98 protein-coding genes, 5 tRNA genes and 1 pseudogene (2 of these 104 running past the window's edge) are annotated in these 115,343 nt (G+C 61.1%); 61 read left to right on the forward strand and 43 right to left on the reverse strand.

Annotated elements, in window-relative coordinates; translation table 11 throughout:
- A protein-coding gene (locus H9Q75_RS08460; RefSeq protein WP_186566087.1) for a carbon starvation protein A crosses the window boundary here: on the reverse strand, positions 1–864 show its 5' portion. It extends 615 nt beyond the left edge of the window; 864 of the gene's 1,479 nt are visible here — the first part of the coding sequence; it begins with the start codon at positions 862–864; its stop codon lies beyond the left edge, outside the window.
- 221 nt (positions 865–1,085) lie between these two features.
- Between H9Q75_RS08460 and H9Q75_RS08465 the strand changes: the two genes are divergently transcribed.
- Both H9Q75_RS08465 and H9Q75_RS08470 read left to right on the forward strand, forming a co-directional pair.
- Positions 1,086–1,832, forward strand: coding sequence for a sugar phosphate nucleotidyltransferase (locus tag H9Q75_RS08465; protein WP_186566089.1), 747 nt, complete (start codon positions 1,086–1,088; stop codon positions 1,830–1,832).
- Between the two features lie 14 nt (positions 1,833–1,846).
- Positions 1,847–2,689 (forward strand): NYN domain-containing protein, encoded by an 843-nt coding sequence (locus H9Q75_RS08470; RefSeq protein ID WP_186566091.1) that lies wholly within the window; start codon positions 1,847–1,849, stop codon positions 2,687–2,689.
- 60 nt (positions 2,690–2,749) lie between these two features.
- On the opposite strand, the gene H9Q75_RS08475 is transcribed toward H9Q75_RS08470, so the two are convergent.
- The 8 genes from H9Q75_RS08475 to H9Q75_RS08510 form a co-directional block, all read right to left on the reverse strand.
- Positions 2,750–4,180, reverse strand: coding sequence for an AAA family ATPase (locus H9Q75_RS08475; protein ID WP_186566093.1), 1,431 nt, complete (start codon positions 4,178–4,180; stop codon positions 2,750–2,752).
- Between the two features lie 184 nt (positions 4,181–4,364).
- Positions 4,365–5,516, reverse strand: a complete 1,152-nt coding sequence (locus tag H9Q75_RS08480) for an MFS transporter (protein WP_186566095.1) — start codon at positions 5,514–5,516, stop codon at positions 4,365–4,367.
- Between the two features lie 36 nt (positions 5,517–5,552).
- Complete coding sequence (locus tag H9Q75_RS08485; protein WP_186566097.1) at positions 5,553–5,942, reverse strand: holo-ACP synthase; 390 nt, start codon at positions 5,940–5,942, stop codon at positions 5,553–5,555.
- Positions 5,943–5,960: 18 nt separating this feature from the next.
- Entirely contained in the window at positions 5,961–6,932 is a 972-nt protein-coding gene (locus H9Q75_RS08490) for a phosphate acyltransferase (protein ID WP_186566099.1), read from the reverse strand.
- A 1-nt stretch (position 6,933) separates the two neighbouring features.
- A complete protein-coding gene (locus H9Q75_RS08495) occupies positions 6,934–7,803 on the reverse strand; it encodes an SDR family NAD(P)-dependent oxidoreductase (protein WP_186566101.1) in 870 nt (289 codons plus the stop codon).
- A gap of 32 nt (positions 7,804–7,835) precedes the next feature.
- Complete coding sequence (locus tag H9Q75_RS08500) at positions 7,836–8,066, reverse strand: acyl carrier protein (RefSeq protein WP_186566103.1); 231 nt, start codon at positions 8,064–8,066, stop codon at positions 7,836–7,838.
- Between the two features lie 15 nt (positions 8,067–8,081).
- A complete protein-coding gene (locus tag H9Q75_RS08505) occupies positions 8,082–8,477 on the reverse strand; it encodes a Zn-ribbon domain-containing OB-fold protein (RefSeq protein ID WP_186566105.1) in 396 nt (131 codons plus the stop codon).
- Between the two features lie 15 nt (positions 8,478–8,492).
- Complete coding sequence (locus H9Q75_RS08510) at positions 8,493–9,779, reverse strand: thiolase family protein (protein ID WP_186566107.1); 1,287 nt, start codon at positions 9,777–9,779, stop codon at positions 8,493–8,495.
- 250 nt (positions 9,780–10,029) lie between these two features.
- Here H9Q75_RS08510 and H9Q75_RS08515 point away from each other — a divergent pair, with 250 nt between their 5' ends.
- The 3 genes from H9Q75_RS08515 (at position 10,030) to H9Q75_RS08525 (ending at position 11,878) form a co-directional block, all read left to right on the forward strand.
- Positions 10,030–10,464, forward strand: a complete 435-nt coding sequence (locus tag H9Q75_RS08515) for a GntR family transcriptional regulator (RefSeq protein ID WP_186566109.1) — start codon at positions 10,030–10,032, stop codon at positions 10,462–10,464.
- Positions 10,465–10,560: 96 nt separating this feature from the next.
- A complete protein-coding gene (locus H9Q75_RS08520) occupies positions 10,561–10,725 on the forward strand; it encodes a hypothetical protein (RefSeq protein WP_186566111.1) in 165 nt (54 codons plus the stop codon).
- A gap of 178 nt (positions 10,726–10,903) precedes the next feature.
- Positions 10,904–11,878: an Ig-like domain-containing protein gene (locus H9Q75_RS08525; RefSeq protein WP_186566113.1), complete on the forward strand. Its 975-nt coding sequence runs from the start codon at positions 10,904–10,906 to the stop codon at positions 11,876–11,878.
- A gap of 50 nt (positions 11,879–11,928) precedes the next feature.
- On the opposite strand, the gene gatB is transcribed toward H9Q75_RS08525, so the two are convergent.
- From gatB to aspS, 4 genes are read right to left on the reverse strand one after another with little or no spacing between them, the layout of a single operon-like run.
- Positions 11,929–13,365: an Asp-tRNA(Asn)/Glu-tRNA(Gln) amidotransferase subunit GatB gene (gene gatB, locus H9Q75_RS08530; protein ID WP_186566115.1), complete on the reverse strand. Its 1,437-nt coding sequence runs from the start codon at positions 13,363–13,365 to the stop codon at positions 11,929–11,931.
- Positions 13,362–14,810: an Asp-tRNA(Asn)/Glu-tRNA(Gln) amidotransferase subunit GatA gene (gene gatA, locus H9Q75_RS08535; protein ID WP_186566117.1), complete on the reverse strand. Its 1,449-nt coding sequence runs from the start codon at positions 14,808–14,810 to the stop codon at positions 13,362–13,364. The genes gatB and gatA overlap by 4 nt, the downstream gene beginning before the upstream one ends.
- 10 nt (positions 14,811–14,820) lie before the next feature.
- The gene (gatC, locus tag H9Q75_RS08540) at positions 14,821–15,108 is read right to left on the reverse strand and encodes an Asp-tRNA(Asn)/Glu-tRNA(Gln) amidotransferase subunit GatC (RefSeq protein ID WP_186566119.1); all 288 of its coding nucleotides are present in this window, start codon (positions 15,106–15,108) and stop codon (positions 14,821–14,823) included.
- A gap of 13 nt (positions 15,109–15,121) precedes the next feature.
- Positions 15,122–16,441, reverse strand: a complete 1,320-nt coding sequence (aspS, locus tag H9Q75_RS08545; protein WP_186566121.1) for an aspartate--tRNA(Asn) ligase — start codon at positions 16,439–16,441, stop codon at positions 15,122–15,124.
- Between the two features lie 414 nt (positions 16,442–16,855).
- Here aspS and H9Q75_RS08550 point away from each other — a divergent pair, with 414 nt between their 5' ends.
- The 16 genes from H9Q75_RS08550 to H9Q75_RS08625 all read left to right on the forward strand — a co-directional run bounded on the left by H9Q75_RS08550 (position 16,856) and on the right by H9Q75_RS08625 (position 34,123).
- Complete coding sequence (locus H9Q75_RS08550; protein WP_186566123.1) at positions 16,856–17,422, forward strand: uracil-DNA glycosylase; 567 nt, start codon at positions 16,856–16,858, stop codon at positions 17,420–17,422.
- Positions 17,423–17,592: 170 nt separating this feature from the next.
- Positions 17,593–17,991 (forward strand): GntR family transcriptional regulator, encoded by a 399-nt coding sequence (locus H9Q75_RS08555; RefSeq protein ID WP_186566125.1) that lies wholly within the window; start codon positions 17,593–17,595, stop codon positions 17,989–17,991.
- Complete coding sequence (locus H9Q75_RS08560; RefSeq protein ID WP_186566127.1) at positions 17,988–18,770, forward strand: hypothetical protein; 783 nt, start codon at positions 17,988–17,990, stop codon at positions 18,768–18,770. The genes H9Q75_RS08555 and H9Q75_RS08560 overlap by 4 nt, the downstream gene beginning before the upstream one ends.
- The gene (locus tag H9Q75_RS08565) at positions 18,760–19,275 is read left to right on the forward strand and encodes a hypothetical protein (RefSeq protein ID WP_186566128.1); all 516 of its coding nucleotides are present in this window, start codon (positions 18,760–18,762) and stop codon (positions 19,273–19,275) included. Before H9Q75_RS08560 ends, H9Q75_RS08565 begins: the two co-directional genes overlap by 11 nt.
- Positions 19,272–20,021, forward strand: a complete 750-nt coding sequence (locus H9Q75_RS08570) for an ABC transporter ATP-binding protein (protein WP_186566130.1) — start codon at positions 19,272–19,274, stop codon at positions 20,019–20,021. Before H9Q75_RS08565 ends, H9Q75_RS08570 begins: the two co-directional genes overlap by 4 nt.
- A complete protein-coding gene (locus H9Q75_RS08575) occupies positions 20,014–21,384 on the forward strand; it encodes a hypothetical protein (protein WP_186566132.1) in 1,371 nt (456 codons plus the stop codon). Before H9Q75_RS08570 ends, H9Q75_RS08575 begins: the two co-directional genes overlap by 8 nt.
- A gap of 28 nt (positions 21,385–21,412) precedes the next feature.
- Positions 21,413–21,586, forward strand: coding sequence for a hypothetical protein (locus H9Q75_RS08580; protein ID WP_186566134.1), 174 nt, complete (start codon positions 21,413–21,415; stop codon positions 21,584–21,586).
- Between the two features lie 282 nt (positions 21,587–21,868).
- The gene (locus H9Q75_RS08585; protein ID WP_186566136.1) at positions 21,869–22,348 is read left to right on the forward strand and encodes an Lrp/AsnC family transcriptional regulator; all 480 of its coding nucleotides are present in this window, start codon (positions 21,869–21,871) and stop codon (positions 22,346–22,348) included.
- On the forward strand, positions 22,345–23,532 hold the full coding sequence (locus H9Q75_RS08590) for a pyridoxal phosphate-dependent aminotransferase (protein ID WP_186566333.1): 1,188 nt from the start codon (positions 22,345–22,347) through the stop codon (positions 23,530–23,532). The genes H9Q75_RS08585 and H9Q75_RS08590 overlap by 4 nt, the downstream gene beginning before the upstream one ends.
- 24 nt (positions 23,533–23,556) lie before the next feature.
- Positions 23,557–24,183 carry a bifunctional phosphoserine phosphatase/homoserine phosphotransferase ThrH gene (gene thrH, locus H9Q75_RS08595; RefSeq protein WP_186566138.1) on the forward strand — a complete coding sequence of 209 codons (627 nt, stop codon included), beginning with the start codon at positions 23,557–23,559 and terminating at the stop codon, positions 24,181–24,183.
- Positions 24,180–25,460 carry a DUF1015 domain-containing protein gene (locus H9Q75_RS08600; RefSeq protein WP_186566140.1) on the forward strand — a complete coding sequence of 427 codons (1,281 nt, stop codon included), beginning with the start codon at positions 24,180–24,182 and terminating at the stop codon, positions 25,458–25,460. The genes thrH and H9Q75_RS08600 overlap by 4 nt, the downstream gene beginning before the upstream one ends.
- Before the next feature lie 19 nt (positions 25,461–25,479).
- Entirely contained in the window at positions 25,480–26,355 is an 876-nt protein-coding gene (gene ispE / locus H9Q75_RS08605) for a 4-(cytidine 5'-diphospho)-2-C-methyl-D-erythritol kinase (RefSeq protein ID WP_186566142.1), read from the forward strand.
- Between the two features lie 71 nt (positions 26,356–26,426).
- The gene (locus H9Q75_RS08610) at positions 26,427–27,068 is read left to right on the forward strand and encodes a stage II sporulation protein R (RefSeq protein WP_186566144.1); all 642 of its coding nucleotides are present in this window, start codon (positions 26,427–26,429) and stop codon (positions 27,066–27,068) included.
- Positions 27,069–27,092: 24 nt separating this feature from the next.
- Positions 27,093–27,476, forward strand: coding sequence for an S-layer homology domain-containing protein (locus H9Q75_RS12875; protein WP_186566146.1), 384 nt, complete (start codon positions 27,093–27,095; stop codon positions 27,474–27,476).
- Between the two features lie 1,067 nt (positions 27,477–28,543).
- Positions 28,544–31,528 (forward strand): S-layer homology domain-containing protein, encoded by a 2,985-nt coding sequence (locus H9Q75_RS12880; RefSeq protein ID WP_341480927.1) that lies wholly within the window; start codon positions 28,544–28,546, stop codon positions 31,526–31,528.
- Positions 31,529–31,675: 147 nt separating this feature from the next.
- The gene (locus tag H9Q75_RS08625; protein WP_186566150.1) at positions 31,676–34,123 is read left to right on the forward strand and encodes an ATP-dependent helicase; all 2,448 of its coding nucleotides are present in this window, start codon (positions 31,676–31,678) and stop codon (positions 34,121–34,123) included.
- Position 34,124: 1 nt separating this feature from the next.
- Here the strand turns inward: H9Q75_RS08625 and H9Q75_RS08630 are convergent, their stop codons facing one another.
- Positions 34,125–34,754: an HAD family hydrolase gene (locus H9Q75_RS08630; RefSeq protein WP_186566152.1), complete on the reverse strand. Its 630-nt coding sequence runs from the start codon at positions 34,752–34,754 to the stop codon at positions 34,125–34,127.
- A gap of 82 nt (positions 34,755–34,836) precedes the next feature.
- Between H9Q75_RS08630 and H9Q75_RS08635 the strand changes: the two genes are divergently transcribed.
- From H9Q75_RS08635 to H9Q75_RS08660, 6 genes are all read left to right on the forward strand, one after another.
- Positions 34,837–35,757, forward strand: coding sequence for a DMT family transporter (locus H9Q75_RS08635; RefSeq protein ID WP_423788645.1), 921 nt, complete (start codon positions 34,837–34,839; stop codon positions 35,755–35,757).
- Positions 35,758–35,848: 91 nt separating this feature from the next.
- A tRNA-Gly gene (locus H9Q75_RS08640) sits at positions 35,849–35,922 on the forward strand.
- 3 nt (positions 35,923–35,925) lie between these two features.
- Positions 35,926–36,002 (forward strand) — tRNA-Arg (locus tag H9Q75_RS08645).
- Between the two features lie 10 nt (positions 36,003–36,012).
- Positions 36,013–36,088, forward strand: a tRNA-His gene (locus tag H9Q75_RS08650).
- A 66-nt stretch (positions 36,089–36,154) separates the two neighbouring features.
- Positions 36,155–36,229, forward strand: a tRNA-Gln gene (locus tag H9Q75_RS08655).
- 117 nt (positions 36,230–36,346) lie between these two features.
- A tRNA-Lys gene (locus tag H9Q75_RS08660) sits at positions 36,347–36,422 on the forward strand.
- Between the two features lie 300 nt (positions 36,423–36,722).
- Here H9Q75_RS08660 and H9Q75_RS08665 read toward each other — a convergent pair.
- The 3 genes from H9Q75_RS08665 to H9Q75_RS08675 form a co-directional block, all read right to left on the reverse strand.
- Positions 36,723–38,189, reverse strand: a complete 1,467-nt coding sequence (locus H9Q75_RS08665) for an MFS transporter (protein ID WP_186566156.1) — start codon at positions 38,187–38,189, stop codon at positions 36,723–36,725.
- 13 nt (positions 38,190–38,202) lie between these two features.
- On the reverse strand, positions 38,203–39,660 hold the full coding sequence (locus tag H9Q75_RS08670) for an MFS transporter (RefSeq protein WP_186566158.1): 1,458 nt from the start codon (positions 39,658–39,660) through the stop codon (positions 38,203–38,205).
- A gap of 208 nt (positions 39,661–39,868) precedes the next feature.
- Positions 39,869–40,831: a helix-turn-helix domain-containing protein gene (locus tag H9Q75_RS08675; RefSeq protein ID WP_186566159.1), complete on the reverse strand. Its 963-nt coding sequence runs from the start codon at positions 40,829–40,831 to the stop codon at positions 39,869–39,871.
- Positions 40,832–41,227: 396 nt separating this feature from the next.
- On the opposite strand from H9Q75_RS08675, the gene H9Q75_RS08680 reads away from it, so the two are divergent.
- The 8 genes from H9Q75_RS08680 (at position 41,228) to H9Q75_RS08715 (ending at position 50,393) form a co-directional block, all read left to right on the forward strand.
- Positions 41,228–42,427 carry a thiolase family protein gene (locus H9Q75_RS08680; protein ID WP_186566161.1) on the forward strand — a complete coding sequence of 400 codons (1,200 nt, stop codon included), beginning with the start codon at positions 41,228–41,230 and terminating at the stop codon, positions 42,425–42,427.
- 19 nt (positions 42,428–42,446) lie between these two features.
- Positions 42,447–43,646 carry a thiolase family protein gene (locus H9Q75_RS08685; RefSeq protein ID WP_186566163.1) on the forward strand — a complete coding sequence of 400 codons (1,200 nt, stop codon included), beginning with the start codon at positions 42,447–42,449 and terminating at the stop codon, positions 43,644–43,646.
- Between the two features lie 75 nt (positions 43,647–43,721).
- Positions 43,722–44,540: an EthD domain-containing protein gene (locus H9Q75_RS08690; RefSeq protein ID WP_186566165.1), complete on the forward strand. Its 819-nt coding sequence runs from the start codon at positions 43,722–43,724 to the stop codon at positions 44,538–44,540.
- A gap of 12 nt (positions 44,541–44,552) precedes the next feature.
- The gene (locus tag H9Q75_RS08695) at positions 44,553–46,493 is read left to right on the forward strand and encodes an NAD(P)/FAD-dependent oxidoreductase (protein WP_186566167.1); all 1,941 of its coding nucleotides are present in this window, start codon (positions 44,553–44,555) and stop codon (positions 46,491–46,493) included.
- Positions 46,494–46,554: 61 nt separating this feature from the next.
- Positions 46,555–47,778, forward strand: coding sequence for a CaiB/BaiF CoA transferase family protein (locus H9Q75_RS08700; protein ID WP_186566169.1), 1,224 nt, complete (start codon positions 46,555–46,557; stop codon positions 47,776–47,778).
- 40 nt (positions 47,779–47,818) lie between these two features.
- Positions 47,819–48,556: an SDR family oxidoreductase gene (locus tag H9Q75_RS08705; RefSeq protein ID WP_186566171.1), complete on the forward strand. Its 738-nt coding sequence runs from the start codon at positions 47,819–47,821 to the stop codon at positions 48,554–48,556.
- Positions 48,557–48,604: 48 nt separating this feature from the next.
- The gene (locus tag H9Q75_RS08710) at positions 48,605–49,570 is read left to right on the forward strand and encodes a phosphotriesterase family protein (protein ID WP_186566173.1); all 966 of its coding nucleotides are present in this window, start codon (positions 48,605–48,607) and stop codon (positions 49,568–49,570) included.
- A gap of 31 nt (positions 49,571–49,601) precedes the next feature.
- The gene (locus H9Q75_RS08715) at positions 49,602–50,393 is read left to right on the forward strand and encodes an SDR family NAD(P)-dependent oxidoreductase (protein WP_186566175.1); all 792 of its coding nucleotides are present in this window, start codon (positions 49,602–49,604) and stop codon (positions 50,391–50,393) included.
- A 111-nt stretch (positions 50,394–50,504) separates the two neighbouring features.
- On the opposite strand, the gene H9Q75_RS08720 is transcribed toward H9Q75_RS08715, so the two are convergent.
- The 9 genes from H9Q75_RS08720 to H9Q75_RS08760 form a co-directional block, all read right to left on the reverse strand.
- Positions 50,505–51,671, reverse strand: coding sequence for a CaiB/BaiF CoA transferase family protein (locus H9Q75_RS08720; RefSeq protein WP_186566177.1), 1,167 nt, complete (start codon positions 51,669–51,671; stop codon positions 50,505–50,507).
- A gap of 99 nt (positions 51,672–51,770) precedes the next feature.
- On the reverse strand, positions 51,771–52,628 hold the full coding sequence (locus tag H9Q75_RS08725) for a beta-keto acid cleavage family enzyme (RefSeq protein ID WP_186566178.1): 858 nt from the start codon (positions 52,626–52,628) through the stop codon (positions 51,771–51,773).
- Positions 52,629–52,647: 19 nt separating this feature from the next.
- Entirely contained in the window at positions 52,648–53,502 is an 855-nt protein-coding gene (locus H9Q75_RS08730; protein ID WP_186566180.1) for a 3-hydroxyacyl-CoA dehydrogenase family protein, read from the reverse strand.
- A gap of 36 nt (positions 53,503–53,538) precedes the next feature.
- The gene (locus tag H9Q75_RS08735; RefSeq protein ID WP_186566182.1) at positions 53,539–54,531 is read right to left on the reverse strand and encodes an ABC transporter ATP-binding protein; all 993 of its coding nucleotides are present in this window, start codon (positions 54,529–54,531) and stop codon (positions 53,539–53,541) included.
- 17 nt (positions 54,532–54,548) lie between these two features.
- Positions 54,549–55,562 carry an ABC transporter ATP-binding protein gene (locus H9Q75_RS08740; protein WP_186566184.1) on the reverse strand — a complete coding sequence of 338 codons (1,014 nt, stop codon included), beginning with the start codon at positions 55,560–55,562 and terminating at the stop codon, positions 54,549–54,551.
- Positions 55,563–55,571: 9 nt separating this feature from the next.
- Entirely contained in the window at positions 55,572–56,435 is an 864-nt protein-coding gene (locus H9Q75_RS08745; RefSeq protein WP_186566186.1) for an ABC transporter permease, read from the reverse strand.
- Complete coding sequence (locus H9Q75_RS08750) at positions 56,435–57,412, reverse strand: ABC transporter permease (RefSeq protein ID WP_186566188.1); 978 nt, start codon at positions 57,410–57,412, stop codon at positions 56,435–56,437. Before H9Q75_RS08750 ends, H9Q75_RS08745 begins: the two co-directional genes overlap by 1 nt.
- Before the next feature lie 102 nt (positions 57,413–57,514).
- Positions 57,515–59,092, reverse strand: coding sequence for an ABC transporter substrate-binding protein (locus tag H9Q75_RS08755; protein WP_186566194.1), 1,578 nt, complete (start codon positions 59,090–59,092; stop codon positions 57,515–57,517).
- A gap of 41 nt (positions 59,093–59,133) precedes the next feature.
- Entirely contained in the window at positions 59,134–59,922 is a 789-nt protein-coding gene (locus H9Q75_RS08760; RefSeq protein WP_186566196.1) for a cyclase family protein, read from the reverse strand.
- A gap of 344 nt (positions 59,923–60,266) precedes the next feature.
- Here H9Q75_RS08760 and H9Q75_RS08765 point away from each other — a divergent pair, with 344 nt between their 5' ends.
- The 6 genes from H9Q75_RS08765 (at position 60,267) to H9Q75_RS08790 (ending at position 67,910) form a co-directional block, all read left to right on the forward strand.
- The gene (locus H9Q75_RS08765; RefSeq protein ID WP_186566198.1) at positions 60,267–61,733 is read left to right on the forward strand and encodes a sigma-54 interaction domain-containing protein; all 1,467 of its coding nucleotides are present in this window, start codon (positions 60,267–60,269) and stop codon (positions 61,731–61,733) included.
- Positions 61,734–62,328: 595 nt separating this feature from the next.
- Positions 62,329–64,137, forward strand: coding sequence for a potassium-transporting ATPase subunit KdpA (gene kdpA, locus H9Q75_RS08770; RefSeq protein WP_186566200.1), 1,809 nt, complete (start codon positions 62,329–62,331; stop codon positions 64,135–64,137).
- Between the two features lie 15 nt (positions 64,138–64,152).
- Positions 64,153–66,228, forward strand: a complete 2,076-nt coding sequence (kdpB, locus tag H9Q75_RS08775) for a potassium-transporting ATPase subunit KdpB (RefSeq protein WP_186566202.1) — start codon at positions 64,153–64,155, stop codon at positions 66,226–66,228.
- Between the two features lie 22 nt (positions 66,229–66,250).
- Positions 66,251–66,433 (forward strand): hypothetical protein, encoded by a 183-nt coding sequence (locus tag H9Q75_RS08780; protein WP_186566204.1) that lies wholly within the window; start codon positions 66,251–66,253, stop codon positions 66,431–66,433.
- Between the two features lie 14 nt (positions 66,434–66,447).
- Positions 66,448–67,047, forward strand: a complete 600-nt coding sequence (gene kdpC / locus H9Q75_RS08785; RefSeq protein WP_186566206.1) for a potassium-transporting ATPase subunit KdpC — start codon at positions 66,448–66,450, stop codon at positions 67,045–67,047.
- 2 nt (positions 67,048–67,049) lie between these two features.
- On the forward strand, positions 67,050–67,910 hold the full coding sequence (locus H9Q75_RS08790; protein WP_186566207.1) for a hypothetical protein: 861 nt from the start codon (positions 67,050–67,052) through the stop codon (positions 67,908–67,910).
- A 43-nt stretch (positions 67,911–67,953) separates the two neighbouring features.
- Here H9Q75_RS08790 and H9Q75_RS08795 read toward each other — a convergent pair whose 3' ends face one another.
- On the reverse strand, positions 67,954–68,601 hold the full coding sequence (locus H9Q75_RS08795; protein ID WP_186566209.1) for a potassium channel family protein: 648 nt from the start codon (positions 68,599–68,601) through the stop codon (positions 67,954–67,956).
- 89 nt (positions 68,602–68,690) lie between these two features.
- Positions 68,691–70,037 (reverse strand): TrkH family potassium uptake protein, encoded by a 1,347-nt coding sequence (locus tag H9Q75_RS08800; RefSeq protein WP_186566211.1) that lies wholly within the window; start codon positions 70,035–70,037, stop codon positions 68,691–68,693.
- A 238-nt stretch (positions 70,038–70,275) separates the two neighbouring features.
- Here H9Q75_RS08800 and H9Q75_RS08805 point away from each other — a divergent pair, with 238 nt between their 5' ends.
- The 3 genes from H9Q75_RS08805 to H9Q75_RS08815 all read left to right on the forward strand — a co-directional run bounded on the left by H9Q75_RS08805 (position 70,276) and on the right by H9Q75_RS08815 (position 74,693).
- Positions 70,276–72,966 (forward strand): sensor histidine kinase, encoded by a 2,691-nt coding sequence (locus H9Q75_RS08805; RefSeq protein WP_186566213.1) that lies wholly within the window; start codon positions 70,276–70,278, stop codon positions 72,964–72,966.
- The gene (locus tag H9Q75_RS08810) at positions 72,959–73,675 is read left to right on the forward strand and encodes a response regulator (protein WP_186566215.1); all 717 of its coding nucleotides are present in this window, start codon (positions 72,959–72,961) and stop codon (positions 73,673–73,675) included. The genes H9Q75_RS08805 and H9Q75_RS08810 overlap by 8 nt, the downstream gene beginning before the upstream one ends.
- Before the next feature lie 334 nt (positions 73,676–74,009).
- Positions 74,010–74,693 (forward strand): tocopherol cyclase family protein, encoded by a 684-nt coding sequence (locus tag H9Q75_RS08815; protein ID WP_186566217.1) that lies wholly within the window; start codon positions 74,010–74,012, stop codon positions 74,691–74,693.
- 20 nt (positions 74,694–74,713) lie between these two features.
- On the opposite strand, the gene H9Q75_RS08820 is transcribed toward H9Q75_RS08815, so the two are convergent.
- A complete protein-coding gene (locus tag H9Q75_RS08820; RefSeq protein WP_186566219.1) occupies positions 74,714–75,478 on the reverse strand; it encodes a helix-turn-helix domain-containing protein in 765 nt (254 codons plus the stop codon).
- Positions 75,479–75,688: 210 nt separating this feature from the next.
- Here H9Q75_RS08820 and H9Q75_RS08825 point away from each other — a divergent pair, with 210 nt between their 5' ends.
- Positions 75,689–76,165, forward strand: a complete 477-nt coding sequence (locus H9Q75_RS08825; protein ID WP_186566220.1) for a sporulation initiation factor Spo0A C-terminal domain-containing protein — start codon at positions 75,689–75,691, stop codon at positions 76,163–76,165.
- A 52-nt stretch (positions 76,166–76,217) separates the two neighbouring features.
- Here the strand turns inward: H9Q75_RS08825 and H9Q75_RS08830 are convergent, their stop codons facing one another.
- Genes H9Q75_RS08830 through H9Q75_RS08840 form a run of 3 tightly spaced genes read right to left on the reverse strand, consistent with a single transcriptional unit; the run spans position 76,218 to position 79,752 of the window.
- A complete protein-coding gene (locus H9Q75_RS08830; protein ID WP_186566222.1) occupies positions 76,218–78,512 on the reverse strand; it encodes a xanthine dehydrogenase family protein molybdopterin-binding subunit in 2,295 nt (764 codons plus the stop codon).
- Complete coding sequence (locus H9Q75_RS08835) at positions 78,509–78,961, reverse strand: (2Fe-2S)-binding protein (protein ID WP_186566225.1); 453 nt, start codon at positions 78,959–78,961, stop codon at positions 78,509–78,511. The genes H9Q75_RS08830 and H9Q75_RS08835 overlap by 4 nt, the downstream gene beginning before the upstream one ends.
- Positions 78,958–79,752, reverse strand: a complete 795-nt coding sequence (locus tag H9Q75_RS08840; RefSeq protein ID WP_186566227.1) for an FAD binding domain-containing protein — start codon at positions 79,750–79,752, stop codon at positions 78,958–78,960. Before H9Q75_RS08840 ends, H9Q75_RS08835 begins: the two co-directional genes overlap by 4 nt.
- A 232-nt stretch (positions 79,753–79,984) precedes the next feature.
- Between H9Q75_RS08840 and H9Q75_RS08845 the strand changes: the two genes are divergently transcribed.
- The 12 genes from H9Q75_RS08845 (at position 79,985) to H9Q75_RS08900 (ending at position 95,707) form a co-directional block, all read left to right on the forward strand.
- A complete protein-coding gene (locus H9Q75_RS08845; RefSeq protein WP_186566229.1) occupies positions 79,985–81,748 on the forward strand; it encodes an adenine deaminase in 1,764 nt (587 codons plus the stop codon).
- Positions 81,749–82,036: 288 nt separating this feature from the next.
- Positions 82,037–83,098: a BMP family protein gene (locus H9Q75_RS08850; RefSeq protein WP_186566231.1), complete on the forward strand. Its 1,062-nt coding sequence runs from the start codon at positions 82,037–82,039 to the stop codon at positions 83,096–83,098.
- A 157-nt stretch (positions 83,099–83,255) separates the two neighbouring features.
- Positions 83,256–84,365: an ABC transporter permease gene (locus H9Q75_RS08855; RefSeq protein WP_341480928.1), complete on the forward strand. Its 1,110-nt coding sequence runs from the start codon at positions 83,256–83,258 to the stop codon at positions 84,363–84,365.
- A complete protein-coding gene (locus H9Q75_RS08860; protein WP_186566233.1) occupies positions 84,365–85,285 on the forward strand; it encodes an ABC transporter permease in 921 nt (306 codons plus the stop codon). Before H9Q75_RS08855 ends, H9Q75_RS08860 begins: the two co-directional genes overlap by 1 nt.
- Before the next feature lie 13 nt (positions 85,286–85,298).
- A complete protein-coding gene (locus H9Q75_RS08865) occupies positions 85,299–86,813 on the forward strand; it encodes an ABC transporter ATP-binding protein (RefSeq protein WP_186566235.1) in 1,515 nt (504 codons plus the stop codon).
- Between the two features lie 11 nt (positions 86,814–86,824).
- Positions 86,825–87,805, forward strand: a complete 981-nt coding sequence (locus H9Q75_RS08870) for a DMT family transporter (RefSeq protein WP_186566237.1) — start codon at positions 86,825–86,827, stop codon at positions 87,803–87,805.
- 134 nt (positions 87,806–87,939) lie between these two features.
- Complete coding sequence (locus H9Q75_RS08875) at positions 87,940–89,931, forward strand: fructose-1,6-bisphosphatase (protein ID WP_186566239.1); 1,992 nt, start codon at positions 87,940–87,942, stop codon at positions 89,929–89,931.
- Between the two features lie 27 nt (positions 89,932–89,958).
- Positions 89,959–91,089 carry a DUF4317 domain-containing protein gene (locus tag H9Q75_RS08880; protein WP_186566241.1) on the forward strand — a complete coding sequence of 377 codons (1,131 nt, stop codon included), beginning with the start codon at positions 89,959–89,961 and terminating at the stop codon, positions 91,087–91,089.
- A gap of 2 nt (positions 91,090–91,091) precedes the next feature.
- Positions 91,092–92,048, forward strand: a complete 957-nt coding sequence (locus H9Q75_RS08885; protein ID WP_186566243.1) for a tRNA dihydrouridine synthase — start codon at positions 91,092–91,094, stop codon at positions 92,046–92,048.
- A gap of 154 nt (positions 92,049–92,202) precedes the next feature.
- Positions 92,203–92,928: an N-acetylmuramoyl-L-alanine amidase family protein gene (locus tag H9Q75_RS08890; protein ID WP_186566245.1), complete on the forward strand. Its 726-nt coding sequence runs from the start codon at positions 92,203–92,205 to the stop codon at positions 92,926–92,928.
- Positions 92,929–93,005: 77 nt separating this feature from the next.
- A complete protein-coding gene (locus H9Q75_RS08895) occupies positions 93,006–95,294 on the forward strand; it encodes an S-layer homology domain-containing protein (RefSeq protein ID WP_186566247.1) in 2,289 nt (762 codons plus the stop codon).
- A 65-nt stretch (positions 95,295–95,359) separates the two neighbouring features.
- A complete protein-coding gene (locus H9Q75_RS08900) occupies positions 95,360–95,707 on the forward strand; it encodes an arsenate reductase family protein (protein ID WP_186566249.1) in 348 nt (115 codons plus the stop codon).
- Between the two features lie 73 nt (positions 95,708–95,780).
- On the opposite strand, the gene H9Q75_RS08905 is transcribed toward H9Q75_RS08900, so the two are convergent.
- The 4 genes from H9Q75_RS08905 to H9Q75_RS08920 form a co-directional block, all read right to left on the reverse strand.
- Entirely contained in the window at positions 95,781–96,407 is a 627-nt protein-coding gene (locus H9Q75_RS08905) for a DUF5044 domain-containing protein (protein ID WP_186566251.1), read from the reverse strand.
- A complete protein-coding gene (locus tag H9Q75_RS08910) occupies positions 96,400–97,308 on the reverse strand; it encodes a permease prefix domain 1-containing protein (protein ID WP_243200768.1) in 909 nt (302 codons plus the stop codon). The genes H9Q75_RS08905 and H9Q75_RS08910 overlap by 8 nt, the downstream gene beginning before the upstream one ends.
- Positions 97,245–97,589: a PadR family transcriptional regulator gene (locus H9Q75_RS08915; RefSeq protein WP_186566255.1), complete on the reverse strand. Its 345-nt coding sequence runs from the start codon at positions 97,587–97,589 to the stop codon at positions 97,245–97,247. The genes H9Q75_RS08910 and H9Q75_RS08915 overlap by 64 nt, the downstream gene beginning before the upstream one ends.
- A 102-nt stretch (positions 97,590–97,691) precedes the next feature.
- Positions 97,692–101,120 carry a pyruvate carboxylase gene (locus H9Q75_RS08920; protein ID WP_186566257.1) on the reverse strand — a complete coding sequence of 1,143 codons (3,429 nt, stop codon included), beginning with the start codon at positions 101,118–101,120 and terminating at the stop codon, positions 97,692–97,694.
- 358 nt (positions 101,121–101,478) lie between these two features.
- On the opposite strand from H9Q75_RS08920, the gene recG reads away from it, so the two are divergent.
- Complete coding sequence (gene recG, locus H9Q75_RS08925; protein WP_186566259.1) at positions 101,479–103,653, forward strand: ATP-dependent DNA helicase RecG; 2,175 nt, start codon at positions 101,479–101,481, stop codon at positions 103,651–103,653.
- A gap of 120 nt (positions 103,654–103,773) precedes the next feature.
- On the opposite strand, the gene H9Q75_RS08930 is transcribed toward recG, so the two are convergent.
- The 3 genes from H9Q75_RS08930 to H9Q75_RS08940 form a co-directional block, all read right to left on the reverse strand.
- Positions 103,774–104,577 (reverse strand): hypothetical protein, encoded by an 804-nt coding sequence (locus tag H9Q75_RS08930; protein WP_186566261.1) that lies wholly within the window; start codon positions 104,575–104,577, stop codon positions 103,774–103,776.
- Between the two features lie 100 nt (positions 104,578–104,677).
- A complete protein-coding gene (locus H9Q75_RS08935; RefSeq protein WP_186566263.1) occupies positions 104,678–105,241 on the reverse strand; it encodes a 50S ribosomal protein L25/general stress protein Ctc in 564 nt (187 codons plus the stop codon).
- Positions 105,242–105,543: 302 nt separating this feature from the next.
- Positions 105,544–106,098 carry a TetR/AcrR family transcriptional regulator gene (locus tag H9Q75_RS08940; protein ID WP_186566265.1) on the reverse strand — a complete coding sequence of 185 codons (555 nt, stop codon included), beginning with the start codon at positions 106,096–106,098 and terminating at the stop codon, positions 105,544–105,546.
- Positions 106,099–106,290: 192 nt separating this feature from the next.
- Between H9Q75_RS08940 and H9Q75_RS08945 the strand changes: the two genes are divergently transcribed.
- Entirely contained in the window at positions 106,291–106,536 is a 246-nt protein-coding gene (locus tag H9Q75_RS08945; RefSeq protein WP_186566267.1) for a TIGR03905 family TSCPD domain-containing protein, read from the forward strand.
- A 22-nt stretch (positions 106,537–106,558) separates the two neighbouring features.
- Positions 106,559–107,587, forward strand: a complete 1,029-nt coding sequence (locus H9Q75_RS08950) for an alpha-hydroxy acid oxidase (protein WP_186566269.1) — start codon at positions 106,559–106,561, stop codon at positions 107,585–107,587.
- A 40-nt stretch (positions 107,588–107,627) separates the two neighbouring features.
- Here the strand turns inward: H9Q75_RS08950 and H9Q75_RS08955 are convergent, their stop codons facing one another.
- Positions 107,628–110,558 carry a M56 family metallopeptidase gene (locus H9Q75_RS08955; RefSeq protein ID WP_186566271.1) on the reverse strand — a complete coding sequence of 977 codons (2,931 nt, stop codon included), beginning with the start codon at positions 110,556–110,558 and terminating at the stop codon, positions 107,628–107,630.
- Positions 110,551–110,919, reverse strand: coding sequence for a BlaI/MecI/CopY family transcriptional regulator (locus H9Q75_RS08960; protein ID WP_186566273.1), 369 nt, complete (start codon positions 110,917–110,919; stop codon positions 110,551–110,553). Before H9Q75_RS08960 ends, H9Q75_RS08955 begins: the two co-directional genes overlap by 8 nt.
- A gap of 181 nt (positions 110,920–111,100) precedes the next feature.
- Between H9Q75_RS08960 and H9Q75_RS08965 the strand changes: the two genes are divergently transcribed.
- The gene (locus H9Q75_RS08965; protein WP_186566275.1) at positions 111,101–112,477 is read left to right on the forward strand and encodes a TraB/GumN family protein; all 1,377 of its coding nucleotides are present in this window, start codon (positions 111,101–111,103) and stop codon (positions 112,475–112,477) included.
- 287 nt (positions 112,478–112,764) lie between these two features.
- Here H9Q75_RS08965 and H9Q75_RS08970 read toward each other — a convergent pair whose 3' ends face one another.
- A complete protein-coding gene (locus H9Q75_RS08970) occupies positions 112,765–114,807 on the reverse strand; it encodes a serine hydrolase domain-containing protein (RefSeq protein ID WP_186566277.1) in 2,043 nt (680 codons plus the stop codon).
- 246 nt (positions 114,808–115,053) lie between these two features.
- Positions 115,054–115,343 (reverse strand): annotated as a pseudogene (locus H9Q75_RS12690) (CoA transferase) (it continues 736 nt past the right edge of the window).

A 115,343-nucleotide genomic window follows, 5' to 3' on the forward strand; every position in this document is an offset into this window, starting at 1 on the left:
GGTCACGCCGGCAGCGGCCCAGATCAGGGCAATGACGCCCTCGGTGACCATGGCACCGTAGAACACGGTGCGGCCCTCTTTCTCACTCTTGATGCAGCGGGCCATCATGGGGGACTGGGTGGCGTGGAAACCGGAGATGGCTCCACAGGCCACGGTGACAAACATCATCGCCCATTTCGGCAGACTGTTGGGGTGGACAGCAGTGAGGGTGGTCAAAGTGAGCTCCGGCATGTCGGAGCCGCGGAGGAGCACGGTGGCTCCTCCGATTCCCACTGCCATAATAATCAGGCAGATGCCGAATACGGGGTAGAGCTTGCCGATGACCTTGTCGATGGGCAGGAATGTGGCTACCAGGTAGTAGATCATGATCACCGCCAGCCAGAACATGGTGCTCAAGGCCTCCGGGGTGAGCTTTGCCAGCAGGCCGGCTGGGCCCACAGAGAAGTTGACGCCCACCATCACCAGCAGGACCACAGAGAACACGCGCATGATAAAGGTGATGACCTTGCCCATATAGAGGCCAACCACCTCGGAAATAGACTTGCCGTCATTGCGCTCGCTCATCATGCCGGAAAGGAAGTCGTGGACCCCGCCCCCCAGAATGGTGCCGAAGACAATCCACAGGTATACTGAGGGGCCCCAGCAGGCTCCGGAGAGAGCGCCATAGATGGGGCCCAGACCGGCGATGTTCAGCAGCTGGACGAGGAAGATGCGCCAGGTCTTCATGGGGACATAGTCCACACCGTCGGGATGGGCCACAGCAGGCGTGGGGCGATCATCCACGCGAAAGACCTTTTCAATTACCTTGCTGTAAGTAAAGAATCCCACAATCAGCAGGGCCAGACAGACAAAAAAGGTTACCACAAAAATTCCTCCTCAAACATGTGGGGGGTGGAGAAAGCCTCTCCTCTGCTTCTCCTGTCCCCGTTTGGCGGCTTCATTATAGTCCCGGCCATCCAAAATGTCAACCCTAAATTTGACACAAAACCTGTTTTGTCTAAAAAAGATTGCGTTGCCTCCGCCAAGCAGATTGTGGTATACTATTATCCCATTCAGAGATTGATTTGCAGAGAGGAATGAGCGGCATGAATAAGCCCAGAAAGGCTGTGGTTTTGGCGGCGGGGAAGGGGACGCGCCTGCGAACCGAGGGTGTGGATCTGCCCAAGGTGATGCGGCAGGCGGCGGGACGCCCCCTGCTGGAGCATGTGCTGTCCGCCATCTCGTTTTTGAACAAGGAAGATGTGGTGCTGGTGGTGGGATATGAGCGGGAAAAGGTGCTCGCTGCCTTCCCGGACTACCCCCACGCGGTGCAGGATCCCCAGCTGGGCACCGGGCACGCGGTGCAGTGCGCCAGGGAAGCCCTGGCCGGCTTTGCGGGCAGCATTCTCATCTGCTACGGAGACATGCCCCTGATGCGCCGGGAGACCTATGAGGCCTTGTTCGCCGCCCATCAGGCCGCCGGGAACGACTGCACTCTGCTCACCGCCGTGTCCGATGAGGAGCTGCCCTACGGGCGTATCATCCGCGGGTCGGACGGCCGCTTCTCCCACATCGTGGAGGACCGGGACTGCACCCCGGAGGAAAAGGCTGTGCGGGAGCTGAACGTGGGTGTGTATGTCTTTGAGGCCGCCGCCCTGTGGAAGGCGCTCTCCCAGCTCAGCTGCGACAATGCCCAGAAGGAGTACTACCTGACCGACGCCCCAGCCCTGATCCTGGCCGCCGGGGGGAAGGTGGACGCCTGCCCCGACTGCACCACCGAGGAGATGCTGGGGGTCAACACCGTGGAGCAGCTGAAGCAGGTGGAGCAGGCGCTGCGCCGGCGGGGTCTGTGACGAAAGGAGCGACTATGCCCGAACAAAAGGATCTGCGCCTGGCCGTGCTGATCGATGCGGACAACGCCCCCCGCACCGCTATCCGCGAGGTGATGGCGGAGGCGGCGGTGTACGGCACCCCCACGCTCAAGCGCATCTATGGGGACTGGACCGCCCCCAATATGGGCTCCTGGAAGCCTCTGCTGCTGGAAAACGCCATTACCCCCATCCAGCAGTACAGTTATACCACGGGAAAAAACGCCACCGACTCGGCCATGATCATCGACGCCATGGATATCCTCTACTCCGGACGGGTGGACGGTTTCGTGCTGGTGAGCAGCGACTCCGACTTTACCCGCCTGGCCACCCGTCTGCGGGAGGCGGGGATGAAGGTCTACGGCATGGGGGAGCGGAAAACCCCGGCGCCCTTCATCGTGGCCTGCGACAAATTTGTGTATATCGAGGTCATTCGGGCCGCCGGGGCTATGGCCCGCGCCCAGGAGGCGGTCAAAGAGGCAGAGGAAGCTTCGCCGGAGCCACAGCCCAAGGCCAAGCGGGGCGGAAAGAAAAAGGCGGAGGAGCCGCAGGCCGCCAACGCCGCGCCCAGGGAGCCAGAGAACATCAACGGTGTGCCCCGGGCAGTGGTGGAGCTCATTGCCCTCTCTCTGGAGGACATCGCAGACGAGGACGGCTACGCCTCCATGGCGGACCTGGGAAGCCTGCTCCAGAAAAAGCAGCCGGACTTCGATTCCCGCAACTTCGGGTATTCCAAGCTGACCCAGCTGGTCAAGGCCCTGGGCCGCTTTGAGGTGGACGTGCGCCAGCCGGGCGGCGGGCACTCCAAGGTGATCTATCTGCGGGATAAAAAACAGAAATAAAGGCAAAGAACCGCCCCTGCGGAGCTTCCGCGGGGGCGGTTTTGGCGGCAAGGAGGCGGCTTACGTCTCATCCTCCTCCAAATCTGCGGCAGAAAGGGCCATGATCGCGTCCTTGTCCGGGGCCTCCAGGGCGGCCACCCGGTTGGCCTGGCGGGCCACCGCCCGCTCAAAGAGGTTGCGCACGTCCCGGGCGTTGCCGAAGTTTTCGTCCCGCTCCTCGTAGAGCGCCTGGAACAGGGCGGCGGCCCGGGCCTCGGCCTCCCCGTCCAGAGTGTAGCCGTTCTTCTGGCACATGGAGCGGAAGATCTCCATCAGCTGCGCGGCGGTGTAGTCCTCAAAGTAGAAGTATTTGTTGAATCGGCTCTCCAGACCGGGATTGGAGTGGATGAATTTGCCCATCAGCTCGGTGTAGCCCGCCACAATGACGATCAGGTCGGCCCGGTGGTCCTCCATGCCCTTGAGCAGGGTCTCAATGGCCTCCTGGCCGAAGTCGTTGGCGTTGTCGTGATTGGCCAGGGCATAGGCCTCGTCGATAAAGAGTACCCCGCCCAGGGCCTTCTGGATGACCTCGCCCGTCTTGATGGCGGTCTGCCCAACAAAGCCGGCCACCAGGCCGGAGCGGTCCACCTCCACCAGCTGGCCCTTGGAGAGCACCCCGATGGCGTGGTAGATCTTGGCCAGCAGCCGGGCTACGGTGGTCTTGCCGGTGCCCGGATTGCCCATAAAGACCAGGTGCAGGGACATGGGGGGCACAGGCAGATCATGTTCCTGGCGGAGCCTGCGTACCTTAACCAGGTTGATGAGGCTCTTCACGTCGGCCTTGACCTTGTCCAGACCGCACAGCCCGTCCAGCTCGGCCAGAAGCTCCTCCAAGCTGGGGGCGGGCTCCTCCGGCTCCTCCCGACCCTGGGCGGCCGGCTCCGGAGCGGCACCGCCGGCAGCAGGGGCCTGGGTCGGGACCTCCGGGCGCTTTGTGACAAAGTCCTGCACGTCCAGGGGGGCCTTCTCCCCCTTGAGGCCGTCCCGGTCGCAGAGGGCCCCCATGACCTCGGCGCAGCGGTTGACATAGCCGGCCTCTTCCTCGCTGACCACGTCGTCCACCGCGGCGAAGAGCAGCAGCATCAGGGTGGTCAGATCAATGAACCGCCGGGAGAGCCTTCCACCGGTCACCTTGTCCGAGGCCCGCATCCGGGTGAAAAAGGCGGGGGGCTGGAAGCCCGGGTATTCATTCACCGCGGTGGACAGCTCCCAGAACAGGATGGAGGGCACCGGGCAGCCCTTGGTGTACAGGGCGTTGTAGTATTCCACATGACGGGGAGTGACCGACGCCCCGTCCCGCTGCCACACCCCCAGGGCGCAGGCCCGGAAAAAAATATCGGCCTCCTGGGTGAATTTCATGCGCAGGGTGGGGTCGCTGATCTGCCGCTTGAACGCGGACAGACCGTCGCTGTACTGCTTGTGCACCTCTGCGGCACTCAGGGAACCTCTCATGGCGGACACCTCATTTTTTAGCTTGGAGATACTAAAGTTATTATATCCCAAAGGTGCCCGTGGTGCAAGGGGAGCGGACGCCCATGAACAAAGGATTGGCGGAGCATTTTCTATAAAATGCTCCGCCGATCCTTTCTGGGTATTCCGGTGCAGACATGGTCATTGGGGAAAGCAACCTGAGGTGTCAGCGCTTTTTTTGAAACACTGGCAGGTTGATGATCATGATGGCCGCGACCACCGCCGCAAAGACAATAAATACCGTGGGGCTGTAGGCAGATACACCCGCAGCACTGCCCACCAGTTTCTGCACCATGGGAGAAATGAACTGCCCGATGAAGATGGACGCCGTGGAAATGGAGCTGCCCAGGGCAACCAGATGCAGAGGAAGAATTGTGGTAATAGTGATGGCCACATGGGTGGAATACAGACCGGCGAAGGTATAGACCAGACAGAAACCCACAGCGAGGGTCACAGAGCTGGTCATGGACGAGATCAGGAAGCCGAGAGCAGTGACAGCTAGGAACACAACACCGGCCCATCTGCGGAAGATCTTGAGCAGATAGGGGATCAGAATACTGAATACGGCCAGCACCAGGGTGCCGACGGAGGTGATGGTGCTGGTCAGCTGCGTGCCGCCAATCCCGTTTTCCGCCACGTAGAAGGAGAGAGAGGACATCATTGCGATGTTGAAGGTCTGCACCACGAACTGAGAGGCGCAGAACAGGACAAAAACAGGGCCGATCTTACCATTGGTTTTTTCCACCACTGTATTGGCCGCCGCCTCGCCGCCGCCCAGTTTGCCGGTGCGGGGAATACCGGTAAAGACGATGAGGAATACCGCAGCAAAGATGCCGTAGGGGAAGAAGGCATTCCGCCAGTTGTTGACGGAAATGACGCCTACCAGCATGACCAGCAGCGCGCTGATGATATTGTTCACACCTTGGCTCCCACCCATGATGCCGGCCCGCTCCGCCTCAGGATATTCCGCCACATAGGTGGACTGCATGGGCATCAGCATGCCCATGCCGAAGCCCAGCAGGCCCCGGCTGACAAGAATGAGTGGAAAGCTGTGAAGAAAGCCCGGGAGAATGCCGCCCACGGTCACGAAAAGGAACGCGATGGCATTGATCCACATCCGCTCCACCTTCGTGACCAGAGCTGAAGTGAGAAACAGCGCGGGGAGGATGGTGAAGGCCGGCAAAGTAACTACCATCGTAATGGCGGAGGGATCCACTGAGGGAAATTCTGCCGCCAGACTGGCCATCACCGGTGAGACCAAAGACATACCGGCCACGCCCGCCAGGGCCAGGATCATAATTGAGAATTTTTTATACACAACCTCATCCCTTTCTCTTCTCTGCGATTCAGCTGCTTAGGAAACGGGATCCGTTTCGGCGGTCACCACCGCGATCACATAGTCGCCGTCGTTGGAGACACTGGCGGAAAGACGGCACACCCCGCAGGCGGCGGCCCGGGCCGACATTTCTCCGGAGAGCACCACCGACGGCGCACCATAAGCGGTGGAGAGAGCCTCTATCTGAACCCAGGACATCCCCTCAGTCCATGCTGTGCCCAGGCTTTTAAAGGCCGCCTCCTTCAATGCCAGACGCTCCGCAAACCAAAGCGAGGGACGTTCGCTGGCCAGGCCGGTCTCATATTCCAGCCGGGTAAAGGTCTGGGAAAAGTAGATGGAATCGGCCCGCCGCAATGCCTGCTCCATCCGCTGGATACGGAACAGATCTACCCCTACGCGCAAACCCATTTTCAGCCCCCCTTTTCCCTACATAACGGCTGCAATGGCGATGACGCCCAGAATATCCTCCACAGAGGAGCCTCTGGACAAATCGCACACCGGCTTTCGAAAGCCTTGGAGAATAGGGCCGTAGGCTGTGGCCCCGGTCAGCCGTTGGGTCAGCTTATAGGCGATGTTGCCCGCCTCCAGGCTGGGGAAGATCAGCACATTGGCCCGCCCAGCCACGGGGCTGCCTTCCGGAATCTTCTTGGCCGCCACCTCGGGACAGAGGGCTGCGTCCGCCTGCATTTCGCCGTCAATGAGCAGCTTCGGCTCTCGGCTGCGTACCAGCTCCAGCACCCGGGCCAGCCGCTCTGTACGGGGATGCTCGGCGCTGCCCTTAGTGGAGAAGGAGAGCAGAGCCACCCGGGGTTCCCACCCCAGCAGCCGTTGGGCGCTGCGGGCGGTCAGGGCGGCGATGGACGCCAGCTCCTCCTCGGAGGGCTCAATCTGGAAGCCGCAGTCAGCGTACATCAGAAGGGCACCCTCCGGCCCGTGGAAGCCGGGGATCTCAAAGAGGAAAAAGCTGGAGGGGGACTCCACCTCGTCCTCCATGCCGATAAACATGGAGGCAGCGTTGATGACCTCGCCGCTCTCCGAGACATAGCCCGCCACCATGGCGTCCGCCTGGCCCAGCCGCACCAGCATGGCCCCGTAGAACAGCGGCTCCTCCAGCAGGAAGCGGGCTGCGGTCCGGTCGATGCCCTGGCTGGCCAAGGTGTCGGCGTACTCGTCCAACGGAGCCTCGGTGGGATCGGTGCGATCATACCACCCCTGTTTCGGAATCCCCATCGCCGCGCATTGCGCGGCGATGGGATCCGAAGCTCCGATGAGAATGGGTCGGCACAGCCCCTGCTGCTGGGCCTGCCAGGCGGCCGTGATGATGCGGTCCTGCACTCCCTCCGGGAGTACGATCCGCCGACCGGTGCAGCGGGGCTTCAGAATATTGACCAAGTTCATCTTATGCCTCAGTCCACCCGTCGGGGTAATGCTCTGGCAGAACGCTCTTGGGGTAGGCCCAGTTGTCCTCCGGGTTAGTGTTGATGGCCGGGAGCAGGGGGGTGTGTCCCTTCAGACCGTCATCCACCTTGATTATGTCCGCCGTGATGTGGGCGGAGTCGTCGGAGGCCAGGAAGGCGAAAGCGGCGGCCACGTCCTTTTCTCCGGCGGGCGCGGGGGTCAAAATATTACACTGGATGGATTCGCCAAGCACGCCGGGGTACTCCATATCCAGGGAGGAAGAATGGGTGATGTGTCCCAGCACCAGGGTGTTGCAGCGCACGCCCATTTTACCGTAGGCCACGGCGATATTGCTGGCCAGAGAGATGATGGCGGCCTTGGAGGCGCTGTAGGCAGTGCGGCAAGGATTGCCGTAGGTCCCGTCGGTGGAGGAGGTGTTGACAATCACGCCCCTCTGCTGCTTCAGGAAGTAGGGGAGCACATGCTTGATGGTGAGCATATAGCCCACAAAATTGATCCGGTAGACGTTCATGAAAAGCTCTGGGTCAAGCTTAGTGAAGGGGATCGTGCTGTCCTCCACCATGTACTGAGGCGCGTAGGCGATATTGAGCAGAATGTCGATGGTGCCGTAAGTCTCCGCCGCAAAGCGGACCATTTCCTCAACGGTCTTTTCGTCGCCCAGATCCACGAAGCGGGAGACGGCTTGGCCGCCCTGGGAGCGGATTTTTTCAGCGACTGCCTCGGCCTTGTCCGCGGCAAAGTCGGCGACAACGACCTTGCAGCCCTCCTCGGCCATGCGGTAGCAGGTGGCGGACGCATTGCCGCCCGCGCCGCCGACAACGATGACGACCTTATCTTTTAAACCTCGCATAACAATACCCCTTTCTGTTCGGATCTTACCGCTTACTCCCCGCCGGCCAGCTTGAACCAGTCGGCCACGGTCTTGGCCTTCCGGCTCTGCATATAGGAGATCTTCACGCCGAAGCGGGACTGCACGTTGGCGGAAATCTGCATAATATCATGGGATTTTGCGCCGTAGTCCTTCGTGATGCTGCTTTCCGGGACGATCGTATCCTGGGGAATGCCGAGGATTTCAGAGATGATTTCGGCCACGCCGTCTTTTACAGATGCCATAGCAGTTCCCTCCCGTCACACACACCGGTAAACGGGGTAGCTGTATCCGTCGCGCTTCTGGATCTCCAGCTTCAGGTGGTCCAGCTTGCCTGCCAGAAACTGCTCATACACGTCCGCGGGGTCGCCCTCTACATTGACCAGCATACTCTCAAACACGCTGCCCTCCGCCACATGGGCGTAGGCATAATAATAGGGAGCGTACTGCTCAAACCACTGGTCGGGGGCAGTGACCAGGGCAATCTCGTCCAGATGGCCCTCGCCGCTGATCTCCACCCACTCCATGTCGGTGCCGGAGCATTCGCGGCAGATGGGGAAGGGCGGGAAATGCACGGCGCCGCACTTCTTGCACTTGAGGCCCATCAGCCTGCCTTCTTCCAGATAGTCATACCATTGTTTCGTAATTGCTGTCATCGTAACTCGCCCTCCTTACGCCTTTTTCAGAATGGTGACATTCACGTTGGGGCCTGCGCCCTCGTTCATGATCATAGCGGAATTGATGGGGTGATTGGCCTGCCGCGCCCCGGCCTCGCCGCGCATCTGGATGACGGCCTCGGCCACCTCGGCGCCCGCGGAGGCGGCCCAGGCGTGGCCCATGCTGGAGCGGCCGCCGCTGGTGTGGAAAATACGGTCGCCGTCAAAGGCAGTGCGGCCTTCCAGGATGTACTTCCAGGCCTCGCCCGGATCGAAGAAGCCCGCAGCCTCGCTCTGGGTAAATTGGCGGGCAATCAGGCAGTCGTGGGGAGAGAAATAATCCAGCTCATGCCGGGGAACCGTGATGCCGGCCATGGCATAGGCCTGCTTGATGGCGCTCTCGTACTGCTCCGGCTGGGAAGCAGAGGTGGCGGCGGCGGTGCCAAAGCCGGCAACCTTGACCGCTCGGTCCTCCAGGCCATATTTCTTTACCAGGTCGTCGGCCATGACGATAATGGCGGAGGCGCCGTCGCAGGTGGCAGCACAGTGCAGGAAGCGGGCGGAGACGCTGAACTTGGGGTTAAAGTCGGAGCGCAGGAAGTCCATGCCACTCTTCATGCCGTGCTCGGCGGCCTCCTCCTCAAAGGTTTTGGTGGCCATGACCGCCTTGGGGTTGAGCACACCGGCCCGGCGGTTATTGTAGGCAGACATATTGAGTACATCGTCCAGCTGCTCCAGCGTAAGGCCATGACGTTTGGCATAGTTCAGAGCGCAGCCGTCAAAGGAGGTGGGCGTTCCAGCCCAGTACAAGTAACCGTGGTCGCAGCCGTACATGGTCTTTTCCCAAAGGACATCAGTGGGCATCTGCTCCCGAATATGAGCGGGCTTTCCGGGCACGGGAGAGCTGCTGGTAGTCTCGACGGCGCAGGAGAGCGCTATGTCGGCGGTGCTGGACGCCACCATCTGCACGGCATTGCGCAGGGTGAGGGTGGACGAGCAGCAAGCACCCTCCATGTGGAAGCCGGGCTTCAGACGCAGACCCATCCAGTCGGCATAGAGACCCGCCACCGAGTTGCTGCTGGACAAAGTTTCTGCCATATACTGGGCCACAAAGAACGCATCCACATCCTTAGCCTCCAGCCTGGCATCCTGTAGGGCTTCCATAAATGCCATGGACACTAGCTCGCGCTCGGTGAAATCCTTGATCTCCGGAGATTTCCCGATGAGTCCGAAGGGGGTGTAGCCGACGCCTACGATGGAAACGCCCCGGCTGAGGGTCCACCTTTTTGCTGTGTTGTTCATGTTTGTGTATCGCTCCTCTCACGTTATCTTTTTGCTTTAGAACGGATATCCTGCACCTCTACTGTATCAGCTAAACAACTAAAATGCACAGCATTCATTTGTATTCAATTGTGTATTTTGACGTTTTCGAAGAATTCTGAAGAATACGGAAGCATTTAGAAGAATTCATCCATCTGTCTTGTTATCTTCTCCTGAATACAGTATAATTTAGTCAATATAACCATTGTATATTGAAAGGAGATGCTTTTCTTTGGACAATGCGGATAAATTGAAGGAGCTGTTTGTAGAATTTGCAAAGCAGGGGAATTTGACGGATGCTGTTTTCAATACAATTGTGGAGTCCATCCACCAGAGCATTCTTCCAAGCGGAATGCACCTGTCCAGCATCGAACTGGCGGACATCTTTGGGATCAGCCGTACACCGGTACAAATCGCACTTTCCAAGCTGGAGTACGCCGGGCTGCTTCGGCTGGATCGCAGAAACAGCTTTATCACCTATACGCTTGACCTTCGGGAACGAATCGATTATAACGACTGTATGGTGGGCCTGTATGACATTGCGGCCAGGATTGCGCAGAAGCGGATTGACTCCTACTATAAAAATTTGCTCGGATCCATGCTGGACAGCCTGGACAAACTGCTGGACGCCCCATATCGCTACCTGGAAGAGGACACCAATTTTTAATACAATATCATCCTGAGTACGGCAAACCGGGATCTGATCAAAACGTTTACAGATCTGCAGCGGAAATATGGTCTGGCCTATCTGGATGAGGAGAGCGTGAGAGAGCCCGCCGATTTTGCAGCCAAGCACCAGGCACTCAACCGCAGACTCTATGAGGCGATCCTGGGGGGAAATCGGACCGAGCTGGACGAGGTGTGCGCTGAGCATGATGAGCAGATGATGAATGGGGTATGTACCTGGATTTCCCGCACGAAAATATAGAGGGGACGAAAGGGGATGAGGTGCGGCCGCACGTATGTCTACCACGTTCAGACTATGGAAATGGACGGGAAGTTGACATAAATATTAAAAAAGGTTTACAAATTTGCTGCCGCCGTTGACGGATTTCCAGACAGCGTGTACAATAAACGCAGAATCTGTCAATTACGGAGGGAGCGCTATGGCAGCCAGACGGTCCGGGAGCACCCGGAATGAGACGATCCGTTGCCCATACTGTGGGGAGGACTACGCCGCCTCCTACCGGCATTGTCCCTTTTGCGATGAATTGCCCCTGGAGGAGGACTATGACGAGGAGGAGGCGCCCCGCAGCCGCAGCGGCGGAAAGCGGCTGATGACCAATACCCGGGGCGGCGGCTACGGCGGCGGCCCCACGCCGGGAAAGATCATTGCCACTATTCTTTCCCTGGCCCTGATCGTGGCGGCGGTTATCATTGTCATCACGCAGATCCTGCCCCTGCTGAGCAAGGATTCCAAGCCAGACCCCTCGCCCTCCCCATCCAGCAGCATCCAGCCCAGTGAGAGCCCATCCGCCGATCCCAGCCCGGCCCCCACGCCGGGGGAGAGCGGTGAACCCACTACCGAGCCGACGGCCGAGCCCAGCCCGACTCCCGGCAGCGGTACGGCGGCGACCGGCTTTACCCTGGACAAGACGGAGTTCTCCATCAGCGACCGCTATCCGGATCCGGTTACCATCAAGGTGACCTTTACGCCTGCCGGCACATCGGGGAAGCTTACCTGGACCAGCAGCGACCCGGAGGTGGTCTCCGTGGACGCCAACGGCAAGGTGAGCCCGGGGAGCAAGCAGGGCTCCGCCACCATTACTGCGGCCCTGGAGGGGGGCGTCAGCCGGACCTGCCTGGTGTACAACAGTACCACGAGGAGCGGCGGCAGCACAAGCGGAGGGAATGCCTCCACCGCGCTCTCCTTGAACCGGGAGGACTTTACCCTGGCCCCGGGCGAATCCTTCCAGGTCAAGGTCAGCGGCACCTCCTCCACCCCCACCTGGAGCATCGGCAACACGTCGGTGGCCACGGTCTCCGGCGACGGCACGGTGACCCATGTGGGCAAGGGCAACACCACCCTCACCTGCACAGTGGACGGCCAGACCCTCACCTGTATTGTCCGCGGCAACTAAACAGTGCAGACGAAAGCCCCGAACCAAAAGGTTCGGGGCTTTTTGCACGGTTAAAGCTGCTCCAAAAGCGCCTTGATGGTCTCGTTGACCACCTGAGGGCTGGCCCGCCCTTTGAGGCGGGCCATGGTCTGCCCTACCAGGAAGCCGAAGGCCTTCTGCTTGCCGGCCTGATAGTCCGCGACGCTCTTGGGATTGGCGGCAAAGACCTCCTCCACCGCCTTCTGCACCAGGCCCGCGTCGGACACCTGCTCCAGGCTGTGCTCCCGGACGTAGGCGTCCACGTCGCCGTCGGTCTCAAAGACCGCCTCGAACACCTTCACCGCTGTGTTGCGGTTGAGCCTGCCGTCCTTGACCAGGGCGATGAGCCGGGCCAGGGAGGCGGGGGAGAAGGCCATGTCCTTGGCCTCCATGCCCCGGGCGGAGAGCTGGCCCATCACCTGGCCCATGATCCAGTTGGAGGCCTGCTTGGGGTCGGAGTCCAGGGCCACGGCGGCCTCAAAGAAGTCGGCCAGGGCCTTCTGAGCGGTGATCATCTGGGTGTCGTAGGCGGGCAGGCCGTAGTCCGTCTGGTAGCGGGCCATCTTAGCCTCCGCCATCTCGGGCTGTTCGGCCCGGTAGCGATCCAGCTCCTCCTGGGAGATCTCCAGGGGCGGGATGTCCGGCTCGGGGAAGTAGCGGTAGTCCTGGGCGTTCTCCTTGGAGCGCATGGCGAAGGTGGCGTCCTTGTTCTCGTCCCAGCGGCGGGTCTCCTGAATCACCCGCTTGCCCTCCTCGATAAGCTCAATCTGGCGCCTAGCCTCGTACTGAATGGCCCGGGCGATGGCCTTGAAGGAGTTCAGGTTCTTCATCTCCGTGCGGGTGCCGAATTCTGTGCTGCCGGCGGGGCGCACCGACAGGTTCACGTCGCAGCGCAGGGAGCCCTCCTGCATCTTGCAGTCGGACACCCCCAGGTATTGCAGGGTGGAGCGCAGCTTTTCCAGATAGGCGATGACCTCGTCGGCGCAGCGGAAGTCCGGCTCGGTGACGATCTCAATCAGGGGCACCCCGCAGCGGTTGTAGTCGGCCCGGGTCTGGTCGATCCAGGGGTCGTGGACCAGTTTGCCCGCGTCCTCCTCCATGTGCAGCTCGTGGATGCGGATGGTCTTTTCCACCCCTGCCTCGGTGCGGATGGGTACCGCGCCGTCCCGGCAGATGGGCAGGTAGAGCTGGGAAATCTGGTACGCCTTGGGCAGGTCGGGGTAGAAGTAGTTCTTCCGGTCGAACTTGCAGCGGCGGGTGATAGAGCAGTTCAGGGCCAGACCGGCCTTAACCGCGAATTCCAGCACCCTTTTGTTGAGCACGGGCAGGGTGCCGGGCATGCCGGTGCACACCGGGCAGCAGTGGGTGTTGGGGGCGCCGCCGAATTCGGTGGTACAGGAGCAGAAAATCTTGGTTTTGGTAGCCAGCTCCACGTGGGTCTCCAGACCAATAACTGTTTCCCAGGTCATGCGCGGCCGCCCCCTTTCTCAGCAGGCGCTTTTTTATGATAGTCGGTCTCCAGCTGGAAGGCGTGGGCGGCGTTGAGCACCACGCCGTCCCCCAGGGCGGGGCCGATGAGCTGCGCCCCGATGGGCATGCCCTTGGCGTCGAAGCCGCAGGGCACCGAGATACCGGGCAGCCCCGCCAGGTTGACCGACACGGTGTAGATGTCGCTCAGGTACATCTGGAGGGGGTCGCTCAGGCTCTCCCCCAGCTTGGGGGCGGTGGTGGGGGCCACAGGGGTGAGCAGCAGGTCGTACTTTTGGAAGGCCTCGTCAAAGGCGCTCTTGATGACCGCCTTCACCTGGAGGGCCTTTTTGTAGTAGGCGTCGTAATACCCGGTGGAGAGCACAAAGGTGCCCAGCAGAATCCGCCGCTTGACCTCGCTGCCGAAGCCCTCGGTGCGGGTTTTGGTGTACAGCTCGGTCAAATCCTCATAATGTTCCGCCCGCCAGCCGTACTTCACCCCGTCGAACCGGGACAGGTTGCTGCTGGCCTCTGCGCAGGCGATAATATAGTAGGCAGGCACCGCGTACCGGATCACCGGCAGGGGGAATTCCTCCACCACCGCCCCCCGGGCGCGGAGCACATCGGCCGCGGCCAGTACGGCCCGGCGCACCTCGCCGTCCAGGCCGTCCCCAAAGCAGTCCGCGGGGATACCCACGCGCCTGCCCCGGATGTCCCCGGTCAGGCCCGCCAGCAGGCCCCCGGCGGGGGCGTCCAGGCTGGTGCCGTCCCTGGGATCACGACCTTGGATCAGGTCCAGCACGGCCGCGCAGTCGGCAGCGGAGCGGGCGATGGGGCCCATCTGGTCCAGGGAGGAGGCGTAGGCGATGAGGCCGTACCGGCTGACGGTGCCGTAGGTGGGCTTCATGCCGGTGACGCCGCAGTAGGCGGCGGGCTGCCGGATGGAGCCACCGGTGTCGCTGCCGATGGCGTACCACACTTCGCCGGCGGCCACTGCGGCGGCCGCACCGCCGGAGGACCCGCCGGGTACCCGGGACAGGTCCCAGGGGTTCTTCACCGGGCCGTAGAAGGAGGTCTCAGAGGTGGAGCCCATGGCGAACTCGTCCATGTTCAGCTTGCCCAGGGAGACTGCCCCGGCGGCGCGCAGACGCTCCACAATTGTGGCGTCATAGGGGGGCTTGAAGTCCCCCAGGATTTTGGAGGCGCAGGAGGTCTTGACCCCCTTGGTGCAGATGTTGTCCTTGTAGGCCATGGGCACCCCGGCCAGAGGGGAGGCGGACAGCCCGGCGGTGGGAGATACCTCGTCTGCCACGGTCACAAAGGCGTTGTTCTCCGGCTGGGCCGCGGCGATGCGGGCCTGGGCGGCGGCAATAGCGTCCGCCTGGGTGACCTGGCCCGATTTCAGCTTTTCCGCCAGCTCCAGGGCGGTTAGTTGGCATAAATCCATTGCTTTCACCTCATTCCACCGTCCTGGGCACCAGGAAAGCCTCCCCGTCGGGCGCCGGCGCGTTGGCCAGCAGGGCGGCCCGGCCGGCGGACGGGAGCACCACGTCCTCCCGCATGACGTTCTTCACTGGGAACACGTGGCTCATAGGCTCCACGGAGGAGGTGTCCAGGGCGTTGAGCACGTCCATGTAGGCGAGAATCTGCTCCAGCTCGCCGGTCATCCTGGCGCGCTCCTCCTCCGGCAGCTTCAGCCGGGCGAGGGCGGACACGTAGTCCACCATTTCTTCGGTCATTTTCATGGGCTTCTCCTCCTTATGGTTCCAGCCGGCCCTGGTCCCTGGGGAACAGGGTGGCGGAGCGCACATTTTCCAGGCCGCACAGCCGGGCGGTGAGCCGCTCCAGCCCCAGGCCGATGCCTCCGTGGGGAGGCATGCCGTGCTTGTGAATCATCAGATAGCTCTCAAACTCCTCCGGGTGCATATCCCGGGCAAGCATTTTGTCCACCTGCTGCCGGTAGTCGTGAATGCGTTGGCCGCCGGTGGTGACCTCCATGCCCCGGAACAGCAGGTCAAAGGACAGGGTGTACCTGGGATCGGCGGGGTCGTCCATGGCGTAAAAGGGCCGCTTTTTACTGGGGTAGTGGGTGACGAATACGAAGTCGCTGCCCCACTCCTCCTTGGCGTACCGGCCGATGTGCACCTCCTCCTCGGGCTCCAGGTCGTAGGGATCGCGGATCCGGTAGCCGTAGCGTTCCGCAGCCAGGCGCTTGGCCTCGTCAAAGCGCACGGCCGGGATCCGGCTGACGTCGGGGATTTCAATGCCCAGGCGGGCCGCGTCGGCGGCGTACTCCCGTTTCAGAAGCGCCATGGCATACTGGAGAAAGCCGGTCTCCATGTCCATGATGTCGGAGAAATGGTCGATAAAGCCCATCTCAAAGTCCAGGGAGGTGTACTCATTCAGGTGCCGGGGAGTGTTGTGTTTTTCCGCGCGGAAGACCGGAGCGATCTCAAACACCCGCTCAAACACGCCCACCATGGTCTGCTTGTAGAACTGGGGGGACTGGGCCAGAAAGGCCTTGCGCCCAAAGTAGTCCAGCCGGAAGATGTTGGAGCCGCCCTCCGCCCCGGCGTGGACGATCTTGGGAGTGTGGATCTCCGTAAAGCCCTGGCTGTGCAGGTACTCCCGGAAGGCACGGCAAATGCACTCCTGCACCTTGAACACGCTGCGCTCCCGCAGGCTGCGCAGCACCACGGGCCGCAGGGACAGCTCGGTGTCCAGGTTCAGCTTGAGCTTGTATTTGGACACGGGCACAGGCATGGCCTCCACCGGGCGGGAGAGCACCTCCACACCGGTGGCGGCCAGCTCAAAGCCGCCGGGAGCGCGGGGCTCCGGCCGCACCGCGCCGGTGACGGCCACGGCGCACTCGTCGCACACATCGGCCAGATCCAGCTCCCCGCCGCACACGCACTGGGCCGTGCCGTCCCGCAGACGCAGGGTGAGGAAGCTCACCCCGCCCATATCCCGCAGGGAGTGCACCATGCCCTTCAGGGTGACGGTCCGGTTCTTCAGGCCGTCCCCCGTCAGATCTGCAATTGTGGTAGCGCTGTGCTTGGTTCCTGCCATGAATTCCATTCCTTGTCACACCTTTCAATGGAAAAATAAAAACAAAAAGTCCCGAAGTCATTTTGACTTCGGGACGGAAGATCCGCGGTACCACCCGTAGGCTTGCCGCATCACCCTTGATACGGCCACTCAGACTCCCTTAACGCGGGCCACGTGCACGCCTACCTCTCTGCCTGCGGCAGAGGCTCGGCATGCCGGCTCAAAAGTGTTGCGTGCTCCCCATTCTTCCGGGGCGGGCTTTCAGTCGGTGACCCGCGTTCTCTGTCGGACGCCCGGGGGACGGTCTTTTTCATTGCCTTTGATGAAAGCAGTATATGCGATTCCTGCAAAAAAATCAATAGTGAATTTTGACAGAATGAAAGCTTTGCATCAGGGAGCAGCTTATGGTACAATGGCGAAAAAAGCGGGAAAAGGGGAGCGGATATGAAAAACTGGGACGAGCTGTATGCAGAGTGCATGTCCTGCCGGAAGTGTGATCTGGCGGAGACCCGGACCAATGTGGTGTTTGGAGACGGCGCCCGAAACGCCGAGATTATGTTCATCGGGGAGGGGCCCGGCGAGCAGGAGGATCTGACTGGCCTGCCCTTTGTGGGCCGCGCGGGCAAGCTGCTGGACGACATGCTGGCCATGATCGACCTGGACCGCAGCCGGGTGTTTGTCGGCAACATGGTCAAGTGCCGCCCGCCCCAGAACCGGGACCCCTTGAACGTGGAGCAGGAGGCCTGCATCGGATATCTGCGCAACCAGGTGGCCCTGATTAAGCCCAAGATCATCGTCTGCCTGGGGCGGATCGCGGCCATGAAGCTCATTCGGGAGGACTTCAAAATCACCAGGGAGCATGGAAAGTGGTTTGAAAAGGCGGGTGTGCAGATGATCGCCCTCTACCACCCCTCCGCCCTGCTGCGGGACCCCCGCAAGCGGCCGGAGAGCTTTGAGGACCTGAAGATCCTGCAGGCCAAGATTCGGGAGATCTGCGACCATACGTATTAAGAGGCCCCCTCCTGTGGAATGTTCTGCAGGCCGACCATCCGCGCACCGTTTCGGTGCGCGGAATTTTTTTGCCCGGAGCGCTTGACAAGTGACTGTATTATTCATATAATACAGTTGTAAGTGTACTATATGAGTAATACGGTTTGCGTAGGAAGGAGGCGGCCGGAGCAATGATTTCATTTGAACACTTCCGCATGGAAGAGGGCGTGCCCATCTATCCGCAGATCATCGGGTATATTGAGCGGGGCGTGGTGGCGGGCGCCATCCGGAGTGGGGATGAGATGCCCTCCCGCCGGACGCTCTCGGCGCTGTTGGGGGTCAACCCCAATACGGTGCAGAAGGCTTACCGCATGCTGGAGGAGGAAGGGCTGATCACCTCCCACACCGGGGCCAAGAGCTATGTATCCGCGGACGCCGGCCTGGTGGAGCGTATCCGCGGCGAACTGGTGGAGGAGACCGTCCGGGGGGCGGCGGCCGCCCTGCGGCAGATGGGTGTGGACCGGGACGAGGCGGCGGCGCTGCTCCGGCGGCTCTGGGACGCGGGCAAAAAGGGGGAAGAGGCGAGATGAAGAGACATGGTTCCGTACTGATGCTGGCGGCCAGGGGCAGCCTGGGGAAGGCGCTTCTGGTCTGCGCGGCCACGGCGGCGGCGGAGCTGGGGCTGTTCTGGGCGGCTCTGGGCCGGGCGGCGGAGCGGGCCGCTGAGCTTGCGGCCTTGCCGCCGGAGGAGGCGGCCTACCGGCAGATGGAGAACGCCTGGAGCCTGGAGCAGGTATTTACAGACAGCCGCATCTCCTGGGTGTTCGCCCTGGGCCTGCTGGCCCTGTGCGCCATCCTCTGCCTGAACGGGGGCGGGCTCTCCGGCGGCCGCACGGGCTATACCCTGCGCCGGCTGCGGGTGCGGGAGCAGACCGTAGGTGTGTGGTTCGCGGTATACGGCGCGGCCGTGCTGGTGATCTACTGGGCCTTTCAGACCGGGTGGGCGCTGCTGCTGTGCCGACTGTACCTGTACCGGGCCGACCCGGCCCAGGTGAACGCCCAGACCGTATTTCTGGCCTTTTACCGGCAGGCGTATCTCCACAGCCTGCTCCCCCTGGCGGAGGCCAGCCGGTGGGTGCGCAACCTGGCCCTGTTTGCCGGGCTGGGGACGACCTGCGCCTGCTGTGCCGCCCAGCTGCGGCACGGGGGTAAGGGCGTGGCCGCGGCGGTGCTGGCTGTGATCGGGGCGCTTACCTTCAGCCGGGAGACGGGGGGCTTTGTCGGGGACGCCCTGACCATGTGCGCGGCGGCGGGCCTGTCCGCCTGGGCGATTTGGAATTTGCGGGAGGTGCGGCGGAATGAGGATTGATCTGGAGCGGTACGCGCCTGTGGGGGCCGACGGAGGGCGGGAGGCCCGGGGGATCCTGCTGGGGCTGGGTCTCAGCGCTGGGTTCGGGCTGCTGGCCTTTCTGCCCCGCTATTTTGACCGCCGCGCCGCCCTATACACCCGGCAGGGGGCGCAGATGGTGCTGCGGCCGGGGGCGGTCATGGAGGACTTTGCCCAGCTGCTGGACTGGATGCTCCTGGGGTTTGCCGTGACAGTGGTATGCATGGCCGCCCTGGCCGCATGGCATTACGCCAGCCATTTCCAGGGGAGCCGCAGCATCTACACCATGCGCCGCCTGCCCCAGCGGTGGGAGCTGGCCCGGCGGTGCCTGACCCTGCCCCTGCTGGGGGCGCTGGGATGCCTGATCGGGGCGGCGGCGCTGCTGCTGATCTGCTTTGCAGTCTACAACCTGGCCACACCGGAGCAATGCCTGACGCCCCACCAGTGGCAGAAGTTGTGGATGATTTGGATGGAGGGTGCCTTATGATTGCGTTAAAACAGGTAGAAAAGACATACGGCCAGGGCAAGACCGCCTTGGCGGGGGTGGACCTGAGCCTGCCCCGGGGGGAGATTGTGGGCCTGTTTGGAGAAAACGGCGCGGGCAAGACCACGCTGATGAAATGCATCCTGGGCTTTTTAAAGTATCGGGGAGAGATCACCCTGGACGGGGAGCCCATCACCCACCGGAACATCGCCCGCATCTCCTTCGCCACCGGGGAGCACTCCTTTTTCCCGGGCCTGACCGCCAAGGCCCACGGGGAGTTTTACCGGGAGCACTTTCCAACCTTCCGCCCCAAGCGCTACCGGGGGCTGATGGACTTTTTCCAGCTGCCGGAAAACAAGGCGGTAAAGAGCTTTTCCACGGGCCAGAAAAACCAGCTGGAGGTCATCCTGGCCATGAGCCAGGGGGCGGACTATATTCTGATGGACGAACCCTTTTCCGGCAACGACGTCTTTAACCGGGAGGATTTTTACAAGGTGCTGCTGGGGATTCTGGAGCCCCAGGAGACCGTGCTGCTGTCCACCCACCTGGTGGAGGAGGTGCAGAACTTCATCAGCCGGGCGGTGCTTCTGCACCAGGGCCGGGTGGCGGGCGACGTGACCACCCTGGAGCTGGAGGAGTCGGGCCGCAGCCTGATGGACTTTGTGAAGGAGACCTACCGCTACCAGGCCGACCGGGTGAGCCGCGCACTGGCCGACCTGACGGGAGAAGAGGAGGACGGCCATGCGTAGAAGTTTGATGGCAGTGCTGATGCTTTTGGCCCTGGGCGTGGGCGTGCTGTGCGGGGCCGCCGCGGGTCTGAGCGGCCGGGCGGAGGCGGTGGAGCTCACCGAGCGGGTGGAGGCCGGGGACCGGGCCGCCCTGGAGGGGCTGAAGCTGACCTGCTCCACCTATGCCGACAACCGCCTGCTCTGGACTACCGGCTGTACCTTTGAGGGGGAGCTGGAGACCCGGACCAGCTTTTCCTTTTTCCCCGACGGGCTGTCCTGGGAGCACGAACGGCCGGAGAGAGGCATCGCCATCGGCCTGATCAGCACCAGCTTTGGCGTGTCCGGCTCCGCAGGGCTGGAGCTGGTGGAGGAACAGCGCTATGAGTGGGATCTGTTCTGGGCCCCGGTGGTGGATGTGGCTGAACGCACTCCGGCCGGGGAGAAGCGCACGGAGCAGGTGTACGTGAGGGACTATTTCGCCTTTTATCCCCTGTCCGTGGATTGGGACGGACTCAATGGGAATCTGGAGGAGCGGGAGGCGTCCCAATTGCTGTCCAGTATTTTCCCCATCCCGGTGCCGGAGGACCACTGTGTGGAGGTCACCGTGGAGAAGGGGGAGGACGGCCAGGTCTATTCTGTGGATATGAATACGCTGACGGGAGGCGTGGACATCAATTACAGCAGCGTGCCCGTGGAGGGCGGGTGCTACTTCACGCTGAACGTATTTCCGTGTGAGGGGCAGGAGGCCCTGCCCCAGAGCTTTGACAGCGGCGTGTGGTATCTGCCCGATCCGGACAGCGAGTCGGGCAGCCTGCCGGAGCCGGAGCTGGTATTCCCCCTGGGGGACGCGGATGTGCGGGAGATGCAGCTGACCGGCGACGGAAGCCGGCTGCTGCTGGTGGTCCGGGAGGACAATGTGGACACCCTTCTGGTCGTCGACCGGGCCGCCATGACCCGGGTGCAGCGGCTCCCCCTCTTTGAGGTGGTGGACGATGGAGAGACCTACCGGGAATACAGCGGACTGACCGTTGGGGATGGGTGGCTCCTGGCCCAGGCCACGGACGGCAGCTTCCTCCTGCTGGACCAGACGGCGGGCGGAACGTATGAAACCCGTATTCAGGACAGCCTGCGCCCGGTGGAGGCCTGGGAGTACCTCCTCTGCCGCGACGAGAAGGTTCTGGCCTGGGACGGGGAGCGGCTGGCGGTGGCGGTCAACCAGGACTGGTATGACAAATGCGGCTTCTATCTGGCCGTGTACGACCGTACCGGGCTGCGCTATGCCGGGCGCTATGACCACAGCCAGGACGCGGGTCAGCCGGAGGAGTGGCGCCTGCGCTGCCGCCCGGCGGACGTGGTCGCCCTGACAATGGAATGGGCCGCGTAGATGAGTGAAAACAAAAGGAGGATACGCAATGTGTATTCCGGCGGTGATTGCAACCCTGGGCGCATGGTTTGCGGGGCTGTTTCTGGATGCTAACCTTGACTTCAATCCACCGGGCTTTCTGTGTCTGCGGGTGCTGTTCCCACTGATCGTGATGGGCCTGTTTATCCTGCAGGGCAGCCGTAGGAAAAATGGCGGACAGTAGCACCGGGAGCGTGCAGGCGGAGAAAATGCCTGCACGCTCTGTTTTATGGATGGAATGGGAGCGGCCCCTCTCTTCCTCTCGTTCCGGGATAAAAATTGAAAAATGGACAAAGAAAATCCCCCGCTCTGCGGGGGATTTTGTGCAAGCCGGGCGAGTTTTAACTGTGCTCTTGTAATCCGCTGGCATTTCGTTTATAATAAGTGAAAATCAGGCTTTCGACCGTGGACATTTTTACGCCAGACACGGACAAAATAAGGTAAAACGGAATGGGAGGAGATCCATATGACAAAGCTGCTCCAACTATTGGAGGATGACTGCACGCTCACCCCGGATCAGCTGGCATCCATGGCGGATATGCCGGTGGAAGAGGTCAAGGCGGCCATCCGGAAGTACGAGGACGAGAAGGTCATTCTGGGCTATAAGGCCATTGTGGACTGGGACCGCACCGAGCGGGAGGCAGTCACCGCGCTGATCGAGGTGAAGGTGACCCCCCAGCGGGGCGAGGGCTTCGACCGGGTGGCCGAGCGGATCTACCAGTATGACGAGGTGGAGAGCGTGTACCTGATGAGCGGGGCGTTTGACCTGACCGTCATTATCTCGGGCCGCACCCTGAAAGAGGTGGCCCAGTTTGTGGGGGAGCGGCTGGCTCCGCTGGAGGACGTCACCGGCACGGCCACCCATTTTATCCTCCACAAATATAAGGAAAAGCACCTGATCTTTGAAAAGCGGGAAGAGCAGGAGAGGGAGTGGATCTTCACATGAACTACGACGAGATACTCTGCCAGCGGATCCGGGACGTGAGGCCCTCCGGAATCCGCCGGTTCTTTGACATTCTGGAGGAGATGAAGGATGCCATCTCCCTAGGCATCGGCGAGCCCGACTTTATTACCCCCTGGCATATCCGGGACGCGGGCATCTACTCCCTGGAGAAGGGGTACACCAAGTACACCGCAAACGCGGGCATGAGTGAGCTGCGCCGGGAGATCGCCTCCTACCTCAACCGCCGCTTTGACCTGCAGTACGACTTTGCCAAGCAGATCGTGGTCACGGTGGGCGGCAGCGAGGGCATTGATCTGGCCATGCGCTGCCTGCTCAATCCCGGGGACGAGGTCATTGTGCCCGTGCCCTCCTTCGTGTGCTACGGCCCCCTGGCCTCCATGGCCGGCGGCACGCCAGTGTATCTGGAGCTGAAGGCGGCCAACGAGTTCCGCCTCACCCCGGAGGAGCTTAAAAGCGTCATCACCCCCCGCACCAAGGTTCTGGTGCTGCCCTTCCCCTGCAATCCCACCGGCGGCACCATGGACCGGACAGATCTGGAGGCCATCGCCGAAGTGCTGCGGGAGACCAATATTATGGTGGTCTCCGACGAGATCTATGCCGAGCTGACCTATGGGCGCAAGCATGTCTCCATCGCCAATATCCCCGGTATGTATGAGCGCACTATCGTGGTCAACGGCTTCTCCAAGTCCCACGCCATGACTGGCTGGCGCATGGGCTATGTCTGCGGCCCCCAGGAGGTCATCGCTCAGATGCTCAAGCTGCACCAGTTCGGCATCATGTCCGCCCCAACGGTGAGCCAGTACGCCGCCGTGGAGGCCATGCGCAACGGGGACGCGGATATTGAGAAGATGCGCGACGAGTACGACGGCCGCCGCCGCTACCTGGTGGAGGGCCTGCGGCGGATCGGCCTGCCCTGCTTTGAGCCCAAGGGCGCGTTCTATGTGTTCCCGGATATCCGGGGCACCGGCCTGAGCTCCGACGAGTTCTGCGAGCGCTTTTTGATGGAGGAGAAGGTGGCTGTGATCTCCGGCTCCGCCTTCGGCGCGGGCGGCGAGGGCTTTGTGCGCTGCTGCTACGCCACCAGCATGAAGGATCTTTCCGAGGCGCTCACCCGCCTGGACAATTTCCTGACCAATCTAAAGAAAAAGCAGGCCAGGGAGAGCTGACCTGCCTATAAGGGGGAGAAACGGATGTACATTATCTGCCTGGACATGGAGGGCGTGCTGGTCCCCGAAATCTGGATCGCCTTTGCCGAGGCCAGCGGCATTCCCGAGCTCAAGCGCACCACCCGGGACGAGCCGGACTACAACAAGCTGATGCAGTACCGCCTGGATATCCTCAGGGAACACGGCCTGGGTCTGAAGGAGATTCAGGAGACGATTGCAACCATTGACCCGCTCCCGGGGGCCAAGGAGTTTTTGGACGAGCTGCGCGCCGAGACCCAGGTGATTATCCTCAGCGATACCTTTGAGCAGTTCGCCAAGCCCCTGATGAAGAAGCTGGGCTGGCCCACCATTTTCTGCAACACCCTGGAGGTGGCGCCCGACGGAGCCATCACCGGCTTCCGGATGCGCTGCCCCCAGTCCAAGCTGACCACGGTAAAGGCGCTGCAGTCCGCCGGCTTCCAGACCATTGCCAGCGGGGACAGCTACAACGACCTGGGGATGATCCAGGCCAGCAAGGCGGGTTTTCTGTTCAAGAGCACGGACAAGATCAAGGCGGATTATCCTGACATCCCCGCCTATGAGGAATTCGGCGATCTGCTGGCCGCCATCCGGCGCGCCATGGAGGGATCGGGAGCGGGGGAAGCGGAATGACGCACCAATTTGACGGCCTGCCCTTTGGGCCGGCGGATATTCTGCTGCCCCAGAACTGCGATCTGACGCGCTGGTCCGTGGTGGCCTGCGATCAGTATACCTCCCAGCCGGAGTACTGGCAGCGGGTGGAGGAATTCGTGGGCGCGGCGCCCTCCACCCTGCGGCTCATCCTGCCCGAGAGCTGCCTGGACGGCCCCAATGTGGACACCGACATCGTGGAGGTCAACAATACCATGACCCGCTACCTGCGGGAGGACCGCTTCCGCACCCTGACGGACAGCCTGATCTATGTGGAGCGCCGGCTGGACAATGGAAAGGTGCGCCGGGGCCTGATCGGCAAGATCGACCTGGAGCAGTACGACTATGAGCCCGGCTCCCCCGCCTATATCCGGGCCACCGAGGGCACGGTGCTCTCCCGTATTCCGCCCCGGGTGGCGGTGCGGAAAAACGCCCCGCTGGAACTGCCCCACGTGATGCTGCTGGCGGACGACCGGTCGCGCACGGTGATTGAGCCGCTGTCTGAGGAAAAATCGGAGATGGAGCCCCTCTACGATTTTGCGCTGATGGAGCACGGCGGACACATTGCCGGCTGGCGGGTGACGGAGGGGCAGGCGGGCCGGATCGCCCGCGCCCTGCGGGCCCTGGCCGACCCGGCCGGGTTCCGCGCCCGCTATGGCATGGGGGACGAGAGCGTGCTGCTCTTTGCCGCCGGGGACGGAAACCACTCCCTGGCCACGGCCAAAGAGTGCTACGAGCGGCAGAAGCGGCTGACTCCTCGGTCGCAGTGGGAGAAGCTGCCCGCCCGGTATGCCCTGGTGGAGCTGGTCAACCTCCACGACGAGGCGCTGGAGTTTGAGCCCATTCACCGGGTGGTGTTCGACGTGGAGCCCAAGGCCCTGCTGGGCGCCCTGTTGGAGCGGTTCCCTGGCGCCCATGAGGGCGAGGGGGCGGGCCACATGCTTCGGTATATTCACGCCGACGGCACGGGCGCGGTGACGGTGCCCCAGCCCGACCATCAGCTGGAGGTGGGCACCCTGCAGGCTTTCCTGGACGGGTATGTGCGGGAGCATGGGGGGCGCATTGATTACATCCACGGTGCGGACGTGGTGGGCGAGTTGGCCCGCCGTCCCGGGAACATCGGCTTTCTGCTGCCCTCCATGGGCAAGGAGCGGCTGTTCCCCACCGTGATCCATGACGGGGTGCTGCCCCGCAAGACGTTCTCCATGGGGGAGGCCCAGGACAAGCGCTTCTACCTGGAGGCGCGCCGGATCCGTTAAAGACGAGGAGGGGGCCGTTGTGCCGGTGCTGGAAATCAAGGCGCGCGCCAAGCTGAATCTCACCCTGGATGTGCTGGGCCGGCGCCCGGACGGGTTTCACGACCTGCGCATGGTGATGCAGAGCGTGGAGCTGTGCGATACCATCCGGCTGGAGACGGGCACGGGCAGGCCCCTGCGCATGACCTCCAATTTGGGCTTCCTGCCCTGCAATGAAAAGAATCTGGCCGCCGCCGCGGCCCTGCGCCTGATGGAGGCTGTTGGGGCGGACTGCGGCGGGCTGGCCATTGACCTGAAAAAGCGGGTGCCTGTGTGCGCCGGCATGGCGGGCGGCAGCGCGGACGCCGCCGCCGTGCTGCGGGGACTCAACGCCCTGCTGGGGCTGGGGCTGAGCCGGGAGCGGCTGGAAGAGATCGGCGCGCAGGTGGGCTCCGACGTGCCCTACTGCGTCCGGGGGGGCACCGTCCTGGCCGAGGGCCGGGGGGAGCGCCTGACCGATCTGCCCTGTCTGCCGGAGTGTCATGCGGTGCTGTGCAAGCCCGGTTTTTCCATCTCCACGCCGGAGCTGTTCGGCCGCATTGACGCGGTGCGTCTGCGCTGCAGGCCGGACACCGCCGGCCTGCTCTCCGCCCTGCGGGCGGGGGATCTGTCCGGCGTGGCCCGCCGGATGTACAATGTGTTTGAGAATGTGCTACCCCCCCGCCGGGGGGCGGAGGTGACGGCCATCAAGCGGGTGCTGATTCAGCACGGGGCGCTGGGTGCATCCATGAGCGGCACCGGGCCCACAGTGTTCGGCCTGTTCGACAGCAGAGAGGCGGCGCAGCGCGCCTATGCTGAGCTGCGGGAGAACCATCGGGAGAGCTTCCTGACCGAAATTGCCGGGCCGGAGCAGCTGTAAAATTTGGTATAGCGCGGGGAAAAACCGTCCAAACTGTAAGTACAGTACTTACGATTTGGACGGTGATTTTTATGAGGAAAACGAACAAGACGGCCGCGCTGCGGCGCTGGGAGCTGGCGCTTCTGCTGGGGCTGGCGTTCGCGGCCCTGATCGGCGTATGGCTGGACGGACAGCAGGCCGCCCTGGCGGATCAGGTCATTCGCCTGCACGTGATTGCCAACTCAGACTCTGAGGCCGACCAGGCCCTGAAGCTGCAGGTGCGGGACCAGGTGCTCGCCGCGGCCGAGGAGCTCTTCCCAGGGGATTGTACATTGGAAGAGGCCCGCTCCCTCCTGGCGGACAGTCTGGAAAAACTGGCCGCCGCCGGAGCGGAGACCGTGGGGGAGGCGGGGTATGCCTACCCAGTGACTGCCTCTCTGGAGGATGGCGTGTGGTTTCCCACAAAGGAGTACACAGACTTTGCCCTGCCTGCCGGGAACTATACCGCGCTGCGGGTGGTCATCGGCGAGGGGGCAGGGCGCAACTGGTGGTGCGTGGTGTTCCCGCCCCTCTGCCTGGGCTCTGTCACTGAGAGCACGGAGGAGACCGCGCTCAGCGGCGGCTTCGACGGGGAGCAGGTGCGCCTCATTACCGGCGAGGATGAGGGCTATGTGGTCAAATTCAAGGCCATTGAGCTGTGGGAGCAGTTTTGCCAATGGGCGGGGGAGACGTAAGGAGATAAAAAGGGCAAGCCGGCGGTGAGTGCGTCCGCGTTTGAGGACGTGTCCGCGCAGGCGTGGTACGCCGATGCGGTGGCGTGGGCCTCGGCCAACCAGGTGGTAGGCGGCTACGGCAACGGCAAATTTGGCCCCGAGGACTCCATCACGCGGGAGCAGATGGCGGCGATTCTGTACCGCTACGCCAAGATGAAGGGCTATGACACGACGCAGGGCGGCATGGCGGTCCGGGAGTTTACGGATTACGAGCAGATCTCCGACTGGGCGGGCGAGGCCATGGCCTGGGCGGTGAACGCCAAGGTGCTCTCCGGCAAGGGCAACCACACGCTGGACCCGAAGGGGACCGCGTCCCGCGCCGAGGTGGCGCAGGTTTTGATGAACTTTGGCGAGAACGTGAGCAAGTAAGGCTCTGAGCAAGTCCATGCATACAAAAGGCTCCCCCGTTTCGGGGGAGCCTTTTTGCTGTGGAGACGGGGAGAAATATAATGGGGCGAAAAAAGGATTATGAAATTGTGCAGAAGAGGTTGAAGTAATATGGTAACTGTGATAAAATTCCAAATAGAGATACTGGCCGTATAAGGGAGAGATGACCCTCCCAATTCCGGGTCTGTGTCCCCGGAATTAGATTCTAACTAAAATACAGAAAAGGAGCGAGAAAGATGAAAAAAAGATTGCTGGCAATTTTAATGACTCTTTGTATGATAATTACATTATTGCCTGTAACGGCTTTGGCGGATGGGGACATTGTTGAGATGTCCATAAACGGAGGAGCAGCAAAGCGGTATGCCGCCAGTGAGGTAGAGGGTTTTTTCAGTGATTTGCAAGCGGCCACAACAGCAGATGTAAAGATGCTAAGCAGTTTTGCAATCGGCGAGCGTCATATTCCTATTAAGGAAGGACAGACGGTTAGTCTGGATTTTAATGGGTGTACGCTGTCTAAGGCAGACAACAGTACCTATGCTCCGATTGAAAATTATGGAACAATGACTTTGCTGGATACCAGTGAGGCGAAGAACGGCGGGATTGCTGGTGAAAATCGCTGTGTGAACAATTATGGCACTATGACGATTGATGGTGGGAAATACTCTACCAGCAATACGCTTGGTGGCACGGCAATTCAAAACAAAGCAGAAACAGCTATCATGACGATAAATGATTGTGTTGTAACGGCGGGGGTTTTTGCGTTCTACAATGCAGGGACAGCGACCATTAACGGCGGAAAATTTGAGAACTACGGTTCTTGTAGCTCATGTAACCCTAACGGATGGGCTTATACAGCGAAATCTGTCGGAACACTATATGTAAATGGCGGAGAGATTCACGGGGTCCAGGGGGCGTTGGGGATTTCTGCTGGCTATGCTGAGATTAGAGGCGGTACTTTTTATGCCCACGCCTGTGAATTGCACGGCCACCAGGGCGAAGGAAGCAACAATGCTTTTTACGGCCTATATGTCGCCGGCGAAGAAGATGAAGTGAAATGTGTTGTTTATGATGGTAACATTATTTCCGAAGGCAAGTATGCTGCCGCTTTGATTGGCAATGACAATACGAACGGAGACGGCGGGATAAACGCAGACGCCACTTCCGAGATTAAGGGTGGAACTTTTACGGCTACGCTGGCTTCCACCCCCGCGCTGAAGGGCGCCCCTAATACTGGAAATCCCATCATTACTGGCGGAACCTTCTCCAGTGATGTGTCTGAGTATGTTGCAGATACCGCCAGCATTGGGAAGGACAGCAACTCTGGGAAGTGGGTTGTTTCCTCGCTGACCGCCGAAACCGGTGTGGCTGAAACAGGCGGGAACTACTACAGCACCTTGGCTGCCGCCGTTGCCGCTGCGGGGGAGGGCGAGACGGTAACCTTGCTGAAGGATGTCACTCTGACGGAAGATGTCAATTTTACGCATAGCGTGAAATTGGTGATGAACGGGTATGACATCTCGATTCCCAGCACTTTAACAAAAACCCTTTGGGTATGTAATGGGGTGACCCTCACAATTGAAGGCGACGACACCTCTGTCATTACAGGCTCCATCGGGTTCCCCGCCAATGTTGCCAGCGGACATCTGATTTTGAATGGCGGCACCTATACCGCCAACCTCAGCAATGATGCCATGATCTATGTCAATGGTACCATTCAAGGGGGAAACCGCGTCATGATTGACATCTCTGACGCAACCCTCAACAGCACCGACGATACCTTCTACCTTGCCGGCAACAGTATTACTTCCGTTACAGACAGTACCATTAACGGATATACCGGCATCTATATGAAAGCCGGTACTGTAAATCTGGAAAATACTATCATCAATGCCGTTGGCGCCTATGCGGAACCCGTCCCCAACGGAAACGGGGCCAGCAGTACTGGCGACGGCATTATCATGGATTCCAAGCAAGGTTATAACGGAAATATGATCCTAAACCTCGGCCAGGGTGTAAAAATTACCAGTAAGAATGCCTACGCGGTTCGCGAAGCCCTAACCGACCTGTCTGAATCTTCCACTGTGAGTGTCTCTATCACAGACGGCGCTTATGCAGGTGCAAGTGACAAAGCTGCTCTGGTTTTCTCAGGGGCCTTTAACACCGCTGTCGGCAGCGGGCAGGCCACTCGTTCCATCACCGGCGGGTATTTCACCAGCGATCCCAGTGCATATATCTCCGATACAGGCCTGGACGCCATTCCCGGTTCTTATGTGGTGGACGGCGTCACCTATAGCTATAAGGTTGGGGAAGCCCTGCCTGACAATGTTACCATTGCCGCGGGCGACACCGAGGTCAATAACCCGAACAATGTGGATACTGCAGTAGTGGAAAAGATTGCGGAAGCCACCGCGACCGGTACCTCCGATTCCGCCAATGAAGCGGCTGCCAGCCTGAACGAAAGCGACAAGGCCACGGCAGAGAAGTTCAATGCGGCAGCCGGTGAATTGGCCGAGGGAATCCCTACAGCTAGCGGTGAAGTCGCCACTGTCGTCGCCCCCCGGCTGGACATTACTGTGATGGGATACAATGCCGCAGAAAATACCCTGACACTGGACATCAAGGCGGTCTATGACATCAAGGCAACCACCGATGCTGGGAACATGGTCGAGCTAAATGATGACAAGAGCAACGCGACCTCTGTCAATACCGTGACCCTGGAAAAGAATGCCGGTACGCTTGATACCAGCGGGACCGAGGTGGAGATCACCATTCCTCTGCCCACCGACTTTGTCAACAGCACAAGCGACCCTGTCTTTATCACCCATGTGAAAGACAATGGCGTCAAATATGTGTACAAGGCCACAGTAGCCAGCGATGGGGCGAGCGGTTTCACGGCCACATTCACCAACCCCCATGGTTTCAGTTCCTTTACTCTGACTACTGAGACGGCAGCTTCCATTACGGATAATGGTGTGACCACTTACTATGATACCCTGCAGGAGGCTGTGGACGCGGTAGCGAATGGCCAGACTATTAAGTTGGAAAGGGATGTTACGGAAAGCCCTGTTGTTGCCAAGACCGTGAACTTCACACTGGATCTGAACAGCAAGAGCTTTACCGGCAGTATTACCGCCGGTGCCAATACCACTGCGGCCGCTGGTAATCCTGCGGCCAATACCGGCGGTGACTTCTCCTTCACCTATACCGCGCCTTCCGGCGGGGCGACCACATACAGCATTACAGTGGAGAAGGCGGAGCACGGTACAGTGACAAGCTCTCACAGGAACGCTTCCCGGGGCGTGACGGTGACGCTGACGGTCAAGGCCGACGAGGGCTATGAGCTGGACGGTCTGAGCGTGACGGACGCGAACGGCAGCGAGCTGAAGCTGACCGACAAGGGCAACGGCAAGTACACCTTCACCATGCCCGGGGCTAAGGTCACGGTGAAGGCGGCCTTCAAGGCGGCGGAGCATGTGTGCCCGGCGGAGAAATTCCCGGACGTGGACACCGGCGCCTGGTACCACGAGGCGGTGGACTATGTGCTGGAGAAGGGCATGATGCAGGGCAGCGGCAGCCGGTTTATGCCGGCGGAGAGCCTGTCCCGGGGCATGCTGGTGCAGGTGCTGTACAACCTGGAGGGCAAGCCGGCGGTGAGCGGGTCGGCGTTTGAGGACGTGTCCGCGCAGGCGTGGTACGCCGATGCGGTGGCGTGGGCCTCGGCCAACCAGGTGGTGGGCGGCTACGGCAACGGCAAATTCGGCCCCGAGGACTCCATCACCCGGGAGCAGATGGCGGCAATTCTGTACCGCTACGCCAAGGTGAAGGGCTATGACACGACGCAGGGCGGCATGGCGGTCCGGGAGTTTGCCGATTACGAGCAGATCTCCGACTGGGCGGGCGAGGCGATGGCCTGGGCGGTGAACGCCAAGGTGCTCTCCGGCAAGGGCAACCACACGCTGGACCCAAAGGGGACCGCGTCCCGCGCCGAGGTGGCGCAGGTTCTGATGAACTTTGGCGAGAACGTGAGCAAGTAAGGCTCTGAGCAAGTCCATGCATACAAAAAGGCTCCCCCGTTTCGGGGGAGCCTTTTTGCTGTGGAGACGGGGCGTTTAAAGTTGACCTGATCTGGTTTTTGAGATACAATAACGGGTACTGCGAATAAGAAAAGGAATGGAGCAACTATGCTGGAACAGAGTATGCAGCTGCGCTTCTGCAAAGCCAGACGGGCGGCGATTGAGCTGGATTTTCAAAACCTCAACCCGGAACAGCGGCGGGCGGCCCTGGCGACCGAGGGGCCGCTTCTGCTGCTGGCCGGGGCCGGCAGCGGGAAAACCATGGTGCTCATCCATCGGATCGCCAACCTGATGAAGTACGGCCGGGGGTCTGACTCGGAGGAGACGCCCGACTGGGTGACACAGACGGATGTGGACGCTCTGGAGGAGTATGTCCGCCGTCCCGACCCGGCCCGGAAGGCCGAACAGGAGCGCCTTTGCCGCCTGGACCCTGCCGTGCCCTGGTCCATTATTGCCATCACCTTTACCAATAAGGCCGCCGGAGAGCTGAAGGAGCGGCTGGAGCGGATGCTGGGGCCGCAGGCCAGCGATATCTGGGCCTCCACCTTCCACTCCGCCTGTGTGCGCATCCTGCGCCGGGACATTGAGCGGCTGGGGTATGGGAAGTCCTTCACAATCTATGACACCGCCGACTCGGAGCGGGTGGTCAAGGACATTGTGAAGGACTTCCGCCTGGACGAGAAGCTGTTCCACGCCCGCACGGTGCTGGGCTATATTTCCCGGGCCAAGGACGAGATGAAGCTGGGGGCGGACTATCTGGCCCAGTGCGAAAAGGCTGGGGACTTCCGCCTGGTAAAAATCGCCCGGATTTATGTCGAGTATGAGCGCCGCCTCCGGGACGCCAACGCCCTGGATTTTGACGACATTATCCTCAACACCGTTCGTCTGCTGCTGGAATTTGACGACGTACGGGAGTATTATCAGAGGAAATTCCGCTATGTGCTCATTGACGAGTACCAGGACACCAACCATCTGCAGTACCTGCTGGCCTCCACCCTGGCCGGGGGATATGAGAACATCTGCGTGGTGGGTGACGACGACCAGTCCATCTACCGCTTCCGGGGCGCCACCATTGAGAATATCCTCTCCTTTGAGAGCCAGTATAAGAGCGCCCGGGTCATCCGGCTGGAGCGCAACTACCGCTCCACCAAAAACATCCTGGCAGCCTCCAACGCAGTGATCCGCAATAACCAGGGGCGTAAAGGCAAGGAGCTCTGGACCGAGCAGGACGCGGGGGACAGGGTCCAATGCTACACCGCCATGAACGAGCACGACGAGGCCCAGTATGTCGCCGCCCAGATTCTCGCGGACTTTTCCGCCGGGAAGGCCTGGAAGGACCACGCGGTGCTCTACCGGATGAACGCCCAATCCAACCAGCTGGAGCAGGCTTTCAAGCGCAACGGCGTGCCCTACCGCATCATCGGGGGCATCCGCTTCTTCGATCGGGCGGAGGTAAAGGATATGTTGGCCTATCTGTGTGTGGTCAACAATCCCAACGACGATCTGCGCCTGAGCCGCATCATCAACAATCCGCCCCGGGGCATCGGGGCCACCACCATTGAGCGGGCCCAGGCTCTGGCCGCCCGGGAAGGGCGCTCCCTGTGGGAGATCATCAGCCGTGCCGGCGCCTATCCGGAGCTGCAGAAGGCCGCGGCCCGGCTGGCCCAGTTCTGCAGCCTGATCGGCCAGCTGCGCGGCCTGTCGGGCGAACTGGAGCTGCCCGCCTTCTATGAGGAGGTGGTGGCCCAAACCGGTTATGCGGTGATGCTGGAGCAGAAGAACACCATTGAGGACCGCACCCGCCTGGAGAACGTGCGAGAGCTGCTGACCTCCATCAACAGCTACCTGGAGGGGGCGGAGGAGCCCAGCCTGGCGGGCTTTTTGGACGAGATCGCCCTATATACCGACCTGGACAGCCACGACCCCAGCGAGGACTGCGTGGTGATGATGACCATGCACTCGGCCAAAGGGCTGGAGTTTCCGGTGGTGTTCGTGGTGGGCGTGGAGGAGGGCATCTTCCCCGGCATCCGCTCCATCGGGGAGCCGGAGGAGATGGAGGAAGAGCGCCGGCTGTGCTACGTGGCCATGACCCGTGCCAAGGAGAAGCTGTACATGACATGCGCCGCCCAGCGCATGATCTTTGGCCGCACCAGCGCCAACCGGCCCTCCCGCTTCCTGGGGGAGATCCCGGAGGAGTATGTGGAGAAGAGCGGGCACAGCTACTGCTCGGAGCGCTCTGGCGAGGAGGGCGAGTGGAAGCCGCGGGAGCAGCGGACACGGGCGGCGCGCACCTACGACAGGGGCTACTCCGTGGGGGAGAGCTGGTCCGGGGGAAGCGCGCCTGCGGGGGGCGGTAGGCCGGCCCCGGGGCCGGCCAAAGGCGGCCTGCCCGGCTTCGCCAAAGGTGATACGGTGCTTCACCGGGCCTTTGGCCGGGGTATGGTGACCAAGCTCACGCCCATGGGAGGTGACGCCTTGGTGGAGATCGCCTTTGAAAGCGTGGGCACCAAGAAGCTGATGCTCAAATCCGCGGCCCAGTACATGAGCAAGGAATAGATTACCCCAGTAGCTCCTCAAAGCTGTGTATGAAGCGGTGGCAGGTGCGCCGGAGTTCCGCCTCGTAAAGGCCGTAAAAGGGGTCGGCTACTCCCACCACCGTCAGCCCGGCCTGCCGGGCCGCCGCGCACGCGCCGGGGGAGTCCTCGTACAGGGTGCACTCCCCGGCGGAGACCTCCAGCCGCTCCAGCAGCCGGGGGAAGGCCGTGGAATCCCGCTTCTCCGCGCCCAGGTCCTCGGCAAAGACCAGGTGGTCAAAATACCCGGCCAGGCCGTGCCGGTCCAGGGCGGCCTGGCACAGCTCCTTCACGCAGGAGGTGAAGAGGACCATCCGATCTCCACGGGCCTGACAGCGGACCAGGTACGCCAGCGCCCCCGGCTTGAGGGGGACGTGGTGGAGATAGGCATCCCGGGCCAGGTCCATCCACTGGTCCATGATTTCCCGGGGACTCAGCGCCAGGTGATAGTAGTCTTTTGTAATCTGCGCCGCCGCAGGGAACAGGGCGTGGCCCATGAGATCGCTGTATTCCCGGGTGGGAGAGAGGCCCAGCCGGCCCAAAAAGCGCAGGTCCACCTCCACCCACACGCCGTTGGAGTCGATCAGCGTTCCGTCTAAATCAAAAATCTGCATTGCAGCCTCCCCTGCGCCCTGGGGCGCGGTATTCGAATCTTTTCTCAGCCAGTTTACCACAAACAAAGGAGCCATGACAACTGTGAACGAAACCGTTATGCGCCGCCTGGCCAAGCCCATGCTCTTTGCCGCGGCCCTCATCTGGGGATCCTCCTTCTTCATTATGAAGGGAGCCGTGGACGTGATTCCCACCTTCTATCTGCTGGCCATCCGCTTCACCGGCGGCGCGCTGCTGCTGGGCCTGGTGTTCTGGAAAAAATGGAAACTGCTTTTTACAAAGGACTACCTCTGGCGGGGCGCTGTCATAGGCGCGTTTCTCTTTCTGGCCTATTCCGTGCAGACCTTTGGCCTGATGGGCACCACTCCGTCTAAAAACGCCTTTCTGACCGCAGTGTACTGTGTGCTGGTGCCCTTTTTGTACTGGCTGGTGATGAAGCGCCGGCCCGACCGCTACAATATTCTGGCCGCCGTGCTCTGTGTGGCCGGGGTGGGCTTTGTATCCCTAAACAGCGGCTTTACCGTCACCTGGGGGGACGCCCTTACCCTGTGCTGCGCCTTCTTCTACGCGGCCCATATTGTGGCGGTGGCCAAGGTCTCCCCGGGAAAGGACATCTACCTGCTCACGGTGTTCCAGTTCGCCTTTGCCGCCCTGTACGCCTGGATCTGCGGCGCCTGCTTCCAGAGACTACCCGCCGCGGACGTGCTCAGCGCCGACCTGCTGATCCAGATGGCCTACCTGATCGTCATGGCCACCACAGTGGCGCTTTTGTTTCAGAACGTGGGACAGGTGTGGTCCGACCCCTCCTCCGCCGCGGTGATATTGTCCCTGGAGTCGGTGTTCGGCGTGCTCTTCTCGGTGCTCTTTTACGGGGACCCGGTGACGGCCCGCCTGGTGGTTGGGTTTGCCCTGATTTTTGTAGCCGTGCTGTGTTCCGAAACCAAGTTCGCCTTCCTGCAGCACAAGGGCCCGCGGAGGGGAAAGGCCTCCATCCCGGAGCGATAAAAGAGTAATAAAACACAGAAAAAAGGATTGACAAAACCGACGCTTTATGCTACTATCTTAAGGCTGACATTCTACGTCAAGCAGCTCCCATGCGGGTGTAGTTCAATGGTAGAATCCCAGCCTTCCAAGCTGGTCGCGTGGGTTCGATTCCCATCACCCGCTCCAAATGCGCCTGTAGCTCAGGTGGATAGAGCAACTGCCTTCTAAGCAGTGGGTCAGGGGTTCGAGTCCCTTCAGGCGTGCCAATGTCTTATGGTGGATGTAGTTCAGTTGGTAGAGCATCGGATTGTGGTTCCGAGTGTCGCGGGTTCGAGTCCCGTCATCCACCCCATATGACCTCAAGGCGGAGGGGCCGGAGCGTCCGCTCCGGCTCTTCGTTTTGCAGGACCTGCTATGTTGGGGTGTAGCCAAGTGGTAAGGCACGGGACTTTGACTCCCGCATTCGCTGGTTCGAGTCCAGCCATCCCAGCCACGTCGGAGCAAAGCCCACTCCACTCGGAGCACCCTTGCGGGTACTCCTTGCTCCTACTTTCCAAATGGAACCCGCTGGGCTGGGCTTCCATTTGGGGAGACGGGGGAAGCGGAATATGACTCAGTAGCTCAGTCGGTAGAGCAACTGCCTTTTAAGCCGTGGGTCCGGGGTTCGAGTCCCCGCTGGGTCACCATAAAAATACCCACACCATTTTGGTGTGGGTATTTTTATGGTGACTGTAAGAGATTAAAATGCTCGGGCGAAATGAATTCGCCCTGCGCAATTCTCTCTGCCTCTGCGCCCGAATATACGGTGCAAACGCGCCGCCGGCCAGGAGGCGCGGGTTTAGCGGATAAAAGAGCCCTTTTATCGCACTGGGGCAAAATAAAAAGACATCCGAAAGGATGTCTTTTTTGTTTTGAGTTCCGGCCGCGGAGAGCGGCCTCCACCCATCGGTATTGCTATGCTCGGGGTCGGCAAAGCCAAATGACCTTTAAAGGCGCTGTGCACAATTGGGCGGAAGCTGCTGATCCGCCCTTTTCTTTTTGCCTGGAATGAGAAGCAGGACCGCCAGCATGATAAGCAATCCGCAGATGGCGCTGAAGATTGCGGCGGCGGAGAAGGTCTCGGCAATGGCCTGGGCAATATGTTCGCAGCCGCCCTGTGCGGCTGCGGCCACGTATTTTATATTATAAAAAATGTTGTAGACTGCACTGAATACCGTGCCGCCGATGCTGCTTCCGAACATCAGGTTGGCTGTGGCCGTGCCCATGCGATCCTGCTCCACACCCAGCTGCATATAGGGCTGGATGGTTACGGACTGACAGCTTGTCCCCACGCCGAAGATCAACATGGTCAGATAGATCACGGGCAGCGGCGTGGCCGAGGACCAGGCTGCGGAAATCAGGCTTCCTGCCGCGATTGCCGCGCCGCAGAGCACAAAGACCGCGCGGAAGCGGTACTTGTCCCTGGAGATCCAGCCTCCCAGAAAACTGGGCAGCACACAGAACAACAGGTTTTTCGGCATGGCCAGCGTACCGCTCGCCGTGGCGCTCAGGCCCATCACCGACTGGCCGAACAGCACCAGAACCGAGGAGCACAGATAGACCATGGGCGGAATCAGCATTTGCACGGCAAAGGATACCGCATAATGACGCCTGCGGAACAGGGTGAGGTCGATCAGCGGGTCGGGGGCCTGCTTTTCCCGCCAAAACAGCAGCACCCCCAGCAGGAGCCCCATCGCCAGCAGAGCGACCCCAAGGGCGGAGCCGCGCTGAAACACGATTCCGCCCAGGGAGCACCATCCCAGCAGGCACACCAGGCAGCCGCCTAGCAGAGCGATGCCGGGAAAGTCGATGGCGGGCGCGGCCTTGGCCGGACGGTTTGGATAAAATTTCATCAGGAGTACAAAGGACGCCGCCCCAGGTACGGTGGTCAGGGTAAAGATGGAGAACGGTCCCAGATAGTCTACGATCAGGCCGCCGCAGAGTAGCCCGACCACCAGCGCCACGCCATTGATCGTGCCGAACACGCCAAACCAACGGGGCCGCTCCTCCGCGGTGGTAACGTCGCTGAGAATAGTGGTCGGATAGGGATTCAGCAGTCCGCCGGCCAGATTCCCGAGGGCAAACAGAAGAAAAAACACCGTGCCGTTGGTGGGGATGGCGCAGGCCAGCATGAATACCAGCCGGACTGCCGAACCGATAAGGCAGACTCTGCGCCGCCCGAAGCGGTCCCCCAGCTTTCCGCCGATAGGGGTTACCAGGCAGGAGAACAGGGCTGTGACCGCGCCCAGCATGGCATAGGCCGCCATTGTGTTATACCGCTGCATTAACGCCGGAAGGGCCACGGGCATGGCGAAGGTGAAAAAGACGTTGTAAAACCACAAGAGGCTGGCGCCGGCGATCACACCCCGCTTCGCGACAGGCGGGAGGGGAATGTAAGGCGATTGCTGTGTCACGATGACGGCCTCCTTATTCAACCGCGCTGCTGCCGACGCCGGCGCGGCGCTTTGGGATCAGAAGGAATGCGGCGGCGAGGATTACCAGGCCGCCTGCGGCGCTGACCAACGACATGACGGAGAAAACGTCGGCAACCGCCTGGCGCAGATGAATTCCGCCGCCCGCCGCCATGGCGGCGGCGTATTTCGCGTTGTAGAAGATGTTGTAAAACGAATTGAACATCACCACGCCGACGGAATTGGAGAAGTAGATCATCGCTGTGGCCATGCCCATCTCTTCGTGGCGGACGGACAGCTGCATATAGGGATTAATGCATACGGCCTGACTGCTGGTGGATATTCCGAAGATCAGCATGGTGAGATAGATGCAGATCACCGGCGTCTGGATGTTCCAGCCCGCTGCGATCAGGCTTCCGATCACCATTGTCCCGCCGCAAAGTGCGAACGCGGTGCGGAAGCGTCTGCTCTGGTCCCTGGCGATCCATACACCGATAAAGGAGGGCAGTATGCACAGAAGCAGATTTTTCGGCATGGCCAGGGTGCCGCTCACCGTGGCGCTCAGCCCCAGGCTCACCTGGCCGAACAGGGCCAGAACGGAGGAGCATAGGCACATCATCGGGGCCAGCATCATGTGAGTCAGAAAGGACATGGTAAAGCTACGGTTGCGGAAAAAGGAGAAGTTGATGAGGGGGTCTTTGACCCAGCGCTCATATCGCGCTAGCAACACCAGCAAAAGCACCCCCAGAATAAGCAGGGCAAGCCCTGCTGGAGATACCCGGGGAAAAAGAGACCCGCCGACGGAACACCAGAGCAGGATACAGGCAAACCCGCCGCCCAGAAGGGCCATCCCGCCGCCGTCGATGCCGCCCGCCCTGTTTGTGGTGGGGCGGTTGGGGTAGAAGAGAGACAAGAGGATAAGGGCGGCCAAAAGAAAAGGGGCGAAAAAAAGAAACAGGGACAAGGGGCCGAATAGATCGGAGAGCACCCCACCCAGAAACAGCCCCAGCAGGAAAGCCAGTCCCTGGATCGTGCCGAACACGCCAAACCAGCGGGGGCGTTCCTCTGCGGTGGTGACATCGCTTAAAATGGCGGAGGGATAGGCGCCCAGCACACCGCCCAGCAGATTGCCTGCCACATAGACCGCGAAGAACCAGGCCGGTGTCATTTCGACCGCACAGAGCAGCATCATCGCCAGACGGACCCAGCCCACAGTGAGGCAGACTCTGCGCCGCCCGAAGCGGTCTCCCAGCTTTCCACCGATGGGGGTTACCAGACAGGAGCCCAGGGAGGAGATGCCTCCAAAAATGGCATACCAGGCCATCAGATTGTAATGAGACAGCAGTGCCGGAAACGCCACGGGAAGAGCAAAGGAGAAAAAGAGGTGATAAAACCACAGACACCCTGCCCCTGCGATGACGCCGTATTTTCCGCGCGGGGAAAGCGCAATATAAGCGGACGGACTTTGCTCCATAAGTGTAACCCTCCATAAAATGTTCTAAAATTAGGCTACCCTATTTTGCGGAGCATGTCAATAGTTTTTCTAAAAATCATTTTTTTAGAATTAAAAAGGAATTATTAAAATAATTTTATATCTAATTTTAATTTTTGAAAAAAGTGGCCCGGAAGAATAATATCAGATGTGTTCTGATATTATTCTTCCGGGCCGTCAAATACCCGCTTTATTCCTGCTCCTGCGCATCCCTGTGGAGCTGCTGCAGGATGTCTTCAATGGTCATCTTTTTGCGGCCAAGAACGGATACGATGAACCCGTTTTGCTGGAGAATCTTTTGGGTCGCTTCATCCGTGGGATTGCCGTAGGACAGAATATTTGAGGCAAACATCCGGCGGTACTGCCCGGGGGGAATCCGCGTCACTTTCTTAAAGATTCGGCTGAAATGGCTTAGATTCGTAAACCCGGTAGCAGAAGCCACCTGTGTCAGACTCATGTCGGAGAAAGAAATCAGTTCCGCCGCCTTGCGGATGCGGATCACAGTCTGGCAGTTTCCGATGGTCATGCCGGAGTCCCGCTTAAACACGGAGCAGATATAGTTTTTATTAAAGCCCACTGCCTCGGCAATCTCCTGGAGTGATACCTCCCGGCTGTAGTTTTGTTCCAGATAGCGGATAATCTCCCTGGAGAGCGGGGAATAACCAACCGTGTCTACCATGCCGGCGTCCTCCCCCTCAACGGGGGCGCCCTCGCCGTAATGGCGGAACAGATAATTGATCACTGCAACCAGATAGTCCGAGACAAAGGCCGGTGTGGAGGCCCGGGCGCAGGTGCTCTCCGCGACCAGCTCCCGGACCAATCCGGATACAAAGTCGTCCTTTGGAAAAAAGGGCGGGAGAGTCGTGAGCAGCGCCTCCAGCCGGGGGGCGGAGATGGTGAACTTGACCTCATAACAGCGGCAGACCTCGTCGGACATGTTTTCCATCCCGTGAAGCACATTAGGCTTGGCCAACACGCTCTCCCCCGCCTCCAAAATCCGCTCCTCATCTCCCACGGAATACTTCTGTGGCCCCTCCCGGACAAGAAAAAGCTGATAATAGTCGTGGGCATGGGACTTAAGTCCGCCGTGGGGCTGAAAGCTGGATTCCGCTACCCAGAGGACCGTATTTTCCTGTTCTGGAATATAGGTCATACAATGGCCTCCCTTGTAATTGATGTTATTTTCCACATTTTATTCGGTTTTCAAAAGAAAAGCAAGCAAAGTCTTCTGAAGCCGATCTTTTGAACCTTTTTTGACTGAAAATTAGAATAATTGAAATACAGCTGCAAACGGAATTAAAATAATTTTAGAAAATAATTTTAGATAAAAATATCTGAATTTTAAGATAATTATATTGACAAACTCTTACTAAATGTGTATTTTATAGGTGGATGTGCTGCATGTCAAGGAATGTGAAGTTAATTTTAGATAAAATTTTTAAGGTGAATATCAGAACAATAAACTGAGGGGGATAAAAGGGAAAGAAACCGCCGCCGCGAGGAGTGCGGCCGACTGAAAATATGCAGAAATAAGGAGGAAATACACAACATGCGAGAAGTAGTATTTGTAGACGGAGTGCGGTCCGCATTCACAAATTTGGGCGGAGGCCTGCGGGATTTGGCCTCCACCGAGATTGCGGCTTTTGTGCTGAAGGGGCTGGCGGACAGGACTGGGATCCTGGAGCGCGGGAAGGTGGATGGGCTGTTCTGCGGCAATGCCCTGCGCGACGGAAAAGCGTCCAATATTGGACGCTATGCCGCTTTGCTGGCAGGACTGCCCATTGAGACCGAGGCGCACTACGTGGAGATGCAGTGCGGCTCTGCGATCACAAGCGTGAACCATGCGGCGGCCATGATTGCCCTGGGCTATGCGGATGTACTTATGGTAGGCGGTATGGAGTCCTATTCCACCATGAACGCGGAGTTTTCCATGAACGACGAGCCCTACAAGCTGATCCCGCCCATCCCCCTGGCGTCCCATTTGGCCCCCACGAAGGATGAGGATATCACCATGATCGAGGTCAGCGATAAAATGGCGGAGAAATGGGGTGTTTCCCGCGCACAGTGCGACGAGTACGCCGCCCGCAGCCAGCAGCGCCTGGCCGCGGCCTATCAAAACGGTATTACCGGCGACGAGATTGTCCCCTTTGTCTATCCCGCCACCAAAAAGACCCCGGAGATCCGGATTGACAAGGACGAATTTCCCAAGCCCGCCACCACGGTGGAGGGACTGTCCAAGCTGAGAAGTGTGATGCCGGGCGGCGTGACCACTGCGGGCAACGCCTCCGGGCGCAACGACGGCGCCGCTTTCCTGCTGATGATGAGCGCGGACAAGGCCAAGGAGCTGGGCTATACGCCCTACGCCAAATGGGTTATGGGCGCAGATGTCGGAGTTCACCCTTATGAGATGGGGATTGGTCCCGCCTTCTCCAACCTGAAGGCCATGAAGCTGGCCGGCCTGACTGTAGGCGATTTCGACGTGTTCGAGTGCAACGAGGCGTTTGCCGCACAGAATCTGGGCGTCATTCGTGAAATGGAGAAGCAGAGCGGCGTGAAGATCGACCAGGAGCGCTGGAATCCAAACGGCGGCGCGATTTCCATCGGCCACCCCAACGGCGCCTCCGGCGGCCGTATCGCCATGTTCTGCATGCGCCAACTGGAAAAGACCGGCGGGAAATATGGCCTGTTCAGCTCCTGCTGCGGCGGTGGGCACGGCACCACCACCATCATCGAGAATCTGCGGCGCTAAGAAAGGGAGAGTGAGAGATATGCGCGAAGTAGTTATTGTGGACGGAGCCCGTTCGGCCTTTACAAATTTTGGCGGCAGCCTGCGCACACTGGCCAGCGTGGACATTGCATCCAAGGTCGTGGACGGCCTGTTGGAGCGGACCGGTATCCTGGAGCGGGGCATGGTGGACAGTCTGATGGCGGGCTGTGCCCTGGGGGATATGAAGAGCAAGGATACCGCCCGTTATATCGTCCTTCAGTCCAAGCTTCCTCTGGAGTGCTCCGGCACCTTTGTAGAGATGCAGTGCGGCTCCGCCATTACGAGCCTGAATCACGCAGCCTGGAAGATCCTGACCGGCATGAGCGAGGTGGCCGTGGTGGGCGGAATGGAGTCCTACTCCACCATGACGGCCAAGTTCCCGATGTCCCGGCCCCAGTACAAGCTGATTCCCCCCTATCCCATTGCCCTGGCGCTGACCCCTAATCAGGAGCGCAACATTGATATGGTAAGCGTCAGCGATAAAATGGCCGTCAAGTGGAACATCACCCGGGAAGAGGCCGACGCATATGCCTGCCGCAGCCAGGAGCGTCTGGCTGCGGCCTACAAGAATGGGATTACCGGCGGCGAGATTGTACCAATTACACTCCCGGCGACCAAAAAGACTCCGGAGGTCGTCGTCGATCGGGACGAATTCCCGCGCCCCGGCACCACGCTGGAGGCACTGTCCAGGCTGCGGGCGGTGAACAAAGACGGCGTGACCACCGCGGGCAACGCATCCGGGCGCAACGACGGCGCCGCCTTCCTGCTGGTCATGACCGCAGAAAAGGCCAGGCAGTACGGCTATACGCCCATGGCCAAGTGGATCGGCGGCGCCCATTACGGCGTGCAGGAGGACTATATGGGCATCGGCCCCGCGTTTTCCAACCTGAAGGCACTCAAACAGCTGGGCTTGAGCGTGGACGACATCGACGTGGTGGAGTGCAACGAGGCATTTGCCGCGCAGAACCTCTCCGTCATACGTGAGATGGAGGCGCAGAGCGGCAAAAAGATCGACATGGAGCGGTGGAACCCCAATGGAGGGGCCATCGCCATCGGCCACCCAAACGGAGCCTCCGGCGCGCGTATCTCCATATTCTGCATGCGGCAGCTGGAAAAAACCGGGGGAAAGTACGGAATCATCAGCTCCTGCTGTGGCGGCGGTCTGGGTACCACCGCCGTTATCGAGAATCTCAGACGGTAACCGCATCCGGCGGTCCTGCCGGGACGTGCCGCCCGGCAGGACCGCCGATTCCTATAAAAAACAGGAGGTATAGCTATGAGTTTTACATTTCCCTATGGCACTGGCCGGGTCCGTTTTGTCTGCATGTTCAGCTACCCCAAGGACATCGAGAAGGCGGCCGGGGAAGCCTGGTATCTGGGAAAGCATGTCCCCGAGGCGCGCCGGCTGCCCGGCCTGGTGAGCTTCCGGAGCTGGAAGGCACTGCCCCCGATCAGTATGTGGACATTCGACCCCTACGACCGATTTGATCGGATTTCTGAATTGGTCTTTGAGAACATGGAGGCGTGCCTGAACGCTACGATCCGCCGCCCGGAGCTCTGGGCCAGCGGCTCGGAAGGGCGGCCTGGTTTCCGGGAGCTGGAGTGCGTGCTGCTGGACGAAGAGCCTCAATACAATCTGCTGAAGGACATTCCTGTGCAGCAGTATAAGTACATCAATTTCCCCGGCCGCTATACCCCAGGCATCATGCTGGACACCGACTGTGACGACACATTCCTGGACATCTACATGTTCAACTACGACCCCAAGTTTACCTTTGAGGAGGGCGAGGACTGGTACCTGGGCCATCACGTGCGGGAGGGCCGCATTACAAAGCGTCTGGGACACCGCCATTACCAGACCTGGAAGCCCCTGCGGGTGAAGGTGGACGCGGACTGCCCCCTGCAGCCCAACCGCTTCTGGCGCTTTACCGAGCTGGGCCTGCCCGAGTATGCCCGCGATCCGGCCGGTGCGGGCCTGCTGCCTGGGAAGAAATACGCCGGCATGATTTACACACAGGATCCCCGCGGACAGGTGATCGGGGAGTGGCGCAATATCCTCATTGATCCTGCCCAGGCTGAAGACCTGATGGGCTGAATGGAGAAAGAGATGAACGATCAAAAATTGTTCGCCCGGGGGAAGATTGGTCCTCTGGAGCTGAAAAACCGGATTGTCCTGCCCCCCATGGGTACCAATATGGCCAGCTACACCGGAGAGGCCACGGATGAGATCATCCGCTTCTACGCGGAACGAGCCAAGGGCGGCTGCGGCCTGATCATCACGGAGATCACCCGGATTGACGACGTGACCGGTGTGGGAATGACTGGCCAGCTCTCCGTTACCTCCGGCAAATTTGTGCGCAAACTGGTGCAGCTTACCGACGCCGTCCACCAATATGACAGCAGGATCCTGCTCCAGCTCCATCATCCCGGCCGGGAGATCTCCAGCCGGGCCCTGGGCGGTGTTCAGCCGGTGGCCCCAAGCCCCATCGCCTGCAAGGTGGTGGGCGAGGTCCCCAGGGAGCTGACCGGGCAGGAATGCGAGGACCTGATCCGGAAGTTTATCACCGGGGCTAGCTTGGCAAAGATGGCCGGCTTTGACGGCGTGGAGCTTCACGCCGCCCACGGCTATCTCATCAACCAGTTCCTGAGTCCCTATACCAACAAGCGCACCGACCGGTTCGGTGGCGACCCGGAGGGCCGGATGACCTTCCTGCGGGAGATCATTTTTGGGATCCAAAAGGTGTGCGGCAACGGCTTCCCCATCTCAGTCCGGCTGAGCTGCGACGAATATGTGGAGGGCGGCATTGATTTGGCGGAAGGGGTGCGGATTGCGCAGGCCCTGGAACGGCTCGGCGTATCCGCCATCGACGTAAGCGCCGGCATCTATGAGTCCGGCTATGCCTCCATTGAACCCCAGGGGCTGCCGGAGGGCTGGAAGAAGCATCTGGCCGCCGAAGTGAAAAAACACGTGTCCATCCCGGTCATCGCCGTGAATAACATCAAATATCCCGCTTCCGCTGAGCGCTTTCTGGAGGAGGGCGTGTGCGACTTTGTGGCGGTTGGCCGCGGCCAGATTGCCGACCCGGAGTGGGGGCGTAAGGCGCAGGAGGGCCGTGAGGACGAAATCCGCAAATGTCTGGGCTGCATGTACTGCTTCAGCTGTCTGGGCCGGCTGCACCCCATAGAGTGCACCGTCAATCCGGCGGTGGGCAGGGAGGACAGATTCAACAGCGACACCTTGAAGCGGGACGGAGCCGGCAGGATTGCGGTCGTGGTGGGCGGCGGACCTGCCGGGATGCAGGCAGCGCTGATCTGCGCACGGCGCGGCTTCCATACCATCTTGCTGGAGCGCACCGGCAGCCTGGGCGGCACCGTCCGCCTGGCGGCGCTCCCGCCCCAGAAGGAGATGCTCTCCGAGCTGATCCGCACCCAGCGGCGGGAGTTGGAACTGGCCGGTGTGGAAGTGCGGCTGAACACCGAGGCGACCGTAGAGACGGTGTCGGCCCTGCAGCCCTATGGGGTAATCGTGGCCGTCGGCGGAACCCCTATCGTGCCCGAGCTGCCGGGGAGCAGGCTGCCCCATGTGTATACCGCGGAGCAGTATCTGGCGGGCAAAGCGGAGTTGAAGGGAAAGCGCGTGGCGGTCATTGGCGGCGGCATCACCGGGCTGGAGACCGCCGAGGTCCTGGCCGCGGCTAACCAGGTCACCGTGGTGGAGATGGCAAAGAATGTGGGCGCCACGCTATATCCCACCGTGAAGGCCCTCCTCATGGGGCGTCTCCAGGCCGCCGGCGTGAAGATCCTGACGCAGCATAAGCTCAGCGAGATCTGGGAGGGGGAAGTAATTCTGACCCACGCCAAGACCGGTGAGCCGTCCATTCTGGAGGCCGAGGCCGTGGTCCTGGCCATGGGGGTACGCCCCGACCGGACCGTGGCCGACGCTCTGCGGGCCGCCCTGGACCATGTTGTGTTTGTGGGGGATGTGAGCCGGACCGGCCAAATTGCCGACGCCCTGCGCGAGGCCAATGACAAAGCCTATGTATTTTGATTGTAAAGCTGGGACAGAACCGCGGCGGCGCCTGTTTCAGCGCTAAAAGGAGAGGAGTCATATGAAACCCCTGCAAGGAGTTAAGGTCGTGGAGCTGGGTACCCATATCGCGGTTCCGCTGGCCTCCCGATTATTGGCGGACTGGGGCGCTCAGGTGATTAAGGTGGAAAATCCCAGCGGCGATCTGTGGCGTTATTACGGCCTGAATGTCCGCACCCCCATTTCCGATGAGGAAAACCCCATGTTTTCCATCCCCAATGCCAACAAAAAGATCGTTTCGCTCAATTTGAAGACAGAGGCGGGAAAGCGTATTCTGTTTCAGCTGCTGGAGGATGCCGATGTCTTTATGACCAACGTGCGGATGAAAGGCCTTAAGGGGCTCGGCCTGGACTATGAGAGCCTGTCCTACCGCTTTCCACGGCTGGTTTACTTTCACTTCACCGGGTACGGATATCAGGGGCCCTGGGCCTCCCGCCCCGGCTTCGACATCGCCGCGTTCTGGTCCGCCGGCGGCATGATCGGAAGCTGGACCCGGGAGGGCGCCACGCCGTTCGCCCCGGGCTCCGCCTTTGGCGATGCCACCGTGGCCAGCATGGCAGCCAGCGGCGTGCTGGCCGGTCTGGTGGGCAGCCGGAGCAGCGGCAAGGGCTGCTACCTGACGACCTCACTGTACGCCACCGCCATGTGGTATAATTTCGGGGATGTCATCAGCTGTCAGCCCCAATATGGTCTCAAGCGCCCCGCCCCACAGGAGGATACAAGCAACTTCAACCCCTTCCTGTTCCCCTATCCCTGCAGGGATGGAAAGAGCGTTTATCTGGCCGCCTTGGAATTTGAGCGCAACTATGCCAAATGCCTGAGCGTGTTGGAGATGGAGGAATATCTGGAGGATGAGCGTTATAACACGCTGCCGGCCTACATCGAGCACAGTGAGGAATTTACCGAAAAGGTCAAGGCAAAGATGCTCACCCGCAGCGCGGCCGAATGGGTGGAGCGTTTCGGCGCGGCGGATATTGTGATCCAAGAGATCCTGACCGGCGACGAGCTTTACCAGTGCGAACAGGCGTGGGCGGAAGGGGTGCTGACCAATGTGGAATTCCCTTCCAGCGGCTACGTTACCGCTATGCCCAACACTCCGGTGAAATTCATGGGCGAGGAACTGCCCCACACCCATGCCGTGGGCGGAATCGGCTGCAACACACGGGAGGTGTTGTCCGGACTGGGCTACGCCCAGGAACAGATTGACGCCTTGGCACAATGCGGGGCCGTGCGGATGCCAGACTAAGTATTTTTACCGCGTATTTTAATATTAGGAGGTATTTACCATGTCTGATTTAAAGGGGAAATTTGCCGTTGTTACCGGCGCGGGCAAGGGGATTGGGGCCGCAATAGCGGCCCGCTTTCTCCGGGAACAGGCCGCGGGTGTGGCCATATGGGACTACGACCTGTGTCTGGCGGAGCAAACCGCCGTGCAGTTGGGCGGCAATGCCGTCGCCATCTGCTGCGATGTATCTGACAGCGCTCAGGTGGCCGCGGCCACACAGGCCACTCTGGCCGCCTTTGGGCGGATCGACATCCTGGTCAACAATGCCGGCATTACCCGGGATGCGCAGTTCCAGAATATGACCGAAAAGCAGTGGAACGACGTGCTGCGCATCAACCTGGACGGCCCCTATCACTGCTGCAAGCACGTCGTCCCTCTGATGCGGGAACAGGGCTATGGAAGGATCGTCAATATTTCCTCTTCCTCCGCCAACGGCAACTTTGGTCAGGCCAACTATGCCGCCTCCAAGGCCGGCCTGCTGGGCCTGACCAAAACGCTGGCCAAGGAGCTGGCCGGCAAGGGCATTACCGTCAACGCCATCACGCCCGCCATGATTGACACGGATATGATGCGAGCGGTGCCGGAGAAGATACTCTCCCGGTATATTCAGATCATTCCGCTTCAGCGTCTGGGAACCGTTGACGAACTGGCCGCCGCAGCCCTCTTCCTGGCCAGCGATGACGCCAGCTTTATCACCGGCGTGACCCTGCCCGTCAACGGGGGAACCTTTATTTATTAATTCCTGACAGAATGAAGCAGCGCATGCTCGAAGATTGGAGGAGGCCTCTTGAAGATCAACACCGTGAGCGGCCCGGCGGATACATCTGATCTGGATGTTACACTGATGCATGAGCATATCTTTAATCTCTCTCCCGTCTTTGCCGGAGCATTCCCGGACTGGTGGGATCGGGAGGCCGGCATCCGGAAATTCGCTGGCCATGTGGAGCGACTCAAGAAGTACGGGCTGAACACCATTGTGGATGCCAGCCCCATCACTTTGGGCCGCGATATACGGGCGGTACGGCGGGCGGCGGAGCTGGCCGGAATCCATGTGCTCGCCACCACCGGCGTCTATTATGACGAGGTGCCCTGGCTGCACATCGGCACAGACCCCTATTACTTGGCACAATTTTATATCCGGGAGATCACCCAAGGCATTATGGGCACGGACAGCAAGGCCGCGCTGGTCAAATGTGCCACCGACGTCCCCTTCGGCCTGAGCCAGACCAATCAGATGATGATTGCGGCCGCCGCCATCGCATCAAAGGAGACCGGCGTGCCCGTTATCACCCATGCAAACGCCTGGGAGCGTTACGGCCTGGCCCAGGTGGATGCCCTGCTGGGGTACAGCGTGCCGCCGCACAGGATCGTGATCGGCCACGCGTTTTCCTCCAATGACCTGGACTATGTGGAGGCGCTGTGCAGAAAGGGCGTGTATGTGGGATGCGATCAGATCGGCTTTCCGGCGCTCAACTCCCATGAAAACCTGGCTAAAATGGTGGGCGCTCTGTGCCGGAAGGGGTATGAGGATCAGATTTTCCTCTCCCACGACAGCGCGGTCAACTCTGATTTCGGCATTGCCATGACGCCGGTGGCGCACACCGACGAAAGCGGCATGATCGGCGATTACAGTCAGGTATTTGAGGTTATGCCCGCCCTGCTGGAACGGGAGGGCGTCACACACGCCCAATTTGAGAAAATTATGCGGGAAAATCCCAGACGCTATTTGGAACAGGTGCCCCTGCGGGACTGAGGCCCTGGGGAAGATTGCGAGGTATATGGAAATGGATTACTATCAAAACAAGGTATGCGTCATCACCGGCGCATCCACGGGTATTGGCTACGGCCTTGGCGTAAAGCTGCTGGAATATGGCGCCGGCCGGGTGTACTTTACCGCCCGCACCCAATCCAAGCTGGACGAGGATCGGGAAAAGCTGGCCGCATATGGCGAGCGGGCACAGTTTTTGGCCGTGGACGTTACCGACGCCCAGGCGGTTTCCGCTCTGATGAATCAGGTGGCTGCTGACAACGGCCGGATTGACTTTCTCTTCAATAACGCCGGTATCGGCGCGGGCGGCCCCACGGAACGCGCCTCGCTCCACGCCTGGGAGCGGGTACTGAACACGGATCTGTGGGGGGTAATTTACGGCGTGAACGCAGTGCTGCCCATCATGCTTGCGCAGGGGTTTGGCCATATTGTCAACACGGCCTCCATCCAGGGGCTTACCCCCGCCCCCTATCAGGTGCTGTACTCCACCGCCAAACATGCTGTGGTCGGCCTGAGCGAGAGCCTGCGCATGGAAATGCTGCCGCGCAACATCCATGTCTCCGTCCTGTGTCCCGGGGCGGTGGAGAGTGAGATCTTTCATAAGGGCGGCAACGACACGCCCAAAGACGCCATTACAGCGGAGCATGCCGCTGTCTGGGCACTGGAACGCATCGCCAGGCATCAGGGCATTATTCCGGTGGCCGAGGCGGCCCAGAAGCTGTATGACGTCTATCGGACGGAGCCGGAACGGGTGGAGCAGACTCTGATGGACTTCGGCGCCAGTATTCGCGGACGAAAGCGGGATTGACTCTGTGTAGCTCCGGCAGGCATCTCCCGTTTGGAAAGCGGGAGGGGTAAAATGAATCCAAAAACCATCCCCGTATTCGCTTGCGCGGATACGGGGATGGTTTTTGGGAGCTCAGGTTTTGTTTAAAAGCGCGAGAATCTCCTGGGTATGCTCACCTAGCTTTGGGGCGGCTGTCAGCAGCGCCGGTGTCTGGGACTCTATACGGAAGGGAGGGCAGGGATAAATGTATTCCTCTCCATTGGGGTAGCTAACACGCTGCAGATAGCCGTTAGCCCACGCCTGTTCACTGTCCGGTACCTCGGAGTAATGGTTGAGGCGGGTGCACACAATGTCCAGGCCCGAGAGAATGCGGACCCACTCGTCAGCGGGCTTGGCGGCAAAGGATGCGGCAAAGAGGTCCATCATCTCTTTATTGTGCTGTTTCCGCTTTTCCGGGGTATCAAACCGCGGGTCCTGCAGCAGGTCTGGATACCCGAGTGCCTGGTGCAGGGCCGGGGCGTATCGGCTGTACTCCAAAATACAACACATGACCCACTCGCCGTCCGCGCACAGGTAGGGGGAGCTTTCTGGAGCGCACTCCTCTCTGCGTACCGGCGCGAAACCCGGCGTGTTTCTGGCCACGGCAATCATGCCGCAGGCCGCCCAGATACCAGCGTTGTAGAGAGAGGTGGTGACAAAGTCCCCCTCTCCGGTGGCGGAGCGGCGGAGCAGGGCGGTGAGTATCGTGGCGTACAGCATGGTGCCCGTCACGGTGTCTCCTGCCCCAAGGGGAGTCAGCGCCGGATAGCTGTTGTCGGTCCTCACACTCATGTCCGCCGTATAACCGGCCTTGGCCCAGAAGGCCACCGCATCAAAGCCGGGGGCATCCGCGTCTGGTCCTTCAGGGCCGTAAGCGGTAAGCCAGGCATAAATCAGCCGCGGATGGCGCGCGCGCAGCGTTTCGTGGTCCAGCCCCAGCCGGCGCAGCGACTTGCCTCGGGTATTGGTGAGAAAAATATCCGCCTTGGCAATCAGCTTATGCATGGCGGCCATGCCGTCTGCTGTTTTCAAATCCAGCAGGACGCTCCTCTTTCCGGAGTTGCACACTTCAAACCGGGCATTAATCCGATTCGAGCCGGTTTCATCGCCGTAGCGCCAGGCATCGCCGTAGGGCGGAGCCTCCACCTTAATAACCTGCGCCCCCAGGTCCGCCAACAGCTTCCCACAGGTGGGAGCGGCCACATAGGTGGCCAGTTCCACGACCATCAGCCCGTCGAGCAGTTTCCGATTCGCTTCCATAGAATTCTCCTGTTTTGATAAGAAATTTCCTGCGGAGGGGCATGGCGCCTTTGGCGCCATGCCCCAAAAAACCGAGTTAGGATGCTGCCCAGAGGGCGGTTACCCTTGGTATTCAGCCAGCGCATGGCGGGTAATGCCCAGCATCTGCCGCGCCTCGTCGGCAGTAGCCGGTTCACGGCCTGCCAGACGCGCGATTGCGGCGGCCCGCTCCACCAGCTGTACATTGGTACCCTTCACCCCTTTGGACAGGTAGAGGTTGTCCTCCAGACCCACCCGCAGACCGTCGCAGCCCAGGGCCAGACCGGTGAGCAGCATGGGAAGATGGGCCTTGCCGATGCCGGTGACGCTCCAGGTAGACCCGGCGGGCAGGCGGCGGTGGAGGTATTCCAGGTTTTCCACCGTGCCGTCCATAGCGCCCACCACGCCGAGCACAAACTGGAAATGGCAGGGCGCCTTGAGCACGTTGTAGCCGGTGTAAGCGATAGCGTTGCTCAACATACCCGCGTCAAAGATTTCAATTTCGGGCTTGATGTCGTACTGTTGCGTGGTCTTGCCAAGCTCCACCAGGAAATTGGGGCTGTTCTCAAACACGCCGCCCAGGGCCCAGTTAAAGGTGCCCGCGTCGTAGGAGCATACCTCGGGACGAAGCTGGCGCAGGTGCTCCTGACGGAGAAAGCTGTCATTGCTGCCGCCGGAGGTGGTCAGGTTGACAATGACGTCCACGCCCGCCTTTTCGGTGGCCTCCTTGACCGCCTCAAAGGCGGCGCGGAAATACTCGGTCTGCATAGTGGGACGGCCCTCCTCGTCGTGGACGTGGATATGGACCATAGAGGCCCCAGCCTTGGCCACCGCCACAGCGTCGGCGGCGATCTCCTCCGGGGAGATGGGTATATCCGGGGTCTGTGACTTGCTGCCGGCGGTGCCGGTCAGGGCCGCGGAAAGAATGACTTTTTTCATGGAATTTGCTCCTCAACCTTTATTCGTAATCATAAAAACCGTGGCCTACGGATCGGCCGAAGCGGCCCCGCTTGACCAAATCCTCATAAACATCGTACATGTCCGGCTTCTTCCCGGTGGCCTTGTACTGGGCCTGCATCATGTCGAAGCTCAGGTTGACGCCGGTCAGATCGTTCAGACGGAAGGGGCCCATGGGGTGGTGGAAGCCCTCCTCCATTGCGATATCCACGTCCTGGAAGGTACAGTAGCCGTTCTGAACCAGATAGTGGGCCCGCTCGGTGAGGCCGGCGATCAGGAAGTTGCCGGCAAAGCCAGGGATCTCCTTCTTCTGCCAGATGGGCTTTTTGCCGGTGTTGACGCAGAAGTCGTAGGCGGCTTTGGCAGTCTCGTCGGAACAGTGGGGGCCCTGAACGATCTCCACGAACTTCATGACCAGGGCGGGATTGTAGAAATGCATGTTGCACAGGCGGGAGGGATTGGACACGTCCTGGGCGAAAAGCGAGGACACCATAAAGCTGGAGTTGGTGCACAGGATTACGTCCTTGCCCACAATGCCGTCAAGCTGCTGAAAGAGCTTGTGCTTGACGTCCTCAATCTCCACCACGGCCTCAATGACGCAGTCGGCGCCCTCACAGGCTTTGGCCAGGTCGGCCTCCACACGGAAACGCCTCTGAATGGCGTCCACCTGCTCCTGGGTCATGCGGCCCTTTGTGACGCGGCCGGCGAGGTACTCCTGCGCCCATTTCTGCACGTCCTCCAAAACGGCGGGGGCCACATCGTACACTGCGGCGCCATAGCCGTAGATGGCGGCGTTCAGGGCAATCTGGCGGCCCATACGGCCGCCGCCCACAACACAAATGTTCTTAATTTCCATGTATAATCTCCCTTTCAAAATAATATTGCACCGGACTCAGCCGGCGGCCATCTCGGCCGCGCCCGCATTTGCTGGGGCCCCGCCGCAGCGGTGGCAGGCCACAATGTGCCCGTTTCCCAGGTCGCGCATAGGCTGCTCCTCCTGGCACTGCTTGGTGGCGTAGGGACAGCGAGGGGCAAAGCGGCAGCCCGGCTTGGGATTGATGGGGGAGGATACCTCGCCACGGATGAGCTCCGGCTCCTTGTCCTTATACCCCAGGGCTGGAATGGGAATGGCGCTGAGCAGCGCCTGAGTATAGGGGTGGGCGGGATTGGAGAACAGCTCGTTTCGGGGGGCCCGCTCCACCATCTGGCCGAGGTAGAGCACGGCAATCTCATCGGAGATATGCTTGACCACCGAAAGATTGTGGGTGATGAACATGTAGGTCAGACCCATTTTGTCCTGGAGGTCCATCATCAGGTTCAGAATCTGGGCCTGAATGGACACGTCCAGGGCGGAGACCGGCTCGTCGCACACCACGAATTTCGGATCCAGGGACAGGGCCCGGGCGATGCCGATGCGCTGGCGGCGACCGCCGTCAATCTCATGGGGATAGGTGTTGATGTACCGGTCGGACAGACCTACCGTATCCATCAGCTCCAGTGTGCGGCGCTCCAGGTCAGCCTTGTCCTTGCAGATGCCGTAAATCCGCATGGGCTCGGAAATCGTTTGGAATACCGTTTTTCTCGGATTCAGAGAGGCATAGGGGTCCTGGAAGATAAGCTGCATCTCCCGGCGCATCTTGTGCAGCTCCTTCTGGTCCATTTTGGTTACGTCGCGGCCGTCAAACAGGACCTCGCCTGAGGTGGGCTCAATCAGCCGCAGGATGCAGCGGCCCAAAGTGGACTTACCGCAGCCAGACTCGCCCACGATGCCTAGGGTCTTGCCCCGGGGGATGGTCAGGTTGATGTCGTCCACCGCGTGGAGGTAACCGGCTGGAGTGGGAAAGTATTTTTTCAGGTGGTTGCACGCGAGCAAAATATCACTCATGACGGATTCCTCCACGTTTAAAGGTCGGCGTCGGCATACAGGACGCATCTGATTTGGTGCTGCCCCTTTCGGGCGATCGGAATTTCCGTGGGAGTCCCTGCGCTCCCTACGGGGTCTGTGCTTCCACAGCGCGCGGGGTCATAGTGCGGGCACCGGGGGCCGAAGCTGCACCCTGCGGGCAGATCGGTTGGGTCGGGCATCAGCCCGGGGATGGGGGAGAGCCGTTCGGCGTCCATAGTTAGGTTTGGGATGGAGCCGAACAGACCCACTGTATAGGGGTGATGTTTTTTCTCCGGGTCAAAAATATCCTCCAGAGTGCCGAACTCCACGATTTCCCCGGCATACATGATGCCGATGATGTCGCAGATGCTGGCCACTACGCCCAAATCGTGGGTGATGAGCAGAAGCGCGGAGTGGAGCTCGCGCTTCAGCCTGCGCATCATGGAGAGCACCTGGGCCTGGATGGTCACATCCAGGGCGGTGGTGGGTTCGTCGGCGATGAGCAGCTCCGGGTTGCAGGCAATGGCGATGGCGATCATCACGCGCTGCTTCATGCCGCCCGAGAACTGGTGGGGATATTCGTGCATCCGGGCGGCGGGGATCCCTACCATCTCCAGGATGCGGCCGACCTCGGCGTCTACGTTTGCCCGGTCCAGGTCCTCACGGTGGAGGAGCAGCACCTCGGCAATCTGATCGCGCACGGTAATGACCGGGTCCAGGCTGGTCATGGGGTCCTGAAAAATCATGGCCGCCCGGCCGCCCCGGATGGCGCGCATCTCAGCCTCGCTGACCGACATGACATCCCGCCCATCAAAGCGTATTTCACCGCCGGTGACCTTGGCCGTATACTTGGGCAGCAAGCGCAGAATGGACAGGGCTGTGGTGGTCTTGCCGGCGCCGGTCTCGCCGACCAGGCCCATGGACTGGCCGCGGTCCAGAGAGAAGGTAATCCCGTTAACCGCTTTTGCCGGGCCATTTTCTGAGGTGTACTCAATGCGCAGACCATTGATTTCCAATAATTTCTCGCTCATACCATCACCTCATGCCTTTCCCTTCAGCCGCGGATCAAAGGCGTCACGCAGACCGTCGCCCAGAATATTGATTGAGAGCGCTGTAATGGCAATAAAAATCGTGGGGAAGATGACGAGATGGGACGCATAACGGATGTAGTCCAGGCCGTCGGACATAATGGCACCCCATTCCGGCCGGGGTACGGGCACGCCCAGGCCCAGAAAGGAGAGCATGGTGCCGGAGAGAATGTTGGCAGACACCATCATCGTGGCCTGTACCAGAATGGTGCTCAAAGCGTTAGGCAGAATCTCGGAGACGATAATCTTCCCGGTGCCGAAGCCCATGGAGCGGGCCGCCTCAATGTACTCCTGACCTGAGATGCCCAGAACCGTGGAGCGCACGATCCGAACATAGCCCGGCAGGGAGCCGATGGCAATGGAGATGACCAACTGGGGCAGACCTCTGCCGAAGCCGGCGGCAATGGCCAACGAGAGCAGAATGGGAGGGATGGAGCTGAGAATATCCGCCAGACGCATGACCACCGTGTCGAATTTGCCGCCGATGAAAGCGGCGGCAGAGCCCAGCAGGGAGGCCGCCACAGTGGCCACCGCCGTGGCGCCGAAGCCCAGCAGCAGGGATACCCGGGAGCCGTGGATGACGCGGGCAAACATATCGCGCCCCAGATTGTCGCAGCCAAACCAGTGCTCGGCGCTGGGCTTGGCAAATTTTGCGGCGGAGTTATTTGCGATGGCATTCTCATAGGGGGTGATCAGATCGGCAAAGACGGCAATCAAAATCAGAAGACACACAACAGCCAGGCAGACGATGGCCAGCTTGTTTTTGCGCAGGCGAATCCAGGCCTCCAAAAAGGAACTGCGTCGTTTTACTTTCATCAGGCCGCGCCTCCTTCTGCCTTTGCAGGCGCTTTTTTCTTTTTAAATGAGGTATATCTGGCCCGAATACGGGGGTCTACCACGGCGTACAGAATATCCACAACCAGCATAATCAGCATATACATGGCGGCCAGCATAGTAATGGCAGCCATGGTCATGGGCATGTCATACTGGTTAATGGAATTCATGACAAGGGTGCCCAGTCCGGGGATGACAAACACGCTCTCCATAATCACCGCTCCGCCCAGAAGGCCGCCCAGCATCATGCCGGTAATGGTGATCAGGGGCAGAAGGGAGTTGCGGAAGGAATGGCCCCAGATCACCGTGCGCTCCCGCACGCCCTTGGAGCGGACGGTGCGGATATAGTCCTGACGGATGGTATCCAGCACGGAGGAGCGGGTAAAGCGAAGAAAACTGGCGGAATAGGAAATGCCGAGGGTCAGCGAGGGCAAAATCCAACTTTTCCAGCCGTTTACAACGCCCGTAGCGGGTACCCAATGGAGCTTCCAGCAGAAAATCAGCACGCCGATGGTGGCGATACAGAAGGTGGGAATGGCGGCCATAAGCATGGAGAGGGTGGTAAACACCCGGTCAGCCCAGGAGTACTGCTTTACCGCCGCCAGCACACCCAGAGGGATGCCGATGATTAGGGCGATGCCGATGCTCAGAAGCGTGAGCTTAATGGTGTTGGGAAAGCGGGCCGCGATGTCCACGGACACCGGATGGTCATAGTACCAGGAGTCGCCGAAATCCAGACGGATTGCGCCCCAGACCCACTTGAAATAGCGGATGAGGAAAGGCTGGTCCATGCCGTATTTATGGTTCAGCTCGTCTACCAGCTCTTGGCTGGCCTCCGGGCCCAGCTTGCTGCGGCCGGGGTCCACATCGGACATGGAGATCAGGGAAAACACGATAAAGGTGACCACCAGCAGCATGGGAATCATGATGAGAATGCGCTTGATAATGTATTTAAACAAAGCAGTTCCCCCTTTAAAGGGGGGCTTCCCGCTGAAGCGGGAAGCCCTCTAATTGTGCTTGTACCACAAGGCAGAAAATGATCTGAGAGGGGTGCATGCGGCTTACTCCCAATACCAGTCAGCCAGCTTGGTCAGCATGGTGTTGGCCTCAAATTCATAGCCCTTCACGTGGTTATTGACCACATAGTTGCCGACGATGCCGCAGATGACACCGTAGTAGGCCTGCTCGCGGATATAGGTGTTCAGCTCCACATAGATGGCATTGCGGGCGTCGTAGTCCATGGTGCGGGAGGCCTCATCGGCCTTCTGGTCAATCCACTCGTCCTTGACCCGGCAGTAGTTCAGAGAGCCGGTGGAGATGAAGTACAGATTGTAGTCCAGAGGCGGATTGTACGGGACGGACGTCCATTCAGTATAGGCGCTCTCGTAGTTGCCCAGGTAGAGAGCGGCGGTAAAGGCGCTGTACTCCATGGGGACCAGTTCCAGGGTGACGCCCACGTTCTTATAGGCCTCCTTGAGCGCGGCGGCCAGATTTTCGCACAGGGCAACGGTGGGATAAATGAATTCAATAGTCAGTCCATCGGCGTAGCCGGCCTCAGCCAGAAGCTGCTTGGCGGTCTCCACGTTGTAATCATAGTGGGGAAGGTCCGTAGTGTAACCCTCGGCGCCTTCCGGAATAAAGGAATAAACATCGGGGAACCCTTGACCGTCAAAGACCAGATCCACCATAGACTGGCGGTCAATGGCGTAGCACAGGGCCTGACGCACCTTAGGATCGGCCAGAGCCTTGTTCTCGCCGGTGGTGTTGAACACGTGGGCCGCGATGGTGGGGCGATGAATCTGAACCAGGTCAAAGCGGTCGCTGCTGCCATAATACTCCACGTCCATGCCACTGGTGATCTGTGTGAAATCCAGTTCGCCGTTTTCCAGGGCGGCAAGCGCGGTGGTGGTATCGGTGATGACTTTGAAGTTGATCTCTTCAAAGTAGGGCTTCTCACCCCAGTAATATTCATTTGTGGTCAGGGTAACGCCCTGGCCCAGCGTCCAGTCCTTCAGCTTGTAGGCGCCGGTGCCGATGACCATGCCCTCGGTGCCGTCGCCGTATTTCTCCACCGCGGCCTTGGACACCATGCGCCAGGGCCAAGAGCAAAGCTGAAGGAGCAGATTAGGATAGGCGTAAGAGCAGATCAGCTTCACGGTATGGTCGTCCACCTTCTCGGCGTGGTCGATCATCAGCACTTTGGAGGCTGTAGAGGGCTGTGTCTTGAGGCGCTCTACGGAGAACACCACATCGTCGGCGGTAAAATCGCTGCCGTCGGAAAATTTGGCCTCACGCAGATGAAAGGTGTAAACCAGGTTGTCATCGCTGATCTCCCAGCTCTCGGCCAGATCGGGGATGGCAGTCTGCTGGTCGCTGCCGTCAAACCGGACCAAGCCGTCGAAGATCTGGTAGAAAACCATGTACTCGGTGCCGTCGCTCACATGGGGGTCAAGCTGAGTGGGATCGGCCAGAAGGGGGTAGTTCAGAACGGGGTGCTCTTTTTCTCCGGACTGGCTGGTGGCGGGTGTGCCGGAGCTGGAGGGGTTATTGCTCTGGGTGGGGGTGCCGCCGCAGGCGGTCAGGGAGAGGATCATACACAGGGAGAGCAGCAGGGCGATGATGCGGTTTGTTTTTTTCATCTTACATATCCTCCTTATTTGTATGGGCAGTTTCCCAGACATCACGAAAATAAACGTTCTCCATCCTCATGGATCACAGCCACAACCCGGACCCAGCCGGCGGATGCGGCCTTGATGCTGACAGGCAGGCAGATGATGGTGTACCCGGTTACCGGGAGCTGATCCAGGTGGGCCAGCTTCTCAATGTGACAGTAGCCGCACTCCTTGCCCACCCGATGGGCCTCCCAGATGATGGAGGGGTCGTGGTCGCGGGCAAATTCCTTGCCCTCCAGAGGCAGGGGCACGTCCCAGCTCCAGCCGTCGGTACCGACCACACGCACGCCCCGGTCCAGGAGCCAGCGGGTGGCTTCGGCGCTCATCCCGGCGCCGCCCAGCATGTACTCGGGCTTTCCCCAGAGCTTGTCGTTTCCGGTCTGAAGCAGTACGATGTTGCCCGGGCCAGGCATGACGCCCACACGGGCGAAGTATTCCTCCAGATCTTTGACCATGATTTTGTAGCCGTCCGGCTTGTCGGAGAAATCCATTTTGAGACCCTCGCCAATGAACCAATCCAGCGGCACCTCGTCAATGGTCCAGGCTCGCTCCCCGTTGTTCATTGTGGGGTAGTAGTGATAGGGCGCGTCCATATGGGTGCCGGAATGGGTACACAGGTACAGACCCTCCACCGCCCAGCCCAGATTGTCCAGGTCTGCGGCAGAGCAGCCCTCAAAACGCGCCGCCATTTCCGCCGCCGTGTCTTTGTGGTTGTAATAAAGAATGTGCGGAATCTGACCTTCCGGATCACTGGGCAGTCCATCCTCCAAAGGGATGGAGAGATCAATCAGCTTCATCGAAAATCTCCTTTCGGTTCGATTATCAATATAGATATTTTGTATCACTCCTTTCGGAAAAGTAATATAGCAACTTTGATGCCAACATTGAAAAACTAGGGATTTCAACGACTTCCGGGCTCCAGTTGGCGGCAGTAGCTGTCTCTTTTCGGTGACAATTTTTCACACAATACATCAAAAGTCCTTGCGGGGCAACACCTCTCAAGAGCTGTCACCCTTTTGAAACGACGACCTAAAAAGGTGACAATATCCGCCGTGTCAGATGCTGTAGATGCGGGGGAATCCTCTATTGAAATTTGTCCGAAAAGCCGATAAAATGAAAAAAACAAACCGAGGTGAAAGCGATGGAAAACCGGCTGACTCCGGAGGACGCCATGCAGTTCGTGGAGAATATGTATGTTATGGCTATCCTGGACCGGGAGGGGCGCTATATCTATGTCAACCCCGGTTGGGTGGAGCATAATGTGTTTCCGATAGGGCCGGGCGGCACTCTTATCCACGTCTCAGCAGAGGATGTCATCGGCCAGCGGGTATGGGATATCATACCGGACAGCAAGGCGGCCTATGTGCTGGAGCACGGGGTCCCGCTGATTGGCGAGCCGGTGAGCGGGGGAAACACGTTCACCACCTATATGCCACGCTTCGACAGCGAGGGCGAAGTCAACGGCTGCTACCTCTACACCATTGTCAGCGACGAGGTGGAGGCCGCCATCGTCAGCCGCCATCTGGCGGCTGTGATTGAGGAGGCGGACTACTTCAAACAGGAGCTGGCATACGAGCGGGGGGCCAAATACAATCTGGACAGCCTGGTGGGATCCAGCCCGGCCATGACCAAGATCCGCAACCAGATTCGTATGGCCGCCCGGGTGCCCAGCTCGGTGCTCATTGAGGGAGAGACAGGCACTGGCAAGGAACTGATTGCCCACGCCATCCACGCCGCCAGTATCCGGGAGTCTGGAAATTTTGTGCGGGTCAACTGCTCCGCCATTCCGCCGGAGCTGATGGAGGCGGAATTTTTCGGCTATGCGCCCGGGGCCTTCACCGGCGCCAGCAAGCAGGGGAAACGCGGGCGCTTTGCCTTTGCCAACAAGGGCTCTATTTTCCTGGACGAGGTCAATCTGCTGCCCTCCACCATGCAGCCGAAATTCCTCCGGGTCCTGCAGGAGCGGGAGATTACCCCGGTGGGCGGGGACGATACCTTCCCGGTGGATGTACGGGTGATCTCGGCCAGCAATATTCCCCTGTCCAAGCTGGTGGAGGAGGGGAAATTCCGGGAGGACCTGTACTTCCGTCTAAACGTGCTGAATATTGTGGCCCCGCCCCTGCGCAAACGCAGGGAGGATCTCCCGGAGCTGGTCAAAACCCTGATTGGACGGCTCAACCGGCAGCTGGGCATGATGGTCCAGGGAGTGGATGGCCGGGTCATGGAATTTTTCCAGTCCTACGACTGGCCGGGGAACATCCGGGAGCTGCAGAACTGCCTGGAACGGGCCATGAGTATGAGCTCGGCAACGGTCCTGACCCTCCCGCTCTTTGATACCCTTACCATGCGGGCCCAGCACAGGCGGGAAGTGCGGTTGTCCTTGGACGCGGGCCAGCCGTCCCCGGCCAATCTCCGCACCGCAAAGGAGACCGCGGAGAAGCGTATGATTCTGGAGGCCCTGACCGCCAACAACGGCAACCGGACCAAAACCGCCAAAGCACTGGGAATATCGCGGGCAGTCTTTTACCGCAAGCTGGACAAGTATGGACTTCGCCTGGATAAGCGCGGGGATGAGACGGTCCCCAGCCATTCCAGCTCCGAACGGTAGAATACATCGGTCTGTTTCCGACAGGAGATGGCTTACCGCAGAGATAAGCCGCACTGCAGCAAGAGGATTCATTCCATGACATACAAGGGCACCGAAACAAAAAGAGGGGGACAGCTATAAGGCTGTCCCCCTCTTTTTGTTTCGGTGCCGGGGAAAAAGCAGAATTACCTTTTGCATGCTGGACTTTCGCGCTCATCCTCAGAGGAATGAAACGAGTTCCCGTTCAGAAAACGGTCCAGCCGATCCATGACCCAAAAACCGGATACCACAATACAGGCAAAACCGCCAATGAAAATGAAGGCTTCCATATGGATCACTTCCTTAGCTTTACTTTACTCCCTTTTCCATTAGCGTGAGCTTAGCATTTCGGCCTGTATATTAAGATGAGGTAAGCGCCTGCTGAGGAGGAAAGGAGGCTTAATTTATTTTTAATAGAGGCGCCATTTTCTCAAATGGCACCTTTATTTTTTGCGTGCTATGATAGGCACCGACAAAAGGAGGAATTGGTATGCAAATTGTTCTGATTGGAATCGGTATTCTGGTGATCAGCGTCCTGGCCTATCTGGCCTGGACGCTGATGAGGGAGGAATAAGAGATGGACTCCATTGTGCAGTACATCCTGTACCTCGCCATTCTGGTAGCTCTGGCCATTCCCCTGGGCGGGTATATCAGCAAGGCGATGGGAGGTCAAAAGGTCTTTCTGTCCAAGCTGATCCGTCCCTGCGAAAAGGGAATCTACAAGCTGCTTCGGATTCATCCGGAGGAGAATATGGGCTGGAAAAGATACCTGCTGTGTGCGCTGCTCTTTAATGCCTTCGGGCTGGTTTTCCTGTTTGCAGTTCTGATGCTCCAAGGTGTGCTGCCCTGGAATCCCCAGGGATTTGACGGGCTTAGCTGGCACCTGGCCTTTAACACGGCCGTCAGCTTTGTGACCAACACCAACTGGCAGACCTATTCCGGTGAGGTGGCGCTGTCCAATCTGTCCCAGGCCGTGGGCCTGACGGTACAGAATTTCGTCTCCGCCGCCTGCGGCATTGCGGTGCTCTTTGCCTTGGTCCGTGGCCTGATGCGGGTAAAAGACAATGGCATCGGAAACTTCTGGGCCGATCTGGTACGCGCGGTTATGTACATCATGCTGCCCATATGCCTGGTCTCTTCCGTGGCGCTGATGGCGCTGGGCGTGCCCCAGTCGCTGAGCGGCGGCAGGACGGTGGAAATGTTGGAGCCGATTGCGGTCACCCGTACCGCGGACGGCTACGAGGTCATTGAGGGCGCGCGGGTTGATCTGGAGACCCAGACCGTCACGGTGGACGGGGAAGTGGTCCCGGAGGCGCAGATTGTCACGGAGCAATACCTGCCCCTGTACCCCCAGGCCAGCCAAGTGGCCCCCAAACAGGCGGGCACAAACGGCGGCGGGGTGCTGGGAACCAACTCCGCACACCCCTTTGAAAACCCCAGCGGGGCCAGCAATCTGATTGAGATGACGCTGATTTTGCTGATTCCGGTCGCACTGTGCTTCTCCTTCGGCAGAATGGTAAAGGACAAGCGCCAGGGAATTGCCATTTTCCTGGCCATGTTCCTGCTGCTGGTCGCTGCACTGGGGATCATCGCCGCCAATGAGCAGGCTGCGACCCCTCAACTGGCCCAGAATGGAGCCGTAGATGTTCTGGCGGGCAATATGGAGGGGAAGGAGACCCGATTCGGCACGGCGACCTCCTCCACCTGGGCGGCCTATACCACGGCAGCCTCCAACGGCTCGGTCAACTCCATGCATGACAGCTATACCCCCTTGGGCGGAATGATTCCCATGCTTCTCATGATGCTGGGCGAGGTGGTGTTCGGCGGCGTGGGCTGCGGGTTGTACGGCATGATTGGCTTTGTCCTGCTGACTGTATTTATCGCCGGGCTGATGGTAGGCAGGACGCCGGAGTATCTTGGCAAGAAGATTGAGCCCAGAGAGATGCGTATGGCCGTCCTTCTGTGCCTGGCCACTCCTATCGCCATCCTGATCGGTTCTGGCGTGGCGGCGCTGCTGCCCGCGACAGCGGATGCCCTGAACAACAGCGGCGCTCACGGCCTGTCGGAGGTCCTCTATAACTACGCCTCCGCTGGCGGCAACAACGGCTCCGCTTTTGCGGGAATGGGCTGCGACACACCCTTCCTAAACACCTCCCTGGGGCTGGTGATGCTCTTTGTACGTTTTGTCCCTATGGCGGCCACGGTCGTCATCGCCGGTTCCATGGCGGCAAAGAAAAAAGTGGCGGCCAGCGCGGGCACCCTATCCACCAGCAACGCCATGTTTGTCTTTTTATTGATCCTCATTGTGCTTATTATCGGCGCGCTGAGCTTCTTCCCGGCCCTGGCTCTGGGGCCCATCGCGGAATTTACCCAGATGATCGCTTAAGGCAGGTGCGTAACAATGAATAACAAGAAAAAATCCTTTGCGGACCGGGCCATGGTCGGGCGGGCCATCCGCGATTCCCTTGGAAAGCTCGCCCCCAGGCAGCAGGTGAACAACCCGGTCATGTTTCTGGTGTACATCTCTGCCATCCTGACCACAGTTTTATTCGCGCTGTCTCTGGCAGGGGTCTCGGACGGCCTTGCGGGGAGCGGCTTCATTCTGGCGATTGCAGTCATCCTGTGGCTTACCTGCCTGTTTTCAAACTTTGCCGAGGCCATTGCCGAGGGGCGTGGCAAGGCTCAGGCGGACACCCTGCGGGCCTCCAAGCGGGATGTGATGGCCCATAGGCTGGCGGATCCGGCGGACCACACCCGCACGGAGGAGGTCTCGGGCGCTTCTCTAAACAAAGGAGATTATTTCCTGGTCTCCGCTGGAGAGCAGATTCCCGCCGACGGCGAGGTGGTGGAAGGCGCCGCCAGCGTAGACGAGAGCGCCATCACCGGTGAATCCGCCCCAGTGATCCGAGAGGCGGGCGGCGACCGATCCGCGGTGACCGGAGGCACCACGGTACTGTCCGATTTCCTGGTAGTCCGAGTGACGCAGGAGGCGGGCAACAGCTTCCTGGACCAGATGATCGCTATGGTGGAGGGCGCCAACCGGAAGAAGACGCCCAACGAGATTGCCCTGCAAATTCTGCTGGTGGCTCTGTCCATTATCTTTGTGCTGGTCACGGCTTCCCTGTATGCCTATTCTCTGTTTTCCGCCGATCAGCTGGGCATGGACAATCCCACTTCTATTGTCTCCCTGGTGGCGCTGCTGATCTGTCTGGCTCCCACAACCATCGGGGCACTGCTTTCCGCCATCGGCATCGCCGGCATGAGCCGGCTCAACCAGGCCAACGTACTGGCCATGAGCGGCCGGGCAATTGAGGCTGCCGGAGATGTGGATGTGCTGCTGCTGGATAAGACGGGCACCATCACGTTGGGCAACCGCCAGGCGGTCGCCTTCCTGCCGGTGGACGGCGTGGAGGAGCGGGAACTGGCCGACGCGGCCCAGCTCGCCTCGCTCCCCGACGAGACCCCGGAGGGGCGGTCCATTGTAGTGCTGGCAAAAGAGCGCTTCGGCATCCGCGGGCGGGATCTGGCGGACAGCCACGCGACATTCATTCCCTTTACGGCGCAGACCCGCATGAGCGGTGTGGACTGCGACGCCGGGGAGATACGCAAGGGCGCTGCCGATGCGGTAAAGGCCTATGTGGAGGCTTCAGGCAATCCATACAGCGCCCAGTGTGCGGCGCTGGTCAACGAGGTGGCCAAACAGGGGGGAACCCCGCTGGTCGTGGCAAAAAATCACCGAATTCTGGGGGTCATCCATCTCAAGGACATCATCAAGGATGGCGTAAAGGAAAAATTCGCGGATCTGCGTACCATGGGGATTCGGACCATCATGATTACCGGCGATAACCCGGTGACTGCAGCGGCGATTGCCGCCGAGGCGGGTGTGGATGATTTCCTGTCCGAGGCCACTCCGGAGACCAAACTGGCCATGATCCGAAAATTCCAGGCCGAGGGGCATCTGGTGGCCATGACGGGCGACGGCACCAACGACGCCCCTGCCTTGGCGCAGGCCGACGTGGCGGTGGCCATGAATTCCGGTACACAGGCCGCCAAGGAGGCGGGCAACATGGTGGATCTGGATTCCAGCCCCACCAAGCTGATCGAGATTGTCCGCATCGGCAAGCAGCTGCTGATGACCCGGGGCAGCCTGACCACCTTTTCCATTGCCAACGATATTGCCAAGTATTTTGCAATTATTCCGGCGCTGTTTATGGGGTTGTACCCCGGGTTGGGTGTGCTGAACATCATGGGGCTCAGCAGCCCCGCCAGCGCCATCCTGTCGGCGCTGATTTACAACGCGCTTATTATTGTGGCACTTATCCCCCTGGCACTGAAAGGGGTCAAATATCGGGAGGTGCCTGCGGGAAAGCTGCTGCGCCACAATCTGGTGGTCTACGGCTTGGGAGGTATTGTGATCCCGTTTATCGCCATCAAGCTCATTGATCTAATTGTAGCCCCCCTCCTCGGGGCGCTGTAATGGAGAAAAGAGGTCTTCAGCCGTGTTTGACATATCGCATGCGACGGCATGCTTCACCCGCTTCCTGGAAAAAGGGTTGGAGCGCTGTCCAATTCTCACTGCAGCTGTTGCCTTGCTCCTGACCGGAGCTGGCATGGTGCTGGCGGTGGTCCTGGCTGTGTTCCTTGCCTCACTTCCGCTGGGCCTTCTGCTCGGCTGGTTTTAAAAGGAGAGATCAGAATGAAACAAATGATTTTAAGGGCCGGTGGAATGCTGCTGGTCATGACGGTACTGTGCGGTTTGGTGTATACCCTGCTGTTGACTGGCGTGGGTCAGGCATTCTTCCCTGAAAAGGCCAACGGAAGCGTAATTGAAGTAGATGGAAAGACCTATGGCTCTGAGCTGCTGGGACAGCAGTTTAGCGACCCGGGACACCTGTGGGGGCGGGTGATGAATGTGGATGTGAACACGTTTACCGACGAAGCGGGCCGGCCGGTCATGTACGCCTGGGCGTCAAACCTGAGCCCTGCCAGTGAGGAGTATGAGCGTCTGATAAAAGAACGGGTGGAGGCCCTGCATGCGGCGGACCCGACGATGGCGGATACCCCCATCCCGGCGGATCTGGTCACCTGCTCAGGCAGCGGGCTGGACCCGGCGATTTCACCGGAGGCAGCCGAGTACCAGGTGCACCGCATTGCCCAGGCGCGCGGCATTGATCAGGATGAGGTGCGCGAGGCGATTGAGAAGAGTACGCAGGCCCCCTTTCTCGGCATCTTCGGAGAGCCCTCGGTCAATGTCCTGAAAGTCAATTTGATTCTGGACGGAATTTTGGAGGAATAGAGATGCTGTATCCATCCAAGCTGATTTCTGAGGAGCGGCTGGAGACGGATGCGCCTGAGGAGATGCTCCCGGCACCGGCCTGCTTTCTGACTGCTGTCCGCAGCCTGAACCAGCTCTTTGGCGAAAGTCCTGTTCCAATGCCGACGGGGGGCAGGAGCACAACCCTCCTATACCGGGACGCGGTGTATCTGTGGCAGGATATCGCTCAACAGGCAGGGCCTCTGGCCGCCCTGGCCCCAATGACCTTCTTCGGGGTCACTGAGGGGCGGGAGACGGTGCAGCTGTCATTCCGGCTTGAGGGCCGGACACTGATTGCCCGCCGCTGCTCAGATTCGGGACGGGAGTTTGAACGCCTGCAGGGGCTGGCCATGCGGATGGAGTGGCCTGATCGGGAGAGCGCAGCATGGATGAGGGCGCTGGCCGTTCGGCTCCCCGCCAGGGCGGTGTGCTGCGCGGCGTGCGGCCGGGACCGGGAGCTGCTGCATCCAGGCGGGCTGCTGGTTCCGACCCCGGGCAGCCTGTTTACATACCTGGCCTGGGAGCCGGTGTCCACGCCGGACCTGCTTGCATGCCTGACGGCGGAGCATAAAACCGCCCTGTGGCGGCGTTTTCTGGAGGACGACCGTCAGCCTCTGGAGTTTGACTGGCTTTGGGATGCCTATTACGGCGCCCCGTTGGATTTGCTGGAGTGGACCCTGACCCTCCATGGAGCTATGGAGGAGCTGGGGTTCCGGGTAGAGCGAACGCCGTGCTCCTTCAGGGTCACTGACCAGGAGGGGCGGGAGCGCCGTTTTGATTTCTCCCGCGGCGGCCCGGCGGAAAGGGTATTCTTGAAGCTGCTTTTCCCACTGGATGAAAGGTGAAAGAGAAAGGCGGCGCCAGCTGGCGCCGCCTTTTTACACGCTGTTACAGATGCAGGAATTTTTGTACGTCCCGATTTGCGCCCAGAATAAAAATGGTTTCGTCCGCCTGGAAGCGGTGGGAAGCCCCGGGGAGAGGTTTCAACCCGTCGCCCCGTTTGGTGGCCAGGACATTGATGTGGTACTTCTGCCGGACAGCCAGCTCCATTACCGTCTTGCCCACCCAGGGGGCGGGCACCGCGGTTTCGTAGATGGAGTAATCCGCGGTCAGCTCCACATAGTCAAAGACATGGTCCCCGCTGTACCGGACCGCCGCCCAGGAGGCCATCTGTTTTTCGGGATAGATGACGTCGTCGGCGCCGTTGCGGAGCAGGAATTTGGCGTGTACGTCCCGGGTGGCGCGGGAAAGCACGAAGGGAGCGCCGTTTTCCTTAAGCAGTGCAGTGGTCTCAAGGGAGCTCTGAAAATTGTCGCCGATGGCCACCACGCACAGGTCAAAATTACGTACCCCCAGTGAAGCGATAAAGGCTTCGCTGGTGCTGTCACCGATTTGGGCGTTGGTAACGAAGGGAAGCGCCTCGTTAACGCGCGCCTCATCCTTATCCACGGCCAGAACCTCGTGGTGCAGCTCCCGGAGCTTTTGGGCCATATGCCGCCCGAAGCGGCCAAGGCCGATCAATAACACTGATTTCATATGGAGATTTCCTTTCTGTCGTTCACTCTGCCGGACGGTTCGGCATTGCGCCCGTATGCCTTGGTTGGCCGGGACGCCGGCAATCCCGGTCACCCGACGGTGACCTGTTCCTGGGGATACTGGGCGGAATTCCTGCGGGTTGTGGAGACGGCGTAGATGAGGGTCAGGCCGCCCACCCGGCCAAAGTACATGAGGAAAATGAGAATAAAGCGGGACGGGGCGCTCAGCGCCGCCGTGCCGCCTAGAGACAGACCTACCGTACCGATGGCAGAGGCCGACTCAAAAAGGGCGGCCATCAGAGAGATCTGGTCGATCGCGCAGATCAGGACGCCGCCGGCCAGAAAGAGGAGCAGGTACAGCAGGAAGATTGCGCTGGCACTGCGCAGAACGTCGTCAGACAGGCGGCGGCCGAAGCAGTGGGCGCTGTCCCGGCGGCGGAATACCGCCCGGATGCTCAGCAGCAGGATGGCCAGTGTGGTAATCTTAAAGCCGCCGGCGGTGGAGCCCGGCGCTCCGCCGGTTATCATCAGCAGGATGGTGAGCAGCTGGCTGGGCTGGCTCAGCCGGGCCAGTTCTACGGTGTTGAAGCCTGCGGTGCGGGGAGTCACGGCCTGAAAAGCGGCGGCCAGAGAGCGCTCCCCCGGGGAGAGGTCCTGCCATTGGGGCAGACGAAATTCATACAGGGAGAAAAACAGAAATCCGCCCAGCAGCAGGGCCGCTGTGGTGCAGAGGATGAGCTTGCTCTGCAGCCGGTAGCGGCTGAAATGGACGCCGTGCGCCCTGAAATCGTGCCAGGTGAGAAAGCCGATGCCGCCCACAACGATGAGGCCCGCAATGGTGAGACTGACCAGCGGGTCCCCCACATAGGAGGTCAGGGAGGAGAAGGGACCGTCCTGCGGCCCCATCAGGTCAAAGCCGGCGTTGCAGAAGGCGGAAACAGAATGGAACACCGCGTACCACAGCCCTTTGAGCAGGCCCAGCTGGGGACAGAAGCGCACCGCCAGCAGCACCGCGCCCGCACCCTCAATTGCCAGGGAGGTTTTCAGAATAAAGCCGGTCAAGCGCACAATGCCGCCCACCTGCGGGGCGGAGATGGACTCCTGCATGACCCAGCGCTGCTTCAGACCGATCCTCCGGCCGGAGAACATGAAGATCGTCACGGCCATTGTAACCACACCCATACCGCCGATCTGGATCAGAAGCAGAATAACCAGTTGGCCAAAGGGGGACCAGTACAGCGCGGTGTCGTGTATGACCAGACCTGTGACACAGGTGGCAGAGGTGGCGGTGAAGAGCGCGTCAAAAAAGGAGGCTCCGCCCGGGCCGTTGGTGGCAAAGGGGAGCGTAAGCAGCATCGCACCGCCTAGAATCAGAAAGAAGAAGCCCAGAATAATGATCTGAGCCGGGGTAATGTGCTCGTTTTTCCAAAAGGGCATAGTTTGCCTCCGCAGCAAAAGATAAATAGGAAAGACCGGCAGGATGGCTAAATGCCGAGGATTTGACATCATTATAGCATGGCTGGAATGAGGATTTGGTTAAGGGAATCCACATGGTATTAAGGTGACGTTAAGACACGTCTTTATAGAACCTTAATGGGAGGGAAAAAACGACAATACCATGCTGACACGATCTATGCTATACTAAAGCATGATAAAAGAGCGATGAGGTGCCGTCATGCCCCAACGATTGCGTCCGGATTCCGAGACCCTGCTTAAGAGCCTCCGGCAGGAAGAATCGGAGCAAAAGGGAAAACTGAAGATCTTTTTTGGCTATGCGGCCGGCGTGGGGAAGACCTATGCCATGTTGGAGGCCGCCCACCGGGCAAAGAAGACCGGTGTGGACGTGGCGGCAGGCTACATAGAACCTCACACCCGGCCGGAGACTATGGCGCTTTTGGACGGACTGGAGGTACTGCCGGCCAAAGTAATCCCCTATAAAGGGATCGAGCTCCGGGAGTTTGATTTGGATGCCGCACTGGCGCGGAGGCCCCAGCTCCTTCTGGTGGACGAGCTGGCGCACACCAACGCCGAGGGATGCCGGCACACCAAACGATACCAGGATGTGCAGGAGCTGCTGCGTGCTGGAATCAGCGTCTACACCACGGTCAATGTACAGCACCTGGAAAGCCTGAATGATGTGGTGGCCTCGATCACCGGGGTGACTGTGACGGAGCGTATTCCGGACTTTGTATTTGACTCCGCCGACCAGGTGGAGGTGGTGGATCTGGAGCCGGCCGATCTGCTGGAGCGGCTGCGTGCGGGAAAAGTTTACCGCCGGTCCCAGGCGGCCCAGGCTATGGGGCATTTCTTTACAGAGAAAAATCTGGCCGCCCTGCGGGAGATCGCCCTGCGCCGGACGGCGGACCGGCTGGAGCGGAGCACCAGCAGTCTGGACGGCACAAAGCCCCGCGCGGGGGAACATGTGCTGATCTGCCTGTCCGGCGCGCCCTCCAACGCCAAGGTGATCCGCACCGCAGCCCGCATGGCGGAGGCCTTTCATGGAGCCTTCACCGCCCTTTTTGTAGAGACGCCGGAGTTTGCCGCCCAGAGCGAGGCGGAGCGATCTCGCCTCCGGGCGAATCTGCGTCTGGCGGAGGAGCTGGGGGCGCGCATTACTACGGTCTACGGAGATGACCCGGCGATCCAGATTGCCGAGTACGCCCGCGTCAGCGGAATCTCTAAGATTGTTCTGGGCCGCAGTCCGCAGCACAGGGGACTGTTGCCGTCCGCCCAAAACCTGATTGACCGCCTGAATGCTCTGGCGCCCGATCTGGATATCTATATTATCCCCGATCAGGCCGCGCGCGTCCTGCGGCAAAAACGGCCGGCCCGCTCCGTTCAGGAGCGGTTTTCATGGGCGGACAGCCTGCGTATGCTGGGAATTTTGGCCCTATGTACTGCTGTGGGTTGTCTTTTCCGGATCCTGAACTTTACCAATGCCAATATTATCATGGTCTATATTCTGGGCGTGCTGGGCGTTTCCATGGTCACCACGGGGCGCATATACAGCCTGCTCTCTTCCGTACTCTCCGTGCTCATTTTTAACTTTTTCTTTACCTTCCCCTATTTTACCCTGATGAGCGATCCCAGCTATATCGCCACCTTTGGCGTTATGTTCATTGTGGCTCTGTTGGGCAGCTCGCTGACCACTCGGATCAAGATACAGGCGATCCAAAGCGCCAACAAGGCCTATCGCACGCAGGTGCTGCTGGAGACCAGCCAAAAGCTCCAGAAGGCGGAGGGGGATCAGGCTATCCTGACGGTTGCCGCCACCCAGCTGGGAAAACTGCTGGAGCGGGATCTGCTGATCTATCCTGCGGATGAGGACGGCGTACTGCAGGATGCGCTCTGCTTCCCGGCAGATACCAAGACGGATATGAGCCTCTGCCTGAGCCAGACAGAGCGGGCGGTAGCCGAATGGGTGCGGAAGAACAATAAGCACGCCGGAGCCACCACCGGGACGCTCCCCAGCGCCCGGTGCCTCTATATGGCAGTGCGGGGTTCCCGGCAGGTCCAGGCGGTGGTGGGAATTGTCATCGACCCGGACCGGAAACCGGATGCCTTTGAGAAGAATTTAATGGTGGCCATTCTGGATGAATGCGGTCTGGCACTGGAAAAGGAGCGCGTGGTTACGGCCAAGCGGAAGGCAGAGGAGGCGGCCCGGCAGGAGGCGCTACGGGCGAACCTCCTGCGTGCGATCTCTCATGATCTTCGTACCCCGCTGACCAGTATTTCCGGAAATGCCGGCATACTGATGGAGAATGGAGCGGTATTGGATGATGAAAAGCGGCAAACGCTCTATACCTCAATCTATGACGATGCTATGTGGCTGATCAACTTGGTGGAGAATCTGCTCTCCATCACGCGCATGGAAAACGGGGCGATGGCTCTCAATATGCAGCCGGAGCTGATTGACGAGGTGTTCACCGAGGCCATGGCCCACCTGGACCGGAATGCCATGCGGCACCATATCTCCGTAACGCTAAAGGATGATCTGCTCATGGCTGACATGGATGCCCGGCTGATTGTCCAAGTGGTCATCAACATTGTCAATAATGCCATTAAATATACGCCGGAGGGCTCCCATATTCTTTTGTCGGCGGAACGCCAGGGCACGTTCGTCCGGGTGATGATTGCCGACGACGGTCCCGGCATCCCGGACGAGGCAAAGAAAAGACTGTTTGAGATGTTCTACACCGCTGACAATGTGCGGGGAGACGGCCGCCGGGGCCTGGGACTGGGGTTGTCGCTGTGCAAATCCATTGTAACCGCCCACGGTGGCAGCATTACCGTTTCGGATCATAAGCCACAGGGCACCGTGTTCTCTTTTACTCTACGCGCTTCGGAGGTAACGCCTTATGAATAAGCCGCAGATTTTGATTGTGGAGGACGATACGGCCATTGGAAATCTGATTGCCACAACGCTGGAGACACAGAACTATCAGTACCACCGGGCCAATACCGGAGCCGGGGCGGTTATGGACGCCCTCAGCTATCGGCCCGATGTAATGCTGCTGGACCTGGGGCTTCCCGATATGGATGGGGTGGAGATTATCCGTAAGATCCGGACGTGGAGCAACCTGCCCATTATTGTGGTCTCCGCGCGCAGTGAGGACAGCGACAAGGTGGCCGCGCTGGACGCCGGTGCGGACGACTATCTCACAAAGCCCTTTTCCGTGGATGAGCTACTGGCACGGCTGCGGGTGGCTTTGCGTCGGGTACGCTATGACAGGGAACGCACCAGCGCTGCCGCGAGTGTTTACGAAAACGGTGGGCTGAAGATTGACTACGCCGCCGGCTGCGCCTACCGGGACGGGGTGGAAATCCACCTCACACCCATTGAGTATAAGCTTTTGTGCCTTCTGGCAAAACACACGGGCAAGGTGCTTACCCATAACTACATTCTGGGTGAGGTGTGGGGGAGTCCGGCCGCCTCGGATACCCCGTCCCTTCGGGTGTTTATGGCGACCCTGCGCAAGAAGTTGGAGGCCGATCCCAGTCATCCGCAGTATATCCAGACCCATATCGGCGTGGGCTATCGGATGATTCAGCAGAAGCGGGAGGATGAACCATAACGGCGTGGCCGGACAAGACTGCGGCCGATGGTCATATAAAGATGGCAGAATAAAAAAGAAAAGGACCGGGGCTGTGCAGCGCACAGCCCCGGTCCTTTTACCCAGCCGCTCGGCGGGCGTGCCCGTCCGTATAAAATGACCGGCGGGTGGAAAACTGTTCCTTATGAAAAAGAAGAGTGGTTTTTGCGGCTGGTATTTTAAATGTCAGTCAAAAGAGGAAAGCATTGCCCTGATTCCGGCTGTACACACATCGTGTGGAGCGCAGTCATCCTCAATACAGGTCATCAGCGGCAGTGGAAATTGGAATTTTGATCTGCCCGGCGGGCAGGGATATATGCGCAGGGACCGCCCCTGCGCCCGGCTGGGAGCAAACCGGTTCTCCGAGGAGGGAATCTGTCTGGACCTGCATGCGCCAGGGTGCTCCGTGGTGGGCAAGCTCCGCTTTGGCAAGCCCACTCCGGTCCGTTATGATATTATGGGGCCGTTTTGCGCTGTCCCATTTATGGAGTGCAGGCACAGAGTTTTCAGTATGTGCCACTCGGTGAGCGGTACCCTGCAGATCAATGGAAAAGAGTATGGCTTCCACCCCGGCGTGGGTTATATTGAGGGCGACCGCGGACACTCCTTTCCCAAACAATACGTTTGGACCCAGTGCTGCTTTGAGGGGGGGTCCCTGATGCTTTCCGCCGCTGAGATCCCGCTGGGGCCGGCGCATTTTACCGGGATCATCAGTGTGGTACAGATTGAGGGGAGGGAGTACCGGCTTGCCACCTACCTGGGGGCGAGGGTCCAATCGCTCCAAAACCGGGCGGTCACGGTCCGGCAGGGCGGGCTGACGCTAACTGCGGAGCTGCTGGACCAGAAGGCCTATCCGCTCCGGGCACCGGCGGAGGGCGCCATGGCGAGAACCATACGGGAAAACGTGGCCTGCCGCGCGCACTATCAGCTTCGAAGGAAAGAGCATATTCTGCTGGAATTGGAAACCACAAAGGCATCCTTTGAATACGAATACCCCTGACCAGAGCCGTAGCGGCGTTCCTAGTCCAGCTCGGTTGGGACACCCGGCAGATTGAATTCAAGCGTGCCGGTCACACGGTCCAGAACCGTTCCCAGGCATTCAAGGGCCATACCATCCGGAACAATGATATCGGACTCAATGACATTGAGGGAGCGCAGACGGCACCGCTCCGCCCCCCGGTAGAGCGCCCGGATATAGCAGATATCATTCACCCGAAAAATACCGATCTGGTTGTGGCCGGCCTCTTTTTTCTGAAGTGCCAGAACGTCGTATTTCTTGAAAATTGGTTCATAGCGATCGGTCTGGATTTGAAAACAGAAGTCTGCCTCTTTTGGAAGGTCCTTCTGCTTGACGCGGATGGTGCGGGGCCGTTCCTGCAGAAGAAAGCCGGAGTGCAGCTGGCGGGTCCTGGGCAGGTAGCAGGGCAGAGAGATCAGTGTTTGGGACATGGCTCTGGCGTATTCCTCCGCGATAACAATCCGCACCAGCCGTTTCCCGCTTTCGCTCAAGTCCCGATACTGCCGGATGGCGACCCGCTCGTCTTGGCTAAGCACGCTGCCATAAATCTGCACAACGCGGTTTGCGGAGATGTAGTCCTGAAAGAGGTAATTGGCATCGACCTCCAGGGCGCCGAAGAGGGAGATCAGAATATCGGGCTTAGGGCTGCTGATGCCGTTTTCGTAATTGGCAATGGCCGAAGGGGTGACATGGAGCTTATGAGCCAATTGGCTCCGGGTCATGTTCAGTTCGATGCGCCTTTGCTGCAGCCGCTTTCCAAGTCCCATGTAGGGTTGCCTCCCATCGTATGGCCGGGGTCTGTTGTTTTCATTATAATACAAGAATCTTGTAAGTAAATAAAAAATAAACAAGAATTTTGAAAAAGTCGTTGACTTTTGTAGGGGAAGGGGGTAGTGTATACAAGAAGAAAGCAGTTATGGAGATGATTACCAGAGAAGGCTGGCAGGGCACAATCCGGAAAGGAGACCTTTTGTTTTATGCGGGATGATGTGATTGATATTTTGCTGCGGCTGGGGATTCCTGCGGGGAGCAAAGGGTTTTGCTACATCCACGATGCCATGGAATTGCTGGATGAGGACCCTTACTACATTTCAGGGAAAATCGGCTGCCTGTACGGGAAGGTTGCAAAACACAGACAGGCCACGCCGGCGCAGGTGGAACGCTCCATTCGCCACGCATTTGAGACGTCGATTGCCAAGGGGAATAGGGATGCCGTAGAGCATTATCTGGATCTGGCCAATACCCAGAATTCCAATTTGCTGCGGACCCTGTATCTGCGCTGGAAACAGGATGAGCACCGGAGGGAGTCCTCCCAGCGCAGCTGCGGCAGGACGGAATGCGCCTATCGGGAGCAGATGTACCAGGAGGCCCTGAATAAGGTTTCCGCCGGGGTATATGAGGTGTTTATCCGGGCGGTAGGGCTCAGGAAAGAAAAGGGACAGGCCCCAGAGTAAGTGGACGGATACGGGAAAAGCGGCACGCGATTGCGTGCCGCTTTTTAAATGTCTAAGGCTGGACCTGCTGCCGCAGCCCTTTCAGGATTTTTTCCGGGGTCATGGGCAGGTCGGTCATGCGCACGCCGCAGGCGTTGTAGATGGCATCCGCAATGGCGGGGACGGGGGTGTTGATCACGACCTCGCCGATGGACTTGGCTCCGAAGGGACCAGAGGGCTCGTAGCTCTGCTCGAAAGCCACACGGATCGGGGGCAGATCCATACGGGAGGGGATCTTGTAGCGCAGGAAGTTCCGGTTGAGCATCCGGCCCGCCTCGTCGTATTGCACATCCTCGTACAGGGCCATACCAATACCTTGGGCAATGCCGCCCTGGGCCTGCACTCTGGCCAGCGCGGGGTTGACCACCGTGCCGCAGTCCACCACGCCCACGTAGTCCAGCACGGTGACCTTGCCGGTGTCCCTGTCGAGCTCGATCTCGGCAAAGCCCGCCATCAGGGGCGGAGGGGAGGTGGGGGAGCAATGGCTGCCCTCGGCGGTGAACCAAGGACAGTCCGGCTCGGTCACTTGCCGACGGGCCAGCAGCTCCAGGCTCAGTCGGCCGCTGGAGCCGTTCCGGGCGTAGAAGAAGTCGCCGTCAAACTCGATAAAGGCCACGGGGCAGTCCAGGGCCCGGGCAGCCTCGGCCTTCATCATGCCGGTGAGCTGCTCGCAGGCCTTGACCATGGCCATGCCGGTGACGTAGGTGGTGGAGGAGGCAAAGGAGCCTTTGTCGTAGGGGGAGGAGTCGGTGTCTACCGGCGCGGAGGAGACCCGGTCGATGGAGCACTGGAGCGTTTCTGCGGCGATCTGGGCCAGCACGGTGTCGCAGCCGGTGCCCATGTCGCCGGCACCGTTGGAGACGATGTAGCGGCCGTCCTCGCACAGCTTGACCGACGCGCAGCACTTGTCCGCCTTGGAGATGCCCGAGCTCTGCAGGGCCACGGCCATGCCCACGGCCCGCACCCGGCTGCCGTCTACCTCCACGCGGGGGTACTTCTGATCCCAGCCAATCATATTCCGGCCGGTTTTGATGCAGCGGTCCAGGGCGGAGCTGGTGAGGAACTCAAAGAAGTAGGCAGGCATGAAGTCGCCGCTGTGGGGGATATTTTTCAGCCGCAGCTGACAGGGATCCATGCCCAGCTCCACGGCCAGGCGGTTGGTCATGGACTCGGTGGCGAAAAAGCCCTGAGTGGCGCCAAAACCGCGGAATGCACCGCCGGCCATGGTGTTGGTGTAGGTGATGTCGAAGTCGAAATGGAAGGCCTCCGCCCGGCCGAACATGGGCAGGGTCTTGACGCCAGTAAGCAGGGCGGTGGCAAAGGCCTGCTCGCCGTAGGCGCCGGCATTGGAGATCGTATGGACGCTGGCGGCCCGGACGATGCCGTCCTTCGTGGCGCCCAGCTTGACGGTGATATAGGTCTCATGACGGGAGTTGGAGGCGATAAAGCTCTCGGTACGGGAGTAGATCAGCTTGGCCGGCCGGCGGGTCTTGACGGTGACGATGGCGCAGAGTAGCTCGCACACCAGGGACTGCTTGGCGCCGAAGCCGCCGCCCACCTTGGGCTTGATGACCCGGATTCGGTCGATGGGCATGCCCAGGGCCTGGGCCGCCGTGCGGCGGCAGAGGAAGGGAATCTGGGTGGAGGTGACGATGGCCAGGCGGCCGTTGGCGTCGTAGTAGGAGAAGGCACGGAAGGTCTCCATCATGGCGTGGGAGTTGGCCCTGGTGTGGAAGGTGTCCTCCACTACCACGTCGCACTTGGCGAAGGCGGCGTCCAGGTCGCCGTAGGGCAGCTCGAAATGGGCCATCAGGTTGCGCTTGGGCTGCCCCTGAAGGGTATCCTCAGCGGAGTAGTCCTCCTCCCCGTGAATAGGGGGCTGGTGGTCCAGGGCCTGCCGGGGGTCCAGGACGGCGGGCAGAAGCTCGTAGTCCACTTCCAGCAGCCGCAGGGCCTTGTCGGCGGCCTCCTCGGTTTCCGCCGCCACGATGGCTACCGCGTCGCCCACGTAGCGCACGGTGTCCTCCAGGATATAGCGGTCGTTGGGGGAGCCGAAGGTGTAGGCCAGACCGCCCAGGCTGTGACGGATCCTGGGCACGTCCTCCCAGGTGAGGGCGCACGCCACGCCGGGCACCGCCAGGGCGCGCTTTTTCCGGATGGCGGTGATCCGGGCAAAGGCGTGGGGGCTGCGCAGGACCTTGACGATCAGGCAGTCCGCCGGGGCCAGATCCTCGGTGTAGATGGGTTTTCCGGTGGTCATGGCGGCGGAGTCCAGCTTGGGAACGGGCTGGTTGACGGCGTATTTCATTCCTCCACCTCCAGCCAGGCGCATACCGCGTCCATCTGGGCGGTGTAGCCGGAGCAGCGGCACAGGTTGCCGGCCAGGTAGGCGCGCACCTCTTCCCGAGTGGGGTGGGGCAGCTCGCGCCTCAGGGCCAGCACGGTCATCAGAAATCCGGGGGAGCAGAAGCCGCACTGCTCCGCCCCCCGGGCTGCCAAAAAGCGGCCTAAGTCGGCAGCCTGCTCCTCCACACCCTCCAGGGTAGTGACCCGGCGGCCCGTGGCACGGCAGGCCAGGTAGGAGCAGGAGAGCACCGGTGCGTCATCCACCCACACGGTGCACAGTCCGCAGTTTTCCGTATCGCAGCCCCGCTTCACGCTGGCCAGGCCTTGGGCACGGAGAAAGTCCAGCAGGGTCTGGGAAGGGGAGGCCTCCCCCTTCCAGGGGCGGCCGTTGAGGGTCAGTTCCAGATTCATCGGGAGACCTCCTGTTCCACACGGGCCGCGCATCGGGCCACCAGAGTTTCGGCCAGAAGGGCGCGGTACTCCCTGCCGGCCCGCAGGTCGCTGCCAAAGGTGAGGCCTTCGGCGGCCAGCCTGCCCGCCTGAGCGGGGGAGGCGCCGTGGGCCAGGGCGGCTTCCACCCCGGGGACCCGGACGGGACGGCCGGGCCGGGCGCCTACCACCACCCGCCAGTCCTTCCCCAGGCGGGAGACGGCGGCGGTGAGGATGGGCAGGTCGGTGGCGGTGAGGCGCATAGTCTCCATGGCTGTGGCCCGGTCCTCGATCCTGATCCGCACTCCGGTGACGATGTCCCGCTCCACGGCGGGGCGGGCGGCGAAGACCTCCAGAGGCACTGTTCCCTCCCCCGCCAGCTCCACGGTGCAGTCCAGACAGAGCAGGGCGGTGAGGGGATCGGAAAAGCCGAAGCGGGCGTACACGCTGCCCCCCACGGTGGCCCGGCTGCGCAGCTGAACCCCCACGATGGGGCGCACGCAGTGGGACAGGATGCCGCCGAATAGGGCGCAGGCGTCCCCGTTTTTCTCAAGGGCACGCAGGGTAGCACTGCCGCCAAGGACCAGTTCGTCCCCCTCCCGCCGGATGGCGTCCAGACCCAGGCGGGACAGATCAATCCCAACGCCATAGCGCCGGCGGCCCAGGGCCAGCCAGCACCCGCCGCCCAGAATCACATTGTTCCGACCCTTGCGCAGGAGGGACAGGGCTTCCTCGGCTGTGCCGGGAAAAGCCAGCTCCCGGATCGTATACACTGGCATCACCTCGAAAAAAGTTGAAATGAGTTCTCTTCAGACTATCACCTGCAAAGTGCCGTTGTCAAGGAGGACCGGGCCGGCTCCCGGAGGAATTTTTTCGCCCCCGCCGCCGCGGCCCGGTCTTGACAGGAATTTCAACCAGTGGCTATAATGAAAGACAGAACCTGTCCCGGACGGTGGCGCGCAGACGCTGCCGCTGAAACCAACAGCTGAAGGAGCGTGTGTAAAGATGGATCAGGTATTATTGGCAGTGGCTGGCGGAAAGCAGCCGGCGGATCTGGTTGTCAAAGGCGGCAAGCTGGTCAACGTTTATTCCGGCGAGATCTATGAGGGCGGTGTGGCCGTCAGCAACGGCAGGATTGCGGCAGTGGGCGACGTGGATTATGCCATCGGTCCTGATACCAAGATCATTGACGCCGCCGGCAAGTACATCACTCCGGGCTTTGTGGACGGCCACATCCATCCGGAGAGCTCCAGCCTTTCCATTCGGCCCTTTGCGGAGATCGTGCTTCAGCACGGCACCACCGCCATTATGACCGATCTGCATGAGGTAGGCGTGGTGGCCGGCCTGGAGGGCATTGAGGCGGTGCTGGACGAGGCCGCGGACACGGACCTGAAGCTCTATTTCGTGGTACCCTCCCACGTGCCCTTCTCACCCAATCTGGAGACCTCCGGCGGCAGCTTCAACACGGAGATTATCAAAAAGGCGCTGTCCCGGCCCGACGCAGTGGGCCTGTCTGAGTGCGTGGGTCCCTATATTCTGGCGGGCTTCCCGGAGCTGATGAACTCCATGGACGCCGCCCTGGGAATGGGCAAGTCCCTCCAGGGGCACCTGCCCGACATGGTAGGCCCGGCCCTCAACGTCTGTATGGCCGCCGGCGTATCCACTGACCACGAGTCCCTGGGTGCGGAGGACGCGGTGGCCCGCCTGCGCTCCGGCTGCCACCTGATGATGCGGGAGGGCTCCGCCGCCCGCAACCTGGAGGGGTGCATCAAGCCTATCCTGGAAAACCACATGGACACCTCCCGTGTCTCCATCGTCACCGACGACCTGCACACCTGCGACGCGGTGGACCACGGCCACCTGGACGAGGCCGTGCGTACCGCTCTCAAGTGCGGGGCTGACTTCGTGACCGCCATTCAGATGGTCACCCTCAACGCCGCCCGCGCCTTCAACCTGGATATGGAGATCGGCGGCTTGGCCCCCGGCCGCCGGGCGGACATCAACCTGACCACCGGGCCGGAGGATTTCAAGGTGGACACCGTCATTGCCGGTGGCAAGGTGGTGGCCGAGGGCGGCGCGCTGAAGGTGCACTACCCCAAGGCCGAGCACAAGCCCTGCCTGCTCAACACCGCCAAGCTGCTGCGCCCCATTACCGCCGAATCCTTCCAGATCACGGTGCCCAAGACGGCCAAGACCGTCACCGCCAAGGTGATGGATACCCTGCCCTGGATCCCTATCACCACCGGCCGCGACGTGGAGTTGAAGGTGAAGGACGGTGTGGTCCAGTGCGACGTGGACCAGGACGTGCTGTACATCGCCCAGGTGGAGCGCTATGCCAAGAACGGCAATGTGGGTAAAGCCTTTATGGGCGGCTTCCACATGAACTGCGGCGCCATCGCCTCCTCCGTGGGCCACGATAACCACAACATCATCGTGATGGGAGCAAACCACGAGGATATGGCCATCGCGGTCAACCGGGTGGTGGAGCTCACCGGCGGTCAGGTGGTAGTGAAGGACGGCAAGGTGGTGGCCGAGGTGGCCTACCCGGTCTGCGGCCTGCTGTCCGATCTGTCCGCGGAGGAGTTGGCCGATGTCAAGCGCGGGCTCAACGCCGCCATTCATGATATGGGCTGCCCCATTGCCATCCCCTTTATGTTCCTCTCCTTTATCTGTCTGGCGGCGATTCCGGAGTTCGCCGTCACCGACCACGGATTTATCGACGTGATTGGGCAGAAGATAGTGGATCCGATTCTGGCCATCCACGAATAAAGAAGTAGCCGTTTAAGCAGCCCCGCCCGGATTTGGGCGGGGCTGCCTGAATTTTTTTGAGCATTAAAAACTTTTTTTACGAAAAAGGCCGGTATACGACGAAAAAAGGGGATTTTTTTGTTTTTTTATTATCAATATTGCTAATAGACAATTTTCCCATTTGTTCTTTATAATAAAGACACTGACACAGCAAAAGGGTTGTTTCTCAGAGAACTTCGTTTCCCTGCGGAGCAGCTTTTTTTGTGTTTTACCCATAGCTTTTAAATGTTCGAAAGGGGATTTTACACAATGAAGAAACTGGTTTCTCTGCTCCTGTCTCTGTCTTTGGCGTTGGGTCTGGCCGCCTGCGGCAACGGCAACTCCGCCAACAGCCCTGCGACCGGCACCGACACGCCCGCTCCGGGCTCCTCTGCGCCCGCACAGACCGGCTCCGGCTCCGCCGAGGGCGTCAAGGTGGCCATGAGCATGTCCGGCCCCATCAGTGACATGAGCTGGAACTACACCGGCTACATGGGCCTGAAGCTGATGGAGGAAGAGGGCGCTGAGATCACCTATCAGGAGAACGTGGACCCCGCCTCCATCGTGGAGACCTTCCGCACCTATGCCTCCGAGGGCTATGACATGGTGTACATCAACGACGACTCCAACCAGGAGGATGTGGTGACCGCGGCCGCCGATTTCCCCAACACCCAGGTGTTCATCTGCAACGGCGCCAACCACACGGACAACGTCTACCCCATCTACTTCGCCGATGAGGACCATGGCTTTATCATGGGCCTGATCGCCGGCCTGCTGACCAAGACGGACAAGATCGGCTTTGTGGGCGGCCTGGAGTTCACCCCCATCATCCATTGCGCCCAGGGTTTTGAGCAGGGCGTGAAGTATGTCAACCCCGACGCTGAGGTGGTGATTACCTACATTGGCAGCATGACCGACGTGGCTGCTGCCAAGGAGACTGCGGCCGCCATGTTCCAGAGCGGCTGCGACGTGGTGGTGCCCAACGCCGACGCCGCGTCCCTGGGCGTCATTGAGGCCGGTGAGGAAGCCGGCGGCATGACCGTCGCCTGCGGCGAGGGCATGGAGAGCGTCGGCCCTACCACCTGTGCGGCCGGCGTACGGATGGACACCTCCGTGGGCTACAAGGCCGCCTTTGACCAGGTCATCAGCGGCACCCTGCCCAAGGTGGGCGAGGCGGTGCAGAAGTTCGGTATTGCCGACGGCCTGGTGCTGGAGCCCACTTATAACGACGGCTTTACTGCCGGAGAGCTCACCGATGAGATGAAGGCGGCCATCCAGGCCGGCTACGACGCGCTGAAGAGCGGCGAGGTCTCCGTACAGCTGGCGGACTAATTTTAAGCTTGGGAAGACCCTCTTACCTGCGCCAGAAGCGGGCCCGGATACCGGGCCCGCTTTCGGCGGTATCTTCCGCCGGAGTGCGCCGGAAAGCCGCGCAGGGGGCTTTCCGATACACCCCGGCATAAACGATTTCATAAGGAGGCGCTCATCTGTGACAAAAACCTGGCAGGAACGTCTGCGCGCGGGGCTGAAAGGCCTCTACTTCCCGGTGGCCGCCATTTTGGCGGCCGTGGTCCTCTCCAGCATCGTTATGGCGATTTTGGGCTTTGACCCGCTCTATGCCTACCAGTGCCTGCTCAAGGGTGCCTTCGGCAACACCAATTCCATCGGGGAGACCCTGGTGAAAACAACGCCCCTGATCTTTGCCGCAGTGGCGTTCGCCCTGCCCATGCGCTGCGGCATCTTCAACCTGGGGGCCACGGGCCAGCTCTACATCGGCGCCATCCTGGGCAGCTTGGTGGGCGTACGGTTTGCAGGCATGCCCGCGGTGCTCCATATTCCCCTGATGCTGCTGGCCGGCTTTGCCGGAGGGGCGCTGTACGGCGTGTTCGCCGGCTGGCTGCGCCACCGCTTTGGGGCCAATGAGCTCATCTCCACCATCATGCTCAACCACGTGGCCATTCAGCTGCTGGCCTACTGCGTGGCCGGCCCCCTGAAGGACCCGGCCACCGCCGCCACCAGTACCCCCCAGTCGGCCCAGATGGTGGCCTCGGTCAAGCTGCCGGTCATCCTGCCGGGCACCCGGCTCCACGCGGGGCTGATCCTGGCGGTGCTGTGCCTGGTGTTCTACTACGTATTTCTCTGGAAAACCACCCGAGGCTATGAGATGCGGGTGGTGGGCCTCAACCCCGGCGCGGGGGAGTACGCGGGTATGAGCGTGCGCAAAAACCAGCTGCTGGCCATGCTCCTGGCCGGCGGCATCGCGGGGATTGGCGGCTGCGTGGAACTGATGAGCGTTCAATCCCGCCTGATTCAGCAGTTTGCGGGCAACATCGGCTTTGACGGCGTGGCCGTGGCCCTGTTGGGGGGCAACAGCCCGGTGGGCATCGCCCTGGCGGGCATCCTCTTCGGTGCCCTCTCCGCCGGCGCGGGGCGGATGCAGATGCTGGCCAAGGTGCCCAACGCCACGGTATACATCACTCAGGGCCTGATTATTCTCTTTGTGGTGGGCCGGGAGCTCTTCCGCATTCGTAGCCGCAGGAAGAACAAGCCCTCCAGCCGGACCGCCGGACCCCGGAGCATGGAAAAGGAGGCTGTGTAATGCTGGACTGGATCACGAATTTTCTCTCCTCCGACATTATGACCGCCACCCCTCTGCTCATCACCGCCCTGGGCGCGGTCTACAGCGAGCGGGCGGGCATCCTGAACATCGGGAACGAGGGCCTGATGCTCACCGGCGCTTTTTTCGGCGCCACCGTCAGCTGGATCACCGGCTCCGCCTTTGTGGGGGCCGTGGCCGCCATGGCCGCCGCCATGGTGCTCAACCTGATTCTCGCCTTCTTCGTTATCACCGTCAAGGCCAACCAGGTGGTGGCCGGGCTGGCCATCAATACCCTGGCCAGCGGCCTGACCGTCACCCTCAACCGCCTGATCTTCGGCGTGTCCACCACGGTGCCCAAAATCGATGTGTTTGATAAGGTGGCCATACCCGGGCTGTGTAAAATCCCCGTGATCGGCGAGGCCTTTTTCAACCAGTCCCTGGTGGTCTATCTGACCTACCTGCTGGTGCCGGTGCTGGCCTTTGTGCTCAAGCGCACCAATATCGGCCTAAAAATCCGTTCCGTGGGCGAACACCCCCAGGCCTGCGACACCGTGGGCATCAGCGTCACCGGCGTGCGCTACGGCACCATGCTCTTCGCCGGCGCTCTGGCTGGCCTGGGCGGGGCCTTTACCTCCATGGGACAGCTGTCCTTCTTCGTGGAGGACATGGTGTCCGGCCGCGGCTATATGGCCCTGGCCGCCGTGGTGTTCGGCAACTACACCCCTGTGGGGGTCATGGGCGCCTGCCTGATGTTCGGCGCGGCCAGCGCTCTGCAGTACCGGCTTCAGACCACCGCCACCTGGATCCCTTATCAGTTCTGGATCATGCTGCCCTATGTAATTACCATCATCGCCCTGTGCTGCTACCGAAAGAAGAGCAACCGGCCGGCCTGCCACGGCCAGGCCTACGCCAAGATGTAAGGGAGGACGGACCATGGCCTTTTTGGAAATGAAGCATGTCTCCAAGTATTTCGGCAGCGTGGCCGCCAACGTGGACGTGAACCTCTCCGTGGAGAAGGGGGAGATCCACGCCCTGCTGGGGGAGAACGGCGCGGGCAAGTCCACCCTGATGAACATCCTCTACGGCATGTACGCCCATTCGGAGGGGGAGATCTGGCTCAATGGGCAGCCGGTGCGCATCAAGGACCCCAAGGACGCCATTGCCAAGGGCATCGGCATGGTGCACCAGCACTTCATGCTCATACCCGCCCTGTCCGTCATTGAGAACGTGGTGCTGGGCCTGAAGGAAAACAAGGCGGTGCTGGACCTGAAGGCGGCGGCCCGGGAGTTTTCCCAGATGGCCGAGCGCTTCGGCATGGAGCTGGACCCCTGGGCCAAGGTGGAGACCCTCTCCGTGGGCGCCCAGCAGCGGGTGGAGATTCTGAAGGCCCTTTACCGCAAGGCCTCCCTGCTGATTCTGGACGAGCCCACCGCCGTTCTCACCCCCCAGGAGGTGAAGGGGCTGTTCCACATGCTCCGCCAGCTCACCGCCGAGGGGCTGACCATTATCTTCATTACCCATAAGCTCAACGAGATTATGGAGGTGTGCGACCGCTGTACCATTCTGCGCCTGGGCCGGGTGGTCAGGACCACTGCGATTTCTGACATCCAGGATAAGCAGGAGCTGGCCGCCCTCATGGTAGGTTCCCAGGTGGAGCTGCTCACTCAGAAGCCGCCCGCCCATCCGGGAGACGAGGTGCTCCGGGTGGAGGACCTGTCCTATGTGGACAAGCGGGGGATCAGGGCGCTGGACCAGATGAGCTTTTCCCTCCGGGGCGGAGAGATCCTGGGCGTGTGCGGCGTGGACGGCAACGGCCAGTCCGAGCTGGTGCGCTGTATCACCGGCCTGCTCAAGCCCGCCTCCGGCTCGGTCCGGGTGTGCGGCGCCGACTGTACCGGGGCCGACCCCAGGATGATCCTGGGGCAGGGGGTGTCCCACATCCCGGAGGACCGGCATAAGATGGGCATGATCCGTGAGATGACGGTCAATGAAAACCTGATCTTGATGTCCTATCGCACCCCGGAGTGCCAGAAAAGGGGCTTTTTAAAGTGGAAGGACATCCGCGCCCACAGTCAGGCGCTGTGTGAACAGTATAACATCAAGACTCCGAGCGTTCTGGAGCGGTCCGGCAATCTGTCCGGCGGCAACCAGCAGAAGATGGTGGTGGGCCGCGAACTGGACCGCAGACCCAGGCTGTTGATCGCCATGCACCCGGACCGAGGCCTGGACATCGGCGCCACCAAGTACATCCAGCGACAGATCGTGGCGGCCAGCCAGGCGGGGGCCGGCGTGCTGCTGGTGTCCACGGAGCTGGACGAGATACTGGAGCTCTCCGACCGCATTCTGGTGGTCTTTGAGGGCCGCATGATGGGCATCCTGGACCGGAGCGAGGCCACGGCGGAGCGCCTGGGCCTGATGATGGCGGGTGCCCGGCAGAGCGCAGGTTAGGAGGGAAGAACATGCTCCGTGGCTTCCAGGGGGAAAAGACGGCCCGGGCGGGCGGAGGGGCGGTCCTGCTGGGCCTTCTGTCCTCGGTGTTTTTTTCCGTTACCTATGTGCTCAATAACTTGATGGCCGACGCGGGCGGAAGCTGGCTTTGGAGCGCCAGCCTGCGCTTTCTGATCATGTTCCCCATTCTGCTGCTTCTGGTCCTCCTCCGGGGGACCCTCGGGCGCACCCTGGCGGCGATCCGTCGTGCCCCGGGGCGCTGGATGGTGTGGAGCACCGTGGGCTTCGGTCTGTTCTATGCGCCCCTCACCTTTGCCTCGGCCTATGGGCCCTCCTGGCTGGTGGCGGGGACCTTTCAGTTCACCATCTTTGCCGGCGCCTTGCTCACCCCTCTGTTCTGGACCGTGCGGGATACCCCGGCGGGGCCCCTGCGTCAGCGGGGAAAAGTCCCCGTCCGGCTCTTCCCGGCCTTTGCCGTCATCCTGGCGGGGGTGTTCCTGCTCCAGGTGGACCATTTCCAAAAGACGGACCCCCTTACCGTGGTGCTCTTTGCCATTCCGGTGCTGGTATCCGCCTTTGCCTATCCCCTGGGCAACCGGAAGATGATGGAGCTGTGCGGCGGAGAGCTGGGTGTGATCGAGCGGGTGTTCGGCATGGATCTGTGCTCGCTGCCCTTTTTCCTGGTGCTGGCCGCCGCGGCAGGCGCGACGGCGGGCGCGCCGTCGCTCGGGCAGCTGCTTCAGTCCGCGGTGGTGGCTCTCTCCTCCGGTATTGTAGCGACCCTGGTGTTTTTTTATGCCACCCAGCTGGTGAGGGAGAACCCGCAGCAGCTGGCCCTGGTGGAGTCCACCCAGTGCGGCGAGGTAGTGTTCTCCCTGCTGGGGGGGATCCTACTGCTGCACAATGCCCTGCCCAGCCCGGTGGCGGCGCTGGGCCTGGTGCTCATTGTGGCCGGTATGGCGGCCAACAGTCTGCTCAGCGCGAAAAGATAAGGCATGAAACGGCCGTCCCTCACCAACCGGCGGGGCGGCCGTTCCCTTTGATAAAAATCAAAAAGCCTATTCCCAAATGGCCGGCCAGGTGAGATAATAGGGTATCACCATTGGACGCAAGGAGGAGGCGCGTTATGAAGCAAGCAAAAGCCTATCGTCCGGAAAACCTGCACTACCTGAAGATGCTGGCCCGGCAGTACCCCACCGTACAGGCCGCCAGCACGGAAATCATCAATCTGCAGGCCATCCTCAACCTGCCCAAGGGCACGGAGCACTTTGTCTCCGATGTGCACGGGGAGTACGAGGCGTTCCTGCACATCCTCAACTCCGCCTCCGGCGTGGTGCGGGAGAAGCTGGACGATTTGTTCAGCACCAGCGTCTCCCGGGCCGAGCTGGACCAGCTGGCCACCCTCATCTACTACCCCAAGGAGAAGCTGGAGGAGATCAGTCGGGAGCGGGAGGACATGCGGGAGTTCTACCGTATCACCTTCCACCGCCTGATCGAGGTGTGCCGTTTGGTGAGCACCAAGTACACCCGCTCCAAGGTGCGCAAAGCCATGCCGCCAGAGTATGCCTACATCATTGACGAGCTGATCCACACCCACTATGAGGACGGCGACAAGCGGGACTACTACGAGAACATCATCTCCACCATCATCGACATCGACCGGGCCCCCAATTTCCTGGTGCAGCTGTGCGAGCTCATCAAGCGCCTGGCGGTGGACCACCTGCACCTGGTGGGGGACATCTTTGACCGCGGGCCGGGCGCGGATGTGATTCTGGACTCCCTGATGGCCTACCACAGCGTGGATATCCAGTGGGGCAACCACGACATTTTGTGGATGGGCGCGGCCTCGGGTTCCCGCACCCTGGTGGCCACGGTGCTGGCCAACTCCCTGCGCTACAACAATCTGGACGTGATCGAGACCGGCTACGGCATCTCCCTGCGGCCCCTGTCCATCTTCGCCAACGAGGTCTATAAGGACTGCGATGTGCGCCAGTTCGCCGTGAAGTTCTCCAACGGGGACGAGGGGCGCTATACCGAGAAGGATAAGCTTCTGGCCGCCCGGATGCACAAGGCCATCACCATGATCCTCTTCAAGCTGGAGGGACAGAAGATCCTGCGAAATCCCGCATTCGGCATGGAGGACCGGCTGCTGCTGGACAAGGTGGACTACGAAAACAAATGCGTGAGCGTGGACGGGGTGACCCACCCTCTGCTGGACACAGATTTCCCTACCGTGGACCCCAAGGACCCCTACACCCTCACCGAGGAGGAGAGCGTGCTCATCGACCAGCTTACCCGCTCCTTCCGCCACAGTGAGAAGCTCCAGCGCCATGTGCGCTTCCTCTACTCCAAGGGCAGCGTCTACAAGGTGTACAACGGCAACCTGCTCTTCCACGGCTGCGTTCCCATGACGGAGGACGGCCAGCTGCTGGAGTTCTCCGTGGGCGGCAAAAAACTCTCCGGAAAGGCCTTCCTGGACTATGCGGACCTGACCGCCCGCCGGGCCTATTACAGCAAACCGGGCACCGCCGAGCGGGAGCACGGGATGGATTTTCTGTGGTTCCTGTGGGCCGGGCGCAACAGCCCCATCTTCGGCCGGGACAAGATGACCACCTTTGAGCGCCGCTTTATCGAGGACGAGGCGGTCTGGACTGAGCCCAAGAACGCCTATTACCGCCTGTACAACGACCCTGTGGTGTGTGACGCACTGCTGAAGGAGTTTGGTCTGGAGGGCCCTCACTGCCACATCATCAACGGACATATGCCCGTCAAATCCAAGAAGGGGGAGAGCCCCCTGAAGGCGGGGGGCAAGCTGCTGGTCATTGACGGGGGCTTCTGCAAGGCGTACCAAAAGACCACCGGCATCGCCGGCTATACCCTGATCTACAATTCTGCCTGCTTCCGGCTGGTCTCCCACGAGCCCTTTGTGGGGCGGGCCAACGCCATCCGGGAGAACCAGGACATCGCCTCCACCTCCGTGGTGTTTGAGCGGCTGGAGGCCCGCATGAAGATCGCAGGCACCGATGTGGGCCGGCAGCTACAGGAGCAGATTGACGACCTGATGGCCCTGCTCTCCGCCTACCGCAGCGGCGAGATCGTGGAGGATCACAAGCACTGATTTACATTTGATGCAAGGAAGGAACCCATGACCGAGAGAGAAATCGCAGAACTCCGCCGGCGCTTCCGGCCGGACCGGAGCAGTATCACCCATGTACACGGATGCTATGTCAATGAAAGCCGGGAGATTGTGGCACGGTTCGATCAATCCCTGGCCCTGATGACCCAGGGGGAGAGCGAAAGTCTGCTGGGCATCCTCAAGCGCACCCTGTCCGGCACCCTGGGCAGACAGCTGCTGGACATCGAATTCGCCACCCGGCAGGTGGCGGAGGGGGAGGAGCACAGAATCCTGATGGCCCTGCGGGATTCCCGCCTGCAGGATTCGGAGAAGGTGGAGGCCTTTTTCCACACGATCATCGCCGCCCTCTCCCTGGAGGGCAACTACATGATTCTGCTGGCCCACGACGCCTATGACGTGCCCTACCGGGCCAAGGACGGCGCGGATCAGCAGGACGCCTCCAGCGAGGTGTACTCCTATCTCCTGTGCAGCATCTGCCCGGTGAAGCCCACCAAGCCGGCCCTGAGCTATTCCGCCCACGCCAATGAGTTTCGCCGCCTGCGGCAGGACTGGGTGGTCTCCCCGCCGGAGCTGGGCTTCCTGTTTCCGGCCTTTGACGAGCGCAGTACAAATCTGTACAACGCCCTGTACTACAGCCGGGACCCGGGGGAGAGTCATCCGGACTTTGTGGAGGCGGTGTTCCGCACGCCGGTGCCCATGCCGGCGGATACCCAGAGGGAGACATTCAAGAGCGTGCTGGGGGAGGCCCTCAGCGAGGACTGCAATTATGAGGTGGTGCAGGCGGTACATGACCAGCTGTGCGGCCTGATCGCGGACCACAAGGCCAGCCGCGAGGAGGAGCCGCTGGTCATCACCAAGGGAGCGGTGAAGTGCGTGCTCCGGGCCGCCGGCGTGTCGGACAGCCGGATGAACGCCTTTGACGCCGGATATGACGAGGCCTTCGGGGAGGGAACCGCCCTGAGCCCCCGCAATCTGGTGGATACCAGCCGCATGGAGGTGCGCACGCCGGATGTGACCATCAAGGTCAACCCGGAGCGCAGCGACCTGGTTAAGACCCGGGTCATCGACGGGGTGAAGTACATCCTCATCCGGGCGGACGACAGTGTGGAGGTGGACGGCGTGTCCATCCGTATCGGGTGAGCATGCGCTGGGACTGCGCCCCCATGGAGGGGATCACCGGCGCACAATTCCGCCGGGTGCACAGCCGCTGCTTCGGCGGAGTGGGGCGGTATTACGCACCCTTTCTCTCCCCCACCCGGGACCACGTGTTTACCCGGCGGGAGCTGCGGGAGATCCTGCCCGAGCAAAACGGGGGCACGGATACGGTGCCCCAGCTGCTGACCAAAAATCCGGAGGATTTTCTCTGGGCCGCCGGGGAGCTGGCGGCCATGGGCTACCGGGAGGTCAACCTGAACCTGGGCTGCCCATCGGGCACCGTGACCGCCAAGGGCAAGGGGGCCGGAATGCTGGCCGACCCGGCGGGGCTGGAGCGCTTTTTGGACCGGATCTTTGCTGCCCCGCCCCTGGCCGTGTCGGTCAAGACCCGCTTGGGCATGCGGGATCCGGAGGAGTTCGGCCCCCTGCTGGAGCTCTTCTGCCGCTACCCCATCCGGGAGCTGATCCTCCACCCCCGGGTGCGGGAGGACTTTTACCGCCGCCCCGCCCGGAGAGAGGCCTTTGCCGCCGCCCTGCCCCGGTGCACCCTGCCGGTGTGCTACAACGGCGACCTGTTCACCGCCGGGCAGTGCGCCGCCTTTCAGGCGGAATACCCCGGGGTCGCCGGGGCGATGCTGGGCCGGGGGCTGATCGGGGACCCGGCCCTGGCCCGAAAGGCGTCGGGCGGACCGCCCGCGGGGCGGAGCGAGCTGGAGGATTTTCTGGAGCAGCTCTTTGACGAGTACGCCCGGGACTACGGCAGCGCCCATGCCGCCATGATGCGAATGAAGGAGCTGTGGTCCTATCTTCTGGGCCTCTTTGACGGGGCGGAGCGTCCGGGCAAGGCTCTGCGCAGGGCCCGGGACCCGGCGGAGTACCGGACTCAGGCGGCCGCCATTCTCCGCAGCGCCGGCCTGCGCACGGAGAGCCGGGGAATTTTTTAAAAGAGAAAAGAGCAGAAAGCGACCCCTTTGCCGCGGCAAAGGGGTCGCTTTCTGCTCTGGGTCGGACAAAGTGGGGGCGCAGCCATGGAGGGCCTGTCACCGGCCGCCGGCGGGCACATAAGCTGAAAGTATCAACAACAAGGAGGAATCGCTGATGAGCGACCGGAAGATCGTCTGTCTGGATCCCGGCCACGGGCCGGATACGGTAAACGGCTCCCCGGATGGGAGCTACAAGGAGAGGGAGTTCACCTGGGACCTCTATCTCCGCCTGCGTGTGTTGCTGGAGGAGCAGGGGATCGCCGTGGTGGGTACCCGTGGGGAGGACGAGAAGCCGGGCCTGACAGACCGGGCGGAGGTTTCCAACAAAGCGGGGGCGGACCTTTTTGTCTCCCTGCATACCAATGCGGCCGGAAACGACGGCTGGTATGACCCCAAGGGCCTTATGATCTACACCAGCTCCGGCCCCATCACCGCCCCGCGCAACCAGGCGGCCCTGGATATCCTGGCCCAGGCCCGGGCGGCGGGAATTGAGATCTGGGGGAGCGGCCTGGCCTATGAGGGCTATACGGTACTCACCAAGACCGCTGCGCCGGCGGTGCTGATCGAATTTGGCTTCCACACCAACCGGGAAGAGGCGGAGTTGCTCAAGTCAGAGGCGTACCGGGACCGGCTGGCCCTGGCAGTGGCGAAGGGAGTCTGCGATTTCCTGGGGGTGACCTGGCAGGACACGGAGGAGCGGGAGGACACCCCGGCACCCTGGGCGGCCGAGGCGTGGGAGAAGGCCGTTCGCGCGGGTGTTCTGGACGGGACCCGGCCCTGGGCCCCCCTGACCCGGCAGGAGCTGGCCGTAGTCCTGGACCGGCTGGGCCTGCTGTCTTAAATTATTTACAAATGTTCAAGGAGTATTTAAGGTTTCTGTGGTAAGATGGGCCCATCTTGAGAAAGGATGTGACCCTGATGCGCAGAAAACTACTGGCCGCCGCGCTGGCCGCAGCCATGCTCCTGGGCTGCAGCGTGTCGGCCTGCGCCGCGGGCAGCAGCGCCGGCGAAGTCCGGATTCAGCTGTCCGACAGCGGTGTGAAGGTGGACGGAAAGGACGCCCCCACTGACACAAGCAGCACCGTCTATGTGGGCGGCGGGATCATCTATTACGCCGAAGGCACGGACGAGACCTACGGAGCGGGGAGCGAGAGCGAAAAGCACTCCGCCGACGAGGCGGCCGCCCACACCGTGGTCACCATTACCCAGCCGGGGACCTACCGCATTTCCGGCGCCCTGAGCCAGGGACAGATTTTTGTGGACCTGGGTGAGGACGCCAAAACCGATCCTGACGCGGTGGTCACCTTAATCCTGGATGGGGCCGATATCACTTGCACGGTGGCTCCGGCGGTGTTCTTCTACCGCGTATATGAGTGCGATACCCAGTGGGTGGCCTATGACGAGGGGGAGAACGAGGACTATAGCGCCTCCGGCACGGCGGACACCTCCGCCGCCGGAGCCAACGTGATCCTGGCCGCCGGCAGCGAGAACCACATCACCGGCTCCCATGTGGCCCGCATCTATCAGGAGGGCACCACCAAAAAGCTGCACAAGTATGACGGCGCCTTCTACTCCCGGATGTCCATGAACATCGACGGGGAGAACGGGGACGACTCCGGCGTGCTTTGCATTGCAGCCGACAATGAGGGCCTGGATTCTGAGCTGCACCTGACCATCAACGGCGGCACGATTGACATACAGAGCCAGGACGACGGCATCAACACCAATGAGGATTTTGTATCCGTCACCACCATCAATGGCGGAAGCCTGACCATCAACGCCGGGCTGGGGAGCGAGGGCGACGGCATTGACTCCAACGGCTATCTGACCATCAACGGCGGCACGATCTGGACCATGAGCAATGAGAGTTCCCCGGACGGCGGTATTGACGCGGACGGAGCCATCACCATCAACGGCGGTACGCTCTACGCTTTCGGCACCCGCAACGACGCGGTGGACAGCGCCTCCGCGCAGCTCTATATGGAGCTCTCCTTTGCATCCACACTGCCCGCGGGCAGCGTGATCAGCCTCGCCGACCCGGAGGGGGGCGAGCTGTTCCGGGTCACCACACAAAAGACCTGCCAGTCCCTGACTGTGAGCGCCCCTGAGTTGGAGGAGAACGTTGCGTACAGCCTCTATGTGGACGGGGTTCAGCAGCAGTATACCGGCAACCAGACCGGCGGCTTTGGCGGCGGGCAACCCCCGGCGGGCTTTGACCCCACCCAGACGGAACGGCCGGAGGGTGGCCGACCCGGCCAGGACGGTCAGCGGCCCGAGGGGCAGGAGCCGCCGGAGGGCTTTGATCCTGCTCAGACCGAGCGTCCGGAGGGCACCCCAAGACCGGAGGACGGAACGGGCGGCTTCCGGCCCGATCAGGGCGGGGGACAGGCGGAGAGCGGCGAGGGCTCCGCGGAGTTTACTCTTACCCAAAGGGTGCGCAGTTTTTACGGCGTGTCGGATTCCCCGGATGGCTCGGGTAAGACCCGGGTAAGTTTCACAGTCAACGGGGGGAAAGGGATGACCAGTGTGGCCTCCGGCGAGCGCGTGCTCCTGACGGAGATCCAAGCCAGTGTGGACGGCCTGCCGGACAGCGATGTGCAGATCACCATCACCGACGTGCCCAGCGAGGACTATGCCGAGACCTGTCTGCTCTCCGACGGTGAGGAGGCCCTGACGGCCATCCTGCCCACAGAGGACGGCATCTACCGCCTGACCGTGGGGGTGGTCAGCGGCAACGAGACCTATGCCGGCGTCAACCAGTGGCAGTTCACTGTGGGCGCGCTGCCCTTCTCCGATGTGCGGCAGGGCAGCCAGGACTATGACAGCATCAAGGCGGTTTATGACGCGGGCCTGATGGAGGGGACCGGGAGCGGCCGGTTTGAGCCCAACGGCACTGTGACCCGGGCCCAGGCGGCGGCTGTACTGGCCCGCCTGGCCCGGGCGGAGGTGGAGGACAGCGCTGCCTTTACCGATGTGAGGGCCGGCTCCTGGTACTCCGGATATGTGGGCTGGGCCTCTTCCAACGGGATTGTGGAAGGGGACGGCCAGGGCCATTTCCTGCCGGAGGCGTCGGTCACCGGCGCCCACATGGAGCTGATGCTGACCCGCTGTGCCCAGCTGGCCAGAATGGAGTATGAGGCGTCCAATACCTCGGATCAGCCCCTGACCAGAGGAGAGCTGGCCCAAATGCTGACGGCCTTCCTGTAAGGACGGTTGCGTCCGGAACACGGGATGTGGTACAATGAGGAAAAACCAAGACGGAGGAATGTGACATGCTCTTTGTCTGCTACCCCAAATGCACCACCTGCCAGAAGGCCAGGGCCTTTTTGGACAGCCGGGGCGCCGCTTACGACCTGCGGGACATTAAGCTGGAAAACCCCACCGCAGAGGAGCTGTGCCGCTGGCATCAGCTCAGCGGGCTGCCCCTGAAGCGATTCTTCAATACCAGCGGCCTGCAGTACAAGGCCCTGGGCCTGAAGGACAAGCTGCCAGGCATGAGCGAGGACGAGCAGTTGGCCCTCCTGGCCACGGACGGAATGCTGGTCAAGCGCCCCCTCCTGGTGGGGGAGGACTTCGTTCTGGTGGGCTTCCGCCAGGGCGAGTGGGAAGAAAAGCTGTAAAACCGGACAGGAGCGCCACGGAATTTTCCGCGGCGCTCTTGTTTTATGGGCCCGTAGCAGCACGGCGCCCCGATCAGGTCATATCCCGCCAAGTATCCAGACGGGGACTTTCATAGAGCAGCTCTCCTCCGGTTCCGTAGCCGCGTACCTGGAGCGTGGCAGACACAGAGGGCCAGGCGAGTTCTGTCTGGTAGCGGACCACAAAACAGTTTTGGACCGGCTGTGTCTCCCACGCGGTAAGGAGCGGATGCCCCTCTTCAGAGTGGAAGGCGATTTCTACCGCGGCAATATCAGGGGAATTGGAGAGGACAAGCACGGCCCCGTCGGCCCAATCGCTGATGGTCAGAGGGACCAGCGGGAGGCTGGGGGTGTTTTTTACCGCGCCTAGGCCGCCGGATTGCCAAAATAGACCGTAGTGGTTCACGCCGCACCAGGCATACCAGTCCCCGCTGCGCAGGATATAGTAGCGGTCGTACTGCCCCCATTTCCGGGTGCTGGGGCTGCGGGGAAAATCCAGCTGGGTGACGACCTCGCCGGGGCCGAACAGAAAGCGCTCCTGAGTGGCGGCCAGGGCCTGCCTGGCGGTGGGGATGGGAAAGTCCAGGGCCAGTGTCAGCACAGCCAGCAGAACCGGCAGGGCGGCTGCCCAGCGGATGGCCCGGCGTTTCCGGCGCGCAGGGGTATCAGGGCGTTTAGACATGGGACGCGCCTCCTTCCAGAGGGACGGTGAGATAGATGGCGTTTTCACCGTAGCGGTCGAAGCGGAGGGTCAGCTCCTTGGCATCCGGATCAATGCCGGCGACCCAGAGGTCGTAATAGGAGACAAAGGGAGTTGAGGCGGTGGGGTTCCCGGCGGAGTCGCCGGCACGGACGGGCAGGCCGTACTGCTCCTGCTGTCCCCGGGAGGGGTAGCGGTTGCCCAGATCGTCCTCCGCCCAGAGCCAGGCGCGAAAGTCCGGCGCGCGCTGCCAAGGATTTGGATGGGTCACCCTGAGCTGATAGGCCAGGGACAGACTCTCCCGGCCGTAGGCCGTGTCCGCACTGCGGGTCACAAGGGCCCGCTCAATGGAAAAGGTGTAGCCGCCCTGCCGCCAGATCTCCCGGGGCCGAAAGTCAGCCACTAGGTCCAGCTCCTCATAGCGCTCCACCAGGGCGGCCATGTGAAAACCGTATTCCGACGGAGCGGTGAAGGCGGTGAACAGGGCGTCTGCCCGCGTCAGGGCGAGAAGAAGCGCCAGCACTGCAAGAAGGCGTGCAGAGCGGATCCACCAGATTTGAAGCCAGCCCAGCAGGGGGCTGTGCAGCTGGTCCAGGGCGCGGCCCAGCTCCTCCGGATCGCCCATGGCGGCGATGGCCCGCCGGCGGGCCTCCGTCGGCGGCAGCTCCGGATGGCGCTCCGCCAGGGCGTCGGCGTGGTCCTCCAGATGGGCGGTCAGCTCCCTAGAGATCGCGCCGTGGTCGGGGCGGAAGCGCACATAGGCGCACACCGCCTCGCAGTACCACTGGAAGGAGCCGTAAAAATCCCCCGGCGCGCTCATCAGGCCGGGGCCGGGTCCGTCCCGGCGAGGATCGCGTTGACCGCTTTGGAGAAGAGGCTCCAATCCTCCTGCTTTTCCTCCAGAAGGCTCAGGCCCCTGCGGGTGATGCGATAATACTTCCGCACCCGGCCCGTGGGGGCCTCCTTTTCATAGGAGATCACCGCCTTTTCCTTCTCCAGCGCGTGGAGGATGGGGTAGAGGGTGCCCTCCTTGAGCGTAAAGGCGCGGTTGCTCCTGGACTCCAGCTCGGCAATCATCTCATAGCCGTACTTGTCCCCCTTGGACAGCAGGGAGAGGACCAGCAGGGTGGTGCTCCCCGCCAGCAGATTCTTGTCCGCCCGCATGCAGACAGCCTCCTTTCAACAAAATACCTCGTATATCTAGGTATATTATACCTAGATATACGAGGTATGTCAAGGGAGGATGAAAAAAACGGCGGCCGGGGCCTATTTGATGGTGATCAGCAGCTCGCCGGCCTTAACCGAGCCGCCCTCTTTGATGAGCACCTGCTCCACCGTGCCCGCCATGCGCGCCACCACGGAGGTCTCCATTTTCATGGCCTCAATGATGGCCAGGACCTGGTTGGCCTCCACATGGTCGCCCGGCTTGACGCTTACCTTGGACACCATACCGGGGATGGAGGCGCCCACCTGGCTCTTGTCCTCCGGATCGGCCAGGGCGATATGCCGCACAGTGCCCTCGGCGCTCTTGTCCGGCACGGCCACCGTGCGGCTCATGCCGTTGAGCTCAAAGTGGACGTTGCGGGTGCCGTCCTCGTTCAGATCGCCCAGGCCCAGGTACTTGATGACCAGGGTCTTGCCGTCCTCAATGTTGATCTTGTTGGTCTCGCCCAGGGCCATGCCGTTGAAGAATACATGGCTGCCCATACGCATGATATAGCCGTACTCCTTCCGGTGGCGGCAGAACTCCTCCACCACCTTGGGGTAGAGGCACCAGGAGATCACGCTGCGTTCGCTGGCCTCGGGGTAGAACTTCTCCACCTCTTTGCGGGCGGCCTCGAAGTCCACGGGGGGCAACAGTTCGCCGGGGCGGCAGGTGATGGGCTTCTCCCCCTTCAGGACCACCCTCTGCAGGTCCTCCGGAAAGCCCCAGGCGGGCTGGCCCATCATGCCCTTGAAGTAGCTGACCACGCTGTCGGGAAAGGTGAGGGCCTCGCCCCGCTCCACAATATTCTCCGGGGTCAGGCTGTTCTGCACCATGAAGATGGCCAGATCGCCCACCATCTTGGAGGAGGGGGTTACCTTCACAATATCCCCCAGCATGCGGTTGACCTTGACGTACATCTCCTTCACGTCGTCGAACTGGTGGCCCAGGCCCAGGCTCTCCACCTGGCTTTTCAGATTGGTGTACTGGCCGCCCGGCATCTCGTAGCGGTAGATGTCGGTGGAGGGATTTTTGATATTGGCCTCAAAACCGGCGTAGCGCTCCCGCACGTCGGCCCAATAGTCAGAGAGGGCCTGGAGCTTTTCCGGGTCCAGACCGGTGTCACGCTCCTGCCCCTGCAGGGCGGTGACCACCGCGTTCAGGGAGGGCTGGCTGGTCATGGAGGACATGGAGTCAATGGCGCAGTCCACAATGTCCACCCCGGCCTCGGCGGCCATCAGGTAGGCGGCCACCTGGTTGCCGGAGGTGTCGTGGGTGTGCAGGTGGATGGGCATGCCCACCTCCTGCTTCAGCGTGGACACCAGCTTCTTGGCCGCGTAGGGCTTCAGGAGGCCGGACATGTCCTTGATGCAAAGCAGGTGCGCCCCCCGCTTCTCCAGCTCCTTGGCCATGTTGACATAATATTGCAGGGTGTATTTATCACGCTTGGGATCCAGAATGTCGCCGGTGTAGCACATGGTGGCCTCGCATAGCTTGCCCTGCTTGAGCACCTCGTCCATGGCCACCTCCATGCCGGGGATCCAGTTGAGGGAGTCGAAGATACGGAACACGTCCACGCCGGTCTTGGCGGACTCCCGGATAAAGGCGCGGATCAGGTTGTCGGGGTAGTTGGTATACCCCACCGCGTTGGCGCCCCGCAGGAGCATCTGGAAGGGAATGTTGGGGATCTTCTCCCGCAGCAGCTCCAGCCGTTCCCAGGGGGACTCGTGGAGGAAGCGGTAGGCCACGTCAAAGGTGGCGCCCCCCCACAGCTCCAAGGAGAAGCAGTCGTTCAGCGCCTCCGCCGTGCCCTCGGCCCCCTTGACCATGTCCCGGGTGCGCACCCGGGTGGACAGCAGGGACTGGTGGGCGTCCCGCATGGTGGTGTCGGTAATGAGCAGCTTCTTCTGCGCCAATACCCAGTCCCGCACCGCCTCGGGACCCTGGGCATCCAAAAGCTGCTTGAGACCGGTGCACCGGGGGGGCGTATGCTCATAGGGCGGGAAACGGGGAATGTCCAGCTGCCGCCGCTCGGCGGAGGGATTGTCCACCTGAATCTGGGCGATGTACTTGAGCACCTTGGTGGCCCGATCCCGGCTGTCCTCAAACTCAAAGAGCTCAGGGGTCTCGTCGATGAACTTGGTGTGGCACTTGCCGGCCACGAAGGTGGGGTGGGCCAGGATGTTGGTGACAAAGGGGATGTTGGTCTTGACGCCGCGAACATGCTCCTCGCTGATGGCCCGCTGGGCCTTGCGGCACACCCCCTCGAAGGTGTTGTCCCAGCAGGTGACCTTGACCAGCAGGCTGTCGTAATAGGGGGAGATCACCGCGCCGGTGTAGGCGTTGCCGCCGTCCAGACGCACGCCGAAACCGCCGCCGGAGCGGTAGGCGGTGATTTTGCCCGTGTCCGGGGCGAAGTTGTTGGCCGGGTCCTCCGTGGTCACCCGGCACTGGAGGGCATAGCCGTTGAGGTGCACCGCGTCCTGACTGGGGATGCCGATGGTCGGGGCGGACAGAGGGTGTCCTTCGGCGATCAGAATCTGGGCCCGCACCAGGTCCACACCGGTGACCTGCTCGGTGACGGTGTGCTCCACCTGGATGCGGGGATTCATCTCGATAAAGTAGTGGCGGCCGTCCCGATCCACCAGGAATTCCACCGTGCCGGCGGAGACGTAGCCCACGTGGCGGGCCACCTTCACCGCGTCCTCGTAGAGCTGCCGGCGGGTGGCCTCCGGCACGCTGAAGGCCGGGGCGAACTCCACCACCTTCTGATAGCGGCGCTGGAGGGAGCAGTCGCGCTCAAACAGGTGGACCACGTTGCCGTACTGGTCGCCCAGAATCTGCACCTCGATGTGCTTGGGCTCCACCAGGTATTTTTCAATGAAAATATCCGCGTTGCCGAAGGCCTTCAGGGCCTCGCTCTTCACCAGGTCAAAGGCGGGAACGACCTCCTCCTCCCGGTCGCAGCGGCGCATGCCGCGCCCGCCGCCTCCTCCGGCGGCCTTGAGGATGATGGGGAAGCCGTACTCCCTGGCCTTGGCCAGGGCCTCCGAGCCGTCCTTCAGAGGGGTCTCAGAGCCGGGGATGGTGGGCACCTGGCAGGCCTTGGCAATGGCCTTGGCGGTCAGCTTGTCGCCCATCTGGCCCAGAATTTTGGAGGAAGGGCCGATAAAGGCGATGCCCGCGTCTTCACAGGCCCTGGCAAAGTCGGCGTTCTCACTTAAAAAACCATACCCGGGGTGGATGGCGTCCACGTGGCGGCGGCGGGCCAGGTCGATGATGCCCGGAATATCCAGATAGGCTCCCAGGGGGGATTTGTTCTCACCGATGAGATAGGCCTCATCCGCGCGGGTGCGGAACAGGCTGAAGGTATCCTCGTTGGAGTACATGGCCACGGTGTGAAGGCCCAGGTCGTAGCAGGCGCGGAAGACCCGCAGGGCGATCTCGCCCCGGTTGGCCACCAGCACCTTGTTGAATTTGCGCTCTGCCATGTGTCGTATCCATCCTTTCCTCGTTGAAATTTGTCATACGGCGTCTTGAAATATGCAGATGGGTTGGGAGAGGGCTCCGTCGCCTGTATCTCCCTAAAATGCTGTGTTTCTAGGGAGGACACTCCCGTTTTGGGTTAAGATTATTATAAGATATGCTCAGCTGTTTTTGCAAGAAGAAATAAATAGAATTGCAAATCTTGTGAGGAAACACAGAGTGGACAGAGTGCGCGGGGGTGCTTATTGGAGAAAAAGACAAGGGAAAAGGCGGACCCCCTGCCCGCGGTGCATATAAGCAGAGGATTCCTTGCCCGCGGAGAAAAAATGTGCTACACTGACAAAAAGGAAAGGAGGGCAGAAGATGCCGCTGACCGTGAACTCTGATGTGCGGGAGCTGCCGGGCGTGGGAGAGACGCGGGCGAAAGCCCTGGATAAGCTGGGGCTGCGCACGGTGGGGGATCTGCTGCGCTACCTTCCCCGGGGCTATGAGGACCGCCGCCCCAGCGCCTGCATCCGCACCGCTCCGGCGCAGCTGCCTGTGTGCGTCCGCGCCATGGTGGCCGAGTCCCCGCGCCTTTCCCGCATCCGACGGGGGCTGGAGCTGACCCGTGTGCGGGCGGTGGACCAGACCGGCGCCATGACCATCACCTTTTTCAATCAAAACTATGTGAAAAATGCCCTGCGTGCCGGGGAGGAATATGTGTTTTTCGGCCGGGTGGAAGGGCCGCCCGGGCGGCGGCAGATGACCAATCCGGAGTTTGAGCCGGCGGAAAGGGTGCGGTTTACCGGCCGGATCCTGCCGGTCTACCCCCTGACCAAGGGGATCTCCAACCACCTGCTTGCCAGCCTGACCCTTCAGTGCGTGGAGCGCTGCGCCGGGCAGATGACGGAGACGCTGCCCCCCGCTCTGCTGGCGCAGTACGGGCTGCCGCCCATGGAGGAGAGCCTGCGTTCCATCCATTTTCCCGCTGCTCCGGAGGACGCGGCCCGGGCCCGGCGGCGTTTTATTTTTGAAGAGCTTCTGCAGCTCTCCTGCGGCCTGGCTCTGCTGAAGGGACGGCGGGACCAGGCTGCGGGGCGGATCTTCCGGCGGCGGGACCCGGCTCCCTTCTTTGCGCTGCTGCCCTTTCCCCTTACTGGCGCCCAGCGCCGGGCGATGGAGGACATGGCCCGAGATATGGCCTCCGGCAGACCGATGAATCGCCTGGTGCAGGGGGATGTGGGCTCTGGCAAGACCATGCTGGCTGCCTACGGGGCGTGGCTGGCGGCCCAAAACGGCTGCCAGACGGCCCTGATGGCGCCTACCGAGCTGTTGGCTGAGCAGCATTTCCGCTCCCTGGCGCCCCTGCTCGCCCCGGCGGGAGTGCGTACCGCCCTGCTCACCGGGGCGGTGAAGGGCGCACGGCGGAGGCAGGTGTGCCAGAGCCTGCGGGAGGGGGAGGTCGACCTGATGATCGGCACCCAGGCCCTGATTTCCGAAGGCGTGGAGTACGCCGCCCTGGGCCTGGTGATCACGGATGAGCAGCACCGCTTCGGGGTGGATCAGCGCTCGGCGCTGGCCGCCAAGGGGGCCCCCATGGGAGGGGCATCGGCGCCCCCCCATGTGCTGGTCATGTCGGCCACCCCCATCCCCCGTACTCTGGCCCTCATCATCTATGGAGATCTGGACGTGTCCGTGCTGGACGAGCTGCCTCCCGGCCGCACCCCGGTCAAAACCTATGTGATTGGGGAGGACAAGCGCCAGCGGATGTACGGCTTTGTCCGTAAACTGGTGGGGGAGGGACGGCAGGTGTATATGGTGTGTCCAAGCGTCGTCACAAGCTCCGAATCGCTGGAGTCTGCGCAGGCGCAGGGTCAGGTCCCCTCCGCTGTTCCTCCTTTCCCAGCGAAACCCGCTTCGCTGGGCTTTCTTGGGGCCAGTGAGAACGAATCCGATCTGAAAGCGGCTGTTGCCTACGCAAAAGAATTGGGAGAAAAGATCTTCCCCGACCTGCGGGTGGGATTGGTCCACGGCAGGATGAAAGCCGGGGAAAAGGACGCGGCCATGGCGGCCTTTGCCGCCGGAGCGCTGGACATTCTGGTCTCCACCACGGTGATCGAGGTGGGGGTGGACGTGCCCAACGCGGCCTTGATGGTGGTGGAAAATGCCGAGCGCTTCGGCCTGAGCCAGCTCCACCAGCTCCGGGGCCGGGTGGGCCGGGGAAGGCACCAGTCCTACTGTGTGCTGGTCAGCTCCGCCGCGGGTCCGGACAGCCGGGAGCGGCTGAAGGTGCTGGCCTCCACCACGGACGGGTTCCGGATCTCGGAGGAGGACCTGCGTCTGCGGGGCCCCGGCGATTTCTTTGGGCAGCGGCAGCACGGCCTGCCGGACCTGCGCATCGCGGACCTGGCCTCCGACATGGCGGTGCTCACCCAGGCGCAGGATGCGGCGGCCCGGCTGCTGGAGGAGGATCCCCGCCTGGAGCGGCCGGAGCACCGGCGCCTGCTGGGACAGGTAAAGCGCATGTTTGCCGACCGCACGGGGAGCTTTAATTGACTGCCGGCCTCTGCGCGCCGGAACAAGAGAAAACCTACGATGACAACCTGGGGCGGCATGACATCCGTCATGCCGCCCCAGGTTTGTTTGAGAACCCGACGACAGAGGGCGCTCCCGCGGTCAGTCAGGAATGGAGCCGTCCTCTGCGCTGTTTCGCACCGGTATCCGGTTGATCTGGCAAAAATAACGGTAGAACCGGGCCGCAGCCTCCCGCTCCTGCGGCATGTCCAGCAGTTCCAGCAGATCAAAAAGGATCCGCTCTGCGGTTTTGAGGGAAAAATATTGAAATGCCGTATTTCCCCAGCGCCGTTTCGCAGGGTCCTCTGTGAGATAGGGCCAGAAAGCTGGACGTTTTTCAGGCTTGAGGGCTATGCGATAGGCGGGATGGGCGGTGACCATTCCGCTGCGGCAGGCGTTCCCGAAGAAATCCTCCTCCACCATAAATGCGCCGATCACACGGCGCTCCTGCTCCTGGATACTGTGGCCGCAGCTGGTCAGCAGGCAGAGTGAGTTGGGCTTCAGCCGGTCCGGAATCCGTGGCGCTCCCTTTGAAAGCCCGCTGAGATAGGTACCGGTGGAAACCGACCACACGGAAAACAGATCGCGTTCCTGAGCGCTGGGGATGTGGAACACGGCATGGGATTTCGGGGAAGGCTTTAGGCTGAGCAGGCGGCTTTTCCGTTCCTGCTCCTCCTGCCGTGCCAGCTGTTCGGCCGCTTTTTCAGCCCGCCGGGTCTCCAAAAGACCCTGGATCTGATCCTGCATCGTGCGGTTTCGCAGCGTCAGGAACTTGGAGAAGGCATCCGGATAAAGAAATTTTTTGTCTCCGGTGGAAAAACAGACGGTGAGGATATTCCTATCCCAGCCGGTTACAACGCCGGGGCCAAAGGTCTCGTGGCGAATCGCCTGTCCAATTAATTGCATGTTCTGCTCCTTTCACAAATTGAGCGAAAGAGCCGCTTGTGCCCCGGGGATATGCGGCGGTCAGGGCTCTCTCCTGTCTTGCAATAAGCGCGCTAAGCGCTTATCCTCCGGTCAGTCCGGTAGCGCGCTTTTTGTCGTTGATCCGAAGGACAATGCTGTCACCCTTCACCTGCAGCTCGACGCGTTCATCCCTAAACTCCGGGATGTCGTCCACAGTCAGGACCGTTCCGGCTGCCATTCCCTCCAAATCTACGGTGACGGTGTCAATCATGTCTGCAGGGAGAGAGGCGAAGGGCACCTCAAAGAGAAGCCGCTCCAAAACGCCGGACACGGTGTCGGTATTTTTCAGGACGATGTGGGCGACGCTGTTGACCTTTTGATCCGGCTGAAGGGCCTGAAACTGGATATGATCGATTTTGCTGTCCGTGATCGCTCTGGTTTTTTCTTTGATTTGAACCGGAATCCGTTTGCCGTCCAGATCGAGCTGGACCTTGCTGCCCACCTGTTTTGTACGGAGCAGTTGCTCGGCGGCCTGCTGCCCCATCTGGATGGAAAGGGAGCCTGAGAGCCCGCCGCCATACACACAGCACGGCACAATACCGGCACGGCGCAGCTGCTTGGCCTTTATCTGACGATTCCGATTTTCCACTTTGACGATGTCCATGGTGATCCTCCTCGATCCTATAAAATTTATATTCTATACCGCGCCATGCGCCATATAGCCCTAATAAAAAGAAAAAAGAAGGGCTTTCCATACAGCACCACTGGGTGCAATACCAAAAGCCCTTCTTAAAAAAGACGGTTCTTTTTATTGATTGTATCTAGTATATCACACGAAAACGGAAAAAGCAAATGTTCCGTATGGAATCAAAAACAGCCTATATGGCGGCAAAACGCAAACCAGTGAAAGCAATTTCCTGATTCCGGACGGGATAGTCCGGAAATATCTGCGGGAGACCACAGGGCTCAGGATGTATGACCGGCGTATTTTTCCGCCAGGCGGCGAAAGTCGCCGTCCAGCAGACGGCTGATCTGCCGTACCAGGTCGGCGGGCTCCTCCTTCATGCCGTTGGCCACCCAGCCGATCATCATGCCCGCAAGAGCGTACATATAGAAGTCGGACAGGAATTCCAGGTCCTCCGCGGAGAGGGAGAGCCCCTCGCTCTCATGGGCGAAGATCCGCGAGGTGATCTTATAGGCCATGGTATAGAAATGACAGTCCATGTGTTCGCGCCCGGTGGAGCGGAAGATATGATAGACGGCCACATGGTGCTCCCGGGTAAACAGAAAGGTATTGAGTACGGCCTCCTGCCAAGTGGTGCACTTGGCCAGCACGGCTTCCGACTCATGATCCAGGTACCAGCGGAGCAGATCATAGATGTCCTGAAAATGGTAATAAAAGGTCTGGCGATTGACCTGGCAGGACTCCACGATCTCCTTGACGGTAATATCGTCCAGGGGCTTTCGGACCAGCAGTTTCCCAAGAGAAGCCGCCAAGGCCTGCTTGGTGCTTTGAGGCATACTCCACCTCACCTCTCTCTGTCCAACTTATCATAGAACACAACTATGAATTCACACGCAAATATTATAGCACACCTGTTGGATGAATTGCAATCCCGACCGTGGGGGGCCGGTCAGGTGGGCGGAAAGCGGTTGAAAAAGGCGGTGGAATGGTATATAGTTTACTCCATGCGAAAAGGAGGAAAAGCAGGCATGACCATTCGATACAGCCCGAAGGGCGTTTGCTCCAGGCAGATGACAATTGAGGTGGAGGGCGGTGTGATCCGCTCGGTGGAAATCGAGGGGGGCTGCAGCGGGAATCTGCAGGGGATCTCCCGTTTGATTGAAGGCATGAAGGTGGAGGACGCGGTGGAGCGGATGGAGGGCATCCGATGCGGCTTCAAGGCGACCTCCTGCCCCGATCAATTGGCCCACGCCCTCAGGCAGGCGATGGCGTGAACCGCACAGGAGGGAAAACGATATGACTTATCCGGAACTGTTGGAGCGGGCCCGCGCCTGCAGCGGCCCCTACTGTAAGGCCTGCCCGGTCTGCAACGGCGCGGCCTGCGGGAACACAATTCCCGGCCCCGGGGCCAAGGGCCTGGGCACCGGGGCCAAACGCAATTACCAGAAGTGGCAGGAGCTGTGCGTCAATATGGACACCATCTGTGAAAACCGGCCGGCGGACACGGCTGTGTCCCTCTTTGGACGGAACTTTGAGGCGCCCTTTTTTGCCGCCCCGGTAGGGGCCATGAAGCTGCACTATGGGGACAAGTATGACGACCTGGCCTACAATGGGATCCTGGTGCCCGCCTGTGCGGAAAACGGCATCGCGGCGTTTACCGGGGACGGAACGGACCCCAAGGTGTTCCAGGCGGCCTGCGCGGCCATTCGCTCCAGCGGCGGGGCGGGTATCCCTACCGTGAAGCCGTGGGACCGGGATACGCTGCTGGCCAAGCTGGAGCTGGCCAAAGCGGCGGGACCGGCAGCCATCGCCATGGACATTGATGCGGCGGGACTGCCCTTTCTGCAGGGGCGCACGCCGCCTGCGGGCAGCAAGAGCGTGGCCGAGCTGCGGGAGATTGTGCAGGCCGCGGGCCAGCCCCTGATCCTCAAGGGGATCATGACCGTGCGCGGCGCGGAGAAAGCGGCGGCGGCCGGCGCGGCGGCCATTGTGGTCTCCAACCACGGCGGGCGGGTGCTGGACCAGTGCCCGGCCACGGCGGAGGTGCTGCCCGCCATTGCGGACGCGGTGGGGAGGGATATTACCGTCCTGGTGGACGGCGGCATCCGCTCCGGCCTGGATGTGTTCAAAGCCCTGGCCCTGGGGGCCAGGGGGGTGCTCATCGGCAGGCCGTTTGTCACCGCCGTCTACGGAGGCGGAGCGGAAGGAGTGGCGCTGTACACGGACAAGCTCAAGCGGGAGCTGGCGGATACCATGGCCATGTGTGGGGTACATACCATCTCGGAGATCAGCCGGGACTGCCTCTGGGGCGTTTCGGCCCGATAAATGGAACAACACCCGGAGCGTTCCGCTCCGGGTGTTGTTTTCAGGAGTCAGGAGAAAACTGCAGATTGTGCAGGGAAATAGAACGGCCGTCGTAGACCACAGGGCCCTCCAGCGTGCCCACATAGTTCAGCATGGGGGTGTCGGAGGCCTCTGTCACCCCGATGGAGCAGAACAGCTTATCCCCCTCCGCCCAGAAGTCCACGATGCTGCCCGCCCGACAGCCCTCCGGCAGGGCGGCGGAGACCGTGTCCGGCAGGGTGTAGGCGTCCAGAACGCCGCCCAGGGTCAGCTCCGCACCGTCCCACTCAAAGAGGTACAGGTTCTGCATGCTGACTCCCGTGCCGGTGCCCACAAGGGGAGTGACCGCCAGCTCCTTTGCCCCGTCTGCGTCAAAGTCTCCCCACACAGGATTGGCGGCGGACATGCGGGGGCCGTCCGGACCGGTCAGGGCGGGGAAATAGGCGAGCTGGCCACCCACGCACAGCAGAAGGCCGGGACAGCCGGTCAGCGCTTCGTCGAAGGAAAAGACCGCCGCGGTGCGGTCGTCTGAGAAGCCGACCAGCTTGATGGGGTTGTCATACCAGTTGGAGATGTCGGGGAAAAAAGTACCCTGGGTCTCATAGGGCGGCCAGGGCAGATCGGACAGGGCGAGCTGCTCCGGGTCCTCCAGAGAGGGGATGGTCCGCCAGGTCACTCCCTCGTCCGTGGAATACAGGGTGCAGCTCTCCCCGCTCTGCCGCGCACAGGTGAGGAGCATGGGGCCGCCCGTCTGGATGGAGACAACCTCCCAGCCTTCCCCGGCGTCCAGAAGGGGGAGGTCCACGTGCTCCCAGGTGGCGCCCCCGTCGCCGGTGCGGAAGACAGGCGCGCCGTTGAAGCGCCCGATGGCGATCAGGGCCACGTCATTGCTGGGGAAAGCCGCGGCGACGGCGTGCCACTGGGCCTCCTCCGGGCGGCCGGTCTCCGTCCAGGTCTCCCCGCCGTCGTGGGTACGGTAGACATAGGTGTCCGCGCCGCCCACGCCATGGCCGATGGTGAACACCAGCCAGCCGTCGGTGAAGCTGTTGTCGGAAAAGCCCCAGAGAGCGGTCTCCTCCGTGAGCAGGCCTTCCAGGTTGGTGATCTGGTTCCGGTCTCCCAGGTCCTGGTCGGCCCAGGAGGCGGGGGCGGGTACCCGGGAGGCGATATCCGCCAGGGCAAGCTCGGCAGGGCAGTCGATCTCGAAAGTATACACATCCTCCCCACCGTCCGCCCAGCGGTAGGTCAGGGTATAGCGCTGGCGCTGGGCAGGGCGCAGGGGGTCGCCCTCCGCCAGTCCCAGGGGGTACAGGGGGAAGCCATAGGAAGAGGCGGAATGGGGGTCGCCGTCCAGCAGGGTGGTGGTATGCCCGGCGGCAAAGACCACGTTTCCGGCCCCGTCCACCAGGTCATAGCGCAGCTCTTCCCGGCCCGCCCGCCCCTGGGGCTGGAGAATATAGAGCATGCTGCCGTAGTCCAGCCAGACCGAGCTGCCCTCAGAATCCACCCAGTCCCCGTTCTCACCCGCCAGGATCACAGGTTTGTCCAGAAGCGTACCAGGCAGCAGAGAGGGAACCGCCGCCGAAACGGCATACTGCCAGGATTTGGCCTCCTCGCCCTTTCCCCAGCGGCAGGTGAGTACGATCAGCCGCTCCTCCAGTGAACCATCCCCTGCGGAGTCGGGCCGGCGCTCCAAGGAGAGGAAATACTGTCCATCCGCCCCATTCGGGCCGGAGAGGGTCCGCTCCAACGGTGAGACAGGGCCGGAACCGTCCATCTGATACTCCACCGCCTGCACCTGGTCCGGAGGCGTCTCAAAGCAGAAGGTCAGGGAGGGAGAGGTGCTGATGACGGCGATCCGCTCTGCGGCGGACCGGCCCGCCAGAGCGTCCGCTGTGCCTGGGATGGAGTGCGGCTCGTCTGTGGAGGAGGACGATACGGTCAGCGCCGGGGCGGCCTCCGGAAGAGACGGATTCCTCCGGGCGGGGTCGCACCCCAGGCAGAACAGCAGCAGGACCGCCAGAAGGACCGTCAGCCCAACGGCCCACCGGGCCGGGCGCCTCCAGCGCAGGGCCGCCCTGATGCGGCGCTTTACGTCGGTCTCCCCAAAGCCGGGGGGCAGGAGCAGTCCCCGCTTGGGCGCGGCCAGGGAGAGCAGGGCGGCGGAGTAGGCGGCGCCGCTCCCGCCCCGGCGGAGCACGGCCTCGTCGCAGCACAGCTCCAGATCCCGGCAGAAGAATACCCAGGCCAGCCACAGGACCGGGTTAAACCAGTGCAGGCCCAGGGCAAGGAAGAACAGGGGCTTGAGCCAGTGGTGGCCCAGCCGGAGGTGGGCGCGCTCATGGCGGAGCACCCAGTCCAGTGCGTCCGGGCCTACTCCGGCCGGGAGGTAGATCCGGGGGCGGAACAGGCCAAAGACGAAGGGGGCGGGGATGCGGTCGCTCTCCCAATAACCGTCCCTGCGCACGGCGGTAGCCAGGAGAAAGCGCAGCCGGAGCCAGGACAAAGCCGCATACCCCCACACCCCGGCCACACCTGCCAGCCATACACAGAACAGCGCGTCCGTAGGGGCGGGTCCCTGCGCGGGGACCGGCTGCCCGGTCTGGGAGACGGGCGTGTCCGCGGGGGCGGCAGGGCTTCGGGCGGGCTGAGACGGGACCTCGGGCGCGGCGGTGGTTAGATGCGCGCCTGGCTGGGCCCCGGCGGGGCGCGGGTCCTGCACCAGACGCTCCTCCTGCTCTGGCGGAAACGCGCTCCATCGCACCAGGCTGAGCCGGGAGGTCAGAACCCCCGCTGGCAGCACCATCCGTACCAGCACCACCAGCCAGAGGGCCACGCACAGAGCGGCGGGCAGGCGGACCTGTCGAAAGAGCCAGCGCAGGGGCAGGGCGATCAGGGCCACCGCCGCGGCCGTCAGACTCATGGAGAGAAGCGTCCGGAATACGTCAGCCATGCCGCTCCTCGCTTTCCTCAATCATCCGCCGCAGTTCTTCGGCTTCTGCCGGGGAAATCGTCCGATCACTGAGAAAGGCTGCCACAAAGGCGGGCAGAGAGCCGCCGAAGGCGCGCTCCACAACCGCCTCGCTCTCGTACTGGCGCACCTGCTCCCGCTTGACCAGCGCGGTGACCGTGGCGGCCTCGTTCTGCAGAAAGCCCCGGCCCGCCAGCTTGCGGATCAGGTTGAAGGTGGTGGATTTTTTCCAGCCGAACTGGTCCAGGCACAGCCTGGACAGCTGAGTGGAGTTGACCGGCTCCTCCCGCCAGACCAGGTCCATCAGCCGATACTCCGCGTCAAACAGCTTGTAATCCTCCATGCGGTTATCTCCTTTTTGAAATAAGAAAGGTTTGTTTGAATAAACCTAGTTTATCAGAACAAACCTATCCTGTCAAGTGTAAAAGAAAACCTTAGAATAACTTAATCTTTCTTCCATTGACTTTACAGGCGGAAGTGGTACACTGAAAGACAAGCAATGGAAAACGGAAAGGAGCAAAGGAATGAGACAGATGGTAAAGCGCATGCTCACTGGGCTGCTGGCGGCGGCGATGCTGCTGACCCCGGCCCTGGCGGCCGGTGAAGAGACACCGGCGCAGCAGCTCTCGCCCTGGGCCTACGACGCCGTCGCGGATTGCTACGCCATGGGCCTGATGGACGACAACTACGGCGCCTACATACTTGACCCGGTAACGGATGAGCAGCTGGATCAGCTGACCGGCGTGGTCGGGGACAAACTGGCCCTGCTGGGCGTGCCGGTCCGGCAGGCCGGCGGGGAGGAGACGCCTCTGGTCATTGACCACACCCGGGGCGGCGTGATGAACGCCCTGTATCAGGAGGCCGCCGCCTACGCCTTTCCCGGCGTGGAGGCGGGCATGGAGGCCTTCCTGCAGGAGTTGGGTGTGGTGAAGGGGACCGGAAGCGATCTGGCTTTGAAGCGGACCTGCACCTATCAGGAGGCCATGGTCATGGCGAACCGGCTCATCCTGGCCCTTTACGACGCCAACGATGCCGGCTCAAAGGGCCTGCTGTGGAAGGCCACAAACGGGCGCAATACCCTCTATCTGCTGGGGACCATCCACCTGGACCGGGACAATGTCTATCCCCTGCACAAGTCTGTGCGGGACGCGCTGCTGTCCTCGGAAAATGTGGCCTTTGAGCTGGACTTCAACGACCCGGCGGGGCTGGAGACCTTTGCGGCCCTGCAGATGTACGGCGACGGCACCACCCTGGCCGACCATATCAGCCCGGAGCTCTACCAGCGGGTGAGCCAGGCGCTGCTGGCCCTGGGCATGACCCAGGAGCAGATTGACCTTTACAAGCCCTGGGCGCTGGCCAATACTTTCAATACCCTTGCCTCCATGGACGACACCACCAGCGGCAACGCCATGGCGGTGGATCTTTACCTGAACAGCGCGGCCTCCTGGGCAGGCCTGCCGGTGGAGGGAGTGGAGACCTATGAGCTCCAGGGGAACATCTTTGACACCCTGACCGCGGAATATCAGGAGGCCTATCTGGACGCCACTCTGGCCATCTATGAGGCTGAGGCGGAAGGGAGCGAGCCCTCCCAGGAGGCCGCAGACGCGGCAGAGGAGAACCAGCAGGTGATGAGCGAGATGTTTGCCGCCTGGAAGACCCGGGACCCGGAGGCCTTTGCCCGGGTATATGACAAGGCCGCCATCGTGTCCAGCGATGACGAACTCAACGCCCGGCTGTTTACCGACCGGGATCCGGGGATGATCCAGGCCGCAGCGGACTATCTGGAGACCGAGGGCGAGCACACCTTCTTTATGGCCGTGGGCGCAGGTCACATGGTGGATCCCGGCGGCATTGTGTCCGGTCTGAAGGAGCTGGGCTATACGGTAGAACTGGTTCCCTGAGAGATCCGTGGGATCCGCCAGCCCTCGGAGAGGGCCGCGCCGAGTGGCGCGTCTCAGGGCTGCAGAAGGCGGCCCTGGCGCAGGCGGAATTTATTTCCGCCGAGCATGTAAAAGGAAACAGGGTCCCCGCGGGATGGCACATCCCGTGGGGCCGATCCCGGCGGCATTGTGTCCGGTCTGAAGGAGCTGGGCTATACGGTAGAACTGGTTCCCTGAGTGGTCAATTTGTTTCTGATAGAAGAAAAACCCCCTTCCGGCAGTTGCCGGAAGGGGGTTTTTGATATGCATTACTTGCCGCTGCTCAGCGAGAGATAAAAACGCGCCCCGGGATCGCCTGCGAAGACCACCCAGCCGCCGACGGGCAGGACAGCGGAGGTATCCCCATAGGCCCAGGAGGCGGCCACGGGAAGCCCGGCCGCGTCATAGACCGCAAAGCCGCCGGCCTCCGGCAGGCGGACCGCCATGGTCTTGCCAGCTGCCTGCGCGCCGATCTGATACCAGCGGGCATAGCCGTCGGCCTGGATGGTGGACCAGGAGGAGGCGCCCGGAAAGAGGGATTCCGCTGCCGCCGCATCCATGCTGAGGCTTCCACAGGTCTCCAGGTACTCCACACCGGCTTCATCGCGATACAGGGTAACGTTCTGCCAGTCGCGGCCGCCCAGGCCGGGGATTCGGGCCGTGCCTTCGGCGTAGTTTTCATCTACAATGCGGTCAAAGACCATATAGCCGGGCGCATTGACCGGGTCGGTCGCCAGAGCGGCCGCAGGCATGGCGGCGGGATAGCTGATGTTGGTGTACTTCAGGTTCAAAGTCAGGTAGAGCTTGCCGTTCCGCGCGTCCCAGGCCTCCTGCACCTCTGGACCTACCGGGTTTTCCGGCAGCTTCATGTACACATAGGCGGAGCTGGGAAGCTCCCCCAGGCCGGGCAGCTGCGTATAGGCCTTCTGCCAGAGGTAGGTCTGTCCGTTGTCCTCCTGGACAAACTTCACCATCACGCTCTGCTTCTCGTCCCGGAAGGAGCCGTCGCTGTAATAGTACAGGGGGCCGCCAGCGGCGGTCAGGACCCCGTCGGAGCTGACGGTGACCGGTACGGACGAGGTGGAGTCGCCGTATAGACCGGCATAGGCGGTCAGCTGGGCGGGCATGGCGGCCCGCTGAGCGTCCGGCAGGGTGTGGGCGCCCTGCTCCACCTCCACCCCCTGCTCCGCCAGGGCGGCGATCAGAATCTGGGAGGCGGCCATCTCGTTATAGGTGCTCACACCGCCGGAGGAGAGTACGGCCGCAGCAATATGGTATTCCGGCAAGACCACCAGCCCCGCGTGATACAAAATAGTGTCCCCGCCCTTGGTCAGGGCCTGAATGCCGCTGTAGGCGAAGGGATACCAGTGCACGCTGTCCCAGCCCAGGCCGTAGGCCACGGAATCCTCCTCGTCCTCCGGCCAGATGCCGCGGCGGTACTCGTCGGCCATGGAGGCCTTCCGCATGGTCTGGCTGAGCACACCGTTCTCACACCAGACCTGTCCGCCGAACGCGGCCAGATCGGAGGCGGTAGCGTAGACGCCGCCGGTGCCGTGGACGCCCACCGTCTCCGGGGGCAGGGCGGGGGAGTCTCCCCCGGCGGCCAGATAGGTCCTGGCCAGACGGCCGGAGTCAAAGTCCCCGCCGGGGAAATAGGTGTCCTCCAGACCGGCGGGGGCCAGGATCTCCTGCTGGATGTAGCAGTCAAAGTCCATCCCGCTGACCGCCTCCACCACCAGCTCCGCCAGGGTGAAGCCGTCGTTGCAGTAGACGCTGAACGCGCCGGGATCGTCCTTGAGCACCTGGGATTCCAGCTCCTCCAGCAGGGTGTCCGCGGCCGCAGTGTCCGGGTCGTCCAGTAGGAAGGCGTTGGCCAGGGTGGAGCCCGCCAGGCCGGAGGAGTGGTTGAGGAGCATCCGCACTGTAATGTCCCGGTAACGCTCGTCCGCCATGCGGAAGTTGGGAAGGTAGCCGCAGACCGGCTTGTCCAGCTCCAGCTTGCCCGCGTCCGCCAGACGGAGGACTGCGGCGGCGGTGTAGACTTTGCTCACCGAGCCGATCCCGTAGAGAATGTCATCGGTCAATGCCCGGTTTTCCGTGCGGGAGTAGTTGCCCGCATGGCCGGTCAGGGTGATTTCCCCGTCCTGCCACAGGGCGTATTGGACGCTCTGGGCGCCGCCGTAGTTCAGGGCTGCCTCAGCGGCCGCCTGGGCGGCCTGTGCCGCGGCGGAGGGCTCCGCCGCGCCCGCGGGCAGGACCAGCATGGAGCAGAGCAAGGCGGCTGCCAGCAGAGAGGAAAGGATCCGTTTCATAGAATGCCTCCTTTTGTTTGATTCCGGAACTGAGCATACACCCTCCACCAGATGGAAGGTCAAGGTCTGTTTCCTTCTTTTCTCCAGCCAAGTATATCATATCAGAGCGGAGAAGGATAGAGTGAGCCTGTGCGGGAATTCGTTTTTACGAGAAAACGCCTTTTTCACCAGTTTGCCCGAATTTGTGGGGCATAATTTGTCCCCGCCGGGAGGGCAGTGTGCCTGCTCCCGGCGGGGACGCTGTACTTATTTAATTTGGCTCTCCTGCCGCATCCTTTGGATCTCCTCCTGCGTGTAACCCAATTGCAGTAGGATTGCCGTGGTGTGCTGCCCCACGCCGCCCAAAGGGACAGTGTGGCGCTGGGCATAGCCGCTCAAGTGCAGCGGCGGCCGGGGAATGGCGTTTTTCGTGCCGTTTGCAAAGGTAATTTCCTCCAGCACGTCCTCAATGCCCAGCACCTTGGCGTAGCGGGGGAAATTCTTATCATAGCCGATGCCCACTAGGGCCAGCCATTCGCCGTCCTTGCAGCGGTAGT

The organism is Lawsonibacter celer (assembly GCF_014281125.1).
GTDB classification, from domain to species: domain Bacteria; phylum Bacillota; class Clostridia; order Oscillospirales; family Oscillospiraceae; genus Lawsonibacter_B; species Lawsonibacter_B celer.

What these genes read in the sequence shown, in the direction of transcription:
- H9Q75_RS08465 (WP_186566089.1), top strand. Translation starts at nt 1,086, where the DNA reads ATGAATAAGCCCAGAAAGGCTGTGGTTTTGGCGGCGGGGAAGGGGACG.
- H9Q75_RS08470 (WP_186566091.1), top strand. Translation starts at nt 1,847, where the DNA reads ATGCCCGAACAAAAGGATCTGCGCCTGGCCGTGCTGATCGATGCGGAC.
- H9Q75_RS08475 (WP_186566093.1), bottom strand. Translation starts at nt 4,180, where the DNA reads ATGAGAGGTTCCCTGAGTGCCGCAGAGGTGCACAAGCAGTACAGCGAC.
- H9Q75_RS08485 (WP_186566097.1), bottom strand. Translation starts at nt 5,942, where the DNA reads ATGGGTTTGCGCGTAGGGGTAGATCTGTTCCGTATCCAGCGGATGGAG.
- H9Q75_RS08490 (WP_186566099.1), bottom strand. Translation starts at nt 6,932, where the DNA reads ATGAACTTGGTCAATATTCTGAAGCCCCGCTGCACCGGTCGGCGGATC.
- H9Q75_RS08495 (WP_186566101.1), bottom strand. Translation starts at nt 7,803, where the DNA reads ATGCGAGGTTTAAAAGATAAGGTCGTCATCGTTGTCGGCGGCGCGGGC.
- H9Q75_RS08500 (WP_186566103.1), bottom strand. Translation starts at nt 8,066, where the DNA reads ATGGCATCTGTAAAAGACGGCGTGGCCGAAATCATCTCTGAAATCCTC.
- H9Q75_RS08505 (WP_186566105.1), bottom strand. Translation starts at nt 8,477, where the DNA reads ATGACAGCAATTACGAAACAATGGTATGACTATCTGGAAGAAGGCAGG.
- H9Q75_RS08510 (WP_186566107.1), bottom strand. Translation starts at nt 9,779, where the DNA reads ATGAACAACACAGCAAAAAGGTGGACCCTCAGCCGGGGCGTTTCCATC.
- H9Q75_RS08525 (WP_186566113.1), top strand. Translation starts at nt 10,904, where the DNA reads ATGGCAGCCAGACGGTCCGGGAGCACCCGGAATGAGACGATCCGTTGC.
- gatB (WP_186566115.1), bottom strand. Translation starts at nt 13,365, where the DNA reads ATGACCTGGGAAACAGTTATTGGTCTGGAGACCCACGTGGAGCTGGCT.
- gatA (WP_186566117.1), bottom strand. Translation starts at nt 14,810, where the DNA reads ATGGATTTATGCCAACTAACCGCCCTGGAGCTGGCGGAAAAGCTGAAA.
- gatC (WP_186566119.1), bottom strand. Translation starts at nt 15,108, where the DNA reads ATGAAAATGACCGAAGAAATGGTGGACTACGTGTCCGCCCTCGCCCGG.
- aspS (WP_186566121.1), bottom strand. Translation starts at nt 16,441, where the DNA reads ATGGAATTCATGGCAGGAACCAAGCACAGCGCTACCACAATTGCAGAT.
- H9Q75_RS08550 (WP_186566123.1), top strand. Translation starts at nt 16,856, where the DNA reads ATGAAAAACTGGGACGAGCTGTATGCAGAGTGCATGTCCTGCCGGAAG.
- H9Q75_RS08555 (WP_186566125.1), top strand. Translation starts at nt 17,593, where the DNA reads ATGATTTCATTTGAACACTTCCGCATGGAAGAGGGCGTGCCCATCTAT.
- H9Q75_RS08560 (WP_186566127.1), top strand. Translation starts at nt 17,988, where the DNA reads ATGAAGAGACATGGTTCCGTACTGATGCTGGCGGCCAGGGGCAGCCTG.
- H9Q75_RS08565 (WP_186566128.1), top strand. Translation starts at nt 18,760, where the DNA reads ATGAGGATTGATCTGGAGCGGTACGCGCCTGTGGGGGCCGACGGAGGG.
- H9Q75_RS08570 (WP_186566130.1), top strand. Translation starts at nt 19,272, where the DNA reads ATGATTGCGTTAAAACAGGTAGAAAAGACATACGGCCAGGGCAAGACC.
- H9Q75_RS08575 (WP_186566132.1), top strand. Translation starts at nt 20,014, where the DNA reads ATGCGTAGAAGTTTGATGGCAGTGCTGATGCTTTTGGCCCTGGGCGTG.
- H9Q75_RS08580 (WP_186566134.1), top strand. Translation starts at nt 21,413, where the DNA reads ATGTGTATTCCGGCGGTGATTGCAACCCTGGGCGCATGGTTTGCGGGG.
- H9Q75_RS08585 (WP_186566136.1), top strand. Translation starts at nt 21,869, where the DNA reads ATGACAAAGCTGCTCCAACTATTGGAGGATGACTGCACGCTCACCCCG.
- H9Q75_RS08590 (WP_186566333.1), top strand. Translation starts at nt 22,345, where the DNA reads ATGAACTACGACGAGATACTCTGCCAGCGGATCCGGGACGTGAGGCCC.
- thrH (WP_186566138.1), top strand. Translation starts at nt 23,557, where the DNA reads ATGTACATTATCTGCCTGGACATGGAGGGCGTGCTGGTCCCCGAAATC.
- H9Q75_RS08600 (WP_186566140.1), top strand. Translation starts at nt 24,180, where the DNA reads ATGACGCACCAATTTGACGGCCTGCCCTTTGGGCCGGCGGATATTCTG.
- H9Q75_RS08610 (WP_186566144.1), top strand. Translation starts at nt 26,427, where the DNA reads ATGAGGAAAACGAACAAGACGGCCGCGCTGCGGCGCTGGGAGCTGGCG.
- H9Q75_RS08625 (WP_186566150.1), top strand. Translation starts at nt 31,676, where the DNA reads ATGCTGGAACAGAGTATGCAGCTGCGCTTCTGCAAAGCCAGACGGGCG.
- H9Q75_RS08630 (WP_186566152.1), bottom strand. Translation starts at nt 34,754, where the DNA reads ATGCAGATTTTTGATTTAGACGGAACGCTGATCGACTCCAACGGCGTG.
- H9Q75_RS08670 (WP_186566158.1), bottom strand. Translation starts at nt 39,660, where the DNA reads ATGGAGCAAAGTCCGTCCGCTTATATTGCGCTTTCCCCGCGCGGAAAA.
- H9Q75_RS08675 (WP_186566159.1), bottom strand. Translation starts at nt 40,831, where the DNA reads ATGACCTATATTCCAGAACAGGAAAATACGGTCCTCTGGGTAGCGGAA.
- H9Q75_RS08680 (WP_186566161.1), top strand. Translation starts at nt 41,228, where the DNA reads ATGCGAGAAGTAGTATTTGTAGACGGAGTGCGGTCCGCATTCACAAAT.
- H9Q75_RS08685 (WP_186566163.1), top strand. Translation starts at nt 42,447, where the DNA reads ATGCGCGAAGTAGTTATTGTGGACGGAGCCCGTTCGGCCTTTACAAAT.
- H9Q75_RS08690 (WP_186566165.1), top strand. Translation starts at nt 43,722, where the DNA reads ATGAGTTTTACATTTCCCTATGGCACTGGCCGGGTCCGTTTTGTCTGC.
- H9Q75_RS08695 (WP_186566167.1), top strand. Translation starts at nt 44,553, where the DNA reads ATGAACGATCAAAAATTGTTCGCCCGGGGGAAGATTGGTCCTCTGGAG.
- H9Q75_RS08700 (WP_186566169.1), top strand. Translation starts at nt 46,555, where the DNA reads ATGAAACCCCTGCAAGGAGTTAAGGTCGTGGAGCTGGGTACCCATATC.
- H9Q75_RS08705 (WP_186566171.1), top strand. Translation starts at nt 47,819, where the DNA reads ATGTCTGATTTAAAGGGGAAATTTGCCGTTGTTACCGGCGCGGGCAAG.
- H9Q75_RS08715 (WP_186566175.1), top strand. Translation starts at nt 49,602, where the DNA reads ATGGATTACTATCAAAACAAGGTATGCGTCATCACCGGCGCATCCACG.
- H9Q75_RS08720 (WP_186566177.1), bottom strand. Translation starts at nt 51,671, where the DNA reads ATGGAAGCGAATCGGAAACTGCTCGACGGGCTGATGGTCGTGGAACTG.
- H9Q75_RS08725 (WP_186566178.1), bottom strand. Translation starts at nt 52,628, where the DNA reads ATGAAAAAAGTCATTCTTTCCGCGGCCCTGACCGGCACCGCCGGCAGC.
- H9Q75_RS08730 (WP_186566180.1), bottom strand. Translation starts at nt 53,502, where the DNA reads ATGGAAATTAAGAACATTTGTGTTGTGGGCGGCGGCCGTATGGGCCGC.
- H9Q75_RS08735 (WP_186566182.1), bottom strand. Translation starts at nt 54,531, where the DNA reads ATGAGTGATATTTTGCTCGCGTGCAACCACCTGAAAAAATACTTTCCC.
- H9Q75_RS08740 (WP_186566184.1), bottom strand. Translation starts at nt 55,562, where the DNA reads ATGAGCGAGAAATTATTGGAAATCAATGGTCTGCGCATTGAGTACACC.
- H9Q75_RS08745 (WP_186566186.1), bottom strand. Translation starts at nt 56,435, where the DNA reads ATGAAAGTAAAACGACGCAGTTCCTTTTTGGAGGCCTGGATTCGCCTG.
- H9Q75_RS08755 (WP_186566194.1), bottom strand. Translation starts at nt 59,092, where the DNA reads ATGAAAAAAACAAACCGCATCATCGCCCTGCTGCTCTCCCTGTGTATG.
- H9Q75_RS08760 (WP_186566196.1), bottom strand. Translation starts at nt 59,922, where the DNA reads ATGAAGCTGATTGATCTCTCCATCCCTTTGGAGGATGGACTGCCCAGT.
- H9Q75_RS08765 (WP_186566198.1), top strand. Translation starts at nt 60,267, where the DNA reads ATGGAAAACCGGCTGACTCCGGAGGACGCCATGCAGTTCGTGGAGAAT.
- kdpA (WP_186566200.1), top strand. Translation starts at nt 62,329, where the DNA reads ATGGACTCCATTGTGCAGTACATCCTGTACCTCGCCATTCTGGTAGCT.
- kdpB (WP_186566202.1), top strand. Translation starts at nt 64,153, where the DNA reads ATGAATAACAAGAAAAAATCCTTTGCGGACCGGGCCATGGTCGGGCGG.
- kdpC (WP_186566206.1), top strand. Translation starts at nt 66,448, where the DNA reads ATGAAACAAATGATTTTAAGGGCCGGTGGAATGCTGCTGGTCATGACG.
- H9Q75_RS08790 (WP_186566207.1), top strand. Translation starts at nt 67,050, where the DNA reads ATGCTGTATCCATCCAAGCTGATTTCTGAGGAGCGGCTGGAGACGGAT.
- H9Q75_RS08795 (WP_186566209.1), bottom strand. Translation starts at nt 68,601, where the DNA reads ATGAAATCAGTGTTATTGATCGGCCTTGGCCGCTTCGGGCGGCATATG.
- H9Q75_RS08800 (WP_186566211.1), bottom strand. Translation starts at nt 70,037, where the DNA reads ATGCCCTTTTGGAAAAACGAGCACATTACCCCGGCTCAGATCATTATT.
- H9Q75_RS08805 (WP_186566213.1), top strand. Translation starts at nt 70,276, where the DNA reads ATGCCCCAACGATTGCGTCCGGATTCCGAGACCCTGCTTAAGAGCCTC.
- H9Q75_RS08810 (WP_186566215.1), top strand. Translation starts at nt 72,959, where the DNA reads ATGAATAAGCCGCAGATTTTGATTGTGGAGGACGATACGGCCATTGGA.
- H9Q75_RS08815 (WP_186566217.1), top strand. Translation starts at nt 74,010, where the DNA reads ATGCGCAGGGACCGCCCCTGCGCCCGGCTGGGAGCAAACCGGTTCTCC.
- H9Q75_RS08820 (WP_186566219.1), bottom strand. Translation starts at nt 75,478, where the DNA reads ATGGGACTTGGAAAGCGGCTGCAGCAAAGGCGCATCGAACTGAACATG.
- H9Q75_RS08825 (WP_186566220.1), top strand. Translation starts at nt 75,689, where the DNA reads ATGCGGGATGATGTGATTGATATTTTGCTGCGGCTGGGGATTCCTGCG.
- H9Q75_RS08830 (WP_186566222.1), bottom strand. Translation starts at nt 78,512, where the DNA reads ATGAAATACGCCGTCAACCAGCCCGTTCCCAAGCTGGACTCCGCCGCC.
- H9Q75_RS08835 (WP_186566225.1), bottom strand. Translation starts at nt 78,961, where the DNA reads ATGAATCTGGAACTGACCCTCAACGGCCGCCCCTGGAAGGGGGAGGCC.
- H9Q75_RS08845 (WP_186566229.1), top strand. Translation starts at nt 79,985, where the DNA reads ATGGATCAGGTATTATTGGCAGTGGCTGGCGGAAAGCAGCCGGCGGAT.
- H9Q75_RS08850 (WP_186566231.1), top strand. Translation starts at nt 82,037, where the DNA reads ATGAAGAAACTGGTTTCTCTGCTCCTGTCTCTGTCTTTGGCGTTGGGT.
- H9Q75_RS08860 (WP_186566233.1), top strand. Translation starts at nt 84,365, where the DNA reads ATGCTGGACTGGATCACGAATTTTCTCTCCTCCGACATTATGACCGCC.
- H9Q75_RS08865 (WP_186566235.1), top strand. Translation starts at nt 85,299, where the DNA reads ATGGCCTTTTTGGAAATGAAGCATGTCTCCAAGTATTTCGGCAGCGTG.
- H9Q75_RS08870 (WP_186566237.1), top strand. Translation starts at nt 86,825, where the DNA reads ATGCTCCGTGGCTTCCAGGGGGAAAAGACGGCCCGGGCGGGCGGAGGG.
- H9Q75_RS08875 (WP_186566239.1), top strand. Translation starts at nt 87,940, where the DNA reads ATGAAGCAAGCAAAAGCCTATCGTCCGGAAAACCTGCACTACCTGAAG.
- H9Q75_RS08880 (WP_186566241.1), top strand. Translation starts at nt 89,959, where the DNA reads ATGACCGAGAGAGAAATCGCAGAACTCCGCCGGCGCTTCCGGCCGGAC.
- H9Q75_RS08885 (WP_186566243.1), top strand. Translation starts at nt 91,092, where the DNA reads ATGCGCTGGGACTGCGCCCCCATGGAGGGGATCACCGGCGCACAATTC.
- H9Q75_RS08890 (WP_186566245.1), top strand. Translation starts at nt 92,203, where the DNA reads ATGAGCGACCGGAAGATCGTCTGTCTGGATCCCGGCCACGGGCCGGAT.
- H9Q75_RS08895 (WP_186566247.1), top strand. Translation starts at nt 93,006, where the DNA reads ATGCGCAGAAAACTACTGGCCGCCGCGCTGGCCGCAGCCATGCTCCTG.
- H9Q75_RS08900 (WP_186566249.1), top strand. Translation starts at nt 95,360, where the DNA reads ATGCTCTTTGTCTGCTACCCCAAATGCACCACCTGCCAGAAGGCCAGG.
- H9Q75_RS08905 (WP_186566251.1), bottom strand. Translation starts at nt 96,407, where the DNA reads ATGTCTAAACGCCCTGATACCCCTGCGCGCCGGAAACGCCGGGCCATC.
- H9Q75_RS08915 (WP_186566255.1), bottom strand. Translation starts at nt 97,589, where the DNA reads ATGCGGGCGGACAAGAATCTGCTGGCGGGGAGCACCACCCTGCTGGTC.
- H9Q75_RS08920 (WP_186566257.1), bottom strand. Translation starts at nt 101,120, where the DNA reads ATGGCAGAGCGCAAATTCAACAAGGTGCTGGTGGCCAACCGGGGCGAG.
- recG (WP_186566259.1), top strand. Translation starts at nt 101,479, where the DNA reads ATGCCGCTGACCGTGAACTCTGATGTGCGGGAGCTGCCGGGCGTGGGA.
- H9Q75_RS08930 (WP_186566261.1), bottom strand. Translation starts at nt 104,577, where the DNA reads ATGCAATTAATTGGACAGGCGATTCGCCACGAGACCTTTGGCCCCGGC.
- H9Q75_RS08935 (WP_186566263.1), bottom strand. Translation starts at nt 105,241, where the DNA reads ATGGACATCGTCAAAGTGGAAAATCGGAATCGTCAGATAAAGGCCAAG.
- H9Q75_RS08940 (WP_186566265.1), bottom strand. Translation starts at nt 106,098, where the DNA reads ATGCCTCAAAGCACCAAGCAGGCCTTGGCGGCTTCTCTTGGGAAACTG.
- H9Q75_RS08945 (WP_186566267.1), top strand. Translation starts at nt 106,291, where the DNA reads ATGACCATTCGATACAGCCCGAAGGGCGTTTGCTCCAGGCAGATGACA.
- H9Q75_RS08950 (WP_186566269.1), top strand. Translation starts at nt 106,559, where the DNA reads ATGACTTATCCGGAACTGTTGGAGCGGGCCCGCGCCTGCAGCGGCCCC.
- H9Q75_RS08955 (WP_186566271.1), bottom strand. Translation starts at nt 110,558, where the DNA reads ATGGCTGACGTATTCCGGACGCTTCTCTCCATGAGTCTGACGGCCGCG.
- H9Q75_RS08960 (WP_186566273.1), bottom strand. Translation starts at nt 110,919, where the DNA reads ATGGAGGATTACAAGCTGTTTGACGCGGAGTATCGGCTGATGGACCTG.
- H9Q75_RS08965 (WP_186566275.1), top strand. Translation starts at nt 111,101, where the DNA reads ATGAGACAGATGGTAAAGCGCATGCTCACTGGGCTGCTGGCGGCGGCG.
- H9Q75_RS08970 (WP_186566277.1), bottom strand. Translation starts at nt 114,807, where the DNA reads ATGAAACGGATCCTTTCCTCTCTGCTGGCAGCCGCCTTGCTCTGCTCC.